Genomic DNA, 110,787 nt, shown 5'->3' with positions numbered 1-110,787 from the left:
GTGGAGATCGCCAAGTTCTACGAGGAAATCTTCCTCTACGACTGGAACCGTATCGGCCCGGCAAAAATAGATGAAAATCTGCCGCCGCCGGTGCTTGCGCCGGCCGGAGCGGAAACGGCACCGCCATCAGGCTACATTGCCGTCCCGCTTTCCATTGCACTTGGGCGGTGAAATTGGAACGGCACGGCTAGGCTCTTCGCAGCAAAGCGTCCAAACGACAAATGGCGCCGTTTCCGGCGCCATTTCCATTTTGGATGTGGCAGACTTCAACGGCGGGGCTCGATGGTCACCTCGCCGAACATGACGCCGCGCGTCAGCGGCTTGGCCAGGAAATCATGCGGGAAGCCAAGGACAATCGCGCTTGCCTCGGCGAGGCGCGCGCGGTGTTCGTCCGACAGGACGACATCGAGCGCACCAAGATTGTCTTCGAGCTGGGCCATCGTCTTGACGCCCATGATCGGCGAGGTCACGGCCGGGTTGGTGAGCGTCCAGGCGATCGCCACTTGCGCAGGCGTCTTGCCGATTTCGGCTGCGACCTGCTTCACGACATCGGCGATGCCGAGACTGCGTTCCGTCAGCGCACCGTTGCCGGCGGCGACATTCTTACGGGTGCCGACCGCACTTGCCGTTCCCGCCCCGATATCGAGATCGGAGCGGCTGTATTTGCCTGTCAGAACGCCCATGCCGAGCGGCGACCAGGGAATGACGCCGAGGCCGAGTTCATGGGCCATCGGGATCAGTTCGCGTTCCACCGTGCGTTCGATCAGGCTGTATTCGATCTGCAAGGCGACCAGCGGTGCCCAACCACGTAGGTCGGCCAGCGTCTGCATGCGCGCAACCTGCCAGGCGGGCGTGTCGGAGATGCCGGCATAAACGATCTTGCCGGCAGTAACGAGATCGTCGAGCCCGCGCATGACCTCTTCGACCGAGGTCGTGAAATCCCAGGCATGCAGGTAGAAGAGATCGATGTAGTCGGTATTCAGTCGCTTCAGACTGTCTTCTACCGAACGGATCATGCTGCGGCGATGATTGCCGCCGGAATTCGGATCTTTCGGGCGCGAGGTAATCGTATATTTGGTGGCGATGACAAGCTCGTCGCGGCGGCCTTCGGCAAAGCGGCCTACGAGTTTTTCCGAGGTGCCACCGGTATATTGATTGGCGGTATCGATGAAGTTGCCGCCGCGATCGACATAGGCGTCGAACATGCGGCGGGACTCCTGCTCATCCGCGCCCCAGCCCCAGTCTGTTCCGAAGGTCATGGCGCCGAGCGACAGCGGCGAAACGCGGAGGCCGGAACGGCCGAGGAGACGGTAGCGGTCAAGGGACAATGTATCAGTCATGGATGATCTCCTGTGTTGCAGACAGAAGATGCGCCTTGCCGATACTGACAACAATGCTACACTATCGGCATGGCTTCCTTAGAAAAGAGAGTATAATGCGCGGGAGTGACTATGCGGAACTCAGGGCATTTGCCGCGGTCGCCGAGCACGGCAATTTTGCCCGGGCGGCCGCCCGGCTCGGCATATCCGCCTCCGCGCTCAGCCAGACGATCCGCACGCTCGAGGAGCGGATGGGCATCCGGCTGCTCAACCGCACGACCCGCAGCGTGGCGCCGAGCGAGGCGGGCCAGCGGCTGCTTGCCCGGCTGCTGCCGGCGCTTGCCGATCTCGACCAGGCGGTGGCGGATGTTTCTGCGTTGCGCGATACACCGGCCGGCCTGCTGCGCATCAACGCGCCGCGGGTTGCGATCGTACACAGGCTGGCGCCGCTGATTGCGCCTTTCCACGCCGCCTTTCCCGATATCGTCATGGACATCATCGTGGATGACAAACTCTCCGATATCGTCGCCGACCGCTTCGATGCCGGCATCCGGCTGGGCGAGATGGTGGAAAAGGACATGGTGAGCGTGAAACTCGGCGGCGAGATGCGGCTCGTCGTCGTCGCCTCGCCCGAATACATCGCGCGCCACGGCATCCCGGACACGCCACGCGACCTGCGCGACCATTCCTGCGTCGTCTCCCGCTGGCCGACGGATGGCAGCCTCTATCACTGGGAATTCGAGCGCGGCGACGAGAAGCTTGAGGCTGCCGTTTCGGGGCCCCTCAGCACCACAGACAACGATCTGATGCTTCGGTCCGTGCTCGATGGCGTCGGCATCGGTTATCTCTTCGACTATCACGTGGCGGAACATCTCGCCGCCGGGCGGCTCATCAGCATGCTCGACGAGTGGACACCGCCCTTCCCCGGCTTTCACCTCTATTATCCGAGCCGGCGCCAGATGCCGCCGCCGCTACGCGCCTTCGTGGATTTCGTCGCGCGACAGCGGGCTGCCTAGATGGCTCGATACCAGAGGGGAACCTGTGGCAACCCCTGTGCGTTGATTGGCGAAGCAATCGGGCTTCGGGGACTTATCGCACATGGGTATCGCCAACGGCATCCGGAAACAGGCAAGCAAGATCCGTCTTGGCGAACGCCATACCAGCGCATGGGCGCGAACGCTGCAGGAAGCAGCCGAGGGGCTGCCACCGGCACCGGTGCGGCGCGTCGAGAAGGATGGGCTCGATGTCAGCATGGCCTGGGCCATCATCGGCATCTTCGGCATCCTCGGGCTTGCCGCCGTCTATCAGATGTCGCTGATCCTGATCCCGATCACGCTCGCCGTAGTCGTCGGCATGATCCTCGGGATGGCAGCCGAGAAACTTTCGAAGATGGGCGTGCCGCGGCTTGCCAATGCCGTATTGCTTTCCAGCGGCGTCGCGCTTGTCATCTTTTTGCTCGTCAATTCGCTTGCCGGACCACTGACGATGCTTGCCAATGACGCGCCTGATTTCATCGATCGCACCACACAGCGCATCATGCCTTATCTGGAACGGATCGAGTGGCTGCACATCACGCCCGCGACTTTCCAGAGCGGGCCTATGTCCATCGAATCCCTGCTTGCGAATACCGGCAACGTCCTGCACGTGGTGACGACGAACCTGACGCCGGCGCTGGTACAGGGGCTGATCTTCTTTGCTGCCCTGCTGCTTTTTCTTGCCAGCCGTGTCAGCCTGCGCAAGACGATCATCATGACCTTCCGCGAGCGTGCGCAGAGGCTCGCGGCAATCCGCGTCATCAATGCGGTGGAACAGGCGCTCGGCTTTTATTTCGCGACAGCCTCGCTGATCTATGTCGCGCTTGGTGTCGTCATGACCATCATCGCCTATGCCGGCGGTCTGCCGACGCCCGTTCTCTGGGGCTTCTTCGCCTTCATCTCCAGCTTCATCCCCTATCTCGGCATCACGATGATGACCTTTGCCGTGGCTATCGCAGGCGTCATGTCCCATGACGGCATCGTCATCGGCCTCATTCCAGCGGCAGCATTCTTCACCGTGCACCTCGTCATGGAGAACCTTATCTTCCCCGCGGTCATGGGGCGGCGGCTGGAGATCAACCCCTTCGTCGTCTTCCTGGCGATCATCTTCTGGACGTGGATGTGGGGGGCGGTCGGCGCCATGCTGGCCCTTCCGCTGTCGCTCGTCGTCATGACCATCATCGACGAACTGCTGATCGAGGAAAAACCACAGCCGCAACTGCCGAAGTAACGAGAGCGCCCGGAGACAAGCCTATGGCATCCGACCTGCATCTCAACGAAGCCAGCCACGACGAGCTCGTGGGCGGCTGCTCGCTCTGGGGCAGGAATGGCGTGCAACCAGTCTATCAGCCGCTGGAGCAGAGCTTCAAGACCGATATCGCCATTATCGGCGGCGGCATCACCGGCGCGCTTGCCGCCGAACATCTGACGGCGCGCGGCTTCTCGGTGGTCGTCATCGACCGCGAACAGCCCGGGCTCGGCAGCACCGCGGCAAGCACGGCGATGCTGCAATGGGAGATCGACCGCACGCTCGGTGAGTTGGAGACCTTTTATGGCTTCGAGCGGGCAGCCGGCATCTATCGCCGCAGCGCTGCCTGTGTCGCGGGGCTTGCCAAGCTGATTGCCGCCCATGGCATTACCTGCGGTTTCCAGCCCCGCAATACGCTCTATCTCGCCAACAACCACGAGGGTGCGCGCGAACTGATGGACGAACGGCAGCTTCGCCGCCGGGCGGGACTGCCGGGCCACTATCTCGAACATCCCGATCTCCTCACCCAATACGAATTCGACCGCGATGCAGCGATCCTCTCACCGGGGTCAGCGCAGGCCGACCCGCTGCTGCTCACCTGGTCTTTGCTGCAGATTGCCTTTTCGCGCGGTGCGCGGCTGGTCAACGCCTCGGTGACCGGGCTTCACAGCGAAGGCGGGCGCGTGACGGCCGAGACGAACGGCGCCCATGTGATCGAGGCGCGGCATGTGGTGCTGGCGACCGGATATTCCATGCCCGGCCTGGACATGCCGAAGCTGCATCGCACCAGTTCCAGCTGGGCGCTCGCCACCGTGCGGCAGAAGCCTGACGATCTCTGGCGGGACGGCATGCTGCTCTGGGAAGACAGCCATCCCTATCTCTATGTGCGCACCACTGACGACAATCGTATCATCGCCGGCGGCGAGGACGACGACACGACTGACCCCGAAGAGCGCGACCGCAAGCTGCCGGGAAAGGTCATGGCGATCCGGGAAAAGCTGAAGCGGCTATGGCCGAAGGCGGATACACGGGTGGAGCATGCCTGGTGCGGCACCTTCGGCGAAACGGCAGACGGCCTGCCGCTGATAGGCCCTGTGCCCGGCATGGCCGGCGTCTATGCCGCCTACGGCTACGGCGGCAACGGCATCACCTTCTCCTACCTCGCCGGCCAGATGATCGGCGCAATGCTCGCCGGCATGCATCGTGACTGGTTCGAGGATTTCGCCCTCGACAGGGATGCGCCGACCATGCGGAGTTTCGCGGCGGATTGGACGCGGACCGGCGAGGAACTGAGATAAGCCCCGTCCCAGAGCATTTCCGTTTATTTCGAATCAGGAAAGTTCTCTATCTCTTTGCTTTTACGCAATTCCGGACGCAATCCGCTGCACACTTTTGCCGGAATTGCTCTATTCCGTCGTCTTGTCGTCGCCCGTATCAGCAACATCCTGCAGCCGGACGAACTCCGTGCCTTTTGCCTTGAGATCGACGAGCGCCTTGGCGACGCCCTCACCGGCCGCATGGGTCGGCTGGTTGATATGGGAGATGACGACATCGCCATCCTTGGCCGAGGAAATGCGCTTTTCGGTGACCGCCGCACCCAGCAGCGAGCCGCCGTCGCCATTCACGGAATAACCGGCGATGCGGTATCCCATGGCGCGGATCTGGCCGATGGCCGAGAGATCGTATTTGGCAGTCGAGCCCCGGAACCAGTGAGGTGCCGGAATGCCTGATGCGACCATGGCGGCAGCACCGCCCTCCACCTCCTGCCTGACGGCATCGGGCGATCCGGCGGATGCAATGCCATAGACCAGCACCGGCTTGTCGATTGCCGGGATATGCTTCTCGCCGTGATTCTCCAGCTCGAAAAGGTCGGGATTCTGCAGAAAGACGGCAACCGCCTTCGGATTGCGTTTCAGCCAGCGGGCGGTGACGAAGATCGTCGCTGGGATACGCTCGCTGACGAGCGTCGACAGGATGCGCTCATCAGCCTCGCCCATGCAGGCATCGAAGGTGAGCGCGATACGGGCACGGCCTGATACGTTGGAGCGGGCGATGTGCAGATGCGGCTCAACGAGCTTCGGACCGGCTGCCGCTGGCGTATGGGCTGGCATGGCAGGAGCAAGTATTTCGGCGGCAAATGCCGACGGGGCAGCCAGGAGCAGCGCAGAACCAAGAAGAAAGCGTTTCATGAAGAATCAGATTCAATTGATGTTTCAGGCAATATTAAAACAAAGAAACGAAGCGGGCCATGTGGCCTGATGCCGCCCGGCGCGAGCGGTTCATGTCTCAATCTGCCCGCATTCCTGTGCCCGTCACCGGAATGCGAGAGTGCCGGGAAGAGGCCGAGGGCTCAATCGTAAAGATAGTATTTTGTCCACTTATCCTTCGGCACCTTGTCACCGATCTTGTACTGCAGGTTACGCACATTGATGTGCTGCGGGCCGGTAATGCAGGTGTAGGAAAGGTGATACCAATCGCCCTTGCTGCGGAAGACGGCGCCGGGGGCCTCGAGGCGGTCATCGCTTGGGATCGGGTCCTTGAATGTGTACGCGATGACCTTGTCCGGCCGGAAGCCGGTGCCGTCCTGGTTGATGCGGCTCATGGCTTCGGTATCGCAGCTCTGCTCGAGGCGGGTGGCCGGATCCAGCTTTTCGAGCTGCTTCTTGATGGCGGGATCGACAGCAAGGGCGGACGAGGCTGCAAGGGCTGCAAGCGACATAAACAGGACCAGACGTTTCGGCATTACGGAGAAACCTTTACTGTTATGTATTCATCATAATGCCGCCGGAAGCTTGCCGGAGGCCTGACGCGGGTGCAATTTTCGCGCAGCGCTAGCGGACATTCTTAAACAATGTGGTGACATCAAGGCAACGCGCCGGCCATTTTGTCTCAATAAGGTTCACCGGCCGACGCTTGATCATGACCCGCCGCACCTCTATCTCTTGCCCACCGATACCGCCCTTTACGGAGCTTTCCTTGACCGCTTTCAAGAACCTGCCCGCCCCGCCCGCCGCTGAAAAAAGACCCGTCTCCGATACGCGGCACGGCATCACGCGCACTGACGACTATGCCTGGCTGCGGGCCGACAACTGGCAGGCCATGTTCAAGGATCCCTCCATCCTCGACACGGATATCCGCGCCCATCTGGAAGCCGAAAATGGCTACATGAACGCGGCCATGGAAGACACCAAGGCCTTGCAGAAGGTGTTGTTCGCCGAAATGCGCGGCCGCATCAAGGAAGACGACAGCTCGGTCCCGATGAAGGACGGCCCTCATGCCTACGGCACGTCCTTCGTCACCGGCGGCGAGCAGCCCCGCTATTTCCGCATCCCGCGCGATGGCAATGTGAAAGACGAGACGATCCGTACAATCCTTCTCGACGGCGACAAGGAAGCCGCCGGCAAGGCCTATTTCCGACTCGCCGGCCTCGATCATTGCACGGACCACAGCCGCGGCATCTGGGGCTATGACGACAAGGGCTCGGAATTCTTCACGCTCAGGGTTCGCGATCTTTCAAGCCTCGAAGACCTGTCCGACGTGATCGAAAATACCGGTGGCGGCGGGGTCTGGGCGCCCGACGGGAAGAGTTTCTTCTATTCGGCGCTCGACGAGAACCACCGTCCGTCGAAGGTTTTCCACCATGTCCTCGGCACGCCGCAGAGCGAAGACCGGCTGGTTTACGAGGAGGCGGATGCCGGCTTCTTCATGGGCGTCGGCGGCTCGCTGCTCGACGACTTCATTTACATCGACATCCATGACCACGAGACGAGCGAATACCGCCTCTTGTCGACGAAGGACCTGAACGCCGAGCCGAAGCTGGTGGCGGTGCGCGAAGAAGGCATCGAATATTCGCTGACCGAAGGCGGCGACGTCTTTTACATTCTCACCAATGACGGCGGCGCCAAGGATTTCAAGATCATGGAAACGCCCGTTGACAAGCCGGGCAAGGAGAACTGGCGCGAGGTCGTGCCGCACAAGCCGGGCACTCTGATCATCAGCCACATGGCCTATGCTCGCCATCTCCTGTGGCTCGAGCGCAAGGACGGCCTGCCGCAGATCATGATCCGCGACCGCCTGAGCGGCGAAGAACATGCAATCGCCTTCGATGAAGAAGCCTATTCGCTCGGCCTTTCGGGTGCCGCCGAATATGACACAGATGTCATCCGCTTCTCCTATTCCTCGATGACGACGCCCTCGCAGCTTTACGATTACAACATGGTCACCCGCGAGCGCACGCTCTTGAAGACGCAGGAAGTGCCATCGGGCCATAACCCTGACGACTATGTCACCCGCCGCGTCTTTGCTCCGGCATGGGATGGCGAAAAGGTACCGGTGACCCTGCTCTATCGCAAGGATACGCCGCTCGACGGCTCCGCTCCCTGCCTGCTCTATGGCTACGGCGCCTATGGCATTACCATTCCAGCCGGCTTCAACACCAATTGCCTGTCGCTCGCCGATCGCGGCTTCGTCTATGCCATCGCCCATATTCGTGGCGGCAAGGACAAGGGCTTTGCCTGGTACGAAGACGGCAAGATGGACAAGAAGACCAATACCTTCAAGGACTTCATCGCTGCCGCTGACTATCTGAATCAGGAGAAGTTCACGTCCTACGCTGGCATCATCGCCGAGGGCGGGTCTGCCGGCGGCATGCTGATGGGTGCGGTCGCCAACATGGCGCCGGAGAAATTCGCGGGTCTCATCGCCGCCGTTCCTTTCGTCGACGTCCTCAACACCATGCTCGACGACACGCTGCCGCTCACTCCGCCGGAATGGCCGGAATGGGGCAACCCGATCGAGAGCCGCGACGAATACGAGCAGATTGCCGCCTATTCGCCCTATGACAATGTCGGCGCCAAGCCCTATCCGCCGATCCTGGCGCTCGGCGGCCTGACGGACCCGCGCGTCACCTATTGGGAGCCGGCGAAATGGGTCGCAAAGCTGCGCGACAAGACGACGGGTGCCGCACCCATCCTGCTCAAGACCAACATGGACGCCGGCCATGGCGGTGCTTCCGGCCGCTTCCAGCGGCTTGAAGAGATCGCATTCGAATACGCATTTGCGATCAAGGTAGCGGGCAAGATGTAAGGCGCGCGGATGTGGCGTGCCCTGGTGCGCCACTCGCCCAAGGGAGGGAGAAATGGCCGTCTATATCGCGCTGCTGAGAGCCGTGAATGTCGGCGGCACGGGCTCCCTGCCGATGGCCGAGCTGAAGTCGATCTGCGAGCAGCTCGGCTTCACCGACGTGAAGACCTACATCCAGAGCGGCAACGTCCTGTTCCGCTCGGATGAGGCCGAAAAGGTGGTGGAGGAGAAGCTCGACGAGGCACTGGGAAAGAAGATGGGCAAGCGGCCGGGCGTGATGGTGCGCAGCCGCAGGGAGCTTGACGGCATCATCGCCCACGCGCCCTTCCCCGAGGCCAAGCCGAATTTTCTGCTGGTCTATTTCCTACCCGAGGCAGCACCCAAGGATGCGCTGGAACAGTTGGTGGCGCCCGACGGCGAGGAAGCAAAGCTCGCCGGGCGCGAAATCTATGTGCACTATCCCATTGGCTCCGGCCGATCGAAGCTGAAGCTTCCGGCACTGAAGGCAGGCACGTCCCGCAACCTCAACACCGTACGCAAGCTTGCCGGCCTGGCGGCTGAGCTGGAAGACGGCAAAGCCTAAAGCTGCTCGCCACTCCTTACCGTGCCATAGATATGTTCATGTCTGACGGCAACGAGCGGCGACTCGATGGCGGGCAGGAAGAGCATCCTCACGAAGATGCGCAGCATCAGCACCTGTTCGGCGAGCGTATTCGGCTCCTTCAGCGTCTTTGAGAGAACAATGCCGCCTTCCAGCACCGAAGAAACCATATCGGCGAGCTGGTCGACATCGACGGGCTCGCGTGGCGAATAGACTTCCATGATCTCGCGGAACATGCGGCCGAAGCGGCGGCGCCAGGCAAGTACAGCATTGCGATTGGTCTCCTGGATCTCGCGATCGAAGAGCCGCTCGTAATAGCAGACCGTCGCCACGAGGCAGCCCGGATGGCCGTTCGGCAGGTCGGCGACCAGTTCGGAGAGCAGCTTCAAGCCCAGCAGAAAGGATTGAAGCGGATCATCCATCAGATCGCGCGCACGGCTGAAGATCTCGTCATAGATGCGTTCGTCGTTTTCGATGTAGCGGTTGAGCAGCGCCTTCGCGAGCTCGTTCTTGTCCTTGAAGTGGTAAAAGAAGCCGCTCTTGGTAATGCCGGTTTCGACGATCAATTCCTCGATGGACGTGCCGCCGAACCCCTTCTGCAAGACCGCTGCTTCCGCCACATCAAGGATGCGATTCCGCGTTTCTTCGCCCTTTCGCATGTTCCCCTCCTGTACCCACGGTACAGTTTTCTGGACAGCTAGATCGAGCCCGCCTGCGCCCCCGGCAGCACCGGCCCATGCAAGGGATTGATTTCAATCCGCAAAATTCGAAACCTGTGATAGTATACCGCAAGTCGCCTAGTTTGACACCAGAATAAGCGGCAGAACATGACCATCGATGGCAGTCATTTCAGGCGCCTCGACTGGAGAGGTTTCACGATGGCAAAGTACAGGCATGGGTTGCCGCAGCTTAAAGGCGGCGCCTTCATTAGCGATGGCGGCATGGAAACCACGATGATCTTTCAAGAAGGCATCGATCTTCCGCATTTCGCCTCCTTCGTATTGCTGGCATCCGAAGACGGGCGGGAGCGCACGAAGAACTACTATCGCCGCTACCTGGATATCGCCCGGCGACACGGCACGGGCTTCGTGCTCGACACCGCCACATGGCGTGCCAATCCCGACTGGGGTCAGAAGCTCAACTATACGACCGAAGCGCTGCAAACGGCAAACGAGCAAGCCGTCGAACTGCTCGTGGGCTTGCGCCACGACTATGAGCGACCGGAGCAGCCAATTGTCGTCAGCGGCGCCATCGGCCCGCGCGGCGACGGCTACAAGGCGGGCGTCATGAGCGCCGACGAAGCGGAGGACTATCACGCCTTCCAGATCGAGACCTTCGCCGGCACCGAGGCCGATATGGTCGCTGCTTTCACCCTGACTAATATCGACGAGGCGATCGGTATTGCGCGGGCAGCCAGCACGCTCGGCATGCCCTGTGCCATCTCCTTCACGCTGGAGACAGATGGCAGGCTGGTGACCGGCCGCAGCCTTCAGGATGCGATCGAGACGACGGATGCGGCCACCGGCGGATCGCCAGCCTACTACATGATCAACTGCGCCCACCCGACGCATTTCGAGGCGGCGCTCGATCATGGCAGTGGCTGGGTAAAGCGCATTTCCGGCATCCGCGCCAACGCTTCGACCATGAGCCATGAACAGCTCGACAACAGTGAGGTGCTGGATGCCGGCGACCCTGCCGATCTGGGCCAGCGCTACCGCGAGCTCCTTCGCCGCATGCCGCAGGTGCACGTGCTCGGCGGCTGCTGCGGCACCGACCACCGCCATGTTGCGGCGATCTGCGAAGCGTGCCTGCCCCGGGCGGCGTGACGGAGTGATCGGGAGGGCATGGCGTGACGATGGTGGGGGCAATGACACGCCGGCGCAGCTGGCGTGATCTGTGGCTTGCGATTAAAGGGCAACAGAAGCAAGCCAGACCGGAGGCGGCTGTGGAGGTGGCATTGCAGGATATGGATCTTGCGGCCTTCGAGGACCTCGACCGCCGCATGGCCTACGGGCTCCAGGCGGACCAACGCAAGGCGCGTCCATTGCGGCGCAGGCGATTGCGGGAACCTGTCGGCCTCTGACGAAGAGGAAGGCGCCTCAGCCTCGGGCTGCGGCGCCTTTCTTGTGCTTGACCCTGTAGCCGCTGATCTCTTCGCCCGCCGTCGGCGAGAAGCGCAGGTTCCAGATGGTGGCGCTGATCGAAATGATCGCAACCACGATGAAGGCGGCGGAGAAATCGCCAAGCTTCGGCGTTTCGACATCGTTGAACGCCATCGAAGCATGCAGCGCCAGTGCGCCGATGCAGATGCCGAGCGAGAGCATCAGCTGCTGGAAGGTGGTGTAGAAGCTCGTGGCCGAGCTCATGCGTTCCTGGCTGATCTCGTCATAGGCGATGGTATTATAGGCGGTGAACTGGAACGACATGAAGAAGGCGCTGAGCACGAGCGCGATGAAGATCAGCGGCATCGGCCAATCCGGCCGGAAGGCGGCGCAGAGACCGTAACCGATCGTGCCGAGAATGCCGTTGATAATCAGGCTTCGGCGGAAACCGAAACGGCGGAAGACGGCCTTTGCCAGGGGTTTCATGAACAGCGCGCCGAGTGCGGTGGAAATGACGATCTGGCCCGCGGCGGCGGCTGAAAGACCGAAGCCGATCTGGAAGAGCAGCGGCAGCAGGAAGGGCTGCGCGCCCTGCGTGATGCGCGTCAGCGAACCGGCGATGACAGAGGTGCCGAAGCTCGGCACCTTCATCAGCGAGAAATCCATGATCGGGGCCGGATGCCTGCGCGCATGGCGCAGATAGGCAATGCCGAAGAGCAGGCCGATCGCAATGAGGAAGATCGAGAAGGAACCCTGCCCTTCATGGCTCGACAATTCGAAGCCGAACAGCATCGAGCCGAGCGAAATGCCCGAGAGGATGAAGCCGATCGTATCGAAGGGCCCGGCGGCCTTGCCCTTCACCTCGTCGATATAGATCGACACGAAGATCATGCCGATGATGCCGATCGGCACGTTGATGTAGAAGATCCAACGCCAGTCGAGATAGGTGACGATGAAGCCGCCGAGCGGAGGGCCGACGATCGGGCCGATCAGCGCCGGCACCAGCAGCCAGGACATGGCGCTGACCATATCCTTGCGGTCGACGCTGCGCATCAGCACCAGACGGCCGACGGGCATCATCATGGCACCGCCGATGCCCTGCAGCAGGCGGGCAAGCACGAGGAACGTCAAGGTCGGCGCAAAGGCACAGAGGATCGAGCCAACTACGAAGACGGCGATCGCCGAGCGGAAGACGGTGCGCGAGCCGAAACTGTCTGCCACGCGGCCGCTGGCGGGAATGAAGATCGCAAGGCTGAGCAGGTAGGAGGTCAGCGCAATCGACATGGCCGGGGCGTCGACGCCGAAATCGCGCGCCATCGTCGGCAGCGCGGTCGCCAGCACGGTTGCGTCGACATTTTCCATGAGCATGGCACTCGCGACAATCATCGCGATCACCCGGAAATTGGGTGCTGCACGCCGGACCATCGGCGCATGATAAATCTGATCCGACATCGTCAGGGATCACTCGCAAAGGCGCAGCGGAGCACACGGGGCGACAGGGCCGCGGGGATGACATGGCAAAAATGCCAAGAGGAGATGGTTTTGCTATACGCCTGCAATCATGGCGGCGCTATGTCTTTTATGGCACATCTGCTTTGCCGAGAGGTAAAGGCCGATCACCATTCCTTGCACTTTTTTGCCCTTCGTGAAGCGGATGGTTTGGACCTAGGCGGCTTGCGTGACCGCATCTGCGGCCCTACCTATTAGTCATGACCTCCGCCCCGCAGACAAACCCGCCGGACAACGCCTTCGGCTTCGACAACAGCTATGTGCGGCTACCGCAGAACTTCTTCGCCCTGCAGGCGCCGACGCAGGTGGCTGAGCCGTGGCTGATCAAGCTCAACGAACCGCTGGCTAGAGAACTGGGGCTTGATGTCGAGGTCCTGAAGCGCGATGGCGCAGCAATTTTTTCCGGAAATCTCGTGCCTGGCGGTGCGGAGCCGCTGGCGATGGCCTATTCCGGCCATCAGTTCGGGCATTTCGTGCCATTGCTCGGCGACGGGCGGGCGATCCTTCTCGGAGAAGTGATCGACCGCAACGGGAAGCGCCGCGATATCCAGCTCAAGGGCGCGGGCCAGACGCCGTTTTCGCGCCGGGGCGACGGGCGGGCAGCTCTCGGTCCGGTACTGCGTGAATATATCATCAGCGAAGCGATGTTTGCGCTCGGCATTCCCGCCACGCGGGCGCTTGCCGCCGTGCTGACCGGCGAAGGCGTTCGGCGTGAGGATATCTTGCCAGGCGCCGTGTTCACGCGCGTCGCAGCAAGCCATATCCGCGTCGGTACCTTCCAGTATCTTGCCGCTGGTGGCGACGAGGACGGCATCAAGGCGCTCGCCGATCATGTCATCGAACGGCACTATCCCGAGCTGGCGGCGGCGGAAAATCCCTATCTCGCGCTCTATGAAGCTGTCTGCGACCGGCAGGCGGCGCTGATCGCCCGCTGGCTGCAGGTGGGCTTCATCCATGGAGTGATGAATACCGACAACATGACGATCTCGGGCGAGACGATCGATTTCGGTCCCTGCGCCTTCATGGATATCTACGATCCGATGACGGTGTTCTCGTCGATCGACCAGCACGGGCGCTACGCCTATGCCAATCAGCCGGGCATCGGGCAATGGAACCTGGCGCGGCTCGGTGAAGCGCTGCTGCCGCTTGTTGATGCCGACAAAGACAAGGCGATCGAGCATGCCAACGCCATCATCAAGGCCTATGGCGAGCGTTTCCACGCCTATTGGCTGCAGGGTATGCGCAGCAAGATCGGCCTGACTTCAATCGAAGACGGCGATCTCGAACTCATCCAGTCATTGCTGGCGCTGATGCAGGCAGGGGGAGCGGATTTTACGTTGACCTTCCGGCGGCTGTCGGCTGTTGCAGGCGACGAGGCGTCCGAGGCGGTATTCACATCGACTTTCCGCGAGCCTGCTGCCGGCACCGAATGGCTAGCGCGCTGGCGCGAGCGGCTTTCGCGCGATCCGCAGATGCCCAGTGATCGGGCTGCAGCAATGAAGCAGGTCAATCCGGCCTTCATTGCGCGCAACCATCGGGTCGAGCAGGCGATCGAGGCGGCCGTTGAGGACGGCGATTTTTCGCTGTTCGAGGCGCTGCTCACAGTTCTTTCGCACCCCTATGAGGAACAGCCGGCGTTTGCAGCCTATATGGACCCGCCGAAGCTGGAAGAGCGGGTGCTCCAGACCTTCTGCGGAACCTGATTCCAGACAATTCCAATTCAACTCGCCCCATATTCATTGGAGATAACAATGACTGACCTTCTCGATATTCCGGTCAAGACAGTGCAAGGACGTGAGACGACGCTCAACGAATATCGCGGCCAGGTGCTGCTCATCGTCAATGTCGCCTCCAAGTGCGGCCTGACGGTGCAGTATGAGGGGCTTGAAAAGCTCTATGCCGACAAGCGCGAGCGGGGCTTCGTCATCGCCGGCTTCCCGGCCAATGACTTCAAGGGCCAGGAGCCGGGCACGGATGCGGAAATCCTGGATTTCTGCACCAGCACCTTCGGCGTCGATTTCCCGATGTTCTCGAAGATTTCCATCAAGGGACCGGACAAGCACCCGCTCTACAAGAACCTGACCGGCTCCGATGTGGAAACGACAGGCGAAGGGCCGATGCGTGAGCGGCTGAAGGGCGCCGGCCTTGCCGGCGACGACAAGGAAATCCTCTGGAACTTCGAGAAATTCCTCGTCGGCCGCAATGGCAAGGTCGTTGCCCGTTTCGCCCCTGACGTCACGGCGGACGATAGCCGCCTGGTTTCCGCAATCGACCGAGAGCTTGCAAAAGCCAGCTAGCGCGCCAGTTTCAACCGCGGCCAAATGCGGCGGTTGAAAGGCAGGCCTCCCGCTCTATCTGCCTGATCGGCGTATGTTTTTCGCCATTCTCCGATCCGGCTAACCAGCGGGAGACTGCCTTATGGCAATCGTCATTACCTCCATACTCTTCATCATTTTCGGACTGGCGCTCGGCGGCGGGGGGCTGTGGCTCGTCACGCTTGGCGGCAGCGTCTTCTATCTCTTCGCGGGACTGATGTTCCTGCTGACGGCAGGCCTGCTTCTCATGCGCAAGGCAGTCGCGCTGTGGGTCTATGCGGTACTCGTCGTCGTGGCTCTCGCCTGGGCAATCTGGGAGGTGGGGTTCGACTGGTGGCAGCTAGGCCCGCGCGGCGGCCTGATCATCCTCTTCGGGCTCTGGCTGCTGACGCCATGGATCCGCAGGCCGCTCGGTTTTCGCAGCCCGACCGGCATCTATTACGGTGCCAATCCCTGGCCGCTGGCCATTCCTGTCATTCTCGCCATCATCGTCGCCGGATATTCCATGACGACGGATCCGCATGACCTCGCCGGCGATCTGCCGACGCAATCATCCGCTGCAACGCCGGCTTTTGGCGGCAATGTGCCTGACGGCGAATGGCATCAATATGGCCGCACGCCCTACGGCCAGCGCTATTCGCCGCTTGACCAGATCACTGTGCAAAATGTTTCCACCCTCGATGAGGTGTGGCGCTACCAGACCGGCGACGTGAAGAGGCCTGACGATGTCGGCGAGACCACCTATCAGGTCACCCCGCTGAAAGTCGGCAACACGCTTTATCTCTGCACGCCGCACAATTGGGCGATTGCACTCGATGCCAAGACCGGCCAGCAGAAATGGAAATATGACGCCAATTCCGGCATGAACCCGGACCGGCAGCACCAGACCTGCCGCGGCGTGACCTATTACAGCGATGAAGCGACACCTGCCGGCCAGCCCTGCAAGGAGCGTGTCTACCTGCCAACTTCGGATGCACGCCTCATCGCGCTCGACGCGACCAACGGGCAGGTCTGCGCGAGCTTTGCCGACCATGGCGTGCTGCAGCTACAGACTGGCATGCAATACAACCCGGCTGGCTACTACTACTCCACGTCGCCGCCGGTCGCCGTCGCGGGCAAGATCATCATCGGCGGGGCGGTCAACGACAACTATTCGACGAAAGAACAGTCCGGCGTCATCCGCGCCTATGACATCAACAGCGGCGCACTGATCTGGAACTGGGATTCCGGGAATCCCGACCAGACGACGCCGTTGGCCGAGGGCCAGCATTACACGACGAATTCGCCGAACAGCTGGTCGGTCTTCAGCGTCGATGACCAGCTCGGCATGGTTTATATTCCGCTCGGCAACCAGGTGCCGGACCAGCTCGGCATGAACCGCAGCGCCAATGTCGAGAAGTTCTCGTCGTCGGTCGTGGCGCTCGACATCAATACGGGCCAGCTGCGATGGGTGCAGCAATTCGTTCACCACGATCTCTGGGACATGGACGTGCCGGCCCAGCCGGTGCTGGTGGACCTGACGAAAGAAGATGGAACAGCGGTACCGGCGCTCGTCGCGCCTACCAAGCAGGGCGACATCTACGTGCTCGACCGGCGCACCGGCCAGCCGATCATTCCCTTCAAGGAGATTCCGGCACCCGGTGGCACGATCCCGGAAGATCATAGCGCGCCGACCCAGCCGATCTCCGATCTCACCTTCTCCCCTGAGCCGCTGCGGGAAAAGGACATGTGGGGGGTCTCGCTGTTCGACCAGCTTGCCTGCCGCATCGAATTCCACCGCTACAAATACGAGGGCCGCTATACACCGCCCTCGCTGCAGGGAACGATCGTCTATCCCGGCAATTTCGGCACGTTCAACTGGGGTTCGGTCGCCGTCGATCCGGAGCGCCAGGTGATGTTCGCCATGCCGACCTATCTGGCCTTCACCTCGCGCCTGGTACCGGCCGCCGATATTCCGCCGCGTGGCCAGGATGAGAAGGGCAGCGAACAGGGCCTCAATCGCAATGACGGTGCGCCCTACGGCGTATTCATGGGTCCGTTCCTCGGGCCGCTGCAGATTCCCTGCCAGGCGCCGCCTTGGGGTTATGTCGCCGGCGTGGATCTCCGCACCGGCCGCATCGCCTACATGCACAAGAACGGCACGGTGCACGACATGACGCCGCTGCCCCTGCCCTTCAAGGTGGGCGTGCCCGGTATCGGCGGGCCAATGATGACCAAGGGCGGCGTCGCCTTCCTGGGCGCCGCCGTCGACAACTACCTGCGCGCCTATGACGTGACGAACGGCCGACAATTGTGGGAAGCCCGGCTGCCGGCCGGCGGTCAGGCAACGCCGATGACCTATATGACCGATGACAACAAGCAATATGTCGTCATGGTTGCGGGCGGCCACGGTTCGGTCGGCACCAAGCCGGGCGACTACGTGATCGCCTACTCGCTGCCGTAGCGCAGCCAGAAGGAGACACCAGTTCCGGGCAGGTTTGCCCCATCATACTGCTACCGTTTTTTCAGGGGGATTTTTTCATGGAAATCGGTAGCAGCCTTTCAATTTACTCTGGCCTTGGTGCGCTTTTCGAGCAGGGCAAATCCAAGAATAAGCAGGCCGACGAATTTGGCGGCAGTGCGCGCAATCAATCCGGCGCCGGCCTGCAGCCGAGCGCGACCCCGCCGTCGATCGCCAATACGATGTGGGCGGTACAAGCCGGCAACGAGACCTATATCAACCCGTCGGACGCCGAAATGGAAGCCAAGGCCGCACACAGGAGCCTGGTCGATGAGTTCACCGACTGGAGCAACATGGATCCGGCCGAATTCATCCGGGCCCGATACCTGGAATCACGCGGCCTGACCGAGGACGACCTGAAGGCCATGCCTGCCGATCAGCGCGAGGCGATCGAGAAGGAAATTGCCGAGCAGATCAAGCGTGAACTCGCCGGCATTGAGGATAACGGAACCGCGACAACAGACGACGTTCCAGCCGCCTGAGGCCACAACACCAACCGACATGCGGCGGAAAGCACACTCCACCGCTCTTCTACTCCGGCAACCCCGCCATTCGAAGAGCCTCGATATATCGGTTACGGTCGTCCGGTCGCCGAAACGGCGGCAGGATATCGGCAAGATTCGAAAGCCGGAGCGCGGGATCCAACTGGCACAGGCGAGCGATCGTTCCCTGCGCTTCCGCACTCCGCCCGCTCATGACCTGACTTGCCGCCATAACACGCATCGCGCTCGGATAATTCGGCTGGTGGCGTAACGATCTCGCCGCCCAGACGGCGGCATCTTCGTAATGTCCGGCGCAGAAATGAGCCAGGCCGGTGTTGAACTGCCAGGCAAACAGGCGAGGATCCAAAGGGCTCAGACGCATGGCGAGGGCTGCATGTTCGACGGCCTTGTCTGGCTCGCCAAGGCAGGTCTTGACCCAGCTGCTGGTGCCCAGAGCAGCGGCGAGATTCGGATTGAGGAAGAGCGCGCGATCGATACAGGCCGCACTATCATCAAGGTCGCCGCCGACATAGCCGAGGACATATCCACCGTAGGAGAGCGCAACCGCGTCGTCCCAGCCGAGTTCGACCGCTCTTCTCGCCAGTCGGGTCGCTTCGGCAATCTCCTCGGCGGGATTGGCCATCCAGCCATTGCTCTTTCGGGTCGCGTAGCATCGCGCCGCCCGGGCATACGCTATGGCGAACTCCGGGTCGCGCTCGATGGCCTTCATGAACAGCCGCAGGGCCTCATCGGTGACCGATCTATTGGTGACCGTCCGGTCAAACGCTGCCAGCCCGCGCAGATAATAGTCGTAAGCGTCAAGGCTCTCTGTCGGCTTGCGTTTGGCGCGCTCTATCTCCGCCTCCTCTACCTTCGGCGTTATCGCACCGACGATACTAGAGGCCACCTGATCCTGAAGATCGAATATATTTGCAAGCGTCCCATCAAAACGGTCTGCCCAAAGGTGCGCACCCGTCGATGTGTCGATGAGTTGTCCGGCAATGCGGAGCCGGTCTCCCGTCCGACGCACACTTCTCTCGACCACATAGCGCACGTCCAACTCGCGCCCGACCTGCTTGATGTCGACGGCCTGCCCTTTGTAGGTAAAACTCGAATTCCGCGCGATGACGTAGAGATGGCGGAATTGGGCAAGGGCGATCGTGATATCCTCCACGATGCCATCGGCAAAATATTCCTGCTCCGCATCGCCGCTCAAATTCTGAAATGGCAATACCGCAACCGATGGCCGATCGTGATGCTTCGTCGAGGCTGAAACGGCCTGCATCTGCGACATGACGTCAGGCCCCGGTTCGGCCCGCTGATGTAAGGGTTGTTGTCGCGACTGCAGCGAAACGGCCAGGGAGGACGTCTCCGCTTCGGGTTCGGCGCCGAGATGCTTCTTCACGAGGGACCGGCAGGCCTCGAACTGGCGCATGGCCGCATTCTCGTGTCCCCTAAGAATATGGATCCGCATCAGGGCCCGGTGGGCTGGCTCCATCGTCGGGTCCGAGGCGAGCAATCTCTCGGCGAGACCTTCGCAGGCTGGCTCTTCGGCGGAGCCCGGATCGGAGAGCATGAGGCTCAACTGCTCCACGAGTTGCAGCGCCTTGCGCCGATAGGTGCTCTGGTAAGGTCCGAACCACTCATCCAGCCCGTCCGGAATGGACTCGCCCGCAAGCATCTCACCGCGGTAGAGGTCTGCTGCAAAGGCAAGATCAGCGGCTCCGCCCGCCTCCAGCTTCCGGTCGAAGATCGAAATGTCGGCTTCGTCCAGGCCGAAAATCAGGACGACCGTCTCCTGATCTCCGTCGATGTAGACAGTGGCTTCGCTGCTCGCCGGAAACGCCCGCCTGATATCGACCAGCGCCTGCCGCAAGCTATTGCGGGCCTGTTCATTGCTTCGTCCCGGCCAGAAGGCTTCGGAAAGCAATTCCCGGCGACAGCCGCGGCGCCCTGCAAGAACCAGAGCAGCAAAAAGAAGCGACGTCTTGCGCGTGGCGAAGCGTACTTGCCGGCCTTCCAGCGAGTTAGCTTCGAGGCCGCCTAGCAACCTGATACGCACAGAAAGCCTCCCGATTTGGATGGCCGCTGCAGAATAGCATTTGGGAAGACGGATTTAACACCGATTTAGCGACGGCTTGTCGAAGTTTTCCTGGCCGTTCACGCCCAGCCCAACAGGCCGAAAACACCCCCATGGCACATTCCCACTCGCACATTTCACAAATAGGAGACTGGGAAATGGCTCACACGGAAACTCACGCCGCCGCCAGCGCGCCGATACAACAGGTGTCCGAGTCCAGGCTGAACAACATCACAATATTGACTGCTGCATTGGCCGCTGCCGTGAGGCAGTGGCGCAGAGCTGCCGCGAGGCAGAGGGGGCTGGCAGACCTGACGCCCGATCAGCTGAGAGATATCGGTCAACCCGAAATCAATCGCCCGATGCTCGAAGTCAAAGCAGGTCTGATCACGAACTTGATGTCAATGCGATAACCGGCAGGTTCAATTGCATTGCTGCGACGAAACCATGGTTGCTAAGCTGCTGCCGAACGGCGGATCTTTCCGTTTCAGACCATCTCGGTAATCATCTTGCCGATTTCGGCGAAGACGGGATTGAATTCATCCATCTTCACGGTCGCTTCTCCGATGTAGACGGCGGCGACGATCGGGCCGCGCTTGGGCGGCCAGATGATGGCGATATCGCCGGCGGAACCATTGTCGCCCGTACCGGTCTTGTCACCGATCTTCCAATCGCCGGGCAGGCCTGCGCGCAGGCGCGCACCACCGGTCGTGTTCGCAATCATCCAGTCGATCAGCTGATTTGCAGAGGTTTCCGCCAGAACCGAACCGAGCGCGATATTGCCAAGAGAATCCAGCATTGCATCCGGCGTGGTGGTGTCGCGCGGATCGCCTTTCGTGGCTTCGTTCAGCGCGGTTTCCATGCGGTCGAGCCTTGTCGTGCCGTCACCGATGGAGCGCAGCCAGTCGGTGAGTGCGGCCGGGCCGCCAAAACTTTCCAGCATCAGATTGCCGGCGGTGTTGTCGCTCAGCGTAATGGCGGCCTTGCAGATCTCGGCCATCGTCATGCCGTCACCGCCCGCGTGCTTTTCGGTCTCGGGGGAATAGGTGACGAGCTTGTCCTTGCCGTAGGTGATACGCCGGTCGAGGCTCTCATCGCCCTTGTCGACACGGGCAAGAACGAGGCCTGCAGCCAGGACCTTGAAGGTGCTGCACATGGCAAAGGGCTCGCTGCCGCGATAGCCGAAGGAGACATTCGTGTCGCTGTCGAGAACGGAAACCCCGAGGCGCCCGCCAATGCGGGCTTCAAGCGCTGCAAGCCGCTTGTCGATATCGTCATTCTGCTGCTCGGCGCGCACGCGAGACGCAAAACCCAGCGCAGGCAGCAGCAAGGCGGAGCCCATGAAGCTGCGGCGAGTGAGGCTGTGATTCATGAAGACCTCCGGGGAATCAGGATCACAGGCGTAAGGCCCGATTGCGGCGGCATCTCGGCTTTTTGGCAGGATCAGGCAGCGTGCGTGACCTCCACCGTCACATGCGACAACTCGTCCAGGCTCGCGAGCCTCTCCTTGTAGAAGGCGGTATCGCGCGGCTGCGGCGTCAGCACCGCGACAATCGCTGCATGGTGGCCGGGACCGACCTGCCAGACATGAAGATCGGTGATGCGGTCGCCATCGCCTTCGATCACTCCGCGGATTTCGTCCGGCAGTGTTTCTCCTTCCGAGAGCACGTCGAGCAGCACGGCGCCCGACGAATTCATCAGTCCCCAGGACCATTGCGCGATGATGAGAGCGCCGACAATGCCCATCAGCGGATCAAGCCAGAGCCAGCCATAGAGGCTACCGAAGGTGAGTGCGGCAATGGCGAGCACAGAGGTCAAAGCGTCGGCGATGACGTGCATGTAGGCGGAGCGAATATTGTTATCCGCATGACTATGGTGGCCATGATCGTGGCCGTGGTGATGATCGTGATGGTGATCATGCCCGTGTCCATGATGGTGGCCGCCGCTACCGCTCAGCATCCAGGCACTGACGAGGTTGACGGCAAGGCCGATGACGGCAACGGCGATCGCCTGGCTGAAGCTGATCGGCACGGGCGAGGCGATGCGCAGGAAGCTTTCCCAGCCCATCAGCAGCGCGATCATCGCCAGAATGATGGCACTCGCAAAACCGGCGAGGTCGCCGAGTTTGCCGGTGCCGAACGTGAAGCGCGGATTGCGGGCCTGCTTGCGGGCGAAGAGATAGGCGAGCGCGGAAATGAGCAACGCGCTTGCATGGGTGGACATATGCCAGCCATCGGCCACCAGCGCCATCGAGCCGTACATGGTGCCGGCGCCGATTTCGACGACCATCATGACCGCTGTCAACGCAATCACCAGCCAGATGCGACGTTCGTTGCGGGCATGGTCCTGCCCCAGGAAGACATGCTCATGTCCGTAGCTATTCGTTCCGGCACTCATTGCCAGCTCCTTACCGATATCGATCCGGCTCAGCGGATATAGGTTCGCAATACTTCCGATATTTCCTCGACTGCCTCCGCCCTCGCCTTCTCGTCGGCGGCATGCAGCACGTGTTCGTGCAGATGGTCGTCCAGCACCTCGCCCGTGAGACCCGTCAGCGCGCCGCGCACGGAGGCAAGAAGCTGGAGGATCTCGCCGCAGGGGCGCTCACCCTCCAGCGCACGTTCGACCGCCTCGAGCTGCCCGCGGATACGGCTGACGCGGGCGATGAGTTTCTTCTTCTGATGGGTCGTATGGGACATGGCAGTCTCTGAAGTAGTATAGGGGGGTACCCTATATTACCTTCACGAAAAACGAAAGCGGCAATCCATCGCAGCGGCTCTTGAATTTACATAGGACTCCTATATCTTGAACCCATGGAAACGCCAAAAGACCCGAGATCGATCGACAACCGCATCAGCGAAGGCCTGACCCGCATCGCGATCGCAATGCGCAGCGACGAATGGTCGAAGGCCGAAAAGGCCGGACTGAAGCCGACGCAGCTTGCGATCCTCGAATTTCTCGCCGGCCGCGATAGTGCGCGGGTGAAGGAGATTGCGGCGCATCTCGGCGTCTCGCAGCCGACAGCGACGGATTCGATTGCGGCACTGGAGCGCAAGGGGCTGGTCGCCAAGGCGAGCGCTCCCGGCGACAAACGTGCCACCGCGATCCGCATCACGACGGAGGGAATGGCGGCGTTCGGGTCCGTTTCGCCGATCGAAACGGCAGCGATGGAAGCAGCCCGATCGCTTTCCCCCGGCGAGCAGGAAGGCCTGCTGCTGTCGCTCGTCAAGATGATCCAGCATCTGCAGGAGGCGGATGCCATACCAATCCAGCGGATGTGCACGAGCTGTCGTTACTTCCGTCCCTACCAGCATTCCGGTGCGGCCAAACCGCACCACTGCAATTTCGTGAACGCGGCCTTCGGCAGAAATGAACTGCGCATCGACTGCCGCGACCATGAAACCGCCGATCCGGCAACCCGGGCTGCCACCTGGGACGCCTTTGAAAAAGGATAGGCGCACTCTCCAGGCAAACTAAAAAGAGAAGGATGTTCAAAATGTTAAGGCAGTTTATCACCGGCGCGGCCATCGCCGGAACGCTATCGCTTTGGCTGGGCTCGGCCATGGCCCATCCCGTCACGGCCGAACCATCCAAGGGCGTGAAAGCCTCGTTCGACATTATCGAAACGCAGATCGTCACCAAGGGCGACAAGGCGATCTTTTCGACGCGCGTGCGCGGCGAGGCCGGCGCTGAAAAGCCCGCTGCAACCGGCAAGTTCGAAGGCTCCGGCGTCTATGCCTATGTCTGGCCGACCTCGCTCAACAGCGGCGATATCGGCTTCGACAGGGATCAGGGCATTGTGGCGCTGGCCGTGACCTTCCATCCTGACTTCGACGATGCCGCCAATAAGGGCAAAAACCGCGATGTCTGGCATCCGCACTGGGTCGTGCTCAACGAGGACAAGGCCTGCGCCGGCGGATTGAAGGTGACCGACATCCCTGACGGCGCCAAGCCGAAGCTTCCCGCCACATGGCCGGGCGTTCCGCTGCTGATCGACAGCCCGGATTATCAGACGGTGCTGAAGGGCGACCGTGTCGATGTCGCCATCCCGCTGTCGCTCATCGGCGGCATCACAGGCGCATCCTACGACGGCGTGACGGCAGGGCTGAAGGTCAACGGCAACCTGCATGCCCCGCTGCTTTGCGTCGATAATGTCTTCAAGGTCGCCTCCGGCAATCTCAGCCTGCCGGGCAAGGTCATGCCTGCGAAGTAACAGGGGCGCCGGTCCGCCGACTGCCATCGCCGGACCGGCTCTTTCCTCTCTCCAGGCAAATAGAGAAGAGAAAACACCAGGCAGATTTATCCCATTGCAGCCCGGATGCAACCGGTGGCGGGACCTCCTGCCCAACGACAAAGGATTTCGACATGTCCGATCTGACACTCGCACCGGAACTTTCGGTCAGTGAATGGTTCAACACATCGCGGCCGCTCTCCATCGCCGGACTGCGCGGCAAGGTGATCTTCCTGCACAGTTTCCAATTGCTGTGCCCCGGCTGTGTTGCTGAAAGCCTGCCGCAGGTGCGCCGCATCGAGCGCATCTTCGCCAACACGGATCTCCAGGTCATCGGCCTGCACACGGTCTTCGAACATCACGAGGCGATGACGCCAACCGTGCTCAAGGCTTTCATTCACGAATACCGGCTGACCTCGCCCATCGGGGTCGATCAGGCCGACCAGCACTCCGACATACCGGTGACGATGCGCCGCTATGGTTTCAGGGGAACGCCCTCCTCCGTCCTGATCGGCCGCGATGGTGTGATCCTGCATCATGCGTTCGGCGTCGAGGACGATATCGCGCTCGGCGCCCGCATCGGTATGGCGCTTGCAGCACCCATCCCGATGGCGACGTCAGCTGAGGAGATTGAGGGTTGCGCGGCCGGTGTCTGCGCCGTACCGGCAGATGCGGCCTGAAACGGCTCCGATCCGGGCCCAAGCTGCCATTGACAAACGGGCGGTTTCGGACAATCAATGGCGCATGATCAAGAACGCGCACCATAACCGCTCGTATTTTTGGCTGTACCTGTAAAGGGCGGCCGAGACAGATCACAATGTCAACAAGCCGCCGTCAGGCGGCTTTGTTGTATCGGCAGCGTCCTGGCGGCATAAACGTAAAAAGGACGCGAAGACCATGCTTGAAATCGAAGACAGCGAAATATCGCTCATGCGCCCGCCGGTGGTGACGATCCGCGCCGCCAAACCCCGCGACATCTGCGAACTCCATGAAATGATCGGCCTGCTTGCCGCCCATCATGGCGACATCTCCGCCTCGACGCCGGAACAGCTCGAGCGCGACCTCTTCGGCCCGACGCCCTGGATTTCTGCCATTGTCGCCGAAGGCAGCGACGGCCTGATCGGCTACGCGATCCTCGTTCCGCTCTACAGGGCGCAGGAAGGCAAGCGCGGCATGGACCTGCATCACCTTTTCGTGCGCGACGGCCATCGCGGCCATGGCACCGGCCAGCTTCTCGTCGACCGCGCCCGGGAAACGGCCCGCATTGCGGGCTGCGATTACCTCTCCGTCAGCGCTGCAACCGGCAATCTCAAGGCTCACCGCTTCTACGAACAGATGGACTTCACCCCTCGCCCGGTCACCGGCATGCGCTATATGCAGGCTCTGTCGTGAGTGGCTCCAGCCGCTCGGCCATCTTGCAAGGGAGGAAAGCATGACCCGACTGGCGGTGGTTCTGACCGAAGGCTTCGCAGACTGGGAAGTGGGGCAGCTTGCTGCCTCCGCTCGCACCCATTTCGGCTTCGATGTGGTGACGGCAAGTCCCGGCGGCGCGGAAATCCGCTCCATGGGCGGCATGCGGGTGGCGGCCGATACGGTGGCCGAGAACCTGCATGGCGACGCTTTCGACGCGCTTGTTATCTGCGGGGGCACGATCTGGGAAACCGAAAGGGCGCCCGACCTTTCATCCGTCATCAACGACTTCATCACGCGTGGCAAGGTCACCGCTGCGATCTGCGGCGGGACGCTGGCCCTGGCACGCGCGGGTGCATTGAACAATATTCCGCATACCAGCAACGCGCCCGATTTCATTGCCGGTGCTGAGGGCTATCGCGGCCAGACGCATTATCGCGACGGTCCGCAGGCCGTAAGATCGGGCATGATCGTGACTGCGCCCGGTTCGGCGCCGATTACTTTTACGGCTGAGATCTACCGGGCGCTCGGCTTCGGCAGCGAAGAACTCGACACCTATGTGCAGATCCTCGGCGCGGAACATCAGCCGAAGGCTGCCTGAGACATGTCGAGCAGGCCGATCACCTCAGTCGTCGTACGCACATCGCCGAAGCTGCGATAGACCGAATAGAGCGCCATGTTGTGGTCTATGTCTCGGCGAGCGGCATTTGCGTCAGCCAGCATGATGACGCGGAAACCGCTGCTGCAGGCATCGCGAGCCGAGGATTCGCAGCAGATGTTGGTCAGGGTGCCGGTAATGAGAACCGTATCGACGCCGCGCGATTTCAGCATGGCCGCAAGCGGAGCGCTTTCGGGGTGGAAGGCGCTGTAAGAAGTCTTCTCGATCAATAGATCCTGCGGTTCGGGAACGAAATCCGGCGCAAGCCTGCCTTCGACCGGCCCTTCGCCGCCCGAGGTGCGGTAAAGTTCCGCGATGGTTTCACCAAAGAATTCACGTGCCAGCTCGGGATAGGTCTGGCGAGGAGCCGGCACCACCCAGACGATCAGCCCGCCGCACGCGCGCACCGCAGCAACGAGCGCCTGAATATTCGGAACGATGCCTTCCGCGTAGCTGCCCGGCGCCACGAAAAAGTGGATCATGTCGACGACGACCAGGGCGGTCCTTGCCGGCGTGAGGCTGGTGAAAGCGAAACGCCGTCCGCGGCGCTCTTCCTGCCGCGCGTATTCACGCGGCTCGATCTGCCAGGCATGTCGTTTCAAGACCATTCCTCCGTTTGGAGATTGAGGTCTCAACGTATACCGAGTCGCGGTGACGGCGGTGTCTCTTTCATCGGAGCATCCTCGGCGGCCACCTCATGCACCGGGCGGGTTGCCCATTGGTGCAGTGCTCTCTTGACGAACAGGAATGCTGCGGCCCTCGCCTGCGCCAGATCGCCGGGATCATCGAGGCGGCTGGCAATCTTTGCCTCCATCATCGCGAGCGTTTCGGAAAACCAGCGCGCAAGAACTGCATTGCGCGCGGCGAGCCGTTCACGCATGCGGGCAATTGCGGCGTCTGTTTCCTCAAGGGTCGGGTGCTTCATGCTGACAATGTGGCCGGCGGTGCTTGCCCCAGGCAGACGCTACTTGCTCGGAACCGCCTTCAGATAGGCGGAGATCGCCTCGATATCGGACTGCGGCAGATGGGCGATGTTCTGTTGAACGTCCACCATCTGGCCACCGGCGGAGTCGAAATCGGGGGTGAAGCCGGTCTGCAGGTAGTTGGTGATATCGGCCTCGCTCCAGGAGCCAACGCTCTTCGAGCCCGGCGTGATATCGGGTATGCGGCCCTTGCCGTCCGGGTTCGGCGCGCCGGCAAGCCATTGATCGCGGAGGAAGCCGCCGAGGAAATCGCGTGGCGTGTGGCATTCACCGCAATGGCCGAGGCCCTCGACCAGATATTGGCCGCGTTTCACCTTGTCGTCGGCATTGGCAAGCACGACGCGGGGCTGATCATTGAAATAGAGGAGCTTCCAGCCGCCGAGCGCCAGGCGGATGTTGAACGGGAACGGCAATTCGTGCGGCGGGGCAACGTTGCTGCTCTTTGGCAGGGTCTTCAGATAAGCGAAGAGATCGTTGACATCCTTGTCGCTCATGCGCGTGTAGGAGCCATAGGGGAAGGACGGGTAGAGATGCTGTCCATTGGGGCCGACGCCGCGCTTTATCGCATTGCCGAACTGAGCCAGCGTCCAGCGACCGATTCCTGCCTGCTCATCCGGAGAAATGTTTGGCACATGGAAGGTCCCGAAGGGGCTCGTCAGGGCGAGGCCACCGGCCAGCGTGAGTTTCGCATCGCCTTGCGCGCCGGGCGTGGCATGACAGCTGACACAGCCGCCAGCCCAGAATACCTTCTCGCCATTCGCGACGTCAGGCGCGCCGAGATTGGCCCAGTGGCTTTCCGGAAACGGATCCGGCGCGGTTACGAAATAGAAAATTGCGCCGCCGATCAAGACGACGCCGATGAGACAGAGCACAAAGCGGATGAACCTGCGGACCATGCGCCGCCTCTCCTTACTATCAATGTTCAGGGGCGTTCCCCGGCCCCGCTGCCGGAAGAGAATAAGGCGATCCGCACCGGCGGCAAGAGCCGGTGCGGATGACGGGATCATGCGAGAATAGCTCTATCGCCTAGTCCTTCTTGATGCGATAGAGCTGATGACAGCCACCGCAATTACCGCCGAGCGTGTTCAGCGCCGCACCGACGCCGGCAGCATCAGCCGGAAGCTGGGCGAGCACGGTTTCGGCGTCGGTGGACAACTTCGCGGCGCGCGCCTTGAAGTCATCCATGTTTTCCCAGATCTTCGGGCTTGCTTCTTCGTCGCCCGTCTCGGTGCCCGGCTTGAACTGGTCCGGGAAGGCCTTCGCCGTGGTGGCGATCGTCGTCAGCGCCGCCTTGACGGCATCCGCCTCATAGGGCTTCGTGCCCTTGGCGATGGCGGACAGCGAGCCTGCTGCGCCACCGATCTGCTTCATCATTCCAATGCGCGCGTCATGCGTGCCGTCGGCCGCCATGACCGAACCGAGGGCAATGCCGGCGAGCGCCGCAGCCGCCGCTACTGTTTTCCAATTCATTATTCTCTCTCCATTGTTCCGCCGGCGAAGCCGGCCGAGGGCAATCTGCACCGCGATCATGACAAAATCCATCTGGCCGCATAGTCACGTTTGGCCGGATCCTCATAAAAACAACGTGATAAACATAGACGGAATCAGGCTGTCTTCCACCCCTGCCATAGACTGATCGCGGAGATGACGACCAGCAGCAGGCCCGCGAGACGGCCGATGACGGCAGTCGTATTCGGATTCGACAACAGGAGGTCGCGGCTGCGGCCGGCCGTCATGGCCAGGGTGCCGTAGACGGCAAGCTGAGTGAGCACGGTCATGATGCCCATGATCAGCCCCTGGAGCCAGATCGGCCCAAATTCCGGCTTTATGAACTGCGGATAGACGGCCAGTACGAAGATGTAGGCCTTGGGATTGACGAGGCAGGTAACCGCCCCCTGTCGGAACGCCTTCCAGGTGGAGCGCGCCGTGCCCGGGCCGACTGCCTCGACCTTGATGGAACTTCTCATAAGCGAGACGCCGATCCAGATCATGTAGGCAACGCCGGCGAAGAGCAGCAGGTTGAAGATACCGGGCAACATGGCGACGAGAATGCCCACTCCCGCTGCACCATAGGCCGAGTGCACCGCCCCACCCAGCATGATGCCGCTGGTGGCGGCAAGGCCGCGCCTGGTGCCGCCGGTCAGCGCATTGGCGAGCACGAAGAGCATATCCATGCCGGGCACGATGATGATGCCGAAGAGAAGGGTGAAGTAGAGCCAGAGGCTTTGGTGATAATCCATGTCAGTTGTCCGTCCCGCTTTCAGTCACGCTTTTGAGGAAGAGCTTTGAATTTCAACTTGATAGACAGCTCTATACGGCAGCCCAACTGACAGTGTATTGTCAGGAGCGTTGGAGAAAGGGCGGCAAATGCGCAAGGCCTCCAGGCTTTTCGAGATCATCCAGATATTGCGGCTGGCGAAGAAGCCGATGACTGCGGCCGTCATGGCCGAGAGGCTTGAAGTGACGGTTCGCTCGATCTATCGCGATATCGCCGCACTGCAGGCGATGCGGGTGCCGATCGAAGGCGGGCGCGGCATCGGCTACATCATGCGGCCGGGCTTCGACCTGCCGCCACTAATGTTTTCGATCGAGGAGACGGAAGCGATCGTGCTGTCGCTGGCGCTCCTGGAGCGCACCGGCGACGAAGGGCTGAAGCTCGCCGCACGGCGGGTCAACCAGAAGCTCGCAGGCGCGGTGCCGCCGCCGCTGCGACAGGCGATGGAAAACAAGGCGCTCTATGCCTGGGGTACGGTCGCGCCGGCGCCTGCCGGTTTGGACCTCGCCATCGTGCGCGGAGCGATCCGCGACGAGCGCAAGCTCACCCTCTCCTATCGCGATGAAATGGGACGTGCGACCGAGCGGATGATCCGCCCGATCGCACTGATCTATTATTCCCAGACAGCCAATATCGTCGCCTGGTGCGAACTCAGGCAGGCGATCCGCAATTTCCGCAGCGACCGCGTGGAGGCTTGCGCTGAGGCGGACGTCTTTTTCAAGGGGGAAGGCGACGGCTTGCGCACCCTCTGGACCGAGAGCTGGACGGAAAAGCCGCTGGCAGCCAATGCTTAGAGCGCCATGCCGCCGGAAACCTCGATGCGCTGGGCGTTGACCCAGCGGTTGGCCTCCGTCAGCAGCGAAGCGATCATCGGACCGATATCGTCAGGGACGCCGGCGCGGCCGAGCGCCGTCATCGAAGCAACCCTGCGGTTGATCTCCGGATTGTCGCGCACCATGCCGCCACTGAAATCGGTGGCAATTGCGCCCGGTGCGACGGTGTTGACGGCAATGCCGCGGGCACCGAGCTCATTGGCCATGTAGCGCGTCAGCACCTCGACGGCGCCCTTCAGCGATCCGTAGGCCGAGGAGCCTGGGACGGCGACGCGGGCAAGGCCACTGGAGAGATTGACGATGCGGCCGCCATCGGCAATGACAGGCAGCAGCTTCTGCGTCAGGAAGAAGACGCCCTTGAAATGGACGTTGTAGAGCTTGTCCATTTCCTCCTCGGTCGTCTCCGTTATCGAGGCGTGGTAGCTGGTGCCGGCATTGTTGACGAGAAAATTGAAACGCTCGCGACCCCAGCCCTTCAGGACCGAGCGGACATTGTCGACGAAAGCATCAAAGGCGGCGACATTGCCGGTATCGAGCTGCAGGGCGGCGGCCCTGCGGCCAAGCGCCTCCACTTCGGCGACAACCTTATCGGCCTCCTCGCGGTTGGAATTATAGGTAAAGATTACGTCGACGCCATCGCGCGCGAGGCTGATGACGGTGTTGCGGCCGAGACCGCGGCTGCCGCCGGTGAGGATTGCGATTTTGGCATTTGCATTCGGATCGGTCATCTCAATTGCTCCTTGTTCGGATGACCAGAATCTAGGTCCGGCACCCCTTTTCCCGAATGCCGAAAGCGTCGAACTTCTTGCCTATTCCTCCAGACAGGTTGTCGCCTCGCATTCGTGGAGTAAGATGGCGGGCCAAGGCGCGGCAGGATCCGCCACCGGAGAAGAATGATGTCCGCAGAAATCAAGACTGCGCTCAACCAGTACATGGACAGCCATGGCGGCGGCGACGGGCTTTATGCGACCGCCCTGCCCGGCTTCTACCTGATGCGCTCTTCCACGCTCACGATGCCGAAGCCGGCGATCTACAAGCCGGCGCTTTGCATCATCGTCGATGGCGCCAAGCAGATCATGTTCGGAGAGCGGCTTTTCACCTATAGTGCCATGCAGTCGCTTGTCATCAGTGTCGAGATGCCGGCCTTCGGCCAAGTGATCGAAGCAAGCCCGGAGCGGCCGATGATCGCGCTGACGCTGGAGCTCGACGTCACCATTCTGCGCGAGGTTCTGGAGGCGATGGAAGCTCCGCCGAAGCCATCGGGAGATGGCGGTCCGGGCGTTTTCGTCCAGAATTTCGGAGCGGAACTGCAGGACTGCATCCTGCGGCTGATGCGCATGCTCGGCACGCCGAAATCTATCCCGATCCTGCGACAGTCGATCCTGCGTGAAATCAGCTTCTGGCTGCTCTCGGGCGAAAACGGCAGCGAGGTCTGCAAGCTGGCGCTGCCCGGCAGCCAGACGCGGCGCGTGGCCGATGCCATCCACATCTTGCGCGATAATTTCACGGTGCCCCTGCGCGTGGAGCAGCTTGCGGCGGCAGCGCGGATGAGCGCCTCCTCCTTCCACCAGCATTTCAAGATGCTGACCTCGATGAGCCCGCTGCAATATCAGAAGCAGCTCCGGCTTCTCGAAGCGCGGCGGCTGATGGTGGCCGACGGCATCAATGCCGCCAATGCCGCCTATCGAGTGGGCTATGAAAGCGCCTCGCAATTCAGCCGCGAATATGCGCGCATGTTCGGCACACCGCCGAAGAAAGATGCGCTGGAGCACCGGGCACAGCCTGTACCCGATGTGGCGGGTGCCGCCTAGTAGGGTAGCGTGCGGCTATCCTCGCGGCCGAATCCGCGGATTTCCATCCGGTCCGGATAGACATCGACGATCGCGAAGGTGTTTTCGCTCTCGGTATCGACCACGCCCTTGAAATTGACGAAGTGGCAGCCGGCCACCTTGCCGTAATTGCCGACATGGTTGTGGCCGTTGAGATAGGCGACGACATTTGCCTGCGAAGCCAGCAGTTCGACAATCCGCTCGCGGTCCCACATGTCGTGTTCGCAGGGTGGATAGACGGGGAAGTGATTCATGACGATCACCTTCTCGCCTGCGGCCTTCGCCTGTTCGATCTCGCCCGACAGCCAGGCGAATTGTTCGTCGCTCAGCGATGCGTTCCACGCATGCGCGTTGCCGGCACCTGCTGCCGATAGAGCTGCCAGGCGCTCGTGACCGAGCCTGTTCAAGGGATGGCCTTCCGGCGTCGCGAAAGTGCTGACCTCATTGCCGTTCAATACGATGAAACGGTAGTCGTGGCGCTTGAAGCTGTAATAGGGTGCCGGCATGCCGACGCGTTCAACAACCTTTTCCAGGTATTCGGGCGCAACGCCGAAATCGTGATTGCCGAGCAGGAAGTGCGCCTCGTGGCGCAGCTTTTCATAGACCGGCAGGATATCGTCGAAGCTATTGAAATCGCGGTCGATGATGTCGCCGAGCGTCATGACGAAGCTCAGCTCCTCGCCGTTGAAAGTCTCGATGGCGGCACCGACCTTGGCCAGGCTGTGGGCGTAATAGCGCCCCATCTCGGCCTGCGGTTCGATGGCGGCATATTGCGGATCGGCGATGATGCCGAAGCGGAAAAGGGGAAGATCGGCTGATGACATGCGGCGTGATGTAGAGGCCGCGAATGACAGCGATGTGACGGCGCTGCCAGTCGCGGCATTTCAGTGAGTAGCTCTTGCGATGCCTCAGCTTGCGGCTGATGCCGGCTCACGCCTGCCCGTGAAATAGGGCAATGCGAACATGTAGAGGCCGCTGAATAAAAGCAGGAAAAGCGGCGGCAGCGGCGAGTAGACCACCCATGCCGGCGGGGTGCCGAGTGCCATGGTGGCGAAATTGGCTATGACGGTCACCGTGAAGATGATCGACAGCCAACGGTGGAGCTGGCGGACAGATTTATTCCAATTCATTGTTCTTCCTCCTCAAAAATCAGACGCCGCGTGTCCTGCATCAGTCGGCGCGCGCCAGGACCTGTTCCAGATTTTCGAAGAAGCGCTGCCAGCCGAACCTGGCGCCTTGGTAGGCCTGCTCCTGATCCGGGCGGAAGCCGGCTTGTTCCATGCGCAGGTGCGTGCCCGAGCCGATTGGTGTCAGGGTCCAGGTGACGGTACTTTCGAGGCCATAGGCATCCCAGGTATAGGCGAGCGTCCTGTTCGGCTCGATTTCCAGTACCCGGCAGTCGACGGAGCCCCACTCAGCGGTGAGCTTGAAACGATGGTCCGGAACGGGCTTGAAGTCGTTCTTCATCAGCCATTCCTGGATCAGATGCGGCTGGGTGAGCGCACGCCAGATCTTTTCCGGCGGGAACGCGATCTCCCGTTCGACGACGACGGAGCGGAGTTCAGTTGCGGTGTCGGTCATTGGTCCATCCTTTTGAGTAAATCTTCCAGGGCGTCGAACCGGCTTTCCCAGAAGCCGGCCATCTCGGTCGTCCAGTCGGCGAGCGGAGCAAGTGCACGGATTTCGGCGCTGTAGTGCGTCTGACGACCCTCGTGGCGGTCGCGCACCAGGCCGGCGGTTTTGAGTACCGCGAGATGTTTGGAAACAACCGGCTGAGAAACACCGGCGTGGGCCGTCAGAGCGCCAACCGTCTTCTCACCTTCACGGCACAGACGCTCGAAGATGCCCCGACGGGTCGGATCGGAAAGCGCCCTGAACAGCGCATCTTGAACATTCGACATTTGAATTCATACCCGATTGGCTATGGATCGATTCATAGCCAACCGGGTATGAGTTAGTCAAGCCATCTTTGTTTGACAAATTGCAGGCCAACCGAAGTAGAAACGAAAACACCCGGCGCTTGCGGCGCCGGGTGCTGAAAAGCGGATGCTCGGAAGCGCTTACTTCGTTGCCGCTTCGTAGCGTTCCAGGACGTAGTCCCAGTTGATCAGGCTGTCGACGAAGGCTTCGAGGTACTTCGGACGAGCGTTGCGGTAGTCGATGTAATAGGAGTGTTCCCAGACGTCGACGCCGAGGATCGGGGTGGCGCCGTGAACGAGCGGGTTTTCGCCGTTCGGCGTCTTGGAGATTTCGAGCTTGCCGTTCTTGACGGAAACCCAGGCCCAGCCCGAGCCGAACTGGGTTGCGCCGGCATTGGCGAAATCCGCCTTGAACTTGTCATAGCCGCCGAGGTCGGAAGTGAAGGCAGCTTCGAGCTTGCCCGGCAGCTTGTTGCCGCCGCCGCCCTTCTTCATCCACTTCCAGAAATGGATGTGGTTGTAGTGCTGGGCAGCATTGTTGAAGAGGCCAGCGTTGGTGCCGAAGGACTTCTTGACGACGTCTTCCAGGGAGAGATCGGCCATGCCGGCTTCCGCTGCAAGCTTGTTGCCGTTGTCGACGTAAGCCTTGTGGTGCTTGTCGTGGTGGAACTCCAGCGTCTCCTTCGACATGAAGGGAGCAAGGGCTTCGTAGTCATAGGGAAGTTCAGGCAATTCGAAAGCCATATCAGATCTCCTCTTGGCAATAGATTGCGTCATCGGCAGGTGAGGCGGAACATAGGAGGGGAAGCATTGAGAGGCAACCGGCGAATTATCAAAAAACAACAGCTTCGAGGAAAAATTGCCTCTCGTGACGGGCTCTCCCAACACGCATAAATCACAGTGGATGCCGCGCTTTCAAGGATGCACAGGCAGCGCGACGAAAAAGACCAAGACTACCGCGCACAGGAATAGATCTCTCCCCTCGCCGGCGTTCACGTCGCGCCCAAAAATGAGGCACGCTCGCGTCCCGTAGCCGCGCTTAGGGGACGCCGCCGATATTTCAATAAAAAACTGTTAATTTCTCGTGGGCGCTTTTGACAGACGGTGAACCGCACGTCTTAGATGCAATCCAGGGCTATTAAAGAGGGTTAGCACAACCTTTGATAGGATCTGCTTAATTAGCATTGCATAAATCATTTCAGGGACTTCTGACATCAACTTCGGGGCGTATGATGGTCATGAGCTTTTTTCGTCGTAATGAAGAACCGGTCAAGCCGGGTTCGAGAGTATCGAGCCATCGCCAGACATTTTCCATCACCGAACAGACGGGCCTCGTGGAGAGGCCGCCAGTGCAGTACAACGTTTCGGAAGTTGATGATTTCCAGGCTTTCGGCACGGCAATCGAGGAGAACAAGCAATCCTCCGAAGAGCTGCTCGTCAGCCTGACGTCGCTGCAGGAGCGGGTTTCCTCGCTGCTCGGCGCGCACAGCCACTCGCTCAACGAAACGGGCGCGCTGAGGGCCGAATGTTCGCGTTTGAGTTCGCTGCTCGACTATGAGAGCAATGCGCGGCGCAAGTCCGATCAGGAAAACCAGCGCCTGACCGCCGACAACAAGGAGCTGAAGCTCGACGGCAGCCAGCTTCGCGTCGAAGCCGGCACCTACCGCGAAGAGCTGGTGAAGCTGCAGGGCGTGCATGAGCTGACACGGGAAGAATTCACCGTCGTCGAAGCGCGGTTGATCGACGCCGAACGCGAGATCCGCGACCGGGCGCTGCAGTTCGACGACGTTTCCTCGCAGCTTCGTCGTACGCAGCAGGATCACGATGCGCGCAGCCGCGAACTGGCGAGTACCCGCGAGAAGCTGGAGCTGGAAACCACGGCGCATCAGCTGCTCACCGAAAGCTCGCGCCGCGAAAACAGCATCCAGCTACGCGAAATCGCCCGCCTCAATGAGGAACGCACCCACCTCAAGACCAACCTTTCTGAGCATGAGGCGCTGACGCGCGGCCTGCAGTCCTCCGTCGCCAACCTGAAGCAGGATCTGGCCGCTTCCGAGGAGCGTCATCGACGCCTGGAAGCCGAGTTCGAGACGCTGGAAACCTCCTCGACGCTCGAGATCGCCAACCTGCGCACCAAGCATGAAGCGATCGGTTCGAAGTCCGAACTTGTCGAGAAGCTGCTGTCGACGGCCAACAGCCGCAACAAGATGACGGACGAGGAGTTGCAGTCGACCCGCGCGGAACTGAAGCGCACGAAGGGCGAACTCGCCACCGCGCTGGCGCGCCTGGAGCGGATGACCGACGAGCTCAACCGCGTTCGCCTCAACGGCACGGAAAGCGAAGCTGCCCGCCGCGAACTCGCCGCCCACAGCAACGATCTCGTCATGAAGCTGCGTGAGGCTGAAAGCCAGCGCAGCAAGCGCGACCGCGAAATCGAAGCCTTCAAGCACGATCTCGATACGCGCCTCGACACCGATCGCTACGAAATCGGCCAGCTGCGGACGAGCCTCGAAATCGCCAAGTCGGAAATCCGCCAGCTCCGCGCCGAACGCGCGATCCTCAGCGGCCAGCTCGAAGTGGCCCGCGGCGATCGTCCGAGCCTCGCAGACGCCCTGCCCGTCGAAGAGCCGGTGAAGGAAGATGTCCGCATGCCGGCCGCCACCTTCGCGCCGATGATCGACATTTCCAATAAGTCGCTGCGCGGCACCGGCGCCGTCGCCGGCTCGGTCAATGACGAGCTTGCCGCCATCGAAACCAATCTGCGCACGCCGCCGGCAGAGTGATCGAGGCTTCCTTGGTCACGAAAAGACCTTTCCGCTGAAGGCAAAAGCAGCGGGTTGGACAGGTCCTTTGCCATGCGCCGGAACCGGAGCCTGCCTTCACGAGTTTGAAGGCAGGGTCTGGAGGAGGCGCTCTCATGGGACAAGTTCAAAATCGGGGTCAAATTCAAAATCAGGCGGAAGACCAGCAGAAGATCTATCAGCGCTGGGCACCGGTCTATGACCGGGTCTATCGCAGTCTCCTGCGTGATGGGCATCGTACGCTAGCACGGCTTGCCGCTGGCGCCGGCACCGACATTCTGGAGATCGGCGTCGGCACCGGCCTGGTGCTATCGCACTATCCCCGGCGTTCCCGGGTGACGGGCATCGACATTTCCGAACATATGATCGCCAAGGCACGGGAGAAAATTGCCCGCCACAAGCTTTTCCACGTGCGGCACCTACAGGTGATGGACGCTCATGCGCTGAGCTTCGAGGACAAGTCTTTCGATGCCGTCTGCCTGCCTTTTGTCATCACGCTCATTCCCGAGCCGGAACGGGCACTGGACGAATGCGCGCGTGTTTTGCGGCCGGGCGGCGAGATCATCCTGGCCAGCAAGCTCGGCGACGGCGCAGGACTGCAGGGAGCAATCGAGGACGCGGTGGCGCCGCTTGCCCGGCGGATCGGATGGAGCTCGTCTTTCCGGATCAGCCGGATCACCGACTGGGCGCGAGCGAGCGGCTTCGATGCCATTGAAATCTTGCCGGTTTTCCCGAACGGCTTCTTCAAGGTCATCCGCCTCAAACGGCACTCGCCGAACGTTTGAGGCGGAACTTTTTTCGCCCTCAGCGTGTTTGCAGTATGCCTTCGGATCGGCCCTTTGCTCGTCAAGGATTTTCATGAGCACGGATTTCTTCCTCTTCATCGTCATCGGCTTCTGCGCACAGATCATCGATGGCGCGCTCGGCATGGCCTTCGGCGTGCTGTCCACGACCAGCCTGCTGACACTCGGCGTGCCAGCCGCCAATGCCAGCGCCATGACGCACGTGACGGAGCTGTTCACGACGGCAGCATCGGGCATTTCCCATGCCTGGCACCGCAACGTCGACTGGAAGCTCGTGGCGCGGCTGGCGCCGGCCGGCATGATCGGCGGGGCCGTCGGCGCCTTCCTGCTTGCCAGTGTCGACGGCAAGGTGATCGAGCCCTTCGTCTCGGCCTATCTGATCGTGATCGGCCTCCTCATTCTCTGGAAGGCTTTCCACCCGGCTCCGAAGCGGGATGTCCGCGACTGGATGGTGCCGCCGGTTGGGGTTTGCGGCGGCGTGCTGGATGCGATCGGCGGCGGCGGATGGGGACCGATCGTCACCAGCTCGCTCGTCGGCCGCGGCCATGATCCGAAGCGGGTGATCGGATCGACCAATTTCACCGAGTTCGCGGTGACGCTGACCATCTCGATCACCTTCCTGCTGACACTCGGCTGGTCGGAGCTCGGCTCTGCAGCGGGTCTGATCATCGGCGGGGTGATCGCGGCGCCCTTCGGGGCGATCCTCGTCAAGCGGCTGCGGGTGAAACCGCTGATGGTCGCAGTTTCCATCATCATTATCGCGACATCGGCGATACGGTTTTTCTAGCCAGTGTTTCGGCCGAAATAGACATCGACGCTTGAAATCTTCTCGCCGTCGAAGCGGAAGCTTTCCATATTGCGGAAGGCTTTGCCGCTGGTCGTCTCGGCCCGGTAGCGCACGACAGCCTCTTCGCCATCGACCGCCAGGAACTCGATGTCGAAGCCTGTCAGTGCCGGCTCGTTCGGCCAGCAGCGCTCGAAATAGGTCGCACGGTCGATATGGTCGTCCTGCGGGCTGGAAAAGGTAAAGTCCTCCATCAGCATCGCATCGACGATATCCTTCCGCTGATCGATATAGGCTGCGTAGAGATCGCGCAGCATCCGTGCGCGGGCCTCGTTCCTGCTGGTCATAATCGCTTCCTCCTTCGATGTTCTGATTTCAATTTGCAATCAGTTAGAGGCCCGATCATGACTTTCAAGCCACCTTTTGCGCCGAGGGCAGGTCGGATCGGGCGGAATCCGTCCTTGGCAGGCCGCCGGGCGGTGCGTAAAGTGAGGATAGCTTCATCTTGGCGCTAGCCAGACAGTACCGAAGAAGATCCGCAATGACCGATACGCAATGGGACGCCGCGAAGGTGGCGCCCGGCTCCGCCTACTGGAAACGCAACCTCGTCATCTCGCTGCTTGGCTCGTTCACGACCATTGTGGCGATGACGCTGCTGCTTCCGTTCCTTCCGCTTTATGTGGAGGAGCTCGGCGTGAGTAACCATGCGGCGATCGTGCAGTGGTCGGGCATCGCCTATGGCGCGACCTTCCTTGCTGCCGCCTGCGTGGCGCCGATCTGGGGCCGGCTCGGCGACATCTACGGACGCAAGCTCATGCTGGTGCGCGCCAGCCTCGGCATGACGATCGCCATATCGCTGATGGGCATGGCCGGCAGCGTCTGGCAACTCGTGGCGCTGCGCCTTTTCGTCGGCCTGGCCGGCGGTTATGCATCCGGCTCGATGGTGCTGGTGGCGACACAGACGCCGAAAGACCGGTCCGCCTGGGCGCTTGGCGTGCTCTCGTCAGGCATCATGGCCGGCAATCTCGTCGGTCCTCTGATCGGCGGGGCGCTGCCGCCTATCATCGGCATCCGAGGCACGTTTCTGGCGGCCGGCGGCATGATCTTCTTCGCCTTCCTGGCGACGACCTTCCTGATCAAGGAAGAGAAGTCGGCGGCCCGCAAACAGGCGGCCAAAGCATCCGGCGGCTGGAAATCCATTCCCGACAAGCGGCCGGTCGTCGCAATGCTGGCAACCGGACTGCTGCTGATGCTCGCCAATATGTCGATCGAGCCGATCATCACCGTCTATGTGGCACAGATCGTGCCCGACCAGGGCCGGGTAACGATGATTTCCGGCATCGTCATGTCGGCGGCAGCGCTCGGCAGCATTCTCTCCGCCTCGCGGCTCGGGAAGCTTGCCGACCGGATCGGCCATTGGCCGGTCATTGCCGGTGCGCTCGCGATCGCGGGACTGCTGCTCATTCCGCAGGCCTTCGTGAACGCCTCATGGCAACTGATCGGCCTGCGCTTCCTGATGGGACTGGCGCTTGGCGGGCTGTTGCCCTGCATCACCGCGGTCATCCGGCATAGTGTGCCTGATAGTGCCGCCGGCAGTATTCTGGGCCTGTCCATCTCTTCGCAATATGTGGGACAGGTCGCCGGGCCTGTTCTCGGCGGCTTTGTCGGCGGGCATATCGGCATGCCGGCAGTCTTTCTCGGCACCTGCGTCCTGCTTCTTGCGGGTGCGGCCTTCACATGGCTGGTGCGCACGAAGAGCGAGGAAGCCTGAGGTTCAGGCTTTACCGCAAATCATGTCGACGCCGGACTGTGCCAGGGCTTCCAGCGTCTCGCGACTGTCGCCGGCGCGAGCGCGGACGGCCAGCGAATGCATGACGGCGGAGGCGAGCCTTGCAAGAGTGTGAGGGTCGCCTCCATCCGGCAACTCGCGCCGCTCTATCGCGAGCTTCAGGCGCTTTTCGATCTCGCCGTCGAAATCATCCAGGCTGCGGCTCAATACTTCCCGGACGCGTTCATGCTGGATCGCCTCGGCTGTTGCAGTGCCGATGAGAAAACAGCCGCGCGCGGCTGTTTCGCCGTGAAGATAGATCTCCAGAGCACGTTGATAGACACGTGCGAGGTTTTCGCGCAGCGGCAGCAATGGATCGAGCGCATCGGCAAGCACATCCATACTCTCGGCGCGATAGCCCTCGAGTGCATCGAGATAGAGGTCTTCCTTGTCTCCAAAGGCGCCATAGAGGCTCGGACGATTGAGCTGAGTAGCGGCGCTCAACGTATCCAGCGACGTACCGGCAAAGCCCCGATCCCAGAAGACTTCCCTTGCCTTCTGCAAGGTCACCTTCGCATCGAAGGCCCTTGGACGCCCACGCTTTTTCTCACTCATTTTGTACCATTTCGCATAAAATAATTGACCAAGAGAATTTTATGCGAAATAGTACAAATGTCCAACGGATTGATGCGGACGGCCTCGCACCGTCGCAGGAGGAGAAAAACATGAAGCTCTACATGCACGCGGCCGCCTGCTCGCTCTCGCCGCATATCGTCTGCCGGGAGCTCGGTATCGATATCGAGCTCATCACGGTCGATCGAAAGACACATCGCACCAGCAACGGCGAGGACTATCTCGCGATCAATGGCAATGGCTACGTGCCGGCGCTTATGCTCGATGATGGCAAGGTACTGACGGAGGGGCCGGCGATCGTGCAGTTTCTTGCAGACAGCGCTCCTGATGGAAGACGCATGCTGCCTGAGATCGGCAGCTTCGGCCGCAATCAGGTGCAATCCCTGCTGAACTTCATCACATCGGAGCTGCACAAGCCGATGGTGATGCTCTTCAATGCTGATTACGCTACCGTGCATGAGGCGATGCGTGCGGTCGTTCAGAAGCGCCTCGGCTGGATCAACGGAAGGCTTGCCGGCCCTTATCTCACCGGAGAGAATTTCACGGTCGCGGATGCCTATCTCTTCGTCTGCCTCAACTGGTCGCCCTGGATTGCGATCGATCTCGATCTTTTTCCAGCTCTTCCTGCCTTCATGAAGCGCGTCGCTGCCCGCCCGGCCGTGCAGGCGGCATTGAGCGAGGAAGGGCTTATGGCCTTCAATGCCGGCGGCAATTTCTTTGCGCCCATCGCCTATATCCAGTCCGCCGGATATGTCGGCTCTCCGGTCCGGCCGTGATAGAATGCCGGTCCGGCAGGAAGCGCCGCCGGACCGGATTATCCTTTGATGGTTGATAATCCTTCCCGAACAGCATGGATTATCGAAAGCCTTCGATGGCGGCATCTTCACTCCATCGAAACCGGAAGCCCGGTCACATAAAGGAGCGAATAATGACCACCTCAGCGGAGAATGTCGCGAAGACAGATAAAACCATGAAAGCCTACAGGGTCCACGCGTTCGGACCGCCGGAAGCTATCATTCAGGATCAGGTCGATATCCCCGCGCCCGGCAAGGAAGAGGTTCTGATCAAGGTGCACGCGGCCGGTGTCGGCCCCTGGGATGGCTGGATCCGATCCGGTAACAGCGCCCTGCCCCAGCCCTTGCCGCTGACACTCGGTTCCGATCTCTCGGGCACGATCGAAGCGGTCGGCGAAGGTGTTACGCACGTGGCCTGCGGCGATGCCGTCTATGGCGTTACCAATCCCCGCTTCATCGGCGCCTATGCGCAATATGCCATTGCAGTCGCCGGGATGATTGCTGCAAAGCCCAAAAGCATCGGCCATGTCGAAGCTGCCTCGATCCCCGTTATCGCTGTTACGGCGAGGCAGGCGCTGTTCGACCATGCCAAGCTTACCGCCGGACAAACCGTCCTCATCCATGGCGCGGCCGGCAATGTCGGCGCCTATGCCGTGCAATTCGCCCACAAGGCCGGGCTGAAAGTGATCGCGACGGCCAGCGGCGGCGATATCGACACCGTCAAGCGGCTCGGCGCCGATGTGGTCGTCGACTTCCGCAGCCAGCGCTTCGAGGATTTCGCTCGCGATGTCGATGCCGTCATCGATCTTGTCGGCGGCGAGACGCAGACGCGTTCCTTCGCGGTGTTGAAGCAGGGTGGCAGGTTGATTTCGGCCGTCTCGCAGCCGGATCAGGAGCTTGCCAAGGCCAAAGGCGTCGAAGCGCTCTTCTTCCTCGTCAATGTCACGACCAAGGAGCTCCGTGACATCGCTGCGATGGTCGATGCCGGCGAACTCGAAACGAATGTCGGCGATGTGCTGCCACTCGATGCGGCAATCACGGCGCATGAGATGCTGGAGGGCAAACGCCCGCATGCAAAGGGCAAGATCGTCTTGCAAGTCGCCTGAGATGATCCCAGACAGCGTTCGATGGGATAAACAGTCCCAACGGACGCTTTATCACGCCATCCATTTGCGGTGCTCGGCGAACCGCTCCACAAGCATATCCAGGAACAGCCGCACCTTGGTCGGCAGATGGCTGCGGTTCGGATAGACGGCGTTGATATGGATCTCGACGCCGCGATAGTCCGGCATCATCCGCACGAGGCGACCTGCCTCCAGATCCTCGAAGACGACGAAGCTCGGCGCGAGGAAGATGCCCTGCCCGTTCAGCACCAGATAGCGCAGCGTCTCGGCGCTGTTGGAAATGATGCTTCCGCCCACCTTGACGCTTTCCTGCCGCCCCTCGGCATCCTCGAAACGCCATTCCTCACCAAAGGGATAGTATGCATATTGCAGGCAATTGTGCTCGGCGACTTCGGCCGGCGTCGTCGGCATGGCGTGGGTCTTCAGATAATCGGGTGAGCAGACGAGGAAATGCCGCCAGGGCGTCAGCTTGCGCGCAACGAGGCTCGAATCCGGCGATGGCGTCGTGCGGATTACCAGATCATATCCGTCCTCGATCATGTCCACCGCGCGCTCGCCGATGTTGAAATCGATCTGGACGGCAGGATAGAGCGTCATGAACTCGTTGATGACGGGCAGCAGGAAACGGACGATGGCGCTGCTGGTGTAGAATCTCAGAGTGCCGCGCGGCGTCGAACTCAGGGCACCCGCAGCGCGATCCGCCTCTTCGAGATCGGCCAGGATCTGCGACGAGCGCTCGTAATAATATTTGCCGGTCTCGGTCAGGCTTACCTTGCGCGTGGTGCGGTTCAGGAGCCGCACGCCGAGGCGATCTTCCAATGATTGCACATGGTTGCCCACCATGGTGACGGACATGTTGAGGCGCCGCGCGGCAGCGGAAAAGCCGCCACATTCCACCACCCGACCGAAGACTGTGAGGCTGGTCAGCCGATCCATATCGCTCCTCGATTATCCGCTGAGAGTTGATGATCCTTCCCGAAAACAGCAGATTATCAGAAAGCACTGCTGGGTCCATCTTCCACTCATCGAACAGGGCTTCGCACGAACGAAGCAAAGACGAATGGAGAAGGACAATGGTTGAACTGCCCCGCAACGAAGCTTTCAAGACCGTCCAGCCGGCCGAAAGCGCCCCCGCCGCCGAAGCGATGGCTGCAGCGGCAGCGGCCGTGGAGACCCCGAAGAAGAATGGCCGCAAGTTCTTCAAGCGCGCCGTGATCGCCGCAGCCCTGCTCGCCGGCGCCGCCTTCGCCGGTGATTTCGGTCACCATTACTGGACCGTCGGCCGTTTCATCGAATCCACCGACGATGCCTATGTGAAGGCCGATTATACGACGGTCGCCCCGAAGGTCGCCGGCTATATCAAGCAGGTGCTCGTCAACGACAATGACACGGTCAAGGCCGGACAGGTTCTCGCCCGCATCGACGACCGTGATTTTCAGGCAGCGCTCTCCCAGGTCAAGGCCGATGTGAAAGCAGCCGAGGCTGCCGTTACCAATCTCGACGCGCAGATCTCGCTGCAGCAGTCGATCATCGAACAGGCCCATGCGACACTCGATGCCTCGCAGGCTTCGCTTGCCTTCGCCCAGTCCGATGCCGCCCGTGCCGGCCGGCTGATTACCAATGGTGCCGGAACGCAATCCCGCGCCGAACAGAGCCAGTCGCTGAAGGATCAGGCCGCCGCTGCGGTCGAGCGCGATCAGGCCGCTGTCGTCGCCGCCGAGAACAAGGTGCCGGTGCTGCAGACCCAGCGTGAACAGCTGCTTGCCCAGCGCGACCGCGCCGTTGCTGCCGCCAGCCAGGCGGAGCTCAATCTTTCCTACACGGAAATCGTCGCCGCCGTTGACGGCACGGTCGGTGCCCGCTCGATCCGCGTCGGCCAGTATGTCACCTCGGGCACGCAGCTGATGGCGGTCGTGCCGCTGCATGCGGTCTATGTAATCGCTAACTTCAAGGAAACGCAGCTGACCTTCGTGCGCCCCGGCCAGACGGTCGAGATCAAGGTCGACAGCTTCCCCGATGTAGCGATCAAGGGCCATGTCGACAGCGTTTCGCCGGCCAGCGGCCTCGAATTCTCGCTGCTGCCACCTGACAACGCCACCGGCAACTTCACCAAGATCGTCCAGCGCATCCCGGTCAAGATCGTCATCGACGACGAACGCCTTGCCGGCCTGCTGCGCTCGGGCATGTCCGTGATCCCCGACATCGATACCAAGGCCGCCCAGACCTCCGCGGCCGCGGCGGAAGGATTATCCACCCCTGCTGGATGATCCTTCCATTCCTTTCTCAATTATCACCCGAACAGCGTCATGAGACAGTTTTCCGTAGAGCCGGAAGGAGATAAGTCATGGCTACGCTTCAGATCGCCGCAAACAGCAATTCGGTCGCGCGCCCTGCCGCTGCGATCGTCCCTGCTGCCAAACCCGTCATGAGCCCGCTTCGCATGTGGACCGCGGTCGTCGGCTCCACGCTCGGCGCCTTCATGGCGATCCTCAACATCCAGATCGTCAATGCTTCGCTGGCCGATATCCAGGGCGCTATCGGCGCCGGCACCGACGATGGCGGCTGGATCTCGACCTCCTATCTGATTGCCGAGATCGTCGTCATTCCGCTCAGCGCATGGCTTGCCCGGGTCTTTTCGGTCCGCAACTATCTGCTGGTGAACGCCATCCTCTTCCTGGCCTTCTCGGTCGCCTGCGCCTTCGCTGTCAACCTGCAGCAGATGATCATCCTGCGGGCTATCCAGGGCTTTACCGGCGGCGTCCTGATCCCGATGGCCTTCACCATCATCATCACGCTGCTGCCCAAGCCCAAGCAGCCGATCGGCCTCGCGCTCTTTGCGCTCTCGGCAACCTTTGCGCCGGCGATCGGCCCGACCATCGGCGGCTATTTCACCGAAAACTGGGGCTGGGAATATATCTTCTATATCAACCTCGTTCCCGGCGCTCTGATGGTCGGCATGCTCTGGTCTTCGCTCGACCGTGCGCCGATGAACCTCAGCCTGCTCGCCAAGGGTGACTGGCCCGGCATCATCACCATGGCGATCGGTCTTGCCGCACTTCAGACCGTGCTCGAAGAAGGCAACAAGGAAGACTGGTTCGGCTCGGAGTTCATCGTCCGGCTCTCGATCATCGCAGCCGTCTCGCTGACGCTCTTTCTCATCATCGAACTGAAGGTCGCCCATCCGCTCCTGAACCTGCGGCTGTTTGCCCGCCGTAATTTCGGCTTCGGCATCCTTGCGAATTTCCTGCTCGGTATCGCGCTCTATGGCTCGGTCTTCGTGTTGCCGATCTACCTGGCCCGTATCCAGGGCTACAACTCCGAGCAGATCGGCTTTGTGCTTGCCTGGACCGGCATCCCGCAGCTCCTGCTGATTCCGCTGGTGCCGCGCCTGATGAAGCGCTTCGATATTCGCCTGCTGATCATCGTCGGCTTTGCGCTCTTTGCCGTCTCGAACTTCATGAACGTGCATATGACAGGCGACTATGCGAGCGATCAGCTCTTCTGGCCGAATGTCGTGCGTGCCGTCGGTCAGGCGCTGGTCTTCACGCCGCTCTCGGCGATCGCCACGGCAGGCATAGAGCCGGAGAATGCCGGCTCGGCTTCCGCGCTCTTCAACATGATGCGCAATCTCGGCGGTGCCGTCGGCATTGCCTCGCTGCAGACCTTCCTGTCGAAGCGTGAGCAGTTCCATTCGAATATCCTGACCAACTCGGTCTCGGTCTTCGAGGAAGCCACCCGCGACCGTGTCGCCAGGATGACCGCTTACTTCATGAACCATGGCGTCACCGATCAGGCGCTTGCCACTCACAAGGCAGTCGTTGCCATCGCGCTGAAGCTGCGCAAGCAGGCCAATATCATGGCTTTCAGCGACACCTTCTTCCTGCTCGGCGTCGCCCTTGTGGTGGCCCTGCTTGCCACCCTGCTCCTCAAGAAACCCGGCCAAGTCTCCGGCGGCGGCGCTCACTGAGCGCCCCCGCTCCCAAGGAGGAGAACACCCATGAACAATCTGCTCGACATCGACTATGCCGTTGAAACCAGGGCGCCTGCCGGCAGTCTCAACACGACGGCGGTGCTCGGCCTCATCGAATGGCTGACCGGCGACGAATGCCATGCCCTCGACGAGGTCGGCCTTGTCTCCGGCCTTGGCCGCCGCCTGCGTGCGCTCGGCGTTCCGGTCGACCGGCTGACATTGCATCTCATGACGCTGCATCCGGAATATATCGGCCGCACCATCGCCTGGGCGCCAAGCGAACCGGTGGAGATCCATGACCGCGAGCACGGAACGCGGCTAGCCATTGCCAACACGCCGCTTCAGAGGGTTTTCGAAAGCCGCGAAATGCTCGTCGTCGGTCCGGGCCAGAGCCCACATGGCCGCTGGCAGCATATCGATGTCTTTGCCGGACGCGCTCTGGTGCAGTTGATGATCGCGCCACTCTGCAATGCCGATGGCCCGGTCAGCGCCGCGATCTTCGGCACCAAGCGGCCGGGCGGTTTCACATCATCGGAAATGCAGGTGATCGAACGCATAATCCCGGCGCTGCGCAATACCAGTGAACTCCGTATCCTGCGCCAGGTCGAACTCAGCCTGCTCGACACCTATATCGGCCCGTTAACGGCGAGCCGCATCCTGGCCGGGCGCATCCGCCAGGGCGAAATCGAATCCATGCAGGCGGCCCTCCTGCTCTGCGACCTCAGAGGTTTTACCGAACTCTCCAACCGCCTGCCAGGCGAAACGGTGCTCGGGTTGCTGAACGCCTATTTCGACCGGGTCATTCCGGCGATTACGCACGAAGGCGGCGAAGTGCTGAAGTTCATGGGCGATGCGGTGCTCGCCTTCTTCCCCGGATATGATGCGACGCGTACCTGCAATGCAGCGCTTTCGGCGGCACGGGCGATCCTCGAAGCGCTCGATGGGTTCAATTATGAAGGCATCGGCGCCAAGGCCGGCATCGCGTTGCATCATGGCGAGGTCAGCTACGGCAATATCGGCTCCGGCCGGCGACTGGATTTCACGCTGATCGGCGGGGACGTCAATCTTGTCAGCCGTATCCAGGGCGCATGCAGCGAACTTGGGGAACAATTGCTGATGTCGGAGGCGTTTTACGAGGCGGCGAAGCCGGAGGATGCGGTTTCGGCGGGAAGCCATCGGTTGAAGGGCTTCCCTGACGGGGTTGAGTTGTACAGGGTGAGGTAGGTGAACCGCGCCGTACCGCAGGCCCCTCGCATGCCTTAGGGCGTTCGCTGCTGCCATTGATTCACTGGATCTATTGCAGCACCGCGCGGCAGCGCAGCTTGCTACTCATCACTCGCGGAGCGGCCGTAGGCCCAATCCATATAGAGTTCCAGCGCCTTGCGGGTGACCGGACCTTCCTGGAAATTGCGGCCGTCGAGCCTGTTGACGCCGACCACCTTGGAATAGTTGCCGGTTGTGAAAATCTCGTCGGCACCCATGAAATCGTCGACCGAGAGCGTCGCCTCGCGCACGTCGAAGCCGGCCTTGTGCAGCAGGCCGAGAATGCGCTGCCGGGTAATGCCGGCGAGGAAAGTACGGTTGGCGACAGGCGTCAGGATCACCCCGTCCTTGACCATGAAGATGTTCGACGAGGCGGTTTCCACGACATTGCCGTTCGTGTCGCGCATCAGCGCATTGTCGAAGCCGCGGCTTTTCGCTTCGGCAATTGCCCGACCGCTGTTCGGATAGAGCGAGCCCGCCTTGGCGTCGGTCATCGCGGTTTCCGGTGTCGGGCGGCGATAGGGAGATACCGTGAGCGATGAACCGCCATGGCCGCCCATTGCCGCTTCGAAAAGACAGAGTGCGAAACGCGTCGATTCGCCATCAACAGTCACGACACTGCCCGGCGAACCATGCTCGCCCCAATACATCGGCTTGATATAGATCGGCGTCTTGCCATCGAACTTCTTGACCCCTTCCCAAGTCAGCGCCTCGATCTCTTCGGCAGTCTTGAGGGGCTTCAGGCCCATGGCGACTGCAGAGCGGTTGACGCGCTGGCAATGCAGGTCGAGATCGGGCGCAATGCCGTCGAACCAGCGAGCGCCGTCGAAGACCGTGGAGCCGAGCCACATGGCATGCGAAGTCGGCCCGATCAGCGGCGGGTTGCCGGCAATCCATTCTCCGTCGACATAGGTCCATGTGGTCGTGCGGGGTGACGTATCGACGCGCATTTCAGCTCTCCTCCTGAAGTCGGCAAAGCAAAATCCTCACTGCCGGGGACGGTCAAGCGCAAATTGACGGTTGAAACATCGACGCAAGAAAATGCCGGAGACCGCGTTACGATTGAAATATTGATGCGCGTTTGATGGTGCTAAAACGATGGGTGCATAAAGGAAAATGATGAAAGGCCGACTGGATGGTGCCACTGCCGCGTGCCATCATGGCAGGCGGAAAGGCGCGGGCGGACAAGGAGATGAACAGATGAAAGCCATGTATTACGAAGCCTTCGAACAGGCGCCTGAGATCCGCACCGTGCCGGACCCGACGCCTTCGGAAGACGGCGTGGTCATCGAGGTCGGCGCGACCGGCCTCTGCCGCAGCGACTGGCACGGCTGGATGGGCCATGACCCGGATATCCGTCTGCCGCATGTGCCGGGCCACGAGCTTGCGGGCAAGATCGTCGCGACCGGCAAGGGCGTCGTACGCTTCAAGGTCGGCGACCGGGTGACGGTGCCCTTCGTTTCCGGCTGCGGTCATTGCAGCGAATGCCATTCCGGCAACCAGCAGGTCTGCCCCAACCAGTTTCAGCCGGGCTTTACCCATTGGGGTTCCTTCGCCGAATATGTCGGGATCGACTATGCCGACACCAATCTCGTGCATTTGCCAGAAAGCGTGGACGATGCCACCGCGGCGAGCCTTGGCTGCCGCTTCGCCACCTCCTTCCGCGCCGTCGCCGACCAGGCGCGCACCGGCCCCGGCGAATGGATCGCCGTGCACGGTTGCGGTGGCGTCGGGCTTTCGGCGATCATGATCGCCAGTGCACTGGGGGCTAATGCGATCGCCGTCGATATTTCCGTGGAGAAGCTTGCCTTTGCGCGCGAATGCGGGGCTGTCGCCACGATCAATGCTGCCGCGGTCGGCGACGTGGCGGAAGCGGTGCGAGAGATCACCAAGGGCGGCGCGCATGTTTCCATCGATGCGCTCGGCCACCCTGTCACTTGCTTCAACTCGATCAAGAACCTGCGCCGGCGCGGCCGGCATGTGCAGGTGGGGCTGATGCTCGGCGAGCATTCGACGCCGCAAATCCCGATGGCGCAGGTGATCGGCCATGAGCTGGAAATCTACGGCAGCCACGGCATGCAGGCCTGGCGTTATGATGCGATGATGTCCATGCTCGCTGCCGGCAAGATCGCGCCACAGAAACTGATCGGCAGACGCATCAGCCTTGAAGAGGCAGTACCGGCGCTGATGACGCTCGACAGGGCCGAGGGCACCGGCATCAGTGTGATTACACAGTTCTAGGCGGTCGCAAAACGATGGCCCGTGCCGTCGGGCTACCGAACCAAAGGTTGCGATCCCATCTATAGAGTGACGAAGCCAGCGATATGCCGGCGGCGATGGGGGACTTCATGAGCGAGACACAACGCAAGCTGACAACGATCTTTGCAGCCGACGTGCAGGACTATACGCGCATGATGGGCGAGGACGAGGAAGGCACGCTCGCCATGCTCAAGCACTATCGCGATGCCATGTCGCGCCTGATCGCCTCCCATGGCGGGCGAGTGGTCAACACCTGGGGCGACGGGTTGCTTGCCGATTTTCCGAGCGTTGTCGAGGCGGTCCGGGCGGCAATCGACGTTCAGAACGAGCTTGCCGGCAAGAATGCGGCACGACCGATGGACGGACGCATGCTCTTCCGTATCGGCATCAACCTCGGCGATGTCATTGTCGAAGGTGAGGATATCTATGGCGACGGCGTCAATATCGCGGCCCGCCTGCAGGCCTCCGCGCCGGCCGGAGGGATCGTGATCTCCAACACGGTCTATGACCAGGTGCGCAACAAGGTGGCGGTCGGATTTGATTTCCTGGGGGCCTTGGAGATGAAGAATATCGCCGACGCGGTGCCAAGCTATGCCGTTCGCATCGGCGCTGTCGGTCCGGAGCCACAGAAGCCGGCGGCCGCTCCCGAACGGCCTGTCGAGATGCCGAAACCACGATCGGTGGCACCGCGCGGCAGGCTGCGCAAGCTTGGCGGCATTCTGGCTGTCATTGGCGCCATGATCTTGATCATCAATATTGCCACCTGGGAGGGGGAGTTCTGGGCTGTATGGCCGCTGCTCGCCTTCGCCTTCGTCGCGGCCATGATTTGGGTGCGCATGCAGGACCGTTTCGACCATCGCGTCGCCGCGCTTGCCGTCATCGGCGTTGGAATCGTCGCCATCAACATGCTGACATGGCACGGGACATTCTGGGCGATCTGGCCGATGCTGGGACTGTCTGTCGCTGCCGGGATTCGCTGGGCAATGCGCGACTGAGCATCAGGCGCGTTCTGCGAGCCGCCGTTCAGCGCCATAGATCATCATCTGCAGCCCGGCTTCGAAGAAAGCTTCGTGGCCGGATGTGCGGTAATGTACAATTGCCCGGTGTGTGAGCGGGAAATCGGCTGCCGCAGCGTCGAGCTTTTCCTGCTCCGGCGGCGGTTCTGTCTGTTCCTCGATGACGCAGCCGACCGTGTAGCGGGCAAGGGCGACGAGCAGTTCCATGGCGAATTCCGCTTCCATGCCCGCTCCGACGAGGACAGCGATATGGGCTTCGACATTGGGAAGGTCCTGCGGACTGGTTTCCGTGCCGGCATGCACGCGGCCACCGTCGCGATAGCTCAGGAGCGTGCGACGGAAATCACGGGTGTTTTCGAGCATGAAGTCCCGCCAGTTCTCGGGCACGACCGGCCAGTCGTGGGTGTGGCCGCGCGCCATGATCTCCTCGGCCATGGCTTCAATCAGCGCCCGCTTGCTCTTGAAATGCCAGTAAAGCGCGGGCTGGCGCACATTCAGCCGATCGGCGAGCAGCCGTGTGGAGAGGGCATCGATGCCCACCTCGTTCAAGAGCTTCAGCGCTTCGTCGACGATCTGCGCCCGATCCACCTTCATCCTGTTTCCATTCCCTGTTGCCATTTCAATTTATCAGCGATAAGGAACTTATCAGTGATAAATTTTCGGGTAATCCCATGAAAAAGGCGCTCACCGTCATCTATGCCACCGTCATCCTCGATGCGGCCGGCATCGGGCTGACCCTGCCGATCTTTCCGCGGCTCCTGGAGGATGTCGGCCATACCGACAATCTCGGATGGCGATTCGGTGCCTTTCTGGCGCTTTATGCGCTGATGCAGTTCATCTTCTCTCCGGTGCTCGGGTCGCTGTCGGACCGGTTCGGCCGCAAGCCGGTGCTGATGCTGTCGCTTGGCGGGGCGGCGTTCGACTACGTGTTCATGGCCGTTGCTCCATCGCTCTGGCTGCTCTTCATCGGCCGGGCGATCGCCGGCATTACCGGTGCCAGCAATGCGGTCGCTGCCGCCTGCGTGACCGACATTACCGAAGATGCCGAGCGCACGCGCCGCTTCGGCCAACTCAGCGCCTGCTTCGGCATCGGCTTCATCGCCGGACCGGCGATCGGCGGCGTGCTGGGTGAGTTTTCCGTGCGGCTGCCCTTCATCGCCGCTGCAGGGCTCAATGCAGCCAACCTGCTGATGGCCCTCTTCCTTCTGCCGGAGACGCGCAGAACCGGTACAGAAGCCGAGAGCCACGAGTTTTCGCCGCTGGCGCATTTCCGCTGGCTGCTGGGCTACCGGCTGCTGCTGCCCCTCGCCGGCGCCTATTTCATCCTTGCGCTTGTCGGCGAGGTCGGCGGCACGATCTGGGTGCTCTATGGTCAGGACAAGTTTTCCTGGTCGCCGATGATGGTCGGCCTCTCGCTCGCCGCTTTCGGCTTCTTCCATGCCGTCGTGCAGGCCTTCATCGCCGGGCCGATCAGCGAAAGATGGGGGGAGCACCGTGCGCTCCTGATCGGCATCGTCGCCGACAGCGCCGCCTATATCATCATCGCGCTGGTGACAGAGGGCTGGATGGCCTTCCTGCTGATGCCGCTCTTCTGCCTCGGCGGCATCGGGGCGCCCGCCCTGCAGTCTCTGGTGACAGGGCGCGTCGACAGCGATCATCAGGGACGTGCGCAGGGGCTGCTTGCGAGCATGACCAGCCTTGCCTCGATCATCGGGCCGCTGGCGATCAGCACCATCTACTTCGCTTCGCGCGATGTTTTCCCGGGGCTTGTCTGGGTCCTGGGCGCAGGTTTCTACGTGCTCTGCCTGCCGGTTGCCTTCACGCGCCGGTCGAAGGATGCGCCTGCCTGAAAGCGGACGGCGGCGGGATGATCAGCCCGCCGCCTGTCTCCGTTACTGGGCGACGCCGATCGAAGCCAGGTATTCAGCCGAAGCGATGATCTTCGACTTGTCCTTGATCTCGATGATCAGGCGCGGGTTGCTTTCGACCTTGGCAAGGGCAGCGAAGATCGCACGCCAGTTGACCGTGCCTTCGCCCAGCGCCCAGTGGCGGTCGGCATAACCATCGGCATCCTGCAGGTGCACATGGCCGAGGCGGTTGCCGGCGGCATGGACGTAATAATCCACTGGCGGGGCGCCAGTGGAGCCGTGGGCATAGTGGGCATGGCCGGTGTCGATCGAGACGGCGACGGCCGGCGAGTTGAAGCTCTCGGCCAAAGCCACGCGGATATGCGGGTCCTTGTCTTCGATGTTCTCGATGACGAGGGTGCAGCCGATTTCCTCGGCGCGCTTCACCGCATCGCGCATCGTCTGATGGCAGTAATCGACAATGCTTTCGCGCTCGCCGGGATTGCTGTCGAGATTGTTGTAGCCCCACGTCGTATAGGGGCTGTGGACGACCATATGCGTGCCGCCGATCGCAGCGCAGACATCGAGGCCCTGCAGCATACGGCGGGAGACGACGGCGCGGATATCCGGATCCTGCGAGGCGATGACGAATCCCCAGAACGGGCCATGGATGCCGACGCGGCCCTTGTAGCCGTCGAGCAGCTTCCTGACGTGATCGGCGCGCGGGGTCCAATCGCCGTTCAGAACATCTGCATTGATGAAGCTCTGCAGTTCGAGATCACGAGACTTTTCGAAGAGCCAGTCACGATGGTTTTCGAGTTCGTTGATCGTCATGGCGGCGCCGACGATGGGAAGAGAAGACATGGGGGTGCTCCGCTGATGGTATGCCGGATTGGCAGGGAAGGATCGGCGCGTTCTATGCGCCTCTTCTGTGTCGCCGATATTACAGAAAAGACGACGGCCAACCTGTCGCACTTGCGCTGCGGGGAAGCCATACCGATATGATCGCGGTCGGCTTCGGAGCCTGAAAGCGCGCAAAGTCGCTTGTTCTTCGCCCCTCCCCCGATTTTGCGGCGGTTGCCAAAACGACCGCGAAGGTCTATCGGACCGCCCCGCAAGAAAAAGAAAGAGACACCATGTCCAACTCATTTGTGAAAACAGATGCCCGGACGGAGGCAAGAAGCTTCTTCGTGCTGGGCGACAAGGTCGAGCGACGGGCTCGCCTCACCGGCAACTGGCTGAACATCTTCGACATGACGGTTGCGCCCGGCGGTAAGACGCCGCGTCACGCCCATGCAAGCCCGGAAGTCTTCCGGATCATCGAGGGCACGCTGACGATCTGGCGGCTGACCGATACCGGGCCGGAAGAGATCCAGGCGAGCGCGGGCGACATCGTCACCATCGCCCCCTTCATGGTGCACGGCTATTCCAACAACGGAACCGTCCCCGCAGTCTTTTCCGCCATCGTCGATCGCGAAATGGCAGAATTCATAGAGACCGAGGGCGTTACCGAGCAGCCGCAGGGCAGCCCGTCGCCGGAAACGGTGGCGCGTATGCGGGCCGCTGCAAACGCCCACGGGATCACGATCCTGGCGGCGTAAGCGCCGTCAGTTTCTCTTGACGCCGCGCAACGGCCAGCGAAGAGATCGTCTCCGACGGTAGGCTGCGCGTTAAACACATTCTCTATTTGAGAAACCCAAGCATAGCTTTCGTATTGCGCGCAGCGGTTGATGCGCTAGCATATATTTCGCGGTGTCTGGGGATTTGTGGTCGTGTTTCTGCGTACTGTCGTTTTAGGGATCTTGGCGTCGACAATCTGGTTCGGAACTGCATGCGCAGACATCACAATTCAGCGTGTGCCGATTGATAATTCCTCCCCGGTTCTGCTCCTCAAAGGTGAGTTTAGCCAATCCGACAATCCCGAACTGCTTGCCCGCGAAGTTGCGGCAAGCGGAGCCAAGGTAATCACCTTTGACAGCAATGGTGGTCACGTTCTCTCGGCAATGGCCTATGGGCGAATGATCCGGTCGCTAGGATTATCAACTCTGCAGCTTCGGTCCTCGCAATGTGCCTCTGCTTGTGCGCTGTCGTTTGTCGGCGGCGTGAACCGCCAAGCGGAGCCAGGCGCGATCGGCGTCCACCAGTCTTCCTTCTCGCCGGAGAGCAATATCGAAGGCAATGCTGCTGTCGCCGCGGTTCAGGCGATGACCGCAGAGATCATGACATACCTCATCGAGATGGATGTCGATCCCAAGCTGCTCCAGCTTAGCTTATCGGTTCCCAGCGATGACATGCGATATCTCACCGCGAACGAAATGCAGAACTACAAGGTCACGTGGGGCAGTCTGCCCGCTCTGCCGGAGCGCGCTGCATCGACCGAAGCGGCTCCGACCACCGTCCCGCCCTCGACAAATACTGAAGTCACTCCACTGACGACCGAGCAAAAGGCTCTCGCCTTTGTGGCAACTTACCACGACGCATGGTCCCGCGGGAATTCCGAAGCGCTTGATTTCGTGGAGAAGGCTTACGCCGACACGGTCGACTTCTACGGCAAGGCTACTCCCAAAGCGATCGTAATTCGTGAAAAACGAGACTTCGCATCAAGATGGCCGATCCGAGCCTACAGTGTGAAACCTGGGTCGGCGCGGGTGACATGTTCGGAGACCTGCAGGATAGATGGCGTCCTTGATTGGTACGCCAAGCGCGACGTTGATGACCGGGTGTCTTCGGGGACAGCGGAATTCTCGCTCGTTTGGGACCAGAGGGCCGGAACCATTATCTCGGAGACGGGGAAGGTCATAGCGACCGACAAGGGCGCGTCCCAACCCACTCGCCTGATATCGCAATGGAAGGAGCAGAATACTGCGTGCCGAGGCGGCAGCGGAGATTCTGCCGAGACAATGGCGGCCTGCGACCGGCGCGAGACCGTCGGAACGAAGCTCCAGGCTGTGGGCTGGTGTTATGGCCGTGAAGGCGAGTACGGGTACCAGATGGAATGGCACGCTTGCGATGCTGCGTCACCTCAACAGGACAGAGCAGTCGCCGCAGCGTCTCCCGCAATCAAGGTCAAGCGGCCAAACGCAAGCGACTTCCCGATTCAAGGTCGGTTTACCGGAAAGACAGTGTTGCCGGATTTCAAAAGGCGAGACCGTGAGTTCAACAGCTTCAGAACGCGCATCCGCGAGGGAATGCGCGAAGGACCGAATTTTGCAGGACACTATACGCTTATCCAGATTGGTTGCGGTGCAGGGTGTTCTTTCGCCATAGTCGCCGACAACCAGACCGGTCGTCCGGCATCTTTCCCCCGTGGTGGCGAAGACAACATGTATCTGAACCTGGATTATAGCCGGGACAGCCGACTTGTTGCCGTCCAGTGGCTGAGTTACGACGTCAACAAGTGTTTCATCGAGTTCTTTGACTTTGATCGGAATACATGGAAGCCCATCAGCAAAACCGAGATCGGCGACACCGATGCCTGCTACAAGCCGATAAAAGAAAACCTTCGCTGAACCCGCTGACATTCGTCGAGATCGGAAATGTGCAAGCGCTAGTGCGGCGATTCTGGCCGCCTGAATCGGTCGGTTCGTATCGACAAAGTTCGCATCCGCCGCGTCGAGGACGTGGCCTGATATCAGGAGAAAAACGATGGCATGGTCAGCCAGCCAATATGTGAAATTCGAGGATGAGCGCACGCGCCCGGCGCGCGACCTGCTGGCGCAGGTACCCCTGACGGAGCTGCGCCACGCCGTCGATCTCGGCTGCGGGCCGGGGAATTCGACCGAGCTGATCATCGACCGCTACGGCGCGCAAAATGTGTCTGGTCTCGACAGCGACCTGAACATGCTGGAGGCAGCCCGCAAGCGTCTGCCGGGCACGGCTTTCGTGGAGGCCGACCTTTCCACCTGGCAGCCCTCGGAGCCGGCGGACCTGCTCTTTGCCAATGCCGTGTTCCAGTGGCTGCCCAGCCATCTCGACATTTTCGACAGACTGATGGACGGGCTGGCGCCGGGCGGTGTGCTTGCCGTGCAGATGCCCGACAATCTCGGCGAGCCGAGCCATCTGATGATGGAGGAGACGGCCCATGCCGGCCCGTGGAAGGGTGCCTTCGAGAAGAAGAGCGTACGTCGCAACGTGCTGCCACCTCCTTCGACCTATTACAGCCGGCTGATCGCCAAGTCGTCGCGGGTCGACATCTGGCATACGATCTACAATCATCCGATGGACAACGCGGCTGCCATCGTCGAATGGGTCAAGGGAACGGGTCTTCGCCCCTATCTCGACCATGCCGGCGAAGAGCATCGCGAGGCGTTCCTGGCCGACTATCTGCAACGCGTCGACAGGGTCTATCCAAAGGCGGCCGACGGCAAGGTGCTGTTGAAATTCCCGCGTCTCTTCATGGTGGCCGTGAAGGCCTGACCGGCAAATCCTGATTTCTCTGGCGCCGGCAGCGATTCATCCATCGCTGCCGGCATCGTTTTGTCGTCATTTCGCAAGCCACACGCAAAGTTTGAAGTGTAGCGATCGGTCTTGGGGTTTCTCAATCCAGACGTGCTTTTGCCGGCGTCATCGACGCCGATCGCTATCCGTTAAACGCCTTTGCGCATTGCGCGAGGACCGACAAAGAGATTTTGAGATGGTTTCTTCTGTTTCCAACATCAGGCTGCAGACTGCGCAGATCGCGCTGCAGGTGATCAAGGGCGGCTCTTCAGAGAGCAGCTCCAGCAGCAGCACGACCGACCACGATTATTCCAGCCTGCCCTCGCAGACCCGCTCGGCGCTCTCGGTCATGCTCGACAAGATCAATGCCGGCAAGGCCGGATCGACTGACGCAGCCGGCAATACGGTCGCCAGCACCGATATCACCACCGCCTCCTTCATGGCGCTGCTGCGCCAGAACATGACGGCCGCGGCCGACGCCAAGGGCGCGGGTAGCCAGGAAGCCGCCATGCTTGCCGCCTTCAAGAAGGGCCAGCTGACGGTCACCGATCCGACCCAGGGCGTTTCGATCAAGGCCTGGGACGTGACCGATCCCAAGGAGGCCGATGTCGACCAGAAGAAGGGCACCGACATCAAGACCGACGACTGGAACGACTTCCTACGTGACCATCTGCAGCGCGATTCGCATGGCCGTCTTGTCAGAAGCGAAAACGGCAGCTTCATCGAGAAGGGCACCGGCAACGAAGTCTATTTCGGCCAGGTCGGCTCGCAGAACTACTACATCACTTGGCCGGCGAAGTCCGAGACCAAGCCCGCCAATGGCACAGGGGACAAGCCGGCAACCGACGGCGCCGGTTCAAAGCCGGCCACCGATACGACCACCGACAAGTCCGACTCCAAGGCATAAGCGACCAACGTTCTACGACGGCCATTGCGAAAGGTTCTTCCGCAATGGCCGTTTTCTTTCAGGAGACAGCAAGCTCGGCCAGCGACAGGACAGCCGTCGCAAGGATGACGAGGCCGAAGCAGATGTTGAGGATCCTTTCGCTCGACGGCTCAAGCCGCATCTTGCCCAAGACGACACCCAGCCACAGCCAGAAAATGTCGACGACAATCATGACGAGGACGCAGAGTACCCATTTGGCCTGCATGTCCAGCGCGCCGTCCTGCGAGAGCCGATAGGCGGCAAACAGCGAGGCGAAGGCGATATAGGCCTTGGGATTGGTGAGACCGAGCACGACACCACCAGCAACGGTCGGCAAGGCGCGCCGACGCGCGGCCGAGAGATCAGCGCCGACCGGTGCCGAGGCAATCTTCCACGACAGCCAGACCAGATAGAGAGCGGCGGCGACCGTCATTACCAACATTGCCATGGGGATCGCCGCGATCAATGACAACAGGCCGGCAGCAGCGGCTGCGGCCGCAACCGCCAGACCGATCTGCAGACCGAGATAGAAGCGCAGGCCGGTCGTCATGCCATGCTGGCGGCCGATCGCCAGAAGAGCAGCAATTGCCGGTCCGGGCGAACCGAGAAGAGCAAGAGCAGCCGTGAGGAAGAAGCCTGCGCTGACAAGGCCGATCATGCACCACCCAATGACATAACGATATCTTTATGTCTTTATATATTTATGGCACTGTGTCAAACACTTGTTATCCTTGAGCTGCAAGGTGCTTGCGGCAAAGCCGGAGCGCTTTATATTCGGCCGGACAATTCAGCAGGAGATGGCACGCATGGACGCTCACCCCACCCCGCCCGTCACTCTCGTCATCTTCGGCGCCACCGGCGACCTGACACGGCGACTGCTGGTCCCGGCCATCATCAATCTCACCCGCAGCCGCCTCGTCGGCACGGATCTCAACATCCTCGGCGTCGGTATCGAACCGGGCGACGATGAATTCCTGCGCCAACGGCTGGATGCTTTTCTCGCCCATCTCGAAGGCGAGGAGGCAAGCGCGAAGGACGAAGCCTGGGAGAGCCTGCGATCGCGCATCTCTTATCTGCAGGGCGATTTCACCAAGGACGATATCTTCCTCGAAATCGGCAAGCGGCTTGGCAAGACTTGCAATGCGGCCTTCTATCTCGCCGTACCGCCGAGCTTCTTCGGGCCGATTGTCGAAAAACTTGCCAGTCTCGGGCTAATGGACGAGAGCGAGGGTTGCTTCCGCCGTGTGGCGATCGAAAAGCCGTTCGGCACCGACCTCGCGTCAGCGCGTGCCCTGAATGAGCGCATCCTCGCTCAGGTCGAAGAAAGCCAAGTGTACCGGCTCGATCATTTCCTCGGCAAGGAAACGGTACAGAACCTGATGACGGCGCGTTTTGCCAACATGATGATCGAGTCGCTGTGGAACAACCGCTATATCGACCACGTACAGATCACCGCCTCGGAGATTGTCGATGTCGGCACGCGCGGGAAATTCTACGACGCAACCGGCGCGCTACGCGACATGATCCCCAACCATCTCTTCCAGCTTCTGGCGATGATCGCCATGGAGCCGCCGAACAGTTTCGACGCCGAGGCGATCCGCAACGAGAAGAGCAAGGTGCTGAAGGCGCTGCGCATCTATACGCCAGAGGAAGCCAAGGCGAATGGCGTGCGCGGGGCTTACGCCGCCGGTCCGCTTAACGGTACCGACTTGCCCGCCTATCGCGATACGAAGGACATTTCGCCCACCAGCAAGACCGAGACCTATGTGGCGCTGAAGCTCTATGCCGATACGTGGCGCTGGGCCGGCGTTCCCTTCTATCTGCGCACCGGCAAGGCGATGACGGCGCGCGATACGGAAATCGTCATCACCTTCCAGCCGGTTCCCTTCGCGCAATTTCGCGAGACGGAGGTCAACCGCCGCCTGCCGCCGAACAGGCTCGTCATCCAGGTGCAGCCCGATGAGGGCATGAGCATGGAGATTTCCATCAAGTCGCCCGGACAATCCGTCGACACAGTGCCGGTCTCGCTCGATTTCCGCTATGCCGACAAATTCGATATCGGCAAGACGACCGGCTACGAATCGCTGCTCTACGACCTCTTCATCGGCGACCAGACACTATTCCAGCGCGCCGACGGCATCGAGGCCGGCTGGGCGGCCGTGCAGCCCTTCCTTGACGAGTGGGCGAAGGACGATCGCATTCCGGATTCCTACGCTCCCGGCACCATGGGACCCGCCTGCGCCGACGAACTGATCCAGCGCGACGGCCGCGAGTGGCATGAACTGGGCGTTATCCTTCACAGGAACGGCAAATAGCCGTTCCTGCTCTCGGTCCACCTCGACCGTCAGCGGCAGGCCGCTGCCAGAGTGCGGTCACGCTCGGCATTACGATAAGCGCGCGTGCCATGTTTCGGGCAGACTGTCCGCTCCGACGGAATAACGACTGTGACATTGTCATTTTCAACGGGATCCAGCGGAATCGAGATGCCGCCGCCGTTTGCGTTGGCATCCGGCACGGTGCCGGGCGGCATTCCGCCAAAGCGGCCGGAATAATCCATATCGCCGAGGGTCTGGGCGAAGACCGGGGCGGCGAAACCGAGGAGGATGATCGAGGCTGCTGCAATCACCGTACGCATGACCAAATTCCTTCTTATGTGGCCGATATGAAACGAGATTTGAGCATGCATCGTTCCAGCCGATCCGGCCGTTGGTAAAAGATCCGGCTTGATTTAATCTAGGGAGGGTGAGCGCGAATTTCCATGCAGCGCGCGATGTTCCCGAAGGTTTGATCCCATATCAAAAGGCGATTGCGCGTTTGAGAAAAATATGCGGGGTGGCGGGTGACCGACGGGCCCAAATAGCAGCGTTGATCGGGCTCGCCCAGCCGTGAAACACTCGGGGAAGAACGAGGAAAGTGCTGAAAAACAAAGCCCTCGGACGATGCCGAGGGCTCACTGAAATGATGGATCGGGTTAAACGAACTGGCTCAGGCCGGGAACGGAAGCAACCACCTGATCAACCACCTCTTCGCCGGCATATTGCTTGGCGATGGCGATGGTTTCCTTGGCGAGCGAGGTGATTTCGCTCATGCCGAGACCCTCGCTCATCAACTGCTGGCCGAGGACCATGATGCCGCCACCGCCGAGCGCGCTCATCAGGCCGCCGAGCAGACCGCCGCCACCGCCGGAACCTTCGCCGTTGAACTGGGCAACGAGTTCGGTGGCGCCCGGGATCTTCTCGATCATTTCGGTGACCGGCCCATCGGCCGCTTCACGCTGCAGGAAGCCGAGCATCATGCCGAGCGCCTTTTCGGCCAGATCAGGCGCAATGCCCACACGATTGGCGATTTCAGTCACAATCTCATTCATCGTCAGCCTCCTGTTTTTGACGTTAACGTCAACGTAATCGAATTGAGAGGGCAACTCAAGCGGCTCTTCCTGTCAGCGTCCGGTCCCGCTTTCCGTTTTAACACAGGCAGTTGTCCGTCTCCTGTCGCCTGCTTATAACAGAGAAACGATATTTGCATGACTGTGCGGAAAGAGCACTCCGCATATTCTGGAATTGAGCGGCGGCATCGACCGAGGGAGACAATCTACATGCTCGAGGACGGCAAGATTTTCATCGGCGCAAGCCGCAATCCTGATGACAGCATCAACAAGGGCGAATATCTCGACCTCAAGTTCGGCAACCGTCATGGACTGGTGACCGGCGCCACCGGCACCGGCAAGACGGTGACACTGCAGGTGCTGGCCGAGGGCTTTGCGCGCGCCGGCGTGCCGGTCTTCGCCGCCGACATCAAGGGCGACCTCTCGGGCATCGCCGCCAAGGGCGAAGCGAAGGACTTCCTCACCAAGCGAGCCGAGCAGATCGGCTTCGACGATTACGAACTCGAGCAGTTCCCGGTCATCTTCTGGGATCTGTTCGGCGAGAAAGGCCATCGTGTGCGCACCACGATCGCCGAGATGGGGCCATTGCTGCTCGCCCGGCTGATGGATGCTTCCGAGCCGCAGGAAGGCGTCATCAACATCGCCTTCAAGATCGCCGACAAGGCCGGACTGCCGCTGCTCGACCTCAAGGATTTTACTGCGCTGCTCAACTATATGGGCGAGAATGCCACAGAGCTTTCCAGCCAGTTCGGTCTGATTTCCAAGGCTTCGGTCGGCTCCATCCAGCGCGCGCTGCTGGTGCTGGAACAGCAGGGTGCGGAACATTTCTTCGGCGAGCCGGCCCTGAAGATCACCGACATCATGCGCACGTCGAGCAATGGCTACGGGCAGATTTCCGTGCTTGCCGCCGACAAGCTGATGATGAACCCGCGCCTTTACGCCACCTTCCTGCTGTGGCTGCTTTCCGAGCTTTTCGAGGAACTGCCGGAAGTCGGCGATCCCGACAAGCCGAAGCTCGTCTTCTTCTTCGACGAGGCGCATCTGCTCTTCAACGATGCGCCGAAGGTGCTGATCGAGCGCGTGGAGCAGGTCGTGCGCCTCATTCGCTCCAAGGGGGTCGGCGTCTATTTCGTGACGCAGAACCCGCTCGATGTTCCGGAGACGGTACTCGCCCAGCTCGGCAACCGTCTGCAGCATGCGCTGCGCGCCTATTCGCCGCGCGAACAGAAGGCGGTGAGGACGGCGGCCGACACCTTCCGCCCCAACCCGGCCTTCGATTGCACCACCGTCATCACGACGCTCGGTACCGGCGAGGCGCTGGTCTCGACGCTTGAAGCCAAGGGCGCACCCTCGATCGTCGAGCGCACGCTGGTCCGCCCGCCGTCCGCCCGCGTCGGACCGCTGACGGATGCCGAGCGCCAACTGGTCATGGATCACAGCCCCGTACTCGGCGTCTATGACGAGGACGTGGACCGTGAATCCGCCTTCGAGATGCTGGCCGCCCGCGCCCAGAAGGCCGCAGATTCCGACGCGGCCAAGCGGGCGCAGGAACAAGCGCCGGCGCCGCAGGAGGGCAGCACGACATCAGGCTGGACCCTACCCGGCTTCGGCGGCAGCGATAACGACGACAAGGCACAGCCGCGCGGCCGTTCCGGCTACCAGCGCGAAACGGTGATGGAAGCGGCGATGAAGAGCGTCGCGCGTACGGTGGCGACGCAGGTCGGCCGGGCGCTGGTGCGGGGGATCCTGGGAAGCCTGAAGCGGTAGGACTGAAGCGTGGTGCGATCTCTCGGATCCGCTGCCACGCTTTAAGTCTGTCCGGCGCGGCCGGCATCGCAGAACGGCTGCGCGCTCTTGCGCAACCAGCCTTGATCAGCGCTTGCGGACAAATTCCGTGCGCAGGACAAGGCCCTTGATCGTATCGTGACGGCAGTCGATCTCTTCGGGATTATCTGTCAGACGGATCGAGCGGATAACCGTGCCCTGTTTCAGGGTCTGGTTGGCGCCCTTTACCTTCAGGTCCTTGATGAGCGTGACGGAATCGCCGTCCTTCAACACGTTTCCGGAGGCGTCGCGAACCTCGGATGCAGCCTGCGCGGCTGCAGCCATCTCGGAGGCCGGGCGCCATTCGCCTGTCGCCTCGTCATAAACATAGTCGTCGTCACCAACTGCCATCATTTCGCCCCCGATCATGAATGTCTCTTCAGCCCTGGACGGCGGCTTATAACGATCACAGGGTGTTGTGCAACTGCTCCGGTAAGCCTCCGTTGGCAGAACTCAATGCAGCTTTTCCGGCACCGGCGCGAGGCCGTCGCATGTTGGTCAGACCGCAGTTCGGCCGGCTTCGGCGCGTCGGCGGCGCATCAGGAAGAGGGCGAGCGCCGAAAGGCAGATCGAGATTTCCAAGAGGAACGTCCAGTGAAGCAGGAAGCTCACGATCCAACTGGCATGGGTTGCGGGGACCCGAACCAGCTCGAACTCATGAAAGGAGAAAGGTGCCAACCAAAGGAGCGGCGCCGCGATCGTATCCATGACCATGTGCAGCATGGCGGCTGCGAAGAAGACGAAACCCGTGGCGAGCCAGTCCGGACGGAGCCATTTGAGGAACGGCAGGACCAGGACCGCCGCGACCAGCCAGAAGAGCGGCCAATGCGTGACATAGGCATGGTGATGAACCCGGCCGCCGGAGGCGTAGAAATAGATCACGTCGAAATCCGGCGCGACGCTGCCGATCAGCGCTGCCGCCATGACGGCAGAGGATGATGCCCTGCGTCGCGCGGCAGTTCCAAGAATATAGCCTGCCGGCAGATGAGCGATGAGCATGCGGTGCCTCCCTGTGACGCCTGACATCGCTAGGAGGCGATTGTGTCGGGATCAAAGCGGCTGCGACATGAAGACTTCGGTGTGGCTGATTTCTGCCGGCATGGTGTGAAAGGGTGCGAGTGCGATGCGGCTATCTCTATCGTGATCCCTTGTTTCCAGACGCGAGCAATGGTATTTCCCTCGTGCAATCGAGAAAGAAAGGAGGGCTGCGCATGAATATCTATTTCCGGCATCATCGCCAGCGTGGCCCAGTCAACGCCCTGCAGATGCGTTTGCAGGGCTGACCAGAGACCGTTTCTCGCAAATCTCTTCCTGGTCTGCCCCTAGTGGCACTGCTGCACCTGAATGCCCGCCGTTCAAGCTGCAAGCATTTCATAATCCACCAAGCATAACGCGCTTTTCCGTCGATGGCTGAAAGCCCCGGACATGCGTGATCGCTTGGCAAGACCAGGATACGATCATGACCCTCATCAATATCCGCAATCTCGGCATCGTTCTGTCCGCGCCGCTGTTTTCGAAGCTCAATCTCGTCGTCAATGCCGGCGACCGGATCGGCCTCGTGGCTGCGAACGGGCGCGGCAAATCCACCCTGCTCAACCTTGTGACGGGCAAGCTGGAACCGACCGAAGGCGAGCTCACCAGGGCGCGCGGGCTCACTATCGGCCATGTGGAGCAGAATGTGCCGCCGGCACTTCTCGACGCCAGCTTCCGTGACGCCGTGCTTCACGCACTTCCTCCCGATCAGGCCGACGGTGAAAGCTGGCGTGCGGATGTCGTGCTGGAATCACTCGAAGTGCCCGAGGAATTGCGCGAGCGGCCTCTCCGACAGCTCAGCGGCGGTTGGCAGCGGCTGGCACTGATCGCCCGCACCTCAGTGAACGAACCGGACGTGCTGCTGCTCGACGAGCCGACCAACCATCTCGATCTCGAAAAGATCGCGCAGGTGGAAAACTGGTTGAACGCGCTGCCGCGCGATACGCCCGTGATCATCTCCAGCCACGACCGTGCCTTTCTCGATGCGACGACCAACCGGACGCTCTTCCTGCGGCCGGAGCAGTCGCCGGTCTTCTCCCTGCCCTACAGCCGGGCGAGAGCGGCACTCGACGAGGCGGACGCATCCGATGCGCGGCGCTACGAGAAGGATATGAAGACGGTCGAGCAGTTGCGCAAACAGGCGGCCAAGCTCAACAATATCGGCATCAATTCCGGCAGTGACCTGCTGGTGGTCAAGACAAAGCAGTTGAAACAGCGCGCCGAAAAGCTGGAGGAAACGGCCAAGCCCGCGCATCTGGAGCGTTCGGCAGGCGCAATCCGCCTGGCCAATCGCGGCACGCATGCCAAGGTGTTGGTCACGCTTGAGGATGCGGAAGTCACCACGCCTGACGGCACGCCGCTCTTCCGCACGGGAAAGCAGTTCATCTGCCAGGGCGACCGCATCGTACTGCTCGGGCTCAACGGCGCCGGCAAGTCGCGGCTGATCTCCATGCTGCGCGCGGCGATCGCCGAGCCGGAAACAGCAAAGGCAGGCATCAAGGCCACGCCCTCGCTGGTGCTCGGCTATGGCGATCAGCTGCTTGCCGATCTCAGCGATGCCGACACGCCACTGCAGACGATCATCCGCCGCTTCGATGTCGGCGACCAGCGAGCGCGCTCACTGCTTGCCGGCGCCGGCATGACGATCGAGATGCAGGGCAAGCCGGTCAAACTGCTCTCGGGCGGACAGAAGGCACGGCTCGGCATGCTGGTGCTCAGGCTGACGCAGCCGAACTTCTACCTGCTCGACGAGCCGACGAACCATCTCGACATCGAGGGTCAGGAAGCGCTGGAAAACGAACTGCTGGCGCATGAGGCGAGCTGCCTGCTCGTCTCTCACGACCGCAGCTTCGTGCGCGCGGTCGGCAACCGCTTCTGGCTGATCGAGCGGAAGAAGCTGGTGGAGGTGGAGAGTCCTGAAGGCTTCTTTGCAAGTGTGGGAGGGGCTGGGTAAGGCCTGCAGAGATGAGGGAGCGCGCGGATGCGTGCTCCCTCCTTGTTGACGATGACTACCGCACAGCCGCCGAGAGGCAGAAAAATGCTCCCTGCGGATCCACGGCCTGGCAGACCCAGCCGCCGGGGACTTCCATCGGACCGTTGACGACCTTGCCGCCGCCGGCATTGGTGCGCTCGATCGCAGCATCGAGCGCGGGCACGGTGAAATAGTAGGACCAGAAGGCCATGCCGACCTCAGGCGGGCGGGTCATCATGCCGCCGGTCTGTTTTCCGTGTTCGGCGAAGATGTGGTAGACGCCCATTGGCCCCATGTCGAAGTCATGATCCTTCGTCCAGCCGAAGAGCCTGGAATAGAAGTCGAAAGCCTTTGCCCCGTCATTGGCATAGAGCTCGCGCCAGCCGACATGGCCGGGCGTGTCGAAGGGTAATTCCGGCGGCGGGTTTTCCATCGGCAGCGGCGTCATGATGCAGAGCACCGCTCCGTCCGGATCGGCGACGACCGCGAAACGGCCTATGCCTGGAATATCCGCAGGCTGGCGGCGGATGGTGCCGCCATTTGCGGAAAAGTCGCGTGCCGACTGATCGACATTATCGACGGCGACATAACCAGTCCAGTTCGGCGGGATGCCCTGCCCTTCCAGCTCTGCGGGAAAGGGCATCATGCCGGCGACCCTGACGCCGTTTGCTTCGAAGATGACATATTCCGGCTGGTCCGCCGCCGGCATTTTGCTCGATGTCCAGCCGACGACCGATCCGTAGAATTTTGCCGCCGCATCGGGATCCGGCGTCATCAGTTCGCACCATATGAACTTGCCATGCGTATTGGACATCGTGTTCTCCTCGGTCCACGCTTGAGTTCTGTCTCGTTGTTTGCACGCAATTCCGGACACAAAACCGCTCTCGCACTTTTGCTGGAATTGCGCTTGAGATGCCCCGGCGATTTCAGCCCTTGCGGGTATATTTGACTTCCATGAACTGCTTCCAGGTGCCGTCGGCTTCCCTGGCGCTCGATGTGAAGGTCCTGACATTGTCGTCGAGAAAGGCGATCTGCTCGCGATAATCGGCAAGGCCGTCGCCTTCGAAGGCCGGCCCTCTGGTGTAGAGCGACAGAACATTTCCCGAGGGATCGACCTCGCCCTCATAGACCCACATGTAATCCATCATCGAGCCGATCCAGCTGCCGACATATTTGCCTTTGCTGGAGTCGTAGCCGAGGGTCAGGATTGTCGTTGCCTGCTTGCCGTCGCTCATTTGACCGGCTCCTTCGGCAACGAACCAGATGCCCTGCAGGGAGCGAACGGTCTCCTGCCAAGGCTTGTCGCCGGTCATGTCTGAGGCGGCGACGGTCCAGTCGCCGACCATTTTCTCCAGGAAAGCATGCTCCTTCAGCACTTCTGCAGTCTTCATCGTCCTTCTCCTCCGGATGATGGATGGCTGGCTGGACGCTTCACGCAATTCCGAACGCAGAACCACACGACAGTTTTGCGGGAATTGCGTTAGTGGCAGCAGGATGAGGCCTGGGGGGCTTCCTCATATTCATCGTGACGCTTCACGAAATCCATCGTCGAATCCTCGTTGCGACCCTTGGGGGCATGATCCAGGATCATCAACGTGCCGAGAATTTCTTCCGCGCCGCGGGCGTAGCTCGAATAGGTATGGAACACTTCACCCTTCTCATTCTTGTAGAAGGCCGAAAGTCCGGGCAGTTCGTCATTGGCCTCATCAGGCGCTACGGAAGTGAAATTGTAAAAGACCTTGTCCTTGGCAAGGTCCTCGGGCGTGAAAGATACGTGATAGTCGAAATTGAAGTCGCTGCCGAAAGACGAAACCCAGGGAAATTTCCAGCCCATACGCGTCTTGTAGGCCTCGATCTTGGCGAGCGGCGCGCGGGCGACGGAAACAAGGGTAACGTCATGGTGGTTGAGGTGAGCCAACGTGCCGTCGAGATGATCGGCCAGGAACGAGCAACCCGGGCAGCCGGCTTCCCATTCGGGGCCGAACATGAAGTGATAGACCATGAGCTGGCTGCGGCCATCGAAGAGGTCGGCGAGCGATTTCGGCCCCTGAGGCGTGTCGAACGTGTAGTCCTTCTCCACCTTCACCCAAGGCAACGCCATGCGTTCGGCATTCACCTTGTCTCGCAGATGCGTTGCCTCCTTCTCTTTCGAGAGCAGGGAGCGGCGGGCTTCAAGCCATTGCTCGCGGGAAACGACGGGATTTTGAGTTACCTTGTTCAGCATGGTCTACGCCCTCCTCCGGCGCGGCCGGCACGTTCCGGCAAATAGTCTCCTCTTCTTGACTAAATAGATTGATATCAATAGAAATGGATCATGTCAAACGCGATAATGATTCCATTTTCTACGACGCTTCTGGTGCGCGACACGTGCCTCTGCCTGCACGTACAGCGCGCCGCCCGCGCGCTTGGCCGCCTGTTCGACGATGCGCTGCGGCCCGTCGGATTGACCAACGGCCAGTTCTCGCTGCTGATGTCTTTGAACCGGCCGGAACCGCCGCCGATGGGCCCGGTCGCAAGCCTGCTTGCAATGGACCAGACGACGCTGACGGCAGCGCTGAAACCACTGCAGCGCAGGGGGTTGGTCGACATCGTGCCCAACCCGAAAGACCGGCGCGGCCGGCTACTCCGGCTGACGGATGAGGGGCGAGCCGTGCTACAGAAGGCTCTGCCAATCTGGGAAAGCACGCATGCGTCGCTCGAGGCGAAAATGCCCGGGGGCAATGCGGATGGGCTGAGGCGAGACCTGCAATACCTGGCGTGATCTTCATTCAGCCGGGGACAAGACGACTGCAAAATCAGCCTTAAAAAGCCTCTTGACTTAGAGCGCGCTCGAAGCCGTAGCTTCCTTGGCGTCGTGACGAGAATAGGTGTTTCATGAAGATCAGTGACCTCGCGAAACGGTGCGGTCTGTCGGCTCATACGCTGCGTTATTACGAGCGTATCGGCCTGCTGCCCTATGCCGATCGCGACCGATCCGGACAACGCGACTACGACGCTTCAATCCTTTCCTGGATCGAGTTTCTCGGCCGTCTGAAGACGACCGGCATGCCGATCCGCGACATGCTGCTTTATGCAAAGCTTGCCGGTAGCGGGAAAGCCACTTTCAGCGAGCGTCGCGAGATGCTCAAAAAGCATCGTGAGCATGTGCGGGCCCATGTGGCCGATCTCGAATCCTGCCTTCGCGTCCTCGACGGCAAAATCGCTTCCTATGAGGAGGCGGAAGAAAGGATGAGAGATGACAAACGGAAGATTGCAGACACGCCGGCTCGGGCAAGGACTTGAGGTCGGGTCGATCGGCCTCGGCTGCATGGGCATGAACTGGGCCTATGGCGCAACGGCGGACGATAGAGGTGAGGCGATCGCCACGATCCATCATGCGCTTGAGCGCGGCGTCACCCTGCTCGATACGGCTGATACCTATGGTCCGCACACCAACGAAGAACTCGTTGGGCAAGCGATCAAGGACCGGCGTGACCAGGTGGTACTGGCAACCAAGTTCGGCATCGTACGAGCAGCTGGAGCGATGCCCGGCGTCAGCGCCCAGTCGGCCAACGGACGGCCAGACTATGCAAAGGCATCCTGCGAAGGGTCTTTGCGCCGGCTCGGCGTCGACCATATCGATCTCTATTATCTCCACCGTGTCGATCCCGATACACCGATCGAAGAGACGGTGGGCGCGATGAAGGAACTCGTCGAAGCCGGCAAGGTCCGACATATCGGCCTGTCGGAAGCCAGCGCCGAGACGATCCGCAGGGCGCATGCCGTGCATCCCATTACTGCCGTTCAAAGCGAATATTCGCTCTGGTCGCGCGAGCCGGAAGACGGCGTGCTGCAGACGCTTCGGGAACTCGGGATCGGGCTTGTCGCCTATTCGCCGCTCGGACGCGGTTTCCTGTCCGGAGCGATCAAGTCTGTCGACGAACTCGCGCCCGACGACTACAGGCGCAGCTCGCCGCGGTTCATGGGTGAGAACTTGCAGCGGAACCTTGAACTGGTCGCGGTGGTCGAAGAGATTGCGCGCCGCAGGGGCGCAACACCCGCGCAGCTAGCGCTCGCCTGGGTGATGGCTCAGGGCGAAGATATCGTGCCTATTCCCGGCACGCGCCGCCGCACGCGGCTCGACGAAAATCTTGGAGCGGCTGCCGTTGACCTGACGCAGCAGGATCTCGAGGAAATCGCCGGCGCCCTGCCCCGCGCTGTCGGAGATCGCTACAGCGAGGTCGGCATGCGCGCGCTCAACGGATAGGACATCCGAAAGCAAGAAGTCTTCTCCCCAATGTCTGGGGAGAAGACAACGTTATCGTGACGATCAGCGCGTCAGGTCGAGCGATGCCGTCAGGTTGCCCATCGGCGGCTCGTTGTTCAGCGCCAGCGCCCTGTCGCGGGCAAGCAGGCCCGGAAGCACCGGCAGGTCGTAACGGGCCGTGATCAGGCGCAGGATCGAGGTCGTGTCATATTGCGTATGATCGACCATGCCGCGCTTGGCATAGGGCGAGATGATGAAGGCCGGAATGCGATTGCCCGGGCCCCAGCGGTCGGCCTTCGGCGGAGCGACGTGATCCCAGAAGCCACCGTTTTCGTCATAGGTGACGATGACGAGCATATGACCCCATTGCGGGCTCTTTTCGAGATGGGAGACGAGATCGGCGAGGTGCTGGTCGCCGCTCGAGACATCGGCGTAGCCACCATGTTCGTTGAGGTTGCCCTGCGGCTTGTAGAAGGAAACGGCCGGCAGTTTGCCGTCGTCGATATCCTTGATGAAGCCTTCGCCGCCGAGGCCGCCGTCCTTCAGATGCTCGGCGCGGGCGGGCGTGCCCGGCGCGAAATTGGCAAAGTAGTTGAAGGGCTGGTGATGGAACTGGAAGTTCGGCACCGGCGTGGCGTTCTTGCCATCGAGGGCTGCCTGCCATGCGCCACTATACCATGCCCAGGTGACGCCTTTCAGCGACAGGAGATCGCCGATGGTGATCTCGTGCTGCGGCGGCAAGGTGTTGGGCTGCGAGGGATCGGCATAGGCGGCATCGCCATCCTTGGCCGGAGCATTGGCGCTCGGCTGGTAGGGCGGCTGCATAGTGTTGACGGCATAGAAATCCGGCGTGAGATTGCCGTCGGAGACGAATTTCGGGGCACCGTCGAGCGCGGATTTTGGTGCATTCTCGGCAACGGTCAGCGAAATGCCGTCGGCATCGACCTTGGCGATCGTGGGCTTGGCGGGGCTCTTGTCGGCATCCGCATAATAGGGTGCGCAGGCGCAGATCAGCTGGAAGTGGTTGAAGAAGGAGCCGCCGAAGCCGCCCTGGAAGAAGTTGTCGGCGAGGACGTATTTCTTGGCGACCTGCCACATCGGCAGGATCGAGCCGTCATAGTGGCCCATGACGAGGCTGCCGGAATCAGCCCATGCGACGAACTTGTCGTTCTTGCCGCCATCGATCTGCATCTGCTCCTCGTAGAAGCGGTGCCAGAGGTCGCGGGTGATGACATTGGTCGATTGAGCAAAGCCCTTGGGATCGTCGATCGAGAAGACGGCATTGGCGAGGTGAGCGGACTGGGCCTCGGTGACGGCGGGTGTCACACCCTTGGCGGTGAGACCGCCCCAGGAAGGCGGCAGTTCGGAAAGCGGCGCGCCATCGCGATCGAGCTGGCGTGCCTGGCTTTCGCTTGCATTGGCGAGGCCGTTGGCACCCGGAAAGCTGCCATAGAGGTTATCGAAACTGCGGTTTTCAGCGTAGATGACGACGATATTCTGGATCTTGTCCATGCCGGCGGGTGCTGCATGGGCGGCCGTGGCAAGCGCCAGCGGCAGCATGGCCGAGCCGGCCAGCGAGAGATTGCGGAGGAATTTCAGTCTGGTCATGGCGGGATACCTCATGGCTAAGGGGGCGTGGCTAGAGGGGCGTCGGGCGGACGTGGAAAGACCCAGCGCAGGCGAGACGCTATTCCCGCCATCTATCAACTTTGTGACATCAGGCGGGTTGTTGCTGCGGCCGGTACGCGCGCGTCATCAATCTGTTGCAGTCAGGTTCGATCATGAGCATGCATTATGTTAACTCGTTGGAATCGCTGACATGGCGACAAAGATTATCTGGCTTCTGCGGTCCGGATTGGCGCTTGGTCTGGCGGCCAGCACGCTTGGTTTCAGCCTTATTCCCCTGCGGCAAAGCAGCGCGGCCGTCACTGGCGGCGTGCACCCCGGCCCGATGTCGCGGGCACAAGCCTATGCCCGCGCCGAGGCGCTGACGGAACTCGGCCGCAAGATGTTCTTCGATTCCTCGCTTTCGGCCTCCGGCATGCAGGCCTGCGCCTCCTGTCACGACCCGCATCATGGTTTCGCTCCTGATACCGCGAGACCGGTCGAAATGGGCGGGGCGCATCTGGACCGGCCGGGCCTGCGCGCCGTGCCGACCTTGCGCTACCTGCAGGCGGTCCCCTCCTTCACCGAGCATTTCTACGATTCCGAGGACGAAGGCGACGAGAGCGTCGACAATGGGCCGACGGGCGGCCTGACCTGGGACGGGCGCGTGGACCACGGCTATGACCAGGCGAAGATCCCGCTGCTTTCGCCTTTCGAAATGGGCAACAAGGACGAAAGCCAGGTCGTCGCCTCGCTCAGCAAGGCTGCCTATGCCAGTGATTTCAGGGAGATTTTCGGCCAGGATGTCTTCGGCAATGCCCGGGATGCCTTCCAAGGGGCAGTCGAGGCGCTCAGCACTTTCGAGCAGAGCGGCGCAGACTTCTATCCCTATTCCAGCCGCTATGACGCCTTTCTTGCCGGCAAGGGCACCCTGACGGCGCAAGAGCTTCACGGGCGCGAACTCTTCGAAGATCCGGCCAAGGGAAACTGTTCGAGCTGCCATCTGAGCGAGCCCGCCAACGACGGGGAGCCGCCGCAGTTTTCCGACTTCGGCTTCCTCGGTCTCGCGGTACCGCGTAACATGGCAATCCCGGCCAATGCCGATCCCAACTACCATGATCTCGGCCTTTGCGGCCCTCAGCGTACCGATTTCAAGGATCGGCCGGATTATTGCGGTCTGTTCCGCACGCCGACGCTACGCAATGTGGCACTGAAGAAAAGCTTCTTCCACAATGGCTATTTCCACTCGCTGCGCGACGTCGTCTCCTTCTATGCCACACGCGACAGCGATCCGGGCCGCTGGTATCCGAAGAACGCCGACGGCACGATCCGCAAATATGACGATATACCGGAGGCCTATTGGGGCAATCTCAATCAGGACCTGCCCTTCGGCCGCAAGCCCGGCGATCCGCCGGCACTGACGGAATCGGAAATCGACGATATCGTCGCTTTCCTCGGCACCCTGACCGATGCCGATCAGTTGTCCGGGCCAGCACAGCAGGCGGCGCATTGATCCAAAAGAAAAGGCCGGAGCAATGCCCCGGCCTTTGTTCACTGGTGCAGCAAGTAATCAGGCAACCGTGACCGGAACTTCGGTCGAGGTGCGCATGGCGTGGCTGTAGGGGCAGACGATGTGGGCCGCAGCTGCGAGCTTTTCGGCAGTTTCGCGGTCGACACCCGGGATGTTGACGGTCAGGGCCACTTCGATGCCGAAGCCGCCGCCATCTTCACGCGGGCCGATGCCGACGGTTGCGGAGACGGTGGTTTCCTCGGGAATCTTGACCTTTTCCTTGCCGGCCACAAATTTCAAAGCACCGAGGAAGCAGGCGGAATAACCGGCCGCAAAGAGCTGTTCGGGATTGGTGCCGGTTGCGCCGTCGCCGCCGAGTTCCTTCGGCACGGTCAGCGTGACGTCGAGAACGCCGTTTTCGGAAACGGCGCGGCCTGCGCGGCCACCGGTGGCGGAAGCTTTGGTCGTGTAGAGAATAGGCATGACAATCTCCTTTGGTTGGCCCCGTTCGTTCGGGTTGAGTTTTTAATAACGCCCAATTAAATTGTACGCAAGTGAATTTTGCAAATTGCATTCGGAATTTGAAAAGAGGACAATGGGACCTCTGAGGATGACAGCGATGAAAGCGAGAACGGCGAAAGTGATGGAAATACCGGAAGAGGAAAAGCGGCTGGAGAAGCAGCTCTGTTTCGCGGTTTACGCGACGGCGCATGCCTTTACCCGCGCCTACAAGCCCATACTCGACAAGGTGGGCCTGACCTATCCGCAATATCTCGTCATGCTGGTTCTATGGGAAAAAGCCGAACTGCCGGTCAAGACGATCGGCGAGCAGCTCGATCTCGATTCCGGCACGCTCTCCCCTCTCCTCAAGCGGCTGGAGCAGAACGGTCTCATCAAGCGCACCCGCGATTCCCGCGACGAGCGACAGGTCATCGTGTCGCTGACGCCGAAAGGTCAGTCGATGAGGGGCGAGGTCAATACGATCATGTCGTCGATCGGCGAAGCGATCGGCTGCACGCTGGAGGAAATGGCGGTCATGCGCGACATGCTGACCCGGCTGCGCGGAAATCTCAACGCAAGCATATAGGCCGAGGCCAAGCACGGCCTGAAAGACGATGCCCGCGCCACCTCGGCGCGGGCAATTTGCATTATTCCGCTGCCTGATAGGCCTGCGGGCGAAGCGTGGCGCTCTTCGGACCGACAGCGGCAAGCAAGGTGATCAGGATCGCCAGCAGCGCCACGAAGACGATGCCGCCGACATAGGGATCCCAGCCGAAGTGCGGGGCTGCGGCGAAGATGGCGGAAGCGGCCGCAAGCACGATGCCGCCGCCGATCTGGAAGGAAGCGAAGAGCAGGCCGGAGGCAAGGCCGGACTTGTCTTCCTCGACGTCAGACAGTGCTGCAACCTGGATTGCCGGATAGGTCATGGCATAACCGACGCCCAGCGGGATCTGGTTCAAGGCAACCAGGATGATCGGATCGATGTGGCCGACCAGAGCAACCCAGAGGATATAGCTCGTCGCCTGCAGCCCGACGCCAACCGCCATCAGGCCCGTCGTGCCGCGGTTCTGCGCGACAGTGGCAAAACGCGGTGCAAGGAACATCACGCAGACACCGCCGAAGGCGAAGCAGAAGCCGGTGGCAAAGGCCGACCAGCCGATCACATCCTGATAGTAGAGCGTGGCGATGAACTGGAAGCCGACATAGGCGCCCTGGAACAAAGCGGCGATGGCATTGGCGTGGCTGAGCTTTGCCCGGCGGAAGATATGCAGCGGCACCATGGGATCGGCATGGCGCGATTCGACGATCAGGAAGAGTGCGATCAGCACCACGGAAGCAACGAGCGAACCCCAGGTGAAGAAGTCATTCCAGCCGGCTGCGGCAGCGTTGGTAATGCCAAAGACGAAGAGCAGCAGGCCGGGGGTGATCGTCAAGGCGCCCGCCCAGTCGAAATGCTTGCGTCCCTCGCCGCGCGGCGCATCCGGAGGCAGGACAAAGGGAGCGATCGCCAGCGTGAGGATCGCGACCGGAGCGCCCATGACGAGCGTTGCCCGCCAGCTCACGAGGGTGGCGGCACCGCCGAGCACCATACCGAGCACAAAGCCGGTGGCACCCGTCGAGGCGAAGACGCCGAGCGCCTTGGCCCGCTTCTCGCCCTCGCCGAAGACGGAGAGCAGCAGGGCAAGGGCCGCCGGGGCGGTGAAGGCTGCGGCGATGCCCTTCACCAGGCGGGCAGCGATCAGCGTCGGGCCACTATCGACGAAACCGCCGGCAATGCTGGCGGCCGCAAAGATGCCGAGCGACCAGAGGAAGACGCGGCGGTGGCCGAAGAGGTCGGCGACGCGGCCGCCGAGCAGCAGAAACCCGCCGTAACCCAGCACATAGGCGCTGACGGCCCATTGAAGCGAGGTTGGCGGCATACCAAGTTCGGTCTGGATGGCAGGCAGGGCGACCCCGATGGTGGAAACATCCATGGCATCAAGGAAATTCGCAGCGCAGAGCAGCAGCAACGCCAGGCCGGCTCCGCGTGGAGATGGGGAATTGGTCATCGATCTCGGTTCCTTCTTTGCTGCCGCCTTCGCCGGGAGGCTGGCGGGCGGCAGGGAACGAGAAAATGTACAGCTTCAAACCCTATTGCAAATTGATAGTAGCCATGTCAGGTATTACTCATAATGATGAATGATGCTGTCCTTCGCAAAATTGATCTGAACCTTCTGCTTGCCTTTTCAGTGCTGATGCAGGAGCGCAATGTCAGCCGTGCAGCTGAAAGGCTGTTGCTCGGCCAGCCCGGACTTTCCGCCGCGCTCAAGCGACTGCGCGAGGCGCTGGACGACGAGTTGTTCGTGCGCGTCGGCCGCGGCCTACAGCCGACGGCGCGGGCGCTGGCGATCGCCCCAGCGATTGAGGATGCTCTTTCCGGCATCGAACGGGCGATCCGCCCGCCCAAGGGTTTCGACCCATCGACCTGGCAGGGTGAATTCCGCGTCGGCATGTGCGACAATCTGGAAACCGCTTTCTTCGGCCCGCTGGTTGCGCGGCTACGTCAGCTTGCGCCGGGGGCGCGGCTCGTGGGCGTGGCAGCCGACAAGCGCGATGCGGCGCAGATGCTTGATGACGGCGCCTACGAATTCAGCATTTCCGTTCATGGCGAACCCGCCTCCTGGCACATCCGCATGCCGCTGTTCGAGCAGTGTTCGATCGCCATTTACGATCCGCAGCAATTGAAACTGAAGCCGCCGATCAGCGTCGAGGATTTCGTCGCCGCACCGCATATCGCCATCTCCTTCGTCGGTAGTGCGACGACGGCGGTCGATGCTGCACTCGACAAGGTGGGTTTGAGCCGCAACGTGGTGGCGACGGTGCCCCGCTATTCTGCCGTGCCGCCAGCGCTCAGAGCCATGCCGTCGATTGCCATCGTGCCGGAATCGCTCGGACGCTGCATGGCGCAGCTTCACAATCTAGAGGTCTCGATGCCGCCGATCGAGCTGCCCGCCGATCCCGTGTCGATGCTGTATCGGCGGGTGGACAGGGCGGACGAGCGGGCGTCGTGGTTTCGGCAGTTGTTTGTCGAGGTGGCGGACAAGGCGCTGCTTGCTTCGGGGTGCAAGGCTGGGATTTGCGCTGAGGCGGCGTAACTATCAAGTCAAAAGAAAACCGCCCGTGTTGGGCGGTTTTTGTGTTTTGGGGTTAGGCACCCTTCCAGCCCTGCGCTTACGCTTCGGGCGTTCGCTGCTGCAATCGATTCACTGGATCGATTGCTCGGGCTACGCCCGACCGCAGCTCACTGCCAAACAACGATCGGGGTTTTGTTGGGAACGCGATCGTAGAGGTCGATGATGTCCTGGTTGAGCAGGCGCACGCAGCCCGACGAGACGGCCTTGCCGATGGAGCGCCATTCCGGGTTGCCGTGCAGGCGGTAGAGCGTATCTTCGTTGTTCGAGAAGATGTAGAGCGCGCGCGCACCGAGCGGATTCAAGAGGCCTGGCTCCATGCCGCCACGCTCGATCGAGTATTTCGCGAGCTCCGGCTGGCGGGCGACCATCTCGTTCGGCGGCTTCCAGCGCGGCCATTTCTGCTTCCACTGGATGACGCCATTGCCCGACCAGGCGAAACCTTCGCGGCCGATACCGACGCCGTAGCGCATCGCCATGCCACCGGGCTGGACGAGATAAAGGAAGCGCGAGGGCGTATCGACAACGATCGTGCCCGGCGGCTGGCCGGTCGGATCCACGACCTGCTGGCGATAGTAGCGCGGGTCGATCTGCTGGTAGGGAACGGCGGGGATGAGGAAACCGCCGTCTTCGATTGGGCCGTACATGACGGCAAGTTCTGCTTCGCTGGGTACGCTCGTCGTCTGGAACGCGCGGAAGGGCGAACGGTAGCTGATCGACATGCCGCCATTTTCGACCGTATTCGAAGTGGAGGCACAGCCTGCCAGCGCGGAAGCCGCTGTCAAAGCCGAAAAGGAAAGGAAGCTACGACGGGATAGGGGTTTATCGAGGCTCATGACGCGGGACTGATTTCCTTCGTGATGCGGGGCTTGCCATAAACGCAGCTCACCCCTGATTCGTCCAATGCCGAAATCGACAAGGAAAAAATCTATCGGCTTATACTAAATAAACCATAGCATCACGCAGACGTGTCCGGCTTCGGGCAGACGATCTCGCCTGCCCTGTTGCAGCCCTACATCACCACGATCTCTGACTTGGCCGACACACGGTCGTAGAGGTCGACCACATCCTGGTTGAGCATGCGTACGCAGCCGGAGGAAACCGCCTTGCCGACGGATTGCCAGTCCGGCGTGCCGTGAATGCGATAGAGCGTGTCCTGGCCATCCTTGAAAATATACATGGCGCGGGCGCCGAGCGGATTTGCAAGGCCCGGATTCATGCCGCCATTTTCCGCCGAGAAGGGGCGAACCTCCGGCTGGCGGGAGACCATTTCGACCGGCGGCGTCCAGCGCGGCCACTTCTGCTTCCACTGGATGACGCCACGGCCCTTCCAGGCAAATCCCTCGCGGCCGAGGCCGACGCCGTAACGCATGGCCCTGCCATTGCCTTCAACGAAATAGAGGAAGCGGTCCTGGGTATCGACAACGATCGTGCCGGGGCGTTCGTTGGTCTGGTACTCGACCTCCTGGCGCAGATATTCCGGACGGATGCGAGTGGCCGGGATGGCCGGCAGCGTGAAATCGCCGTCCCTGACCTGGCCGTACATGCCCATGTCGAGGTTCAGCGGGTTGCTGACCGGCAGGCCATAGGTCTGATTGAACTGCGTCCTGTAGAGTTCGCGTGTATGCGGCACCGGTTGATCGGGAAGCGGCTTGACGCGACGCGGATCGACGCCCGGCGGCTCGTAGAAGACCGGTGAGATCTCCTGCACGAAGCGCGCAGGCGAATCGGCTGCGACATCGGGGACAAGAATGTTGCAGCCGCTGAGCATCGTTGCAGCAGCCGCGAGCCCGACAAACGGGAAAGCCCGGCGCAGAAAATTCATGAAACCACCCTCATCAGCGATCACGGAGACAGCATTATCTGCTCACAGGATGGCATTCGCGGCTGGCGCGAGGCTGGTGCCAGAAGCTGGAACCCGCCGAAAAAGACGGATGACGCAGGTCCCTGCCGGACATGCATCCGGCAGCTGTCAGGCCGCCACACCGTGGAAGAATGCGATGCTCTGCGCGATCTCGGCGGGCAGTGCCGAAGTGTGGTTGCCGTCAACCGTATCTGCTTCGATATGCGTACCGGCCGCACGGGCACGCGAAACGAGAAGATCGGCGCGATCGTTGAAATGAGACTCTTCCGTGCCGTGCAGCACACGTACAGGGCACTTGAAGCTGTGCGCATAACAAAGCGCCGTGCGTACCTCGAATTCATGCGCGTTGGAATCGTCGAAGCGGATGTCTTCGGGATAGCGGTTGAAGAAGCGGAAGGCATCCGCATTGCCCGAAATCGGCACCGCCGCCCGAAAATGATGCGTACTCATCGCCGTCAACATGGTCAGCGTACCGCCGATGCTGTGGCCGGCAATGAAGAGGCGCGCGGGATCGACGCCCGGCAGATGGCGCAGGCGCTCGGTCGCGGCAAGCACGTCGTCCACCTCGTCATAGAAACCGGAAAAATTGCCCATCTGGCCGTTTTCGCCGCGCATGGAAGGCATCATCACCACATAGCCGGCATCCACGTAGGGCTTCATGAGCTGCCAATGGCCGATGCCCATGGCATTGCCGCCGTGAAGGAAGAGGATGCCGGGCTTCGACTTGGTCCCGCGCTTGTATTTGGACACCCAGGCCGTCAACTCCAGCTCGCCGCCATAGCCGGAGCGGTAGAATATCCGGTCGGCATCGGCCGGTGCCGTCAGCGGCTCATATTTATCCGGCGCCGGCCCCTTCTGCAGCAGCTTGGTGCGGAAGTGATGGCGGACACTGGCATAGTCATGCTTGGCGAGCCTTGGAACATCGGGGACATCGAAGGCATTCGCGAGGCGAGGCAGCATAAGAGAGCCGGCTATCCCTGCAAGCACGCCGCGGCGTTGACGGAAAAAGGCATTTCGTTCTTGCGAGCTCATACGCGGCACCCATCATTTCCCCGGCCCAAAAAATCTGCACCGGACGAACCTTGCCGCCAATACACATGCTGTTGAAAACGGGGGACTGCGTCATTTTTGCGCAGGCAGGTGATATCAACCCGCCTTGGCGTCGATCATAGCAATGAGCGTGCGCAGGCGATCGGCCTCGTAGGAGGGCTTGTCGGGGCGCAATCTCGCGATGCGGGGGAACCGCATGGCTACGCCCGACTTGTGGCGTGTGGAGCGATTGATTCCCTCGAAGGCGACTTCCACCACGAAGCCGAACTCCTTGTCCGCCCGCACTGCGCGGACCGGGCCGAAGCGCTCGGTCGTGTTATTGCGCACGAACTTGTCCAGCACTTCGAGCTCGGCGTCGGTGAAGCCGAAATAGGCCTTGCCGACAGGGACGAGCTGTTCGCCATCCTCATCCTCCGCCCAGACGCCGAAGGTGAAATCGGAATAATAGCTGGAGCGCTTGCCGTGGCCGCGCTGGGCATACATCAGCACCGCATCGACATTGTAAGGATTGCGTTTCCACTTGAACCACGGCCCCTTCATGCGACCAGCCTGATAGATGCTGTCGCGGCGCTTGATCATCACGCCTTCGATAACGGGATCGGGCGGGGCAGCACGGAGATCGTCCAGCTGCTCCCAGGTGGAGAACGGCACCAGAGGCGAGAGGTCGAAGCGATCGTGCGGGGCACGGTCGATAATTTCCGAGAGCCGGTCGCGACGCTCGATATAGGGCTTGCCGCGCACGTCCTGGTCGCCGTCGAAAAGCATGTCATAAGCGCGGATGAAAGCCGGATACTCTTCCAGCATCCGTGCCGTCACCGTCTTGCGGTTCAGGCGCTGCTGCAGGTCGGAGAAGGTGCGGGTCGGGTTGTTGGAACGCGCCGTGCCGCCAACCAGAAGCTCTCCGTCGATGACGCCGGAAAAGCTGATTGAATCAAGAACATCAGGAAAGGCACCGGAGATATCATCGCCGGAGCGGGAATAGATCCTGCGTGTCTCGCCGGAGCGGGAGAGCTGGACGCGAATACCGTCCCATTTCCACTCGGCGGCATAATTGGCGGCGTCGAGACTATCGAGATCGCCCTCCTCCACCGGATTGGCAAGCATCACGGAATGGAAGATCGCAGGCGTTGCAAGTACCGGCTTTTCCTCACCACCCTCCAGCCATTTGAAGAGCGATTCATAGGGCGGCTGCAGGCCGTGCCACAGAGTTTCGATCTCGGTCACGTCCTTGCCGCCGAGATCGGCAAGCGCCTGCTTGGCGAGGCGGGCGGAAACGCCGATGCGCAATGCCCCGGTCGCGAGCTTGATAAAGGCAAAGCGCCCAGAGGAATCGAGACGGTCGAGCAGGTCGCGCACGAAGCTGCGCACTTCCGTGCGGCCAAGCGAATTCATTCTGACGACCACCTCGCCGAGACGCGGCTGGGCGAGCGCAGAGCGGTCGACATCGCGTTCATTGTCCCAGACCAGCGAGATGGTTTCGGCGAGGTCGCCGACATAATCATAGGAGTAGCGGAAGAGCACATCGTCCATGCGCTCCAGAACCAGTTCGCGCAGCATGGCGGGCTTGACGTTGCGCACCTCCAGCGTGCCGGCAATGGCAGCAAGGCCATAGCCGCGATCAGGGTCGGGCGTGTCGCGGAAATAGTCGGTCAGCAGCTTGAGCTTGCCGTTGCGGCTGGGGGTCAAGACCAGGCGGTCGAGGAGGTCGGCGAAGGCTTTCATGCTTCAATCCCCCTCGTCCTCATAACCCACCAGATGCAGCGGCTTGGCCTTGATGCCCTGCAGCTCGCACCAGCGCACCAGTGCCTCCTCGCGGCCATGGGTGACCCAGACCTCCTGCGGGGCAAGCTCGGTGATCGTCTCGGTCAGTTCCGGCCAGTCGCAATGGTCGGAGATGACGAGCGGCAGTTCGACACCGAGCTGTTTGGCGCGCTGGCGCACCATCATCCAGCCGGAGGCGAAGGACGGCAGCGGATCGTTGAAGCGGCGGGCCCAGCGGTCGGCAAAGGCAGAGGACGGGCCGACGACGACGGCGCCCTTGAAAATGGACTTGTCGCGGCTTTCGATCGTGGCCGGCAACAATTCGCCGAGATCGATGCCCTGGCTGACATAATAATCGCAGAGACGTTCCATCGCGCCGTGAATATAGATCGGTTCACCGTAACCGGCGTCGCGCAGCAGGCGGATGACACGCTGTGCCTTGCCGAGCGCATAGGCTCCGACGAGGTGTGTGCGTTCGGGAAACTGGCGCAACGAGGCGAGCAGCTTGCCGGTCTCGTCGATCGGATCGGGATGGTGGAAGACCGGCAGGCCGAAGGTCGCCTCGGTGATGAAGACATCACAGGGCACGGGCACATAGGCTTCGCAGGTCGGGTCGGGCCGGCGCTTGTAGTCGCCCGATACGACGATGCGCGTGCCATTCTTCTCGATGGCGATCTGGGCCGAGCCCAGCACATGGCCGGCAGGATGGAAGCTTACCTTCACGCCGTTGACGACGAGTTCTTCGCCGAAAGCGACCGGCTGTTCGCTCGCAGAGAAGCCGTCGCCGTAGCGGATGCGCATGATGTCCAGTGTCTGGCGGGTGGCGAGCACATTCACGTGGCCTGGACGCGCGTGATCGGAATGGCCATGGGTGATCAACGCCCGCTCCACCGGCCGCACCGGATCGACATAGAAGCCGCCTTCCGGGCAATAGAGCCCTTCGGGGGCGGGATAGAGCAACGCGTCTGGTCTCATGACAGCAAAGATAGTGGGAAATGCGTTTTGCGCCAGAGGGATACGCAGAACCAAATTCAGCGGTGAAGACGAGCCATGTGGCTCCGTCCGTTGCATCCGCCCCCAAGCCTCGTTAGCTTCGCCCGCGCTACGGCAAGGAAGCGGATGAGAGGCATATGAGGACTGTTTTCGGATATGCGTTGGTGGCGTTCGGGCTGGCTCTGCCTGCCGCAGCCGCGGCAACAGACTGGCAACCGAGTGAGGAAGTGAAGGCATATGCAATCGCCGGCCGCACCGGCATGCAGCTCTACCAGTCCATCGGCGAGCGCGGCCCGCAGGTCGGGCCGGGCCGGGTCATCGCGCATACGACTTTCAAGCTGACCTGGACGCGCAAATACGAACAGCAAGGCAGTGCCTGCACGCTGACTTTTGCAAAGCCGAAGCTCATCATCATCTACACGCTGCCGAAGGCGCCGAACGACCTGCCGGCGGCGACCAAGGCAAGTTGGGAGAGCTTCATATCGGGTGTGCGCACGCATGAGCGCTGGCACGGCGAGACGATCATCGAAATGGTCAAGGAGATCGAGACGCTGAGCAACGGCTTCTCCGTGCCTGATGATCCCGGCTGCAAGAAGATCAGGCCGGAGCTGACGGTGCGGCTCGGAGAGCTCTCCAACAGGCAGCGTCAGCGCGGCCGGGATTTCGACCGCGTGGAAATGAGCGAGGGCGGCAATATCCAACAGCTCATCCTGAAGCTGGTGAACGGTCCCTGAGCGGTTCAGAGCGCCGCGAGGAAAGTGTCGACGCGGCTCCAGGTGGCCTCCGCCGCCTTTGCATCGTAGTCTGGCAGCGACGGATCGGTATAGAGATGGCCGACGCCGGGATAGAGGAAGACCTCCAGGCTGATAGCAGCTCTTGCGGCATGCGCACGCCATGGAGCCACCTCATCCGCGGGCGCGAACTGGTCGGGGTCCGCCAGATGGACCTGAAGGGGAATGCCTTCGCGCGCGTTTGCCGGAATTTCTGCGATACCATGCAGCAAGAGGATGCCGGCCGCTTGCGGTCGTCCCGGCCAGAGGCTCGCGGCTACGCCTGCGCCCATGGAGAAGCCGCCGAGGACGGCCGATGCCGGCAAGTCGGCGATCGCCTTTTCAGCGCGCCCGCAAAGTTCGGCCCAGCCGATCTCTTTCCTGAGGGCAAAGCCTTCTTCGAGCGTGCTCCCTACCCTGCCCTCGTAAAGATCCGGCGTTACGACCTGATGGCCGGCCGCGCGCAGACGCGCCGCGGCGTCGCGTTCAAGGGACCGCAATCCGTAGACCGAGTGAAAAAGTGCAATCGCCGCCATCACCATCTCCCTGTTTTCTGGGCTAAACATAGGGTTTCTGCAACGTGAAGGCGAGCTTTAACGCACAAAAGCCCCAAATGAGCCAAAGAACCACCGGAATCGCTTTCTAGCCATTGCCGAGGCACGGCCGGAGGGGATGATGGGACGGAAGCTCAAATATGCAGGCGCGGCAATTCTCGTATTTGCCGCCGCAGTTTATCTCAACAATACCAGCTTTCTAGCCAAACATCGCGAGGGCAAGCCGTTGCTTCTGGCGCATCGCGGCATTGCCCAGCGCTTCGATGAGACGGATCTCAAGAACGACACCTGCACGGCTACACGCATGCTGCCGCCAAAGCACGACTATCTGGAGAATACGATCCGCTCCATGCAGGCGGGTTTTAATGCGGGTGCGGACGTGGTGGAGGTCGATATCCACCCCACGACGGACGGGCAGTTTGCCATCTTCCATGACTGGACACTCGATTGCCGGACAGATGGGCATGGCGTGACGCGGGAGCATTCCATGACCGAGATGAAGTTGCTCGATATCGGCTATGGCTACACCGCCGATAACGGCAAGACATTTCCTTTTCGTGGCAAAGGCGTCGGTCAGATGCCGACCCTGGATGAGGTGCTTTCTACCTTCCCGGACAAACATCTGCTCATCAATGTCAAAAGTCGCGACCCCTCGGAGGGCGAAAAGCTCGCTGCCGTGCTGAATGGCCTGCCGGCTGAGCGGCGCGCCAGGATCATCGTTTATGGCGGTGATGAGCCGATCGATCGCTTCAGGCAATTGGCGCCCGAGATCCGCACGGCTTCGCGCGCCAGTCTCATGGGCTGCCTTACCGGCTATATCGGCTATGGTTGGACGGGTGCGCTGCCTGCCGATTGCAGGAATGTGATGATGCTGGTGCCGATCAATTACGCGCCCTGGCTGTGGGGCTGGCCCGACAGGTTCCTCAACCGCATGCAGGATGCGAATACGCTGGTCTTCGTGATCGGCCCCTATCACGGCGGCGGCTTTTCGACCGGTATCGACAGTGCCGAACGCTTTGCGCAACTGCCAGCCAATTACTCCGGCGGCATATGGACGAACGAGATCGAGACGGTCGCCGATCTGGTGAAGTGATCAAGCGCCCCGCGCGAGCAGCATGACGACGATTTCTTCCGGCGCAACAGGCTTGGAGAAGCGATAGCCCTGCGCCTCCTCGCACCCTGCGTGGCGCAGGAAATCCAGCTGCGCATCGGTTTCCACGCCTTCGGCCAGCACCGAGAGCTTCAGTGTCTGGGCAAGCGAAATGACGGCCGACGCGATGGCAACGGCAGTCGTATCTGCAGGCAGAGCTTCGACCAGCGAGCGGTCCATCTTCAGCCGGTCGAAGGGAAAGGTCTTCAGTGCCGCAAGCGAGGAATAGCCGGAGCCGAAATCATCGATCGACAGGCGCACACCGAGCGCGCGCAGAGAGAGCATGATAGCGAGCGCTCTGGCCGCATCCTGCATGATGACGCTTTCGGTCACCTCCAGCTCCAGCCATCGCGCATTGAGCCTATGGCTGTCGATCGCCTCGGCGACGTGGGAGGCGAAGTCCGGATCGGCAAACTGCTTGGGCGAGACATTGACGGCAATGGTCAGTGGCGTCAGGCCCATGTCCTGCCAGGCGCGAGCCTGGCGACAGGCCTCGTTCAGCACCCACAGGCCGAGCGGCACGATGAGACCGGTTTCCTCCGCAAGCGGAATGAAATTGACAGGCGGTATCACACCCTTCGTCGGGTGGTTCCAGCGCACCAGTGCTTCGAGGCCGGTAACGCGGCCTGTCGCGACATCGACCTGCGGCTGGTAGAGCAGGAAAAGCTGGTGGGCGACGATCGCCTGGCGCAATTCCTCCTGTTCGGTGAGCGGCAGGTCGACGGAATCGCTTACAACGCCGTCGTGATATTGCAGCGTATTCCGACCGAGCTGCTTGGCGCGGTACATGGCGCGATCCGCATTGGTGAGCAGTTCGTCCGGTGTGGCGCCGTCCCATGGGAAGGCGGCGATGCCAATGCTCGAGGTGACAGCGATTTCACCCACAACGGAGCGGACCGGCTTGGAAATCGCCTTCTGCAGATCGCGCAGGCGCCGCATGATGCCGGCATCGTGACTGGACTGGTGGACGAGCACGACGAGGAATTCGTCACCGCCGAGGCGTACGACCATATCCGAAGCCCGTACGCAGTTCGCCATGCGCGTGGCGGTTTCCTTCAGCACCTCATCGCCGGCGGCGTGGCCGCTCGTGTCGTTGATCTCCTTGAAATTGTCGAGATCGATGTAGGCAACGGTGACCTTGCGGTTGTTGCGCCGGGCCTGATCGAGGATCTTCGCCATGCGCTCCTTCAGGAAAGCACGGTTCGGCAGGCCCGTAAGATCGTCGTGATGGGCCATGAAATGAATACGGTCATCGACACGCTTGCGCTCTACGGCGATGCCGGCGACGTGGGTGGCGAGCGCCACCAGCTTCATTTCATGTTCGGTCGGGCGCCGCGGCTCTTTCGAATAAAGCGCGAAGGTGCCGAGGACATTCTTCTGCGAGGTGCAGATCGGCGTCGACCAGCAGGAGCGGAAGCCGAACTGGCTGACCATCGCCCTAAAATCCTCCCAGAGCGGGTCGGCCATGACGTCCTCGACGATGACGGTTTCGCCACGCCAGGCTGCCGTGCCACAGGAGCCCACCTTCGGGCCGATGACAACGCCGTCGATCATGCGGCTGTAGGCGCCGGGAAGATTGGGAGCCGCGCCGTGGTAGAGCCGCGTGCCCTCGCTGTCCAGCAGCAGCACGGAGCCGGAAATGCCGGTCATCTGCCGCTCGATCATCAGCACCAGCGCTTCGAGGATCATCGGCAGCGGTTCGTTGCGGGCGATCATTTCCAAGAGGTTCGCCTGGCCGCGATAGAGCTCCTCCTGCCGCTTGCGCTCGGTAATATCGCGGGAGACGCCGATGAGCCCGACGACTTCGCCGCGATCATTGCGCAGCGGTATCTTGGAGGTCAGGCGGCACATGGTACCGCCATCAGGCAGCGGCACGAATTCCTCCAGGTCGATGCGGGGCTCGCCGCCCGACATGATCTCCTGCTCGACATCGAAATACCGGCGGGCCGTCTCAAAATCAAACAGGTCGAAATCACGCTTGCCGGCGATCTCGGCAGCGTTCTCAAATCCGTGGCTGCGCGCCGTGACAGCATTGGCGAAAACGAAGCGGCCGTCGCGATCCTTGACGTACAGAAAATCGGGAAGCTCGTGGACGATCGCCTTGAGGCGGAGATTCTCTATGCCTTCGGAAAGATGGTGCGCGGTCGCCGCCATCATTGCCTCGGTGGCAGCTACGATACGTTGTGTCTCGGCACTGAAGCTATCACCAGATTCCCAACGCCGGGCACCAATTCCATTCATGACGCTGTTCTCCCGGTAACCTCAGGCGCTGTCCACAATAGTCATAATTGAAACCGCTTTCCAAAATAGCGAGCATTTCCTTCAGGTTGTTTAAATGGAAAGGTGAACAAGACGACAATATCCGAGAGGTTGCGTTTCTTACTCGACCGACGGTTATTCTTCTTTTGCGGATATGCATCAAAAGAGGACATTTCTACTGGCATGTTTCCTGCGTGGGCACCGATATGAAGAAAGATTTCAGCAAAATCTCCCGACGAGATCTGCTTGGCATGCTGGCCGCCTCCGCGGCAGCCATGACGGCGGCTCCCGTTGGTGCGGAGCAACCCGACCTGCGTGGCTCGATCGATACGGTCCGGTATCGCGCCGTTCCCGAGAGCGGCGACAGGAAGAACCGTAACCTGCAGCAGATGATCGAGCAGGCGGCGCGCGAGAACGCACCGGTCTTCCTGCCGCCGGGCACCTACCGGATCTCCAACCTGACCTTGCCGGACAATACGCGCATCAGTGGCGTGCCCGGTGCGACGCGGATCGTCTATACCGGCGAAGGCCATCTCTTCGCAGCCGAAAATGTCGGCCGCATCGAGCTTTCCAACCTCGTGATCGACGGATCGAACCGCTTGCTTGCGGACTATGCCGGCGGGCTCGTCCAGTTCACCGGTGTCGGTGAGGTCCTGATCGACAATTGCCAGATCGTCGGCAGCCGCAAGCACGCGCTGCAGCTCGAGCGCTGCGGCGGGCGGATCGAGCGCAGCACGATTTCCGGCGCAGGACAGTCGGGCATCTATGCGGTGGAATCCGCGGGACTTGAAATATCGGGCAATACGGTTTCGGATTGCGGCAATGGCGGCATTCTGGTGCACCGCTGGAAGAAGGCCGAGGATGGCACCGTCGTTTCCGGCAACCGTGTTTTCAAGATCCGTGCCAATGATGGCGGCACGGGCGAGAACGGCAACGGCATCAATATTTTCCGCGCCGATGGCGTAACGGTGACGAACAATCAGATCTCCGACTGCGCCTTCACCGCTGTTCGCGCCAATTCCGGCTCAAATATCCTGATCAGCAACAACCAGTGCCGCCGCTCCGGCGAGACGGCGATCTACGTGGAGTTCGAATTCGTCGGCGCGGTCGTCTCCGGCAATGTGATCGACGGGGCGGCAAACGGCATATCGATTGCCAATTTCGACCAGGGCGGCCGGCTGGCAAGTGTGACGGGCAATGTCATCCGCAACCTGACGCTCAAGGGGCCCTACAAGCACGAGGTCGGCTTCGGCATTGGCATTGCGGCGGAGGCCGATACGCTGGTGTCTGGCAATGTCATCGAGGATGCGCCGCGCTGGGGGCTGCAGATCGGCTGGGGGCCTTATCTGCGCAATGTCGTGGTCAACGGCAATGTCGTGCGCAAGTCGCCGGTCGGCTGCGCGGTCTCGGTTGCCGAGGGCGCCGGTTCCGCCGTCATCACCGACAATATCTTCCAGGAAATGGGCAAGGGCGCTGTTATGGGATTCGAGTGGGAGAAGCAGGTTTCTGACGAGCTTGCCGACAATAACTCCCGCTATAAGCAGCTGACCGTCGATCGAAACCGGATTTCCTGAGTGCTATCAAAAGCTTTCATCGACATATCATCCGCGGATGCTTTCTTCACTGTCGCGCTGGCTTTAGGGTCGGCGCACCAAAGAAGAGGGACATTTCCATGCTGACGATTTATGGGGTTTACCGCTCGCGTTCGGCCCGCGTTTACTGGATGGCCGAGGAACTCGGGATCGAATTCGAGTCCGTGCCGGTGTTGCAGGCCAAACGGCTTGCCAATCCGCTTTCACCGGACGCGCCTATCAATACTCTGTCGCCGAAGTTCCTTGCGTTGAACCCGATGGCATTGATCCCCGCCGTCAAGGACGGCGATCTCGTGCTGAATGAGTCGCTGGCAATCAACCTTTACCTCGCACGCAAATATGGCGGCGAGCTCGGCGGTAAAACCGTCGAAGAAGACGGTTTGATGACGATGTGGACGGTCTGGGCGGTTTCCGAACTCGATGGCAATACGGGCAAGATCGTCTCGACCTATGATGACGGCAGGGAAAACACCGAGGCAGGACGCGCCGTGATCGATGTCGCGTGCCGTACCATGAAGCGGCCGCTCTCGGTTCTCGAAAAGCATCTCGACGGCAAGGACTGGATCGTCGGCGGACGCTTCACGGTTGTCGATCTCAACATCGCGGAAGTGCTGCGCTATGCCCAGAGCGAAACCGCGCTCTTCGAGGCACATCCGAATATTAACGCCTGGATCAAGCGCTGCCAGTCGCGTCCGGCCTATCTGGAGATGCAGCGCAAGCGCTCACTGGAGCCGATCGAGATTTGAGGATCAGCCGAAGATCGCGGCAGTTTCAGCCATTTGCTCGCGAATCCAGGCCTTGAAGTCGCGTACCTTCTTCGGCTCGCGGCTGCCTTCGGCTGTTACGAAATAATAGCCGTCGCCGGTATTGGCGCGGATGCCGAAGGGTGCGACCAGCCGGCCCTCCTGCAGGGAAAAGCCCGCAAGCGTCTGCCAGGCAAGCATCACGCCCTGCCCGGCAATCGCCGCATCGAGGCAAAGCGAGGCATCGTTGAAGCTGTGGCGTACTGCGGGCGGGGCACCGGATAGGCCGGCCGCCTGCATCCAGACATCCCATGTGAACATGGCATGGGCATCGATGACGGCCGGGAGCTTCAGGATATCGGCCGGCCTCTTCAGTTTCGCGGCCATCTGCGGAGAACAGACGGGAAAGACCTGCTGATCCAGAAGGTGCTCGATCCTCACGCCGGGCCATTGACCCTTGCCGACGCGGATCGCGACATCGATATCGGAGGCGGCCGGATTGATGAGCCTCGTCGTCGCATCGAGGCGCAGGTTGATTTCCGGGTGGCGCTCCATGAACCGATCGAGGCGGCAGACCAGCCAACGGGCGGCGAGAACCGGCGCGACCGAGATGGTCAGGATGCATTCGTCCTTTCGCTGCGCCATCGAGACGGCTTCCGAAAGACGGAGGAAGCCTTCGTTCAGGGCGGCAAGGACAGGTGCGCCTGCTTCCGTTACCAGCATGCCCTTCGGCGTGCGCTCGAAGAGCAGTCGGCCAAGCTGGGCTTCGGCCTTGATGACTTGCTGGCTGACAGCGCCAACGGAAACGCCAAGTTCATCTGCAGCCGCCTGAAGCGAGCCAAGCCGACCGACGGCTTCCAGTGCGCGAAGGCCATTGAGATGCACGGAGCTGAGATTTCTCATATAGTTTTCCTATAGCAGGAAACCGGTAATCTCAATTGAAAAGCAAGCGTTCGCGGCTGATATTGTGATCATTGGACGCCGATCTTCATTCCATGACTAGATTGGACGCCCGGCCAACTGAAATCCGTAGCGCCAAAAGCCGAGCTGCGCCCTCAGAAAGCGAGAGCAAGATGTCGTTGCTGAAGTTTTTCTTGAACGAATCCAACCCTGTCGCCAGGGTTCCGCAAAGCGAACATGACAGGGGTGACGATCTTCTCGATCACCCGGATATCGCCTCGATGTCGCAGCGGGAGCTTGCCGACCTGCCGCTGCCGGTCCCCGCGCCCGGACGCCCCCTGCAACGACAACTAGAGAAATGCGCCTGAACATATGATAGAATCTGCCCGGGGACGATTCAGGGCGGACATTACGATGGAAAGCATAGCGAGCATTCTGGCGCGATTGAAGCGGTTGACAAAGGAGGCTGGCCTTTCCGGCATCGAGGAAAGCACGTCTTATGGCAACCTGGCGCTGAAGGTCGGGGGCAAAAGCTTCGTCGCGGTCAAGAACGACGAAACGGTGGTGATCTCGATCCCGATCGACCACAAGGAACATCTATTGACGATGGCGCCAGACATCTACTTTCAGACGAACCATTATGTCGGCTGGCCGCACCTGCCCGTGCGGATCGCCGCCATCGGCGACGATGAACTCAAGCAACGGCTGATCGACGCCTGGACGTACCGGGCGCCGAAGAAGCTCATATCTGCGTACCGTGCTCAGGCCTTTTCGCGTGCCAGCGCGCGCTGAACAGCAGGGCGTTCCAGCATGCGGGCATAATGCGCGCTGATCCCCGGGAAACGCGCGGGATCCACGCCATCGGACGGCAGCCAGCCGGTCATAACGAAAAGATAGGGGTCGGCGACCGTATAACTGTCACCCATCACCCATGGCCCCCTGAACAGAGCGGCCTCGATAAGCTCAAAGCTTTCACCCATGGTCTGCGGCACCTTGGCCTTCATGGATTCCAGCGCAGCTTCGTCATCAGCCCAGCGGGAACCGCGCGGGCGGTGGGCGTGGTTCACATGCACGGTGGAAGAGATATATCCGTTGAAAGCTTGCAGCCGGGCAAACTCGAACGGATCGTCTAGCGGGGCGAGTTTCGCGGTCGGCGCCATCTGGGCGATGTAGGCGAGGATCGCCGTCGACTCCGTCAATACGCCACGGTCGGTGACGAGTGCTGGAACGCGACCCTTCGGATTGATCTTCAGAAATGCTTCCGAGCGCTGCTCGTTCTCCCGCGTATTGACCTTCTTCGTATCGAAGGAAAGGCCGGATTCCTCCAGGGCAATAAGGCTTGCGAGAGCGCAGGTACCCGGTGCGAAATAGAGTGTGTGCATAATGAGACTCCCCTTTCGGGGAGCCTTATAGCGCGAGTTTCAGGACCGGCGAAAGACGCCGGGGCGCTTTCTCTTCTGCGTCTCGGGAAGAAGAGGCAGGGCCTCAAGCGCAACCCGGCACGTCCTCCAGCCGATACCAGACGGGAATGCCGCGCTCGGTGGCGATGCGGACGTCATTATCGGCACCCTTGGAGTCGCCCGGCAGGCGCAGAACGCCCTCGCAAAGCTGCAGCAGCCTGCCTGCGACCGGATGGAAGATTTCCTCGTAGAGATCGTCACCCACCGACTTGCCGCCGGCAGCGTTCCACACCGGCAATGCCACCCATTCGCCGATCATGGGCACATGGCCAGCCTTGAAGAGCGCGTGCGACGGCTGCTCGAGGCGCTTGAGATTGGCAGCCATCTTCGTCGGGTCATCGCCCGTCCCAGACCTGTAAGGCCCGGCAATCAAAATCAACATGATCTACTCCATCAACTCCCGGCTTCATGCACGGGATTTCGCGAAAATGCACGATATTTCTTGAATGTCGAGTCAATTCGTGCATATTCACGATATTCCGTAAATTTTCGTGCAGGAGTATTCATGCTGACCAGCCAACGCAAGACCCTCATTCTCGACATCCTGCGCCGCGACGGGCAGGTGATCGCCAAGCGCGTGGCGGAGGATTTCGAGCTTTCGGAAGACACGATCCGCCGCGACCTCCGCGAAATGGCGGCGGAAGGGCTATTGAAGCGCGTGCATGGCGGGGCCTTGCCTATTGCCCCCGACCTGCCCGACTTCACCGCCCGCCGCGACGTCGCTTCCGACGTCAAGGCGCGGCTCGGCGCGAGGGCGGCGCAGATGGTGAAGGCCGGACAGATGGTATTTCTCGACGGCGGCACGACGACGGCAGAAGTTGCCCGTCACCTGCCGCGCGACATCGCCTTCACGATCGCCACCCACAGCCCGACGATCGCCGCCGAGCTGGAGCATCATCCGACGGCCGAGGTGATCCTCTGCGGCGGCAGGCTCTACAAGCATTCCATGGTGGCGACAGGCGCGGTCGCAATGGCTGCAATCTCCGCTCTGCGGCCGGATCTCTTCTTCCTCGGCGTGACGGCCGTCCATCCCGTGCACGGATTTTCGACCGGGGATTTCGAGGAGGCGGCCATCAAGCGGCATATCGCCCGGTGTTCGGCTGAGACGCATGTGCTGCTGACGGCGGAGAAATTCGATCTCGTTTCACCCTGCACAGTGCTTGCCGCAGGCGAAGTGGCGGGGCTGATCGTGCCCGCAGAAATGCCTAGGGAAAGGCTTCAGCCCTACGCCGAACTCAATGTCGCAATTGCCTCAGCTTGACCCGCTTCCGGCGCAGCGAAGGAACAAGGCCCGGCGGCAGCAGGCTGAGGACAAGCGCGGCGATGAAAACCATAAGCACGAAGATACCAGGCAGGACATTGCCGAACCCAAGCGTCAGTACCTCGTGGAAGCGTGGCTGGACATTGGCAATGATGGCCGCGAGCGCCGGCATGCCTAGAAGCTTAGCCACCATCGATGAAAGCCAGTTCATTTCAGCAACAGCGGCGAGAACGCCATAGAAGGCCGCGGCGTAGACAATGCCGCGTAGGACAGTCGAGGCGCCGAGGGGCCTGGTGTCATCGTCCTCGAAGGGAATGGCAAGATAGGCAAGGAAGGAGGCGAGAAACAGGAAAGCCAACGGAAGCGCTTCGGATATCGCGGCCCATTGCAGGCGTTCGCCGGTCGCGACGAACAACAGGAAGGGCATGGAGGCCACAAACCACAGGGTTACCGGCAGCCCCCGAAGCCGCAGCAGCGAAAGGTAGCTCAGCCGCAGCAGCGCAGCGCCAAACAGAATCCCGATCGCAATCCACACGCCTGCAATTTTCAGCGTACCGGCCATGAACTGCACCACCGGCATGCAGGAGCCGGCCATTTCCACACAATTGGAGAGCTGGACCGCAAGCCAGGTGAAGTAATCGAAGCAGAGCGTAAAGAACATCAGGAGGGTGATGCCAGTCAGCATCCACCACAAATAGCGGCCTGCGAACATGTTCTGCCCCCGCAGATCAGGAGGAACCGTATTCATGCGCTCCGTCGCGGCGAAGACACGGCTGACCGCCGGACGTGCCTCCATTTATATTAGGCAATTCTTATTTTTTTATAACTTATATATTTAACAATGCAGCGATCGGGGCAGCGATCAGGCAAAGGCATCTGTCACCCTGACATCACCGACATGGATGCCGTTCCAGTTGCGCATCGATTTATTTGCCAGAGCGCTCAGCGCGGCATGTTCCTTGCCGCCCTTCTCGAAATAGCGTGCAAGCGTCGCGGCAACCATGGCCTCGGCAGCGCGCGTGGTGCCGTCATCACACTTCAATGCGATCGCAATTCCCTGTTCCGGGATAGCCGCGCAGAAGACGCCTTCCGCGCCCGTCTTGCAAAAGATCCGTCCGGGGGCGATCTGCATCAGTTCGGTGCAGGCACGGCCGGTGCCGGCCACATAGAAGGGCTCGGCCATGCAGGCTTCGATGAGCCGGCGGGAAGCTTTCGCGCGTTCGGGGCCGAGGCCATGACCCGTCGCCATCTTCGCAAAGCCATGAGCAAGTGCTTTCAGCGGCACGGCATAGGTCGGAATGGAGCAGCCGTCGGTGCCGCAGACATCATGACCGAGTGTGGCGCCCGTCAGGTCCCCTATGGCGTCTCGGATCTGCTGCTGCAGCGGATGATCGTAGCTGACATAACCCTTGCTATCGATATCCTGATGGCAGCAGACGCAGATGAAACCGGAATGCTTGCCGGAGCAATTGTTATGAAGCGCCGTCGGCTTCTCCAGCGTGCGCGCCTGATGGATCAGCGTCTTCTGGTCCGAGGACCAATGCGCGCCGCATTCCAGCGCCCCCACGTCACGGCCGGCGCGCGAGAGCATGGAGGCGGCAATCGCCACATGTTCATCCTCGCCGCTATGCGAGGAACAGGCGAGCGCCAACTCCCTGTTGCCGAAGCCATAGGCATTCGCCGCGCCGCTTTCGAGCAGCGGCAGGGCCTGCATGGCCTTGCAGGCCGAGCGCGGGAAGACACTTGCTTCGATATCGCCACGCGAAAAGGCGACACGGCCATCGCCATCCACGACCGCAACAGAACCGCTGTGACGGCTTTCGACAAGGAGGCCCCTGGTGACTTCGACGAGGACGGGATTGGGCATGGCAAGGATCCGGATGTGGGTAAAGAGACTGCAGGAGGCATAGCCCCTCCATCTCTGAAAGCCAACGGAATTCGCGCCTGATGCCGGCCAATCACAGCATCTAAACAGCGATCACACGAAGTGACCGGCGGTGCGTCAAACTATCGTTTTCCGTGTGGACGCTATGGGGCTAAAGGTGGGGTATCAGGACTCGTTTTCATGCCATCCTCATTCTCTTCCATCATCCGCGACAGCCGCATCCGCATTCCAACCGTCACGCTGGTGGCGCTCGCCTTCACCTATGCGTCGACCGTTCCCTACCAGTCGATTATCGGCATCAGCGAACTCGGCATGAGTGACGGCGCCTATTCGGCGCTGGTCTTCTTTGCTGCCATCGTCAATGTCTCGATCAGCCTGACGCTCGGCATATGGTCGGACAGGCTGACGGAAAGGCGACCGCTGGTGCTTGCGCTTTCTATTGCCGGTATGATCGGCTTCGGATCGATAGCGCTGATCCATAGTCCCGCTGTCTTCATCTTCTCGGTGCTGTTCCTCGTGCCGATGAGCAATTCCACCTATTCGCTGCTCTTTGCCAGCGTGCGGGCGCGCACCAACCAGCTGGTCCGCAGTGAAGCGGTCGCCATCACCTCGACAGTGCGTGCGCTTTATTCCGGGTCCTGGGCGGTGGCGCCCGGGCTGGTCGGACTCGCGCTGGTCACTTCGCCATCGATGACGCCGGCTTATGGCGTGGCGGCGGTGGCAAGCCTCATCTGCTTCTGTCTCTATTTCTTCTTTGCGCCCGGCAATGGCCCGGTACGCGAAACGATCCCCAACCAGCCGGGCTTCTTCGCTTCACTGAAGCGGGTCTTTGCGCCCGATGTTTTCATCCGTGTTTTCGTCATGTCGCTGCTGCTCGGCCTGCAGCGGCTGAGCGGCATGGTTTCGCCGCTCATCGTCGTGCACAAGATCGGCGGCAGCGTCGTCGATGTCGGCTTTCTCTCGGGCCTGACGGCTTTTCTCGAAATGCCCTTCATGATGATGTGGGGGCTTGTACAGCGACGTTTCCGCACTGTGCATGTATTGGCATTCGGCTCGGCGCTCTACTGCCTCTATCTGGTGCTGCTCGGCTTTGCCACCGCACCCTGGCAGCTCTATGCGTTGCTCGGTCTCAATGCCTGTGGGGCTGCTGCCATCCTCAGCCTGCCGATCACCTATCTGCAGGACCTCATCGCCGACCGGCCGGGTCTCGGCAGTTCGCTCATCTCGCTCAACACCTTTATCGGCATTGGCGTTGCCGCAGGCCTTTTCGCACTCGGAACAGCGGTAACGGATTATTCCGGCACGGCCTTTGTCGGGGCGGCGACAGGCATCGCCACCATCGTGATCCTGCTCTATCTGGAAAGCGGCAGCGGCGTGCGCCAGCCTGCCTAAGTCATCGCGGTGTGATGCGATAGGCGCAGCGTCGTGCCCCAAGCAGTATGTGTTCGCTGCGCTCGACCCTGGCCGAAAGCACGCTGCGGAAAGTATCGAGTTCGGAACGGCAAAAACCGGCGCAGGCGGTTGCCGCCGCGCAGATCGGACAATGGTTCTCGACCAGCATCAATGATCCATCCTCCTCCTGCCAGCTATCGGCCATATAGCCCTCGCGGCTGCGGATGGCGGCCAGCCCCTCCACGCGCGCAGCAAGATCCGGCTTGTCTGCGAGTTCGTCGCGATAGCGCTGCAGCGTTTCGTTTTCGCGGGCAGTTATGACGGCATCGAGTGCTGCGGGGCCGAGTTGCTGAACAACCGTTGTCAGCAACGTCGCAGTCAGCTCGGCGTGGCCGTCAGGGAAATGACTGTTACCTTCCGCTGTCAGATGCCAGAGCTGGCTCGGACGCCCCCTGCCCCTGGCGGCGACGCTGACGGCCTCCACCAGCCCCTCCTCCGCCATCTTCGCAAGCTGCTGGCGAGCGGCTTCGCCGGAAATACCGAGCGCATTGCCGAGCGCGGCAGCAAGCTGCGGCCCTTCTGTCTTCAACAGGATCAGGATACGATTGACAGGGGACTGGCGCATATTTTCCAAGTTATATCTTGTCTTAATCCGATGCTCATGCAATTTTCCAATTCATAACTTGGAAAATAATCACAGGTCGGGAAAAACGCAAGGATTCATCATGTCCGAGACCGCCTTGGAACCCTCAGGCTCGCCCACTTCCGTCTTCCAGCTGTTTTCTCCCACGCTTCTGCCGGCGACGCTGATGCTTGGCGGCGGTATGACAATCTCTGCCGTGGAAAGCTATATTACAGCAACGATCGCGCCGAGCATCGTGCGCGATGTCGGGGGGCTGGAGCTGTTTTCACTGGTCACGACGCTTTATATCGCCGCCACCATATTGGGCGCGATCTTCATGGCCATGCGGCCAAGGACTATCGGGCTGCGCAGCGTCTATGTCATCGCGGCTGTAATCTTCGGCGTCGGCAGCCTGCTTTGTGCGGCTGCACCTTCAATGCCGGTCGTACTGATCGGCCGAACGGTGCAGGGTTTCGGCACCGGCGCACTCGCCGCCCTTTGTTACGCCTTCATCCGCTTTGTCTATCCAGAACCGCTCTGGCCCAAGGCGTCCACGCTCTATGCGGCGATCTGGGGTATTTCGACCGTCATTGGCCCGACGCTCGGCGGCTTCTTTGCGCATGGCAGCGCCTGGCGCTACGCCTTCGCCGTGCTTGTCCCGCTCGGCGTATTGATGGCGGTGCTGGCGCCGCGGCTCCTGCCGCAGGCCAAGGACGACCGGGAACACACAAAAATGCCGGTCGCGCAGATCTGCCTGCTGCTTGCAGCGGTGCTGCTGGTCTGCACCGCTGGCACAATCGAGTTGACGACTGCCAAGATTGGGCTGATCGGCGTTTCAATCGTCGCCGTCGGCGCCATGCTCGTCATGGAACGCAGGGGAAACAACCGGTTGCTGCCCTTGGGCGCGGTGACACTGAGCCAGCCGATATCGCGTGTCTATCTGACGATGCTCGGCCTCAACTTCGTTCTCGTCAGCGATATCTTCATTCCCTATTTCCTGCAGGTTCTGCACGGTGTAACGCCGCTGATTTCGGGCTATCTGGTGGCTCTCGTCGCGCTCGGCTGGACGGTGGCGGCCTTTTTCAGCGGCTCCTTCTCCGGCAGGAAAGCCAACGCCGCGATCATTGCGGGCTGTTCGACCGAAGCCGCAGCGACAGCCATGCTGGCCGTCTTCCTTGCCCGCGAGAACCCTGAGGCGCGCCTCATCGTCCTCGCACCGGCGGCCATCGCCATGTTCATGATGGGTTTTGGTGTCGGCCTCGGCTGGGCACATCTCGTCGCCAAGGTGCTGAAGCTGGTAGCCGACAGCGAGCAGGACAAGGCTTCAGCCGCCATCCCGACCATAAGCTCGCTCGGCAGCGCTTTCGGCGCGGCCTTCGCCGGTGTCATTGCCAACGGCACGGGACTGGTTGAGCCGGGCGGCATTGCGGGTGCATTGTCTGCGGCGAGCTGGCTCTATCTCATCATGGCATTGCCCGGGCTGATTGCGACAGGCGCAGCGCTGTCGCTCACAGCATCGAACCGAAAATCGGAATCGATTTTCGGAAAGCCCGATGCGTAGATTCAAAGAGTTAGAGTATGTCGCGATCGCAAAACCGCTATACACTCTTGTGCGACACGCTTCAGCCGAGTTTCAGCATGATCTTGCCGATGTGGTTGCTGCTCTCCATCAGCCGATGAGCGGCCGCTACATCCTCGAATGCAAAGGTCTCGTAGATGACGGGTGCGACCGTGCCGGCTTCCAGAAGCGGCCAGACCTCGGAGAGAAGATCGTCGCGGATCGCCCGCTTCTCCTCCGCCGTGCGCGGGCGCATGGTGGAGCCTGTCACAGTCAGGCGCTTGACCATGATCGGCGCCAGATTGACCTTTTCGGCAACCGCGCCCTGCAGGAAGGCGATGATGGAGAGGCAGCCGTCCTTGGCCAGCGAGGCGATGTTCTTCTCGAAATAGGCCGCGCCAATCATATCGAGGACGATATCGACGCCATGGCCGGTTTCTTCCCTGATGACGGCAGCGAAATCTTCCTGCCTGTAGTTGATGGCGCGCCTGGCGCCAAGCCTCTCGCAGGCATCACACTTTTCCTTCGAGCCGGCGGTCGCATAGACCTCGGCGCCGAAAGCCTTGGCGAGCTGGATCGCGGTCGTGCCGATGCCGCTGGAACCGCCATGGATCAGCACTTTTTCGCCTTCCGTCAGGCCGGCCATCTGAAAAAGGTTTGCCCAGACGGTAAAGAAGGTCTCGGGAAGGGCCGCTGCCTTCACCGCATCGAAACCTCTCGGGAAGGGCAGAGCCTGACCGGCCGGCAGAAGGCAATACTCGGCATAAGCGCCGCCATTGGCGAGGCCGCAGACCTTTTCGCCCAGCGAATAACCCGTCACGCCAGGTCCGATCGCGACCACCTCCCCCGCAAGTTCGAGGCCGAGAATGGGGCTTGCATCTTTCGGCGGCGGATAGCTGCCCTGGCGCTGCGAAATATCGGGCCGGTTAATGCCGACCGCTTCGGTGCGGACAAGGATCTGACCTTCCGACGGCGCCGGCACAGGTCCATCCGCAACGACCATCGCCTCCGGCCCACCGAACGAGGGCACATCGACAAAACGCATACGCGACGGCAACGACATGACCGGCTCTCCCTATTCCTAAGCAATGGAGATAAATCAGGGTCCGTAGCTTGGGAAGGCCGGAAGTGGCAGAGGCGTCAATTCGCCTCGCCTAAGGTATGGAATACGAGGCCTTCGTCGCTCTCCTTGGCGCTCGACTTCACCTGGGCGATCTCGGCGCTGACCCGATTGATATCGTCGATAACCAGACCCTCGGACAGTTCCAGTACGCCGATCGAGCAGCGCATCAGTGGGAACAAGGCTTCCGCACCGGCACGATCGTGCCCGCGGATGCGGCCGGCGGCGCGGTCCTCATCCGAATAGAGATCGAGCACGTCATCATGGAAGTCGCTGATGAGACGATCGAGGATTTCCGTCAGTTCCTCCTTCGTCCAGCCAACGACGCCGATGAAGAAGTCATCGCCGCCGACATGGCCGAGGAAATGGCGCTCGGCGAAGAAGTAGCGGCGCATCAGCGCGGCAAAGAGCGAGATCGCATGGTCACCGAGGTGGAAGCCGTAGGCATCGTTGAAGGGCTTGAAGTTGTCGAAGTCGCAATAGCAGAAGTGGCGCACTTCATCGCCGTCGCGTCCGGAATGGCGCATGAAGTCGCGGATGGCGCGGTTGCCCGGCAGGCCCGTCAGCGGGTTCTGGTCCTGCGCCGTCTTCAGCTGCTTCTCGTTGATGACCTTGATCAGCGAGGCGGCGGAAACGACACCGGCATAACGCATGTTGTCGGTCAGGATCAGGCAGTTGCTGCCTTCCATATTGGCGAAGATCGCCATCAGCTGATCGGCGTCGCTGTCGAGGCCGACAATCGGCGCGCGCTCGACGAAATGCGATATGGCGCGCTCGTAGACCTTGTTCTTCAGAAGATCGCGGCCGAAGGGCTGGTAGATATATTCCTTCAGGTGGTGCTCGTGGATGATGCCGCGCGGCTCACCATTGGCATTCAGGACCGGGAAATAGGCCTGGCGGGGATTGCGGCGGAAGAGCTCGAAGACCGTATCGATGGCGTCGCTCTCGTAGACGGTCGGCAGCATTTCGATCTGCTTGCGGATGAGGATTTCGTCGAGCGACTGGCTGGTGCCCTTGTTCTTGCCGAGTTCCTGCAGATGCGGGAAGGCCGGCACCAGTTCCGAAAGATGCGTAGACGGGCGGGAGATGAACCAGCCCTGCACGAGATCGACGCCATAATCTCGGCAGACGATGAATTCGGCTTCCGTCTCGATACCCTCGGCGATCACGCGCGTGCCGAGGACATGAGCCATATTGACGATACTCTTCAGCAGGTGCCGCTTGCGCGGGCTGCGATCGATATCGGCGACGAAGTGGCGGTCGATCTTCAGGTAATCGACGGAATAGTCGCAGAGCAGTTTCATTTCGCCGTGACCGACACCGAAATCGTCGATCGCCAGTTTGAAACCAGCCTTGCGCAGGCGCGAGACGAGCTCGGCGAATTCGGGCACGCTGGTATTGTCGAAGCGCTCGGAGAATTCGAAACAGACGGAGGACGGTGGGATATTGGCCGTTTTCAACTGCAGAAGCAGGCTCTCGAGAAGGCGATTGCCAAGCGGGATCAGGCGGACATCGAGATTGAGAAACAGCGTCGCGGTTGCGAAGTTCGACAGCGTGGCAAATTTGGCGAGCGCACGGCTGGCCACCATTTGCTCGAGCTGCAGAAGCTGTCCGTTCTCATGGGCTTCATCCAGGATTTCGATCGGCGTCTCGAAGCCGATACGCTCCTGCCCGCGCATGAGGGATTCATAACCGAAAACCGTGCCGGTACCGGCTTCGACGATCGGCTGAAACGCATTTTCAATAACGAGTTTGGCGAGGGTGACGATCTGATCGCTGGCGTAACGACGCACGACACCCGGTTTGACGCTGGCAGCCAAAGACATGCCAATCTCCACTGTGACCTTTTCTTTTTCGGCCGGACAATGGAGCAGAAGGGTCAACGAACCCTTTCGTCAGTGTGAAACTTTCATGACCGCGCAAACGCTTATGCACGCTGCGCGCTTATTAGATTTTTTGATCTTACAATCAACGGCTTGGCTAGGCCGAACGGCGATGCTCGGCTTCGTGATCGGCGAACATATCGGCGACGCATCTGCCGCTGCCGGGTGCGCTTTCGTCAGCAAGGACTTCGCTGCTGTATTCGCCCAGTTTGCGGGCGGCATCCCACAGTCGCAGTGCCTCGCGCACGACTTCGCTGCTCGATGCATATCCACCTTGATCGACAGCATCGCGGATGCCGGCTGCCTGGAGCGGTGAGATGGAAACGGTGACCATCGGCATGGAATTCTCCTCCCATTCTATTTCGGCAGAGACTGCCTCGGGGGTCCATTTTCGGCTCTCAAGGCGACAAGCGCCAATGCCGAAGTGCCTGAGCACAGGAGGCGGCTCTTCTGCGAAGCCGATCTCCAGCGGAGAACATTAGTCCCCCGTCATGACCTTGTCAAAAAAGAAACGGTCGGATCGAACCATCATCCCGCCTCTCTCCAAAGTCTCAAGAGCGGATACCTAGGCCGAAGGCGAGCATTGTCCAGCCCTGAACGATGAGATCGATTGCCAGGAAGAGGCCAAGGATCCAGAGGCTGTTGACAGGCCAGCCAAGCGCGATCACGAAGCCTGCGAGAGCAGTGATGAGGCCGCTTGCGACAATCCAGGCCCAGCCCTTGAGGGGCCGCATGCGGATGCCGACGAAGAGCCGGAAGATACCGGCAATGAGCAGCGCGATGGCCAGAAACAGGGTCAAGGCGGCAGATGTGAGGATGGGATTGATGAAAGCACAGATGCCGGCGAGCACATAGAGCACGCCGCTCAACGCCCAGAAGAGCACATGATCCCAACCACGCACCTGGAAGGCATGGACGAGATAGATGACACCGCCTGCCAGCATCAGCATGCCGACATAAAAGACCGAAGCGACGGTCGCCATCAGCAGGTTGCTGAGCGCGATGAGACCGCAAATGAGAAGCAGCACGCCGAGACCGGCGAACCAGGCCCATTTCGACCGCAGCGGGGATGCGGACATTCCGTCATAAATATTGGCCATTTGCGCACCTCCTGATTGCCGGAGATATGCTGCAACAATTTTGCACGGAAAGAGATGAGCGAGATCAATCTGGCGAAAGATTTTTATTGATTGATCAGTCAATCAAAAATACGTTGCTTATATTCTGGGGAGAAATTGGCTTGCCGAAGGTTGGAATGGAACCGGTGCGCCGCAAGGCGCTTGTGGATGCGGCACTGCGAGTGATCGGCGATCACGGCTCGCTCACCGTCACCATGTCTGATATCGCCCGGCGGGCCGGCGTCTCGCCGGCGCTTGCACATCATTATTTCGGCAGCAAGGAGCAATTGCTGATCGAGACGGTTCGCTTCCTTCTACGCCAGTTGCGCAACGATGCGGTGACGGCGCTGAGAGAAGCAGCGACACCGCGCGAAAAGGTCTCAGCCATTATCCGCGTCAGCTTCCAGGCCGACCAGTTTGCGCCGCAGACGATCGCCGCCTGGCTTGCTTTCTATGCCGAGGCCCAGCGATCCGAGGAGACACGGCGTTTCCTCGTCATCTATGCCCGGCGCCTGCGCTCCAACCTGCTGGCACCGCTGAGGTCGCTCTGCCCTGCCGATGCCGCAGAACGCATCGCCGAAGGCGCGGCCGCGATGATCGACGGGCTCTATATTCGGCAAAGTCTGAAATCGGCGCCGATCGGCATTACAGCCTCGATCGCCCTGACTGAGGATTATGTCACGACACAACTCGCCCGTATCGGGGGCATGAACCAAGCAACATCAAGCCAGGGACCAGCGACATGAAAGCCCAGCCGAAAGCATCGCACTTCATCGACGGGGAATATGTCGAGGATGAAGGCGGCACCGTCATCGAGAGCATCTATCCGGCAACCGGCGAGGTGATTGCCCGGCTCCATGCCGCAACACCCGCCATCGTCGAAAAGGCGGTTGCGGCCGCCAAGCGCGCGCAGCCGGAATGGGCAGCGATGAGCCCGATGGCGCGCGGGCGCATCCTGAAGCGCGCGGCCGAGATCATGCGCGAGCGCAATCGCGAACTTTCGGAACTGGAAACGCTGGATACCGGCAAGCCGATACAGGAAACGATCGTTGCCGACCCGACCTCGGGCGCCGATGCCTTCGAATTCTTCGGCGGCGTGGCACCCGCCGGCCTGAATGGCTCGCATATTCCGCTCGGCCAGGATTTTGCCTATACGAAACGCGTGCCGCTCGGCGTCTGCGTCGGCATCGGTGCCTGGAACTATCCGCAGCAGATCGCCTGCTGGAAAGGTGCGCCGGCACTGGTCGCCGGCAATGCCATGGTCTTCAAGCCATCGGAAACCACGCCGCTCGGTGCGCTCAAGATCGCCGAGATCCTGCATGAGGCCGGCCTGCCGAAGGGGCTTTACAACGTCATCCAGGGCGACAGGGACACCGGACCGCTGCTCGTCAACCACCCTGATGTCGCCAAGGTGTCGCTGACTGGCTCGGTACCAACAGGGCGCAAGGTGGCTGCTGCGGCTGCGGGCCAGCTCAAGCATGTGACGATGGAACTTGGCGGAAAGTCGCCGCTGATCGTCTTCGACGACGCCGATCTCGACAGCGCCGTCGGCGGAGCGATGCTCGGCAATTTCTATTCGACGGGCCAGGTCTGCTCCAACGGCACGCGCGTCTTCGTGCAGAAGAAGATCAAGGGCGAGTTCCTGAAGCGATTGAAGACGCGGACCGAGGCGATCCTCATCGGCGACCCCATGGACGAAGCCAGCCAGCTCGGCCCGATGGTGTCCTGGGCGCAGCGCGAAAAGGTGTTGTCCTATATCGAAAAGGGCAAGGCGGAGGGTGCGACACTGGTGACCGGCGGTGGCATTCCCAATCACGTGACCGGCGAAGGCTATTATGTGCAGCCAACCGTCTTTGCCGATGTGACCGATGGCATGACGATTGCCCGCGAAGAAATCTTCGGACCGGTCATGTGCGTCCTCGATTTCGACGACGAGGCGGAGGTGATCAAGCGCGCCAACACGACGGAATTCGGCCTTTCCGGCGGCGTCTTCACTGCCGATCTGACCCGCGCGCACCGCGTCGTCGACCAGCTGGAAGCCGGCACGCTCTGGATCAATACCTACAATCTTTGCCCGGTCGAAATCCCGTTCGGGGGATCGAAGCAATCGGGCTTCGGGCGCGAGAATTCGCTGGCAGCACTCGAACACTATAGCGAGCTGAAGACGGTTTATGTCGGCATGGGGCCGGTCGCCTCACCCTACTGAGCCCATCCAAATCGACGCATCCGTTGCACACGACAATCCATAGGGAACAGCATGCAACAGGCAGATTTCGTCATCGTCGGCTCCGGCTCGGCAGGCTCGGCGCTTGCCTACCGGCTTTCGGAAGACGGCAAGAACACGGTCATCGTGATCGAGGCTGGCGGCTCGGATTTCGGGCCGTTCATCCAGATGCCGGCGGCCCTTGCCTGGCCGATGAGCATGAAGCGCTATAATTGGGGTTATCTTTCCGAGCCCGAGCCGAACCTCAACAACCGGCGCATTACAGCCCCGCGCGGCAAGGTGATCGGCGGCTCCTCCTCCATCAACGGCATGGTCTATGTGCGCGGCCATGCGGAAGACTACAACCGATGGGAAGAGCTCGGCGCCAACGGCTGGGCCTATGCGGATGTGCTGCCCTATTTCAAGCGCATGGAGCATTCGCACGGCGGAGAAGAAGGCTGGCGCGGCACGGACGGGCCGCTGCATGTGCAGCGCGGCGTGCTGAAGAATCCACTGTTTCACGCCTTCATTGATGCCGGCAAACAGGCTGGTTTCGAGACGACCGAGGATTATAACGGCTCGAAGCAGGAAGGCTTCGGGCTGATGGAACAGACCATCCATCGCGGCCGGCGCTGGTCGGCGGCAAACGCCTATCTGAAGCCGGCGCTGAAGCGGCCGAACGTTGAACTCGTCAAGAGTTTTGCGCGCAGGATCATCATCGAGAACGGCCGCGCCACAGGCGTGGAAATCGAACGCGGCGGCGCAGTCGAGATCGTCAAGGCCAATCGCGAGGTGATCGTCTCGGCTTCCGCCTTCAACTCTCCGAAGCTGTTGATGCTGTCAGGCATCGGGCCAGGTGGCCATCTGCAGGACATGGGCATCGAGGTAAAGGTCAACCGGCCGGGCGTCGGCGCCAATCTGCAGGACCATATGGAATTCTATTTCCAGCAGATCTCGACGAAGCCGGTGTCGCTCTATTCCTGGCTGCCGTGGTTCTGGCAGGGTGTCGCCGGCGCCCAATGGCTACTTTCCAAGGGCGGCCTCGGCGCATCAAACCAGTTCGAAGCCTGCGCCTTCCTGCGTTCCGCACCGGGGCTGAAGCAACCGGATATCCAGTATCATTTCCTGCCGGTCGCTATCAGCTATGACGGCAAGGCGGCTGCCAATACGCACGGCTTCCAGGTGCATGTCGGCTACAATCTTTCCAAGTCACGGGGCAATGTCACGCTGCGCTCGGCCGATCCGAAGGCGGATCCGGTGCTGCGCTTCAATTATATGAGCCATGCCGAAGACTGGGAGAAATTCCGCCACTGCGTGCGCCTCACCCGCGAAATCTTCGGCCAGAAGGCCTTCGACCACTATCGCGGCCCGGAAATCCAGCCGGGCGAGAAGGTCCAGACGGATGATGAGATCGACGCCTTCCTGCGCGAACACCTTGAAAGCGCCTATCACCCCTGCGGCACCTGCCGGATGGGCGCGAAGAACGATCCGATGGCGGTGGTCGACCCCGACACGCGCGTTATCGGCGTCGATGGCCTGCGGGTCGCAGACAGCTCGATCTTCCCGCATGTCACCTATGGCAATCTGAATGGTCCATCGATCATGACGGGCGAGAAGGCCGCAGACCATATTCTCGGCAAACAGCTGATAGCCCGCTCCAATCAGGAACCGTGGATCAATCCACGTGCGGCGGTGAGCGACCGGTAAGGCTGCACAAAAAACTGGACAGGGTGTCACAAATCGCTGCCTCATCTCGTCCAGCCTTCTCGAATGGACAAGATGAAGGAAATGGCGACGGCAATGGCGAAGCTGGATCAGATGACAGCGGCAGAGGGAGATGCGATTACCGCTTTCAATCCGCTGCGCCCGCGGCTGACGCGGGTTGCCTATCGCATGCTGGGATCAGTCGCAGAGGCGGAAGACATTGTGCAGGAGGCTTTCCTGCGGTGGCTCGATGCCGATCGCAGCGCTGTCCGCGAGCCGGCCGCCTTCCTGCATCGGGTCGTGACGCGGCTTTGCCTCGATCAGCTGAAATCGGCCCGCCGGCGGCATGAGACCTATATCGGGCCGTGGCTGCCGGAGCCTATCGTGGTCGCGCCCGAGGAGGAAGTCGACGACGTTACGCTGCCGTTGATGCTGGCGCTGGAACGGCTCTCGCCGCTCGAGCGCGCGGTCTTTGTGCTGCATGATGTCTTTGGAGTCGGTTTCGAGGAGATCGCAGCGACGATCGGGCGCAAACCGGCGGCCTGTCGCCAGCTTGCCAGCCGGGCACGGGCCAATGTCCGGAGCGCGCGGCCGCGTTATGCCCTGCCGCCCGAGCACGGAATGCAGATCGCCTCTGCCTTCTTCACGGCATCGCGCAGCGGCAATATCCAGGAATTGCAGGCGCTGCTTGCCGAGGATGCAACCGTCTATACGGACGGTGGCGGCAAGGCAGTGGCGCCGCGGAAGCCGATCATCGGTCGCGACAAGGTGACAAGGCTTTTTGTCGCGCTGGCGCCGATCTTCACCGCGCATATGTCGCGCATGCTTCACTACGGCTTGATCAACGGATTGCCGGGCTTTGTCAGCATCGAAGAAGACGGCTGGCTGCAGACTACAGCCCTTCAGATCGAGGGTGAGGGGATTACCGCGATCTATGTGACGCGCAATCCCGAGAAGCTCGCGCATCTGGAACAGAACGCCCTGCACTAGGGCGCATCACGCTCACAATCTGCCCATTTCACCATCCGCAGTCGACTGCGGAGGCAGGCACCCGTTTTCACATCGGAGGAGATCGCCCCATGACAGAGACACGTATCGCCATCGTCTATCACAGCGGCTACGGCCATACGGCGCGACAGGCAGAAGCGGTAAAGGCGGGCATCGACCGGGTCGCTGCTGTCAGCGGTCTGCTGCTGACAGTGGAGGAAGCGCCGAACCGTTGGGATGATCTCGCCGCAGCGGAGGCGATCATCTTCGGCGCGCCGACCTATGTCGCCGGACCCTCTGCCGCATTCAAGGCCTTTCAGGAGGCAAGTTCGCGCGCGGTCATGGCGGCCGGTTATCGCTGGAAGGACAAGATTGCCGCCGGTTTCACCAATTCGGGTTCGCAGGCGGGCGACAAGCTCGCCACCCTGATGCAGATCGCGCTGTTTGCCGCTCAACACGGCATGCATTGGATCAATCTCGACTTGCCGCCAGCCAACAATTCCTCCTTCGGCTCCAAGGAGGAGCTCAACCGGCTGGGCTTCTGGCTCGGCGCAGCCGCGCAATCGAATGTCGACGAAGGCGCTGACATCGTGCCGCCCGAAGCGGACCTCGCGACCGCCCGCCATCTCGGCCAGCGGGTCGCCGAAGCAACGTTGCAATTCGTGCGTGGACGCGGCTGGGCAACATCAGACGGGTGATTGGGTCAGAGAAAGCCGATCCACCTTCCGGCTATGACGGCCGCGATCCATATGATCGCCGAGAGAGTTGCGGAGAACCGCACAACGGGGCGGATAATGCCGATCGTGACCGCGGTTCGCCAAGCCCGCCCGGCATGTACTGCCAGCACATTCAGAATGCCGAAAGCGATCAGCCCGAGCTTGGCAAGAAAGGCAGGATTGGCGGCATATTCGATCGGACGAACGCTAAAGAGACAGAAGCCGGTGAGCAGCGCCAGGGCGAGGCCGACGCCGGCCGAGCGGGACAGGAATGGCGCAACGACCTCCACAGGCACCTTGCCAAAGAAACCGGCGAGACTGAGATCAAGCGGCAGGATGGCGCCGACCAGGAGGCCGATCGCCAGGATATGGGCGGCATTGACGAACATATAGAGCGTTGCGGAGCGGCGAAGCTCGACCGCAAGCGTGGTGGCAGCCAGCCATTCGAGAAGCTCCATGACGAGGCGTCAGTTCGTCTGGATGCGTTCCGGATAGATATCGTAGCGCTTTTCACCGACAGTGATGCGCACCGCCTTCATCCGCTTCTCGGTGCGGTCCTGTGAGCGGTTTCCGAGCGCTGTGACCTGATCGCCGGGCTTTGCGACACCTTCGACGAAGCCCGCGCGCTCCGTCTGGCGCGGATTGCCGAGTTCGACGCGCCAGACGCCGTCATCAACGGTTGCGACATCGAGCGTCGGGTGCGGCCCGCCCATGGAAATCTGCTGGATGGTGCCGCGAAGCTCGATCTGATCGGCTTCCGCCCACGACCAGCCGTGATGGGCCGCGGCACCGGTTGCGACTGTCGCCGACAGCAGGACGGCTGCCAGCGCTCTCTTTGTCGAAAGTGCAAACATCATTTTTCTCCCTACCCGAATGCACGGGCAGGTGGAGCATGTCAGGCAGATGGAAAGGTCACTCACCGAATCTTGAAGGCCGGTGAGAGGAGATCAGGCAAGTAGGCGGGTGACTTCGGCGCCGCGCTTGGTACCGACGGCATCGGCGATCGTCGTGGAGAACAGCACCTTGCGGGTGGCATCCGCTACCTTGGCGAAGACGTGGCGAATTTGGCAGGTCTGCTCGCCTTCGCAATCATCGCACTTGCGGTAAGCGGTGATCGACAGACAGGGCAGCGGGGCGATCGGGCCGTCGATGATGCGCAGGA

General features: G+C 61.2%; 116 protein-coding genes (2 of these 116 running past the window's edge). 59 read left to right on the top strand and 57 right to left on the bottom strand.

Annotated elements, in window-relative coordinates:
* Positions 1-171: the end of a phospholipase D-like domain-containing protein gene (locus FHT93_RS16030; protein WP_183848289.1), read on the top strand. 2,667 nt of this gene lie to the left of the window's left edge; 171 of the gene's 2,838 nt are visible here — the last part of the coding sequence; its start codon lies beyond the left edge, outside the window; the stop codon is at positions 169-171.
* Between the two features lie 95 nt (positions 172-266).
* Here FHT93_RS16030 and FHT93_RS16025 read toward each other — a convergent pair whose 3' ends face one another.
* Entirely contained in the window at positions 267-1,340 is a 1,074-nt protein-coding gene (locus tag FHT93_RS16025; RefSeq protein ID WP_183848287.1) for an aldo/keto reductase, read from the bottom strand.
* A 95-nt stretch (positions 1,341-1,435) separates the two neighbouring features.
* Here FHT93_RS16025 and FHT93_RS16020 point away from each other — a divergent pair, with 95 nt between their 5' ends.
* From FHT93_RS16020 to FHT93_RS16010, 3 genes are all read left to right on the top strand, one after another.
* Positions 1,436-2,335 carry a LysR family transcriptional regulator gene (locus tag FHT93_RS16020; RefSeq protein WP_183848285.1) on the top strand — a complete coding sequence of 300 codons (900 nt, stop codon included), beginning with the start codon at positions 1,436-1,438 and terminating at the stop codon, positions 2,333-2,335.
* A gap of 82 nt (positions 2,336-2,417) precedes the next feature.
* Positions 2,418-3,584: an AI-2E family transporter gene (locus FHT93_RS16015; protein WP_029868960.1), complete on the top strand. Its 1,167-nt coding sequence runs from the start codon at positions 2,418-2,420 to the stop codon at positions 3,582-3,584.
* Positions 3,585-3,607: 23 nt separating this feature from the next.
* A complete protein-coding gene (locus tag FHT93_RS16010; protein WP_183848283.1) occupies positions 3,608-4,900 on the top strand; it encodes an FAD-dependent oxidoreductase in 1,293 nt (430 codons plus the stop codon).
* Positions 4,901-5,008: 108 nt separating this feature from the next.
* Here FHT93_RS16010 and FHT93_RS16005 read toward each other — a convergent pair whose 3' ends face one another.
* Together FHT93_RS16005 and FHT93_RS16000 are read right to left on the bottom strand one after the other, a co-directional pair.
* Positions 5,009-5,791 (bottom strand): polysaccharide deacetylase family protein, encoded by a 783-nt coding sequence (locus FHT93_RS16005; RefSeq protein ID WP_112543101.1) that lies wholly within the window; start codon positions 5,789-5,791, stop codon positions 5,009-5,011.
* Positions 5,792-5,952: 161 nt separating this feature from the next.
* Complete coding sequence (locus tag FHT93_RS16000) at positions 5,953-6,345, bottom strand: DUF930 domain-containing protein (RefSeq protein ID WP_029868963.1); 393 nt, start codon at positions 6,343-6,345, stop codon at positions 5,953-5,955.
* Between the two features lie 233 nt (positions 6,346-6,578).
* Here FHT93_RS16000 and FHT93_RS15995 point away from each other — a divergent pair, with 233 nt between their 5' ends.
* Both FHT93_RS15995 and FHT93_RS15990 read left to right on the top strand, forming a co-directional pair.
* Positions 6,579-8,687 carry a S9 family peptidase gene (locus tag FHT93_RS15995; RefSeq protein WP_183848282.1) on the top strand — a complete coding sequence of 703 codons (2,109 nt, stop codon included), beginning with the start codon at positions 6,579-6,581 and terminating at the stop codon, positions 8,685-8,687.
* A 52-nt stretch (positions 8,688-8,739) separates the two neighbouring features.
* Positions 8,740-9,267, top strand: coding sequence for a DUF1697 domain-containing protein (locus FHT93_RS15990; protein WP_183848281.1), 528 nt, complete (start codon positions 8,740-8,742; stop codon positions 9,265-9,267).
* Here FHT93_RS15990 and FHT93_RS15985 read toward each other — a convergent pair.
* Positions 9,264-9,944, bottom strand: coding sequence for a TetR/AcrR family transcriptional regulator (locus FHT93_RS15985; protein ID WP_112970959.1), 681 nt, complete (start codon positions 9,942-9,944; stop codon positions 9,264-9,266). The two genes, FHT93_RS15990 and FHT93_RS15985, sit on opposite strands and share 4 nt — an antisense overlap.
* Before the next feature lie 219 nt (positions 9,945-10,163).
* Between FHT93_RS15985 and FHT93_RS15980 the strand changes: the two genes are divergently transcribed.
* Positions 10,164-11,111, top strand: coding sequence for a homocysteine S-methyltransferase family protein (locus FHT93_RS15980; protein WP_112543143.1), 948 nt, complete (start codon positions 10,164-10,166; stop codon positions 11,109-11,111).
* Between the two features lie 41 nt (positions 11,112-11,152).
* The gene (locus tag FHT93_RS15975; RefSeq protein WP_246781611.1) at positions 11,153-11,368 is read left to right on the top strand and encodes a hypothetical protein; all 216 of its coding nucleotides are present in this window, start codon (positions 11,153-11,155) and stop codon (positions 11,366-11,368) included.
* A 16-nt stretch (positions 11,369-11,384) separates the two neighbouring features.
* On the opposite strand, the gene FHT93_RS15970 is transcribed toward FHT93_RS15975, so the two are convergent.
* A complete protein-coding gene (locus FHT93_RS15970; protein WP_183848279.1) occupies positions 11,385-12,839 on the bottom strand; it encodes an MDR family MFS transporter in 1,455 nt (484 codons plus the stop codon).
* A gap of 257 nt (positions 12,840-13,096) precedes the next feature.
* Here FHT93_RS15970 and FHT93_RS15965 point away from each other — a divergent pair, with 257 nt between their 5' ends.
* The 4 genes from FHT93_RS15965 to FHT93_RS15950 all read left to right on the top strand — a co-directional run bounded on the left by FHT93_RS15965 (position 13,097) and on the right by FHT93_RS15950 (position 18,193).
* Complete coding sequence (locus FHT93_RS15965; protein WP_183848278.1) at positions 13,097-14,599, top strand: protein adenylyltransferase SelO; 1,503 nt, start codon at positions 13,097-13,099, stop codon at positions 14,597-14,599.
* 48 nt (positions 14,600-14,647) lie between these two features.
* Positions 14,648-15,193: a glutathione peroxidase gene (locus FHT93_RS15960; RefSeq protein WP_183848276.1), complete on the top strand. Its 546-nt coding sequence runs from the start codon at positions 14,648-14,650 to the stop codon at positions 15,191-15,193.
* A gap of 121 nt (positions 15,194-15,314) precedes the next feature.
* Positions 15,315-17,654 (top strand): glucose/quinate/shikimate family membrane-bound PQQ-dependent dehydrogenase, encoded by a 2,340-nt coding sequence (locus FHT93_RS15955; protein WP_183848274.1) that lies wholly within the window; start codon positions 15,315-15,317, stop codon positions 17,652-17,654.
* 77 nt (positions 17,655-17,731) lie between these two features.
* The gene (locus tag FHT93_RS15950) at positions 17,732-18,193 is read left to right on the top strand and encodes a hypothetical protein (RefSeq protein ID WP_113017173.1); all 462 of its coding nucleotides are present in this window, start codon (positions 17,732-17,734) and stop codon (positions 18,191-18,193) included.
* A gap of 49 nt (positions 18,194-18,242) precedes the next feature.
* On the opposite strand, the gene FHT93_RS15945 is transcribed toward FHT93_RS15950, so the two are convergent.
* Positions 18,243-20,255, bottom strand: coding sequence for a BTAD domain-containing putative transcriptional regulator (locus tag FHT93_RS15945; RefSeq protein WP_183848272.1), 2,013 nt, complete (start codon positions 20,253-20,255; stop codon positions 18,243-18,245).
* A gap of 176 nt (positions 20,256-20,431) precedes the next feature.
* Here FHT93_RS15945 and FHT93_RS15940 point away from each other — a divergent pair, with 176 nt between their 5' ends.
* The gene (locus FHT93_RS15940; protein ID WP_183848270.1) at positions 20,432-20,686 is read left to right on the top strand and encodes a hypothetical protein; all 255 of its coding nucleotides are present in this window, start codon (positions 20,432-20,434) and stop codon (positions 20,684-20,686) included.
* Between the two features lie 74 nt (positions 20,687-20,760).
* Here the strand turns inward: FHT93_RS15940 and bla are convergent, their stop codons facing one another.
* The 3 genes from bla to dmeR all read right to left on the bottom strand — a co-directional run bounded on the left by bla (position 20,761) and on the right by dmeR (position 22,972).
* Complete coding sequence (gene bla, locus FHT93_RS15935) at positions 20,761-21,645, bottom strand: class A beta-lactamase (RefSeq protein WP_113203660.1); 885 nt, start codon at positions 21,643-21,645, stop codon at positions 20,761-20,763.
* A 71-nt stretch (positions 21,646-21,716) separates the two neighbouring features.
* On the bottom strand, positions 21,717-22,670 hold the full coding sequence (gene dmeF / locus FHT93_RS15930; RefSeq protein ID WP_183848268.1) for a CDF family Co(II)/Ni(II) efflux transporter DmeF: 954 nt from the start codon (positions 22,668-22,670) through the stop codon (positions 21,717-21,719).
* A gap of 29 nt (positions 22,671-22,699) precedes the next feature.
* Complete coding sequence (dmeR, locus tag FHT93_RS15925; protein ID WP_007816163.1) at positions 22,700-22,972, bottom strand: Ni(II)/Co(II)-sensing transcriptional repressor DmeR; 273 nt, start codon at positions 22,970-22,972, stop codon at positions 22,700-22,702.
* 114 nt (positions 22,973-23,086) lie between these two features.
* On the opposite strand from dmeR, the gene FHT93_RS15920 reads away from it, so the two are divergent.
* The 5 genes from FHT93_RS15920 to FHT93_RS15900 all read left to right on the top strand — a co-directional run bounded on the left by FHT93_RS15920 (position 23,087) and on the right by FHT93_RS15900 (position 26,515).
* Complete coding sequence (locus FHT93_RS15920) at positions 23,087-23,728, top strand: MarR family winged helix-turn-helix transcriptional regulator (RefSeq protein ID WP_183848267.1); 642 nt, start codon at positions 23,087-23,089, stop codon at positions 23,726-23,728.
* A gap of 41 nt (positions 23,729-23,769) precedes the next feature.
* Positions 23,770-24,486 carry a hypothetical protein gene (locus FHT93_RS15915; protein ID WP_112970972.1) on the top strand — a complete coding sequence of 239 codons (717 nt, stop codon included), beginning with the start codon at positions 23,770-23,772 and terminating at the stop codon, positions 24,484-24,486.
* A gap of 152 nt (positions 24,487-24,638) precedes the next feature.
* A complete protein-coding gene (locus FHT93_RS15910) occupies positions 24,639-25,184 on the top strand; it encodes a TlpA family protein disulfide reductase (protein ID WP_246781610.1) in 546 nt (181 codons plus the stop codon).
* Between the two features lie 217 nt (positions 25,185-25,401).
* Positions 25,402-25,896 carry a GNAT family N-acetyltransferase gene (locus FHT93_RS15905; RefSeq protein ID WP_112543083.1) on the top strand — a complete coding sequence of 165 codons (495 nt, stop codon included), beginning with the start codon at positions 25,402-25,404 and terminating at the stop codon, positions 25,894-25,896.
* A 40-nt stretch (positions 25,897-25,936) separates the two neighbouring features.
* The gene (locus FHT93_RS15900; RefSeq protein ID WP_183848266.1) at positions 25,937-26,515 is read left to right on the top strand and encodes a type 1 glutamine amidotransferase family protein; all 579 of its coding nucleotides are present in this window, start codon (positions 25,937-25,939) and stop codon (positions 26,513-26,515) included.
* Here FHT93_RS15900 and FHT93_RS15895 read toward each other — a convergent pair.
* The 5 genes from FHT93_RS15895 to FHT93_RS15875 form a co-directional block, all read right to left on the bottom strand.
* The gene (locus FHT93_RS15895; RefSeq protein ID WP_183848265.1) at positions 26,497-27,180 is read right to left on the bottom strand and encodes an isochorismatase family cysteine hydrolase; all 684 of its coding nucleotides are present in this window, start codon (positions 27,178-27,180) and stop codon (positions 26,497-26,499) included. The two genes, FHT93_RS15900 and FHT93_RS15895, sit on opposite strands and share 19 nt — an antisense overlap.
* A 23-nt stretch (positions 27,181-27,203) precedes the next feature.
* The gene (locus tag FHT93_RS15890) at positions 27,204-27,497 is read right to left on the bottom strand and encodes a hypothetical protein (protein ID WP_183848264.1); all 294 of its coding nucleotides are present in this window, start codon (positions 27,495-27,497) and stop codon (positions 27,204-27,206) included.
* A 39-nt stretch (positions 27,498-27,536) separates the two neighbouring features.
* Positions 27,537-28,451 (bottom strand): c-type cytochrome, encoded by a 915-nt coding sequence (locus FHT93_RS15885; RefSeq protein WP_183848263.1) that lies wholly within the window; start codon positions 28,449-28,451, stop codon positions 27,537-27,539.
* Between the two features lie 130 nt (positions 28,452-28,581).
* On the bottom strand, positions 28,582-29,025 hold the full coding sequence (locus tag FHT93_RS15880) for a cytochrome c (protein WP_183848262.1): 444 nt from the start codon (positions 29,023-29,025) through the stop codon (positions 28,582-28,584).
* Between the two features lie 134 nt (positions 29,026-29,159).
* Entirely contained in the window at positions 29,160-29,795 is a 636-nt protein-coding gene (locus tag FHT93_RS15875) for a LysE family translocator (RefSeq protein WP_113145887.1), read from the bottom strand.
* A 127-nt stretch (positions 29,796-29,922) separates the two neighbouring features.
* On the opposite strand from FHT93_RS15875, the gene FHT93_RS15870 reads away from it, so the two are divergent.
* Positions 29,923-30,624, top strand: coding sequence for a YafY family protein (locus tag FHT93_RS15870; protein WP_183848260.1), 702 nt, complete (start codon positions 29,923-29,925; stop codon positions 30,622-30,624).
* On the opposite strand, the gene FHT93_RS15865 is transcribed toward FHT93_RS15870, so the two are convergent.
* Positions 30,621-31,391, bottom strand: a complete 771-nt coding sequence (locus FHT93_RS15865; RefSeq protein WP_112543076.1) for an SDR family oxidoreductase — start codon at positions 31,389-31,391, stop codon at positions 30,621-30,623. The genes FHT93_RS15870 and FHT93_RS15865 overlap by 4 nt on opposite strands.
* Before the next feature lie 168 nt (positions 31,392-31,559).
* Here FHT93_RS15865 and FHT93_RS15860 point away from each other — a divergent pair, with 168 nt between their 5' ends.
* On the top strand, positions 31,560-32,474 hold the full coding sequence (locus FHT93_RS15860) for an AraC family transcriptional regulator (protein ID WP_183848258.1): 915 nt from the start codon (positions 31,560-31,562) through the stop codon (positions 32,472-32,474).
* Here FHT93_RS15860 and FHT93_RS15855 read toward each other — a convergent pair.
* From FHT93_RS15855 to FHT93_RS15835, 5 genes are all read right to left on the bottom strand, one after another.
* Positions 32,471-33,316 (bottom strand): metallophosphoesterase, encoded by an 846-nt coding sequence (locus tag FHT93_RS15855; protein WP_112543074.1) that lies wholly within the window; start codon positions 33,314-33,316, stop codon positions 32,471-32,473. The genes FHT93_RS15860 and FHT93_RS15855 overlap by 4 nt on opposite strands.
* Before the next feature lie 84 nt (positions 33,317-33,400).
* Complete coding sequence (locus FHT93_RS15850) at positions 33,401-33,622, bottom strand: hypothetical protein (RefSeq protein ID WP_112543073.1); 222 nt, start codon at positions 33,620-33,622, stop codon at positions 33,401-33,403.
* Between the two features lie 40 nt (positions 33,623-33,662).
* Complete coding sequence (locus tag FHT93_RS15845; protein WP_112543072.1) at positions 33,663-34,073, bottom strand: SRPBCC domain-containing protein; 411 nt, start codon at positions 34,071-34,073, stop codon at positions 33,663-33,665.
* The gene (locus tag FHT93_RS15840; protein ID WP_112543071.1) at positions 34,070-34,393 is read right to left on the bottom strand and encodes a metalloregulator ArsR/SmtB family transcription factor; all 324 of its coding nucleotides are present in this window, start codon (positions 34,391-34,393) and stop codon (positions 34,070-34,072) included. Before FHT93_RS15840 ends, FHT93_RS15845 begins: the two co-directional genes overlap by 4 nt.
* Positions 34,394-34,552: 159 nt before the next feature.
* Entirely contained in the window at positions 34,553-35,155 is a 603-nt protein-coding gene (locus FHT93_RS15835; RefSeq protein WP_112543070.1) for a superoxide dismutase, read from the bottom strand.
* Positions 35,156-35,649: 494 nt separating this feature from the next.
* Between FHT93_RS15835 and FHT93_RS15830 the strand changes: the two genes are divergently transcribed.
* The 3 genes from FHT93_RS15830 to FHT93_RS15820 all read left to right on the top strand — a co-directional run bounded on the left by FHT93_RS15830 (position 35,650) and on the right by FHT93_RS15820 (position 38,802).
* Positions 35,650-37,194 (top strand): hypothetical protein, encoded by a 1,545-nt coding sequence (locus FHT93_RS15830; protein ID WP_246781609.1) that lies wholly within the window; start codon positions 35,650-35,652, stop codon positions 37,192-37,194.
* A 134-nt stretch (positions 37,195-37,328) separates the two neighbouring features.
* A complete protein-coding gene (locus FHT93_RS15825; RefSeq protein ID WP_112543069.1) occupies positions 37,329-37,997 on the top strand; it encodes a class I SAM-dependent methyltransferase in 669 nt (222 codons plus the stop codon).
* A 73-nt stretch (positions 37,998-38,070) separates the two neighbouring features.
* A complete protein-coding gene (locus FHT93_RS15820) occupies positions 38,071-38,802 on the top strand; it encodes a sulfite exporter TauE/SafE family protein (RefSeq protein ID WP_113116209.1) in 732 nt (243 codons plus the stop codon).
* Here the strand turns inward: FHT93_RS15820 and FHT93_RS15815 are convergent.
* The gene (locus tag FHT93_RS15815; RefSeq protein WP_183848254.1) at positions 38,799-39,146 is read right to left on the bottom strand and encodes a nuclear transport factor 2 family protein; all 348 of its coding nucleotides are present in this window, start codon (positions 39,144-39,146) and stop codon (positions 38,799-38,801) included. The two genes, FHT93_RS15820 and FHT93_RS15815, sit on opposite strands and share 4 nt — an antisense overlap.
* Before the next feature lie 194 nt (positions 39,147-39,340).
* On the opposite strand from FHT93_RS15815, the gene FHT93_RS15810 reads away from it, so the two are divergent.
* Positions 39,341-40,570: an MFS transporter gene (locus FHT93_RS15810; RefSeq protein ID WP_183848253.1), complete on the top strand. Its 1,230-nt coding sequence runs from the start codon at positions 39,341-39,343 to the stop codon at positions 40,568-40,570.
* A 3-nt stretch (positions 40,571-40,573) separates the two neighbouring features.
* On the opposite strand, the gene FHT93_RS15805 is transcribed toward FHT93_RS15810, so the two are convergent.
* Positions 40,574-41,182, bottom strand: a complete 609-nt coding sequence (locus tag FHT93_RS15805) for a TetR/AcrR family transcriptional regulator (protein WP_183848251.1) — start codon at positions 41,180-41,182, stop codon at positions 40,574-40,576.
* A 110-nt stretch (positions 41,183-41,292) separates the two neighbouring features.
* Here FHT93_RS15805 and gstA point away from each other — a divergent pair, with 110 nt between their 5' ends.
* Entirely contained in the window at positions 41,293-41,976 is a 684-nt protein-coding gene (gene gstA / locus FHT93_RS15800; RefSeq protein ID WP_112543064.1) for a glutathione transferase GstA, read from the top strand.
* Positions 41,977-42,128: 152 nt separating this feature from the next.
* Positions 42,129-43,100: an NADP-dependent oxidoreductase gene (locus FHT93_RS15795; RefSeq protein ID WP_246781608.1), complete on the top strand. Its 972-nt coding sequence runs from the start codon at positions 42,129-42,131 to the stop codon at positions 43,098-43,100.
* Between the two features lie 51 nt (positions 43,101-43,151).
* Here FHT93_RS15795 and FHT93_RS15790 read toward each other — a convergent pair whose 3' ends face one another.
* On the bottom strand, positions 43,152-44,054 hold the full coding sequence (locus FHT93_RS15790; RefSeq protein WP_112543063.1) for a LysR family transcriptional regulator: 903 nt from the start codon (positions 44,052-44,054) through the stop codon (positions 43,152-43,154).
* 137 nt (positions 44,055-44,191) lie between these two features.
* Between FHT93_RS15790 and FHT93_RS15785 the strand changes: the two genes are divergently transcribed.
* From FHT93_RS15785 to FHT93_RS15775, 3 genes are all read left to right on the top strand, one after another.
* Complete coding sequence (locus tag FHT93_RS15785; RefSeq protein WP_183848249.1) at positions 44,192-45,385, top strand: HlyD family secretion protein; 1,194 nt, start codon at positions 44,192-44,194, stop codon at positions 45,383-45,385.
* Between the two features lie 77 nt (positions 45,386-45,462).
* A complete protein-coding gene (locus FHT93_RS15780; protein WP_183848247.1) occupies positions 45,463-47,085 on the top strand; it encodes an MDR family MFS transporter in 1,623 nt (540 codons plus the stop codon).
* Positions 47,086-47,115: 30 nt separating this feature from the next.
* Entirely contained in the window at positions 47,116-48,312 is a 1,197-nt protein-coding gene (locus FHT93_RS15775; RefSeq protein WP_183848244.1) for an adenylate/guanylate cyclase domain-containing protein, read from the top strand.
* 101 nt (positions 48,313-48,413) lie between these two features.
* Here the strand turns inward: FHT93_RS15775 and FHT93_RS15770 are convergent, their stop codons facing one another.
* Positions 48,414-49,301, bottom strand: a complete 888-nt coding sequence (locus FHT93_RS15770; RefSeq protein WP_112543059.1) for a branched-chain amino acid aminotransferase — start codon at positions 49,299-49,301, stop codon at positions 48,414-48,416.
* Positions 49,302-49,551: 250 nt separating this feature from the next.
* Here FHT93_RS15770 and FHT93_RS15765 point away from each other — a divergent pair, with 250 nt between their 5' ends.
* Complete coding sequence (locus tag FHT93_RS15765; protein WP_112970996.1) at positions 49,552-50,592, top strand: zinc-dependent alcohol dehydrogenase family protein; 1,041 nt, start codon at positions 49,552-49,554, stop codon at positions 50,590-50,592.
* A gap of 107 nt (positions 50,593-50,699) precedes the next feature.
* Positions 50,700-51,605, top strand: a complete 906-nt coding sequence (locus FHT93_RS15760) for an adenylate/guanylate cyclase domain-containing protein (RefSeq protein ID WP_112971108.1) — start codon at positions 50,700-50,702, stop codon at positions 51,603-51,605.
* Positions 51,606-51,608: 3 nt separating this feature from the next.
* Here the strand turns inward: FHT93_RS15760 and tetR are convergent, their stop codons facing one another.
* Complete coding sequence (tetR, locus tag FHT93_RS15755) at positions 51,609-52,220, bottom strand: tetracycline resistance transcriptional repressor TetR (RefSeq protein WP_113203639.1); 612 nt, start codon at positions 52,218-52,220, stop codon at positions 51,609-51,611.
* Between the two features lie 77 nt (positions 52,221-52,297).
* Here tetR and tet point away from each other — a divergent pair, with 77 nt between their 5' ends.
* Entirely contained in the window at positions 52,298-53,476 is a 1,179-nt protein-coding gene (tet, locus tag FHT93_RS15750; RefSeq protein ID WP_183848243.1) for a Tet(A)/Tet(B)/Tet(C) family tetracycline efflux MFS transporter, read from the top strand.
* A gap of 42 nt (positions 53,477-53,518) precedes the next feature.
* Here tet and FHT93_RS15745 read toward each other — a convergent pair whose 3' ends face one another.
* The gene (locus FHT93_RS15745) at positions 53,519-54,337 is read right to left on the bottom strand and encodes a sugar phosphate isomerase/epimerase family protein (protein ID WP_183848241.1); all 819 of its coding nucleotides are present in this window, start codon (positions 54,335-54,337) and stop codon (positions 53,519-53,521) included.
* Between the two features lie 272 nt (positions 54,338-54,609).
* Between FHT93_RS15745 and FHT93_RS15740 the strand changes: the two genes are divergently transcribed.
* From FHT93_RS15740 to FHT93_RS15725, 4 genes are all read left to right on the top strand, one after another.
* Positions 54,610-55,074 (top strand): cupin domain-containing protein, encoded by a 465-nt coding sequence (locus tag FHT93_RS15740; protein ID WP_112543054.1) that lies wholly within the window; start codon positions 54,610-54,612, stop codon positions 55,072-55,074.
* A gap of 171 nt (positions 55,075-55,245) precedes the next feature.
* The gene (locus tag FHT93_RS15735) at positions 55,246-56,982 is read left to right on the top strand and encodes a hypothetical protein (protein WP_113014947.1); all 1,737 of its coding nucleotides are present in this window, start codon (positions 55,246-55,248) and stop codon (positions 56,980-56,982) included.
* A 136-nt stretch (positions 56,983-57,118) separates the two neighbouring features.
* Complete coding sequence (gene tam, locus FHT93_RS15730; RefSeq protein WP_113014948.1) at positions 57,119-57,889, top strand: trans-aconitate 2-methyltransferase; 771 nt, start codon at positions 57,119-57,121, stop codon at positions 57,887-57,889.
* A 217-nt stretch (positions 57,890-58,106) separates the two neighbouring features.
* Positions 58,107-58,817, top strand: a complete 711-nt coding sequence (locus FHT93_RS15725) for a hypothetical protein (RefSeq protein WP_113014949.1) — start codon at positions 58,107-58,109, stop codon at positions 58,815-58,817.
* Between the two features lie 58 nt (positions 58,818-58,875).
* On the opposite strand, the gene FHT93_RS15720 is transcribed toward FHT93_RS15725, so the two are convergent.
* Positions 58,876-59,493: a LysE family transporter gene (locus FHT93_RS15720; protein WP_183848239.1), complete on the bottom strand. Its 618-nt coding sequence runs from the start codon at positions 59,491-59,493 to the stop codon at positions 58,876-58,878.
* 148 nt (positions 59,494-59,641) lie between these two features.
* Here FHT93_RS15720 and zwf point away from each other — a divergent pair, with 148 nt between their 5' ends.
* On the top strand, positions 59,642-61,150 hold the full coding sequence (gene zwf, locus FHT93_RS15715; protein ID WP_112971004.1) for a glucose-6-phosphate dehydrogenase: 1,509 nt from the start codon (positions 59,642-59,644) through the stop codon (positions 61,148-61,150).
* 29 nt (positions 61,151-61,179) lie between these two features.
* Here zwf and FHT93_RS15710 read toward each other — a convergent pair whose 3' ends face one another.
* Positions 61,180-61,470 (bottom strand): hypothetical protein, encoded by a 291-nt coding sequence (locus FHT93_RS15710; protein WP_113014951.1) that lies wholly within the window; start codon positions 61,468-61,470, stop codon positions 61,180-61,182.
* Between the two features lie 336 nt (positions 61,471-61,806).
* Entirely contained in the window at positions 61,807-62,202 is a 396-nt protein-coding gene (locus tag FHT93_RS15705; protein WP_113014952.1) for a hypothetical protein, read from the bottom strand.
* A gap of 228 nt (positions 62,203-62,430) precedes the next feature.
* Between FHT93_RS15705 and FHT93_RS15700 the strand changes: the two genes are divergently transcribed.
* Positions 62,431-63,987, top strand: a complete 1,557-nt coding sequence (locus tag FHT93_RS15700) for a helicase HerA-like C-terminal domain-containing protein (protein WP_183848237.1) — start codon at positions 62,431-62,433, stop codon at positions 63,985-63,987.
* Positions 63,988-64,092: 105 nt separating this feature from the next.
* Here the strand turns inward: FHT93_RS15700 and FHT93_RS15695 are convergent, their stop codons facing one another.
* Together FHT93_RS15695 and FHT93_RS15690 are read right to left on the bottom strand one after the other, a co-directional pair.
* Positions 64,093-64,395, bottom strand: coding sequence for an alkylphosphonate utilization protein (locus FHT93_RS15695; protein ID WP_112971006.1), 303 nt, complete (start codon positions 64,393-64,395; stop codon positions 64,093-64,095).
* Positions 64,396-64,542: 147 nt separating this feature from the next.
* Complete coding sequence (locus FHT93_RS15690; RefSeq protein WP_183848235.1) at positions 64,543-65,043, bottom strand: metal-dependent hydrolase; 501 nt, start codon at positions 65,041-65,043, stop codon at positions 64,543-64,545.
* A 460-nt stretch (positions 65,044-65,503) separates the two neighbouring features.
* Here FHT93_RS15690 and FHT93_RS15685 point away from each other — a divergent pair, with 460 nt between their 5' ends.
* Positions 65,504-67,030 (top strand): ABC-F family ATP-binding cassette domain-containing protein, encoded by a 1,527-nt coding sequence (locus FHT93_RS15685; RefSeq protein ID WP_183848233.1) that lies wholly within the window; start codon positions 65,504-65,506, stop codon positions 67,028-67,030.
* Positions 67,031-67,085: 55 nt separating this feature from the next.
* Here the strand turns inward: FHT93_RS15685 and FHT93_RS15680 are convergent, their stop codons facing one another.
* The 3 genes from FHT93_RS15680 to FHT93_RS15670 form a co-directional block, all read right to left on the bottom strand.
* Entirely contained in the window at positions 67,086-67,862 is a 777-nt protein-coding gene (locus FHT93_RS15680) for a VOC family protein (protein ID WP_113014957.1), read from the bottom strand.
* A 112-nt stretch (positions 67,863-67,974) separates the two neighbouring features.
* Positions 67,975-68,439 carry a DUF1579 domain-containing protein gene (locus FHT93_RS15675; protein WP_113014958.1) on the bottom strand — a complete coding sequence of 155 codons (465 nt, stop codon included), beginning with the start codon at positions 68,437-68,439 and terminating at the stop codon, positions 67,975-67,977.
* Between the two features lie 89 nt (positions 68,440-68,528).
* Positions 68,529-69,272 (bottom strand): thioredoxin family protein, encoded by a 744-nt coding sequence (locus FHT93_RS15670; protein ID WP_113210033.1) that lies wholly within the window; start codon positions 69,270-69,272, stop codon positions 68,529-68,531.
* Positions 69,273-69,362: 90 nt separating this feature from the next.
* On the opposite strand from FHT93_RS15670, the gene FHT93_RS15665 reads away from it, so the two are divergent.
* The 3 genes from FHT93_RS15665 (at position 69,363) to FHT93_RS15655 (ending at position 71,294) form a co-directional block, all read left to right on the top strand.
* Positions 69,363-69,809 (top strand): MarR family transcriptional regulator, encoded by a 447-nt coding sequence (locus FHT93_RS15665; RefSeq protein WP_112971012.1) that lies wholly within the window; start codon positions 69,363-69,365, stop codon positions 69,807-69,809.
* A 113-nt stretch (positions 69,810-69,922) separates the two neighbouring features.
* Positions 69,923-70,330: a MerR family transcriptional regulator gene (locus FHT93_RS15660; protein ID WP_113145859.1), complete on the top strand. Its 408-nt coding sequence runs from the start codon at positions 69,923-69,925 to the stop codon at positions 70,328-70,330.
* A complete protein-coding gene (locus tag FHT93_RS15655) occupies positions 70,299-71,294 on the top strand; it encodes an aldo/keto reductase (protein ID WP_183848408.1) in 996 nt (331 codons plus the stop codon). Before FHT93_RS15660 ends, FHT93_RS15655 begins: the two co-directional genes overlap by 32 nt.
* A 63-nt stretch (positions 71,295-71,357) precedes the next feature.
* Here the strand turns inward: FHT93_RS15655 and FHT93_RS15650 are convergent, their stop codons facing one another.
* Entirely contained in the window at positions 71,358-72,902 is a 1,545-nt protein-coding gene (locus FHT93_RS15650; protein WP_183848231.1) for an acid phosphatase, read from the bottom strand.
* 211 nt (positions 72,903-73,113) lie between these two features.
* Here FHT93_RS15650 and FHT93_RS15645 point away from each other — a divergent pair, with 211 nt between their 5' ends.
* On the top strand, positions 73,114-74,412 hold the full coding sequence (locus FHT93_RS15645) for a cytochrome c peroxidase (protein WP_183848229.1): 1,299 nt from the start codon (positions 73,114-73,116) through the stop codon (positions 74,410-74,412).
* A gap of 57 nt (positions 74,413-74,469) precedes the next feature.
* Here the strand turns inward: FHT93_RS15645 and FHT93_RS15640 are convergent, their stop codons facing one another.
* On the bottom strand, positions 74,470-74,892 hold the full coding sequence (locus tag FHT93_RS15640) for an organic hydroperoxide resistance protein (RefSeq protein ID WP_007818814.1): 423 nt from the start codon (positions 74,890-74,892) through the stop codon (positions 74,470-74,472).
* A gap of 127 nt (positions 74,893-75,019) precedes the next feature.
* Here FHT93_RS15640 and FHT93_RS15635 point away from each other — a divergent pair, with 127 nt between their 5' ends.
* Positions 75,020-75,496 (top strand): MarR family transcriptional regulator, encoded by a 477-nt coding sequence (locus FHT93_RS15635; RefSeq protein WP_112971016.1) that lies wholly within the window; start codon positions 75,020-75,022, stop codon positions 75,494-75,496.
* Positions 75,497-75,557: 61 nt separating this feature from the next.
* On the opposite strand, the gene FHT93_RS15630 is transcribed toward FHT93_RS15635, so the two are convergent.
* Entirely contained in the window at positions 75,558-76,958 is a 1,401-nt protein-coding gene (locus tag FHT93_RS15630) for an MFS transporter (RefSeq protein WP_183848228.1), read from the bottom strand.
* Positions 76,959-77,081: 123 nt separating this feature from the next.
* On the opposite strand from FHT93_RS15630, the gene FHT93_RS15625 reads away from it, so the two are divergent.
* Positions 77,082-78,044 (top strand): LysR family transcriptional regulator, encoded by a 963-nt coding sequence (locus FHT93_RS15625; RefSeq protein WP_113014966.1) that lies wholly within the window; start codon positions 77,082-77,084, stop codon positions 78,042-78,044.
* Between the two features lie 146 nt (positions 78,045-78,190).
* On the opposite strand, the gene FHT93_RS15620 is transcribed toward FHT93_RS15625, so the two are convergent.
* The 5 genes from FHT93_RS15620 to FHT93_RS15600 all read right to left on the bottom strand — a co-directional run bounded on the left by FHT93_RS15620 (position 78,191) and on the right by FHT93_RS15600 (position 83,730).
* Positions 78,191-78,916, bottom strand: a complete 726-nt coding sequence (locus FHT93_RS15620; RefSeq protein ID WP_113014967.1) for a L,D-transpeptidase — start codon at positions 78,914-78,916, stop codon at positions 78,191-78,193.
* Positions 78,917-79,092: 176 nt separating this feature from the next.
* Positions 79,093-79,905: a L,D-transpeptidase gene (locus FHT93_RS15615; protein ID WP_112543033.1), complete on the bottom strand. Its 813-nt coding sequence runs from the start codon at positions 79,903-79,905 to the stop codon at positions 79,093-79,095.
* Positions 79,906-80,052: 147 nt separating this feature from the next.
* Positions 80,053-80,976, bottom strand: a complete 924-nt coding sequence (locus FHT93_RS15610) for an alpha/beta fold hydrolase (RefSeq protein WP_112543032.1) — start codon at positions 80,974-80,976, stop codon at positions 80,053-80,055.
* A 114-nt stretch (positions 80,977-81,090) separates the two neighbouring features.
* Complete coding sequence (locus FHT93_RS15605) at positions 81,091-82,716, bottom strand: cisplatin damage response ATP-dependent DNA ligase (protein WP_113014968.1); 1,626 nt, start codon at positions 82,714-82,716, stop codon at positions 81,091-81,093.
* Positions 82,717-82,719: 3 nt separating this feature from the next.
* Positions 82,720-83,730: a ligase-associated DNA damage response exonuclease gene (locus FHT93_RS15600; RefSeq protein WP_112543030.1), complete on the bottom strand. Its 1,011-nt coding sequence runs from the start codon at positions 83,728-83,730 to the stop codon at positions 82,720-82,722.
* 155 nt (positions 83,731-83,885) lie between these two features.
* Here FHT93_RS15600 and FHT93_RS15595 point away from each other — a divergent pair, with 155 nt between their 5' ends.
* Positions 83,886-84,482: a DUF922 domain-containing protein gene (locus FHT93_RS15595; RefSeq protein WP_029869143.1), complete on the top strand. Its 597-nt coding sequence runs from the start codon at positions 83,886-83,888 to the stop codon at positions 84,480-84,482.
* A gap of 5 nt (positions 84,483-84,487) precedes the next feature.
* Here FHT93_RS15595 and FHT93_RS15590 read toward each other — a convergent pair whose 3' ends face one another.
* A complete protein-coding gene (locus FHT93_RS15590; RefSeq protein WP_112543029.1) occupies positions 84,488-85,054 on the bottom strand; it encodes a dienelactone hydrolase family protein in 567 nt (188 codons plus the stop codon).
* Between the two features lie 139 nt (positions 85,055-85,193).
* On the opposite strand from FHT93_RS15590, the gene FHT93_RS15585 reads away from it, so the two are divergent.
* Entirely contained in the window at positions 85,194-86,165 is a 972-nt protein-coding gene (locus FHT93_RS15585; RefSeq protein WP_113014969.1) for a glycerophosphodiester phosphodiesterase family protein, read from the top strand.
* On the opposite strand, the gene FHT93_RS15580 is transcribed toward FHT93_RS15585, so the two are convergent.
* A complete protein-coding gene (locus FHT93_RS15580) occupies positions 86,166-88,463 on the bottom strand; it encodes an EAL domain-containing protein (RefSeq protein WP_113014970.1) in 2,298 nt (765 codons plus the stop codon). It lies immediately after the preceding gene.
* Between the two features lie 224 nt (positions 88,464-88,687).
* On the opposite strand from FHT93_RS15580, the gene FHT93_RS15575 reads away from it, so the two are divergent.
* The gene (locus FHT93_RS15575; RefSeq protein ID WP_113015051.1) at positions 88,688-90,055 is read left to right on the top strand and encodes a TIGR03808 family TAT-translocated repetitive protein; all 1,368 of its coding nucleotides are present in this window, start codon (positions 88,688-88,690) and stop codon (positions 90,053-90,055) included.
* A 98-nt stretch (positions 90,056-90,153) separates the two neighbouring features.
* The gene (locus FHT93_RS15570; protein WP_113014971.1) at positions 90,154-90,819 is read left to right on the top strand and encodes a glutathione S-transferase family protein; all 666 of its coding nucleotides are present in this window, start codon (positions 90,154-90,156) and stop codon (positions 90,817-90,819) included.
* A 3-nt stretch (positions 90,820-90,822) separates the two neighbouring features.
* Here FHT93_RS15570 and FHT93_RS15565 read toward each other — a convergent pair whose 3' ends face one another.
* A complete protein-coding gene (locus FHT93_RS15565) occupies positions 90,823-91,719 on the bottom strand; it encodes a LysR substrate-binding domain-containing protein (protein ID WP_113145848.1) in 897 nt (298 codons plus the stop codon).
* A gap of 191 nt (positions 91,720-91,910) precedes the next feature.
* Between FHT93_RS15565 and FHT93_RS15560 the strand changes: the two genes are divergently transcribed.
* Positions 91,911-92,084: a hypothetical protein gene (locus FHT93_RS15560; protein ID WP_246781606.1), complete on the top strand. Its 174-nt coding sequence runs from the start codon at positions 91,911-91,913 to the stop codon at positions 92,082-92,084.
* Positions 92,085-92,130: 46 nt separating this feature from the next.
* Positions 92,131-92,508 (top strand): MmcQ/YjbR family DNA-binding protein, encoded by a 378-nt coding sequence (locus FHT93_RS15555; protein WP_112543023.1) that lies wholly within the window; start codon positions 92,131-92,133, stop codon positions 92,506-92,508.
* Here FHT93_RS15555 and FHT93_RS15550 read toward each other — a convergent pair.
* Both FHT93_RS15550 and FHT93_RS15545 read right to left on the bottom strand, forming a co-directional pair.
* A complete protein-coding gene (locus FHT93_RS15550) occupies positions 92,478-93,098 on the bottom strand; it encodes a glutathione S-transferase family protein (protein WP_112543022.1) in 621 nt (206 codons plus the stop codon). The two genes, FHT93_RS15555 and FHT93_RS15550, sit on opposite strands and share 31 nt — an antisense overlap.
* A gap of 103 nt (positions 93,099-93,201) precedes the next feature.
* Positions 93,202-93,558 (bottom strand): DUF4406 domain-containing protein, encoded by a 357-nt coding sequence (locus tag FHT93_RS15545; protein ID WP_112543021.1) that lies wholly within the window; start codon positions 93,556-93,558, stop codon positions 93,202-93,204.
* 123 nt (positions 93,559-93,681) lie between these two features.
* Here FHT93_RS15545 and FHT93_RS15540 point away from each other — a divergent pair, with 123 nt between their 5' ends.
* Positions 93,682-94,437, top strand: coding sequence for a DeoR/GlpR family DNA-binding transcription regulator (locus tag FHT93_RS15540; protein WP_113014975.1), 756 nt, complete (start codon positions 93,682-93,684; stop codon positions 94,435-94,437).
* On the opposite strand, the gene FHT93_RS15535 is transcribed toward FHT93_RS15540, so the two are convergent.
* Together FHT93_RS15535 and FHT93_RS15530 are read right to left on the bottom strand one after the other, a co-directional pair.
* Entirely contained in the window at positions 94,412-95,185 is a 774-nt protein-coding gene (locus FHT93_RS15535) for a hypothetical protein (RefSeq protein ID WP_246781605.1), read from the bottom strand. The genes FHT93_RS15540 and FHT93_RS15535 overlap by 26 nt on opposite strands.
* A gap of 114 nt (positions 95,186-95,299) precedes the next feature.
* Positions 95,300-96,304 carry an asparaginase gene (locus FHT93_RS15530; RefSeq protein ID WP_183848226.1) on the bottom strand — a complete coding sequence of 335 codons (1,005 nt, stop codon included), beginning with the start codon at positions 96,302-96,304 and terminating at the stop codon, positions 95,300-95,302.
* Between the two features lie 198 nt (positions 96,305-96,502).
* Between FHT93_RS15530 and FHT93_RS15525 the strand changes: the two genes are divergently transcribed.
* The gene (locus tag FHT93_RS15525) at positions 96,503-97,714 is read left to right on the top strand and encodes an MFS transporter (RefSeq protein WP_183848224.1); all 1,212 of its coding nucleotides are present in this window, start codon (positions 96,503-96,505) and stop codon (positions 97,712-97,714) included.
* Position 97,715: 1 nt separating this feature from the next.
* Here the strand turns inward: FHT93_RS15525 and FHT93_RS15520 are convergent, their stop codons facing one another.
* Positions 97,716-98,339 carry a metalloregulator ArsR/SmtB family transcription factor gene (locus FHT93_RS15520; RefSeq protein ID WP_183848222.1) on the bottom strand — a complete coding sequence of 208 codons (624 nt, stop codon included), beginning with the start codon at positions 98,337-98,339 and terminating at the stop codon, positions 97,716-97,718.
* Between the two features lie 100 nt (positions 98,340-98,439).
* Here FHT93_RS15520 and FHT93_RS15515 point away from each other — a divergent pair, with 100 nt between their 5' ends.
* Positions 98,440-99,897 (top strand): MFS transporter, encoded by a 1,458-nt coding sequence (locus FHT93_RS15515; protein ID WP_183848221.1) that lies wholly within the window; start codon positions 98,440-98,442, stop codon positions 99,895-99,897.
* Between the two features lie 61 nt (positions 99,898-99,958).
* Here the strand turns inward: FHT93_RS15515 and FHT93_RS15510 are convergent, their stop codons facing one another.
* The 4 genes from FHT93_RS15510 to FHT93_RS15495 form a co-directional block, all read right to left on the bottom strand.
* Positions 99,959-100,957: an NAD(P)H-quinone oxidoreductase gene (locus FHT93_RS15510; protein WP_113014979.1), complete on the bottom strand. Its 999-nt coding sequence runs from the start codon at positions 100,955-100,957 to the stop codon at positions 99,959-99,961.
* A 77-nt stretch (positions 100,958-101,034) separates the two neighbouring features.
* Positions 101,035-102,840: an EAL domain-containing protein gene (locus FHT93_RS15505; RefSeq protein WP_210295343.1), complete on the bottom strand. Its 1,806-nt coding sequence runs from the start codon at positions 102,838-102,840 to the stop codon at positions 101,035-101,037.
* A 154-nt stretch (positions 102,841-102,994) separates the two neighbouring features.
* Complete coding sequence (locus FHT93_RS15500) at positions 102,995-103,237, bottom strand: amino acid ABC transporter (RefSeq protein WP_112543014.1); 243 nt, start codon at positions 103,235-103,237, stop codon at positions 102,995-102,997.
* A gap of 211 nt (positions 103,238-103,448) precedes the next feature.
* Entirely contained in the window at positions 103,449-103,997 is a 549-nt protein-coding gene (locus FHT93_RS15495) for an HdeD family acid-resistance protein (protein ID WP_183848219.1), read from the bottom strand.
* 140 nt (positions 103,998-104,137) lie between these two features.
* On the opposite strand from FHT93_RS15495, the gene betI reads away from it, so the two are divergent.
* The 5 genes from betI to FHT93_RS15470 all read left to right on the top strand — a co-directional run bounded on the left by betI (position 104,138) and on the right by FHT93_RS15470 (position 109,607).
* A complete protein-coding gene (gene betI / locus FHT93_RS15490) occupies positions 104,138-104,761 on the top strand; it encodes a transcriptional regulator BetI (protein WP_113145840.1) in 624 nt (207 codons plus the stop codon).
* Positions 104,758-106,221, top strand: a complete 1,464-nt coding sequence (gene betB, locus FHT93_RS15485) for a betaine-aldehyde dehydrogenase (protein ID WP_183848217.1) — start codon at positions 104,758-104,760, stop codon at positions 106,219-106,221. The genes betI and betB overlap by 4 nt, the downstream gene beginning before the upstream one ends.
* 51 nt (positions 106,222-106,272) lie before the next feature.
* Positions 106,273-107,925: a choline dehydrogenase gene (gene betA / locus FHT93_RS15480; protein ID WP_183848215.1), complete on the top strand. Its 1,653-nt coding sequence runs from the start codon at positions 106,273-106,275 to the stop codon at positions 107,923-107,925.
* Positions 107,926-108,036: 111 nt separating this feature from the next.
* Positions 108,037-108,912, top strand: a complete 876-nt coding sequence (locus FHT93_RS15475) for a sigma-70 family RNA polymerase sigma factor (RefSeq protein WP_183848404.1) — start codon at positions 108,037-108,039, stop codon at positions 108,910-108,912.
* Positions 108,913-109,001: 89 nt separating this feature from the next.
* Positions 109,002-109,607, top strand: coding sequence for a flavodoxin family protein (locus FHT93_RS15470; protein WP_113014982.1), 606 nt, complete (start codon positions 109,002-109,004; stop codon positions 109,605-109,607).
* A 5-nt stretch (positions 109,608-109,612) separates the two neighbouring features.
* Here FHT93_RS15470 and FHT93_RS15465 read toward each other — a convergent pair whose 3' ends face one another.
* The 3 genes from FHT93_RS15465 to FHT93_RS15455 all read right to left on the bottom strand — a co-directional run.
* Positions 109,613-110,083 (bottom strand): DUF6644 family protein, encoded by a 471-nt coding sequence (locus tag FHT93_RS15465; RefSeq protein ID WP_183848213.1) that lies wholly within the window; start codon positions 110,081-110,083, stop codon positions 109,613-109,615.
* 9 nt (positions 110,084-110,092) lie between these two features.
* Positions 110,093-110,479 (bottom strand): DUF6152 family protein, encoded by a 387-nt coding sequence (locus FHT93_RS15460; protein WP_113116257.1) that lies wholly within the window; start codon positions 110,477-110,479, stop codon positions 110,093-110,095.
* Positions 110,480-110,572: 93 nt separating this feature from the next.
* Positions 110,573-110,787 carry the final stretch of an Rrf2 family transcriptional regulator gene (locus tag FHT93_RS15455; protein ID WP_112543006.1) on the bottom strand. Its footprint extends 232 nt past the window's final position, so the window shows 215 of its 447 coding nt (coding positions 233-447); the start codon falls outside the window, past its right edge — the gene reads right to left on this strand; its stop codon occupies positions 110,573-110,575.

It is taken from the genome of Rhizobium sp. BK379, from assembly GCF_014193955.1.
Lineage (GTDB): Bacteria > Pseudomonadota > Alphaproteobacteria > Rhizobiales > Rhizobiaceae > Rhizobium.
The sequence above is the reverse complement of the archived record's forward strand: the minus strand, read 5'-3'. Positions and strand labels throughout refer to the sequence as shown.

Bases quoted from the DNA above. Each gene is read 5' to 3' on its own strand.
- zwf (WP_112971004.1), top strand. From the start codon at position 59,642: ATGGACGCTCACCCCACCCCGCCCGTCACTCTCGTCATCTTCGGCGCC.
- FHT93_RS15530 (WP_183848226.1), bottom strand. From the start codon at position 96,304: ATGCCCAATCCCGTCCTCGTCGAAGTCACCAGGGGCCTCCTTGTCGAA.
- FHT93_RS15920 (WP_183848267.1), top strand. From the start codon at position 23,087: ATGGAAACGCCAAAAGACCCGAGATCGATCGACAACCGCATCAGCGAA.
- FHT93_RS15905 (WP_112543083.1), top strand. From the start codon at position 25,402: ATGCTTGAAATCGAAGACAGCGAAATATCGCTCATGCGCCCGCCGGTG.
- FHT93_RS15630 (WP_183848228.1), bottom strand. From the start codon at position 76,958: ATGACCAATTCCCCATCTCCACGCGGAGCCGGCCTGGCGTTGCTGCTG.
- FHT93_RS15460 (WP_113116257.1), bottom strand. From the start codon at position 110,479: ATGTTTGCACTTTCGACAAAGAGAGCGCTGGCAGCCGTCCTGCTGTCG.
- FHT93_RS15515 (WP_183848221.1), top strand. From the start codon at position 98,440: ATGTCCGAGACCGCCTTGGAACCCTCAGGCTCGCCCACTTCCGTCTTC.
- FHT93_RS15865 (WP_112543076.1), bottom strand. From the start codon at position 31,391: ATGACCGATCCGAATGCAAATGCCAAAATCGCAATCCTCACCGGCGGC.
- gstA (WP_112543064.1), top strand. From the start codon at position 41,293: ATGAAGCTCTACATGCACGCGGCCGCCTGCTCGCTCTCGCCGCATATC.
- FHT93_RS15625 (WP_113014966.1), top strand. From the start codon at position 77,082: ATGATGAATGATGCTGTCCTTCGCAAAATTGATCTGAACCTTCTGCTT.
- FHT93_RS15650 (WP_183848231.1), bottom strand. From the start codon at position 72,902: ATGACCAGACTGAAATTCCTCCGCAATCTCTCGCTGGCCGGCTCGGCC.
- FHT93_RS15970 (WP_183848279.1), bottom strand. From the start codon at position 12,839: ATGTCGGATCAGATTTATCATGCGCCGATGGTCCGGCGTGCAGCACCC.
- FHT93_RS16025 (WP_183848287.1), bottom strand. From the start codon at position 1,340: ATGACTGATACATTGTCCCTTGACCGCTACCGTCTCCTCGGCCGTTCC.
- FHT93_RS15895 (WP_183848265.1), bottom strand. From the start codon at position 27,180: ATGGTCTTGAAACGACATGCCTGGCAGATCGAGCCGCGTGAATACGCG.
- FHT93_RS15740 (WP_112543054.1), top strand. From the start codon at position 54,610: ATGTCCAACTCATTTGTGAAAACAGATGCCCGGACGGAGGCAAGAAGC.
- FHT93_RS15640 (WP_007818814.1), bottom strand. From the start codon at position 74,892: ATGCCTATTCTCTACACGACCAAAGCTTCCGCCACCGGTGGCCGCGCA.
- FHT93_RS15690 (WP_183848235.1), bottom strand. From the start codon at position 65,043: ATGCTCATCGCTCATCTGCCGGCAGGCTATATTCTTGGAACTGCCGCG.
- FHT93_RS15495 (WP_183848219.1), bottom strand. From the start codon at position 103,997: ATGGCCAATATTTATGACGGAATGTCCGCATCCCCGCTGCGGTCGAAA.
- FHT93_RS15535 (WP_246781605.1), bottom strand. From the start codon at position 95,185: ATGAATACGGTTCCTCCTGATCTGCGGGGGCAGAACATGTTCGCAGGC.
- tetR (WP_113203639.1), bottom strand. From the start codon at position 52,220: ATGAAGGTGGATCGGGCGCAGATCGTCGACGAAGCGCTGAAGCTCTTG.
- dmeF (WP_183848268.1), bottom strand. From the start codon at position 22,670: ATGAGTGCCGGAACGAATAGCTACGGACATGAGCATGTCTTCCTGGGG.
- FHT93_RS15890 (WP_183848264.1), bottom strand. From the start codon at position 27,497: ATGAAGCACCCGACCCTTGAGGAAACAGACGCCGCAATTGCCCGCATG.
- FHT93_RS15510 (WP_113014979.1), bottom strand. From the start codon at position 100,957: ATGTCGTTGCCGTCGCGTATGCGTTTTGTCGATGTGCCCTCGTTCGGT.
- FHT93_RS15660 (WP_113145859.1), top strand. From the start codon at position 69,923: ATGAAGATCAGTGACCTCGCGAAACGGTGCGGTCTGTCGGCTCATACG.
- FHT93_RS15985 (WP_112970959.1), bottom strand. From the start codon at position 9,944: ATGCGAAAGGGCGAAGAAACGCGGAATCGCATCCTTGATGTGGCGGAA.
- FHT93_RS15705 (WP_113014952.1), bottom strand. From the start codon at position 62,202: ATGAATGAGATTGTGACTGAAATCGCCAATCGTGTGGGCATTGCGCCT.
- FHT93_RS15840 (WP_112543071.1), bottom strand. From the start codon at position 34,393: ATGTCGAATGTTCAAGATGCGCTGTTCAGGGCGCTTTCCGATCCGACC.
- FHT93_RS16015 (WP_029868960.1), top strand. From the start codon at position 2,418: ATGGGTATCGCCAACGGCATCCGGAAACAGGCAAGCAAGATCCGTCTT.
- FHT93_RS15990 (WP_183848281.1), top strand. From the start codon at position 8,740: ATGGCCGTCTATATCGCGCTGCTGAGAGCCGTGAATGTCGGCGGCACG.
- FHT93_RS15685 (WP_183848233.1), top strand. From the start codon at position 65,504: ATGACCCTCATCAATATCCGCAATCTCGGCATCGTTCTGTCCGCGCCG.
- FHT93_RS15820 (WP_113116209.1), top strand. From the start codon at position 38,071: ATGAGCACGGATTTCTTCCTCTTCATCGTCATCGGCTTCTGCGCACAG.
- FHT93_RS15790 (WP_112543063.1), bottom strand. From the start codon at position 44,054: ATGGATCGGCTGACCAGCCTCACAGTCTTCGGTCGGGTGGTGGAATGT.
- FHT93_RS15870 (WP_183848260.1), top strand. From the start codon at position 29,923: ATGCGCAAGGCCTCCAGGCTTTTCGAGATCATCCAGATATTGCGGCTG.
- FHT93_RS15615 (WP_112543033.1), bottom strand. From the start codon at position 79,905: ATGAATTTTCTGCGCCGGGCTTTCCCGTTTGTCGGGCTCGCGGCTGCT.
- FHT93_RS15520 (WP_183848222.1), bottom strand. From the start codon at position 98,339: ATGCGCCAGTCCCCTGTCAATCGTATCCTGATCCTGTTGAAGACAGAA.
- FHT93_RS15725 (WP_113014949.1), top strand. From the start codon at position 58,107: ATGGTTTCTTCTGTTTCCAACATCAGGCTGCAGACTGCGCAGATCGCG.
- FHT93_RS15770 (WP_112543059.1), bottom strand. From the start codon at position 49,301: ATGCGCGTCGATACGTCACCCCGCACGACCACATGGACCTATGTCGAC.
- FHT93_RS15780 (WP_183848247.1), top strand. From the start codon at position 45,463: ATGGCTACGCTTCAGATCGCCGCAAACAGCAATTCGGTCGCGCGCCCT.
- FHT93_RS15670 (WP_113210033.1), bottom strand. From the start codon at position 69,272: ATGCTGAACAAGGTAACTCAAAATCCCGTCGTTTCCCGCGAGCAATGG.
- FHT93_RS15830 (WP_246781609.1), top strand. From the start codon at position 35,650: ATGAGCTTTTTTCGTCGTAATGAAGAACCGGTCAAGCCGGGTTCGAGA.
- FHT93_RS15675 (WP_113014958.1), bottom strand. From the start codon at position 68,439: ATGAAGACTGCAGAAGTGCTGAAGGAGCATGCTTTCCTGGAGAAAATG.
- FHT93_RS15785 (WP_183848249.1), top strand. From the start codon at position 44,192: ATGGTTGAACTGCCCCGCAACGAAGCTTTCAAGACCGTCCAGCCGGCC.
- FHT93_RS15545 (WP_112543021.1), bottom strand. From the start codon at position 93,558: ATGTTGATTTTGATTGCCGGGCCTTACAGGTCTGGGACGGGCGATGAC.
- FHT93_RS15465 (WP_183848213.1), bottom strand. From the start codon at position 110,083: ATGGAGCTTCTCGAATGGCTGGCTGCCACCACGCTTGCGGTCGAGCTT.
- dmeR (WP_007816163.1), bottom strand. From the start codon at position 22,972: ATGTCCCATACGACCCATCAGAAGAAGAAACTCATCGCCCGCGTCAGC.
- FHT93_RS15475 (WP_183848404.1), top strand. From the start codon at position 108,037: ATGACAGCGGCAGAGGGAGATGCGATTACCGCTTTCAATCCGCTGCGC.
- FHT93_RS15585 (WP_113014969.1), top strand. From the start codon at position 85,194: ATGGGACGGAAGCTCAAATATGCAGGCGCGGCAATTCTCGTATTTGCC.
- FHT93_RS15590 (WP_112543029.1), bottom strand. From the start codon at position 85,054: ATGGCGGCGATTGCACTTTTTCACTCGGTCTACGGATTGCGGTCCCTT.
- FHT93_RS16000 (WP_029868963.1), bottom strand. From the start codon at position 6,345: ATGCCGAAACGTCTGGTCCTGTTTATGTCGCTTGCAGCCCTTGCAGCC.
- FHT93_RS15845 (WP_112543072.1), bottom strand. From the start codon at position 34,073: ATGACCGACACCGCAACTGAACTCCGCTCCGTCGTCGTCGAACGGGAG.
- FHT93_RS15835 (WP_112543070.1), bottom strand. From the start codon at position 35,155: ATGGCTTTCGAATTGCCTGAACTTCCCTATGACTACGAAGCCCTTGCT.
- FHT93_RS15965 (WP_183848278.1), top strand. From the start codon at position 13,097: ATGACCTCCGCCCCGCAGACAAACCCGCCGGACAACGCCTTCGGCTTC.
- FHT93_RS15555 (WP_112543023.1), top strand. From the start codon at position 92,131: ATGGAAAGCATAGCGAGCATTCTGGCGCGATTGAAGCGGTTGACAAAG.
- FHT93_RS16005 (WP_112543101.1), bottom strand. From the start codon at position 5,791: ATGAAACGCTTTCTTCTTGGTTCTGCGCTGCTCCTGGCTGCCCCGTCG.
- FHT93_RS15975 (WP_246781611.1), top strand. From the start codon at position 11,153: ATGACACGCCGGCGCAGCTGGCGTGATCTGTGGCTTGCGATTAAAGGG.
- FHT93_RS15745 (WP_183848241.1), bottom strand. From the start codon at position 54,337: ATGTCTTCTCTTCCCATCGTCGGCGCCGCCATGACGATCAACGAACTC.
- FHT93_RS15570 (WP_113014971.1), top strand. From the start codon at position 90,154: ATGCTGACGATTTATGGGGTTTACCGCTCGCGTTCGGCCCGCGTTTAC.
- FHT93_RS15765 (WP_112970996.1), top strand. From the start codon at position 49,552: ATGAAAGCCATGTATTACGAAGCCTTCGAACAGGCGCCTGAGATCCGC.
- FHT93_RS15470 (WP_113014982.1), top strand. From the start codon at position 109,002: ATGACAGAGACACGTATCGCCATCGTCTATCACAGCGGCTACGGCCAT.
- FHT93_RS15760 (WP_112971108.1), top strand. From the start codon at position 50,700: ATGAGCGAGACACAACGCAAGCTGACAACGATCTTTGCAGCCGACGTG.
- FHT93_RS15695 (WP_112971006.1), bottom strand. From the start codon at position 64,395: ATGGCAGTTGGTGACGACGACTATGTTTATGACGAGGCGACAGGCGAA.
- FHT93_RS15595 (WP_029869143.1), top strand. From the start codon at position 83,886: ATGAGGACTGTTTTCGGATATGCGTTGGTGGCGTTCGGGCTGGCTCTG.
- FHT93_RS16020 (WP_183848285.1), top strand. From the start codon at position 1,436: ATGCGCGGGAGTGACTATGCGGAACTCAGGGCATTTGCCGCGGTCGCC.
- FHT93_RS15500 (WP_112543014.1), bottom strand. From the start codon at position 103,237: ATGCCGATGGTCACCGTTTCCATCTCACCGCTCCAGGCAGCCGGCATC.
- betB (WP_183848217.1), top strand. From the start codon at position 104,758: ATGAAAGCCCAGCCGAAAGCATCGCACTTCATCGACGGGGAATATGTC.
- FHT93_RS15720 (WP_183848239.1), bottom strand. From the start codon at position 59,493: ATGATCGGCCTTGTCAGCGCAGGCTTCTTCCTCACGGCTGCTCTTGCT.
- FHT93_RS15825 (WP_112543069.1), top strand. From the start codon at position 37,329: ATGGGACAAGTTCAAAATCGGGGTCAAATTCAAAATCAGGCGGAAGAC.
- FHT93_RS15550 (WP_112543022.1), bottom strand. From the start codon at position 93,098: ATGCACACACTCTATTTCGCACCGGGTACCTGCGCTCTCGCAAGCCTT.
- FHT93_RS15885 (WP_183848263.1), bottom strand. From the start codon at position 28,451: ATGGTCCGCAGGTTCATCCGCTTTGTGCTCTGTCTCATCGGCGTCGTC.
- FHT93_RS15600 (WP_112543030.1), bottom strand. From the start codon at position 83,730: ATGAGACCAGACGCGTTGCTCTATCCCGCCCCCGAAGGGCTCTATTGC.
- FHT93_RS15540 (WP_113014975.1), top strand. From the start codon at position 93,682: ATGCTGACCAGCCAACGCAAGACCCTCATTCTCGACATCCTGCGCCGC.
- FHT93_RS15960 (WP_183848276.1), top strand. From the start codon at position 14,648: ATGACTGACCTTCTCGATATTCCGGTCAAGACAGTGCAAGGACGTGAG.
- betA (WP_183848215.1), top strand. From the start codon at position 106,273: ATGCAACAGGCAGATTTCGTCATCGTCGGCTCCGGCTCGGCAGGCTCG.
- FHT93_RS15620 (WP_113014967.1), bottom strand. From the start codon at position 78,916: ATGAGCCTCGATAAACCCCTATCCCGTCGTAGCTTCCTTTCCTTTTCG.
- FHT93_RS15580 (WP_113014970.1), bottom strand. From the start codon at position 88,463: ATGAATGGAATTGGTGCCCGGCGTTGGGAATCTGGTGATAGCTTCAGT.
- FHT93_RS15610 (WP_112543032.1), bottom strand. From the start codon at position 80,976: ATGAGCTCGCAAGAACGAAATGCCTTTTTCCGTCAACGCCGCGGCGTG.
- FHT93_RS15810 (WP_183848253.1), top strand. From the start codon at position 39,341: ATGACCGATACGCAATGGGACGCCGCGAAGGTGGCGCCCGGCTCCGCC.
- FHT93_RS15680 (WP_113014957.1), bottom strand. From the start codon at position 67,862: ATGTCCAATACGCATGGCAAGTTCATATGGTGCGAACTGATGACGCCG.
- tet (WP_183848243.1), top strand. From the start codon at position 52,298: ATGAAAAAGGCGCTCACCGTCATCTATGCCACCGTCATCCTCGATGCG.
- FHT93_RS15940 (WP_183848270.1), top strand. From the start codon at position 20,432: ATGGCTCACACGGAAACTCACGCCGCCGCCAGCGCGCCGATACAACAG.
- FHT93_RS15980 (WP_112543143.1), top strand. From the start codon at position 10,164: ATGGCAAAGTACAGGCATGGGTTGCCGCAGCTTAAAGGCGGCGCCTTC.
- FHT93_RS15635 (WP_112971016.1), top strand. From the start codon at position 75,020: ATGACAGCGATGAAAGCGAGAACGGCGAAAGTGATGGAAATACCGGAA.
- FHT93_RS15880 (WP_183848262.1), bottom strand. From the start codon at position 29,025: ATGAATTGGAAAACAGTAGCGGCGGCTGCGGCGCTCGCCGGCATTGCC.
- bla (WP_113203660.1), bottom strand. From the start codon at position 21,645: ATGAATCACAGCCTCACTCGCCGCAGCTTCATGGGCTCCGCCTTGCTG.
- FHT93_RS15505 (WP_210295343.1), bottom strand. From the start codon at position 102,840: ATGTCTTTGGCTGCCAGCGTCAAACCGGGTGTCGTGCGTCGTTACGCC.
- FHT93_RS15710 (WP_113014951.1), bottom strand. From the start codon at position 61,470: ATGCGTACGGTGATTGCAGCAGCCTCGATCATCCTCCTCGGTTTCGCC.
- FHT93_RS15645 (WP_183848229.1), top strand. From the start codon at position 73,114: ATGGCGACAAAGATTATCTGGCTTCTGCGGTCCGGATTGGCGCTTGGT.
- FHT93_RS15815 (WP_183848254.1), bottom strand. From the start codon at position 39,146: ATGACCAGCAGGAACGAGGCCCGCGCACGGATGCTGCGCGATCTCTAC.
- FHT93_RS15875 (WP_113145887.1), bottom strand. From the start codon at position 29,795: ATGGATTATCACCAAAGCCTCTGGCTCTACTTCACCCTTCTCTTCGGC.
- FHT93_RS15850 (WP_112543073.1), bottom strand. From the start codon at position 33,622: ATGAATTGGAATAAATCTGTCCGCCAGCTCCACCGTTGGCTGTCGATC.
- FHT93_RS16010 (WP_183848283.1), top strand. From the start codon at position 3,608: ATGGCATCCGACCTGCATCTCAACGAAGCCAGCCACGACGAGCTCGTG.
- FHT93_RS15855 (WP_112543074.1), bottom strand. From the start codon at position 33,316: ATGTCATCAGCCGATCTTCCCCTTTTCCGCTTCGGCATCATCGCCGAT.
- FHT93_RS15900 (WP_183848266.1), top strand. From the start codon at position 25,937: ATGACCCGACTGGCGGTGGTTCTGACCGAAGGCTTCGCAGACTGGGAA.
- FHT93_RS15860 (WP_183848258.1), top strand. From the start codon at position 31,560: ATGTCCGCAGAAATCAAGACTGCGCTCAACCAGTACATGGACAGCCAT.
- FHT93_RS15795 (WP_246781608.1), top strand. From the start codon at position 42,129: ATGACCACCTCAGCGGAGAATGTCGCGAAGACAGATAAAACCATGAAA.
- FHT93_RS15605 (WP_113014968.1), bottom strand. From the start codon at position 82,716: ATGAAAGCCTTCGCCGACCTCCTCGACCGCCTGGTCTTGACCCCCAGC.
- FHT93_RS15915 (WP_112970972.1), top strand. From the start codon at position 23,770: ATGTTAAGGCAGTTTATCACCGGCGCGGCCATCGCCGGAACGCTATCG.
- tam (WP_113014948.1), top strand. From the start codon at position 57,119: ATGGCATGGTCAGCCAGCCAATATGTGAAATTCGAGGATGAGCGCACG.
- FHT93_RS15950 (WP_113017173.1), top strand. From the start codon at position 17,732: ATGGAAATCGGTAGCAGCCTTTCAATTTACTCTGGCCTTGGTGCGCTT.
- FHT93_RS15665 (WP_112971012.1), top strand. From the start codon at position 69,363: ATGTCAAACGCGATAATGATTCCATTTTCTACGACGCTTCTGGTGCGC.
- FHT93_RS15775 (WP_183848244.1), top strand. From the start codon at position 47,116: ATGAACAATCTGCTCGACATCGACTATGCCGTTGAAACCAGGGCGCCT.
- FHT93_RS15910 (WP_246781610.1), top strand. From the start codon at position 24,639: ATGTCCGATCTGACACTCGCACCGGAACTTTCGGTCAGTGAATGGTTC.
- FHT93_RS15575 (WP_113015051.1), top strand. From the start codon at position 88,688: ATGAAGAAAGATTTCAGCAAAATCTCCCGACGAGATCTGCTTGGCATG.
- FHT93_RS15525 (WP_183848224.1), top strand. From the start codon at position 96,503: ATGCCATCCTCATTCTCTTCCATCATCCGCGACAGCCGCATCCGCATT.
- FHT93_RS15805 (WP_183848251.1), bottom strand. From the start codon at position 41,182: ATGAGTGAGAAAAAGCGTGGGCGTCCAAGGGCCTTCGATGCGAAGGTG.
- FHT93_RS15955 (WP_183848274.1), top strand. From the start codon at position 15,315: ATGGCAATCGTCATTACCTCCATACTCTTCATCATTTTCGGACTGGCG.
- FHT93_RS15565 (WP_113145848.1), bottom strand. From the start codon at position 91,719: ATGAGAAATCTCAGCTCCGTGCATCTCAATGGCCTTCGCGCACTGGAA.
- FHT93_RS15700 (WP_183848237.1), top strand. From the start codon at position 62,431: ATGCTCGAGGACGGCAAGATTTTCATCGGCGCAAGCCGCAATCCTGAT.